At 62.9% G+C, this 115343-nt stretch carries 99 protein-coding genes and 1 tRNA gene (2 of these 100 cut by a window edge); 45 read left to right on the top strand and 55 right to left on the bottom strand.

Features of this window, described 5'->3' with window-relative positions:
- The 6 genes from rfbD to BM400_RS04795 form a co-directional block, all read right to left on the bottom strand.
- On the bottom strand, window positions 1–802 hold the 5' portion of the coding sequence (rfbD, locus tag BM400_RS04820) for a dTDP-4-dehydrorhamnose reductase (RefSeq protein WP_217644079.1). It extends 77 nt beyond the left edge of the window; only the first 802 of its 879 coding nucleotides appear in the window; the start codon lies at window positions 800–802; its stop codon lies beyond the left edge, outside the window.
- A gap of 1 nt (window position 803) precedes the next feature.
- Window positions 804–1679 (bottom strand): glucose-1-phosphate thymidylyltransferase RfbA, encoded by an 876-nt coding sequence (gene rfbA, locus BM400_RS04815; RefSeq protein WP_089837125.1) that lies wholly within the window; start codon window positions 1677–1679, stop codon window positions 804–806.
- Between the two features lie 88 nt (window positions 1680–1767).
- Complete coding sequence (gene rfbB, locus BM400_RS04810) at window positions 1768–2850, bottom strand: dTDP-glucose 4,6-dehydratase (RefSeq protein ID WP_089837123.1); 1083 nt, start codon at window positions 2848–2850, stop codon at window positions 1768–1770.
- 156 nt (window positions 2851–3006) lie between these two features.
- Window positions 3007–4290: a hypothetical protein gene (locus BM400_RS22755; protein ID WP_089837121.1), complete on the bottom strand. Its 1284-nt coding sequence runs from the start codon at window positions 4288–4290 to the stop codon at window positions 3007–3009.
- A gap of 6 nt (window positions 4291–4296) precedes the next feature.
- Window positions 4297–5472 carry a GumC family protein gene (locus BM400_RS04800; RefSeq protein WP_089837119.1) on the bottom strand — a complete coding sequence of 392 codons (1176 nt, stop codon included), beginning with the start codon at window positions 5470–5472 and terminating at the stop codon, window positions 4297–4299.
- 14 nt (window positions 5473–5486) lie between these two features.
- Complete coding sequence (locus BM400_RS04795) at window positions 5487–7922, bottom strand: SLBB domain-containing protein (protein ID WP_245781683.1); 2436 nt, start codon at window positions 7920–7922, stop codon at window positions 5487–5489.
- Window positions 7923–8133: 211 nt separating this feature from the next.
- Here BM400_RS04795 and BM400_RS21575 point away from each other — a divergent pair, with 211 nt between their 5' ends.
- From BM400_RS21575 to BM400_RS04780, 3 genes are all read left to right on the top strand, one after another.
- A complete protein-coding gene (locus BM400_RS21575) occupies window positions 8134–8382 on the top strand; it encodes a hypothetical protein (RefSeq protein ID WP_141223809.1) in 249 nt (82 codons plus the stop codon).
- Window positions 8383–8394: 12 nt separating this feature from the next.
- A tRNA-Ile gene (locus tag BM400_RS04785) sits at window positions 8395–8471 on the top strand.
- A gap of 67 nt (window positions 8472–8538) precedes the next feature.
- Window positions 8539–9606, top strand: coding sequence for a hypothetical protein (locus BM400_RS04780; protein WP_245781682.1), 1068 nt, complete (start codon window positions 8539–8541; stop codon window positions 9604–9606).
- 29 nt (window positions 9607–9635) lie between these two features.
- Here the strand turns inward: BM400_RS04780 and BM400_RS04775 are convergent, their stop codons facing one another.
- Complete coding sequence (locus BM400_RS04775) at window positions 9636–10430, bottom strand: transporter (RefSeq protein WP_089837113.1); 795 nt, start codon at window positions 10428–10430, stop codon at window positions 9636–9638.
- Window positions 10431–10551: 121 nt separating this feature from the next.
- Window positions 10552–12123: a B12-binding domain-containing radical SAM protein gene (locus BM400_RS04770; RefSeq protein WP_089837111.1), complete on the bottom strand. Its 1572-nt coding sequence runs from the start codon at window positions 12121–12123 to the stop codon at window positions 10552–10554.
- 213 nt (window positions 12124–12336) lie between these two features.
- Between BM400_RS04770 and BM400_RS04765 the strand changes: the two genes are divergently transcribed.
- The 4 genes from BM400_RS04765 to BM400_RS04750 are packed head-to-tail and all read left to right on the top strand — an operon-like array spanning window position 12337 to window position 14570.
- Window positions 12337–13029, top strand: a complete 693-nt coding sequence (locus BM400_RS04765) for a CoA transferase subunit A (RefSeq protein ID WP_089837109.1) — start codon at window positions 12337–12339, stop codon at window positions 13027–13029.
- Between the two features lie 10 nt (window positions 13030–13039).
- Window positions 13040–13420 (top strand): VOC family protein, encoded by a 381-nt coding sequence (locus BM400_RS04760; RefSeq protein ID WP_089837106.1) that lies wholly within the window; start codon window positions 13040–13042, stop codon window positions 13418–13420.
- The gene (locus tag BM400_RS04755) at window positions 13420–14085 is read left to right on the top strand and encodes a 3-oxoacid CoA-transferase subunit B (protein WP_089837104.1); all 666 of its coding nucleotides are present in this window, start codon (window positions 13420–13422) and stop codon (window positions 14083–14085) included. The genes BM400_RS04760 and BM400_RS04755 overlap by 1 nt, the downstream gene beginning before the upstream one ends.
- Before the next feature lie 5 nt (window positions 14086–14090).
- Complete coding sequence (locus BM400_RS04750) at window positions 14091–14570, top strand: hypothetical protein (RefSeq protein WP_141223808.1); 480 nt, start codon at window positions 14091–14093, stop codon at window positions 14568–14570.
- A gap of 327 nt (window positions 14571–14897) precedes the next feature.
- On the opposite strand, the gene BM400_RS04745 is transcribed toward BM400_RS04750, so the two are convergent.
- Window positions 14898–15374 carry a hypothetical protein gene (locus BM400_RS04745; RefSeq protein ID WP_089837100.1) on the bottom strand — a complete coding sequence of 159 codons (477 nt, stop codon included), beginning with the start codon at window positions 15372–15374 and terminating at the stop codon, window positions 14898–14900.
- 393 nt (window positions 15375–15767) lie between these two features.
- Entirely contained in the window at window positions 15768–16241 is a 474-nt protein-coding gene (locus BM400_RS04740; RefSeq protein ID WP_089837097.1) for a YraN family protein, read from the bottom strand.
- 108 nt (window positions 16242–16349) lie between these two features.
- Here BM400_RS04740 and BM400_RS04735 point away from each other — a divergent pair, with 108 nt between their 5' ends.
- Window positions 16350–18017 (top strand): CTP synthase, encoded by a 1668-nt coding sequence (locus BM400_RS04735; RefSeq protein WP_089837096.1) that lies wholly within the window; start codon window positions 16350–16352, stop codon window positions 18015–18017.
- Window positions 18018–18123: 106 nt separating this feature from the next.
- Here the strand turns inward: BM400_RS04735 and BM400_RS22750 are convergent, their stop codons facing one another.
- Complete coding sequence (locus BM400_RS22750) at window positions 18124–18246, bottom strand: hypothetical protein (RefSeq protein WP_281245485.1); 123 nt, start codon at window positions 18244–18246, stop codon at window positions 18124–18126.
- An 88-nt stretch (window positions 18247–18334) separates the two neighbouring features.
- Between BM400_RS22750 and BM400_RS04730 the strand changes: the two genes are divergently transcribed.
- The 6 genes from BM400_RS04730 (at window position 18335) to BM400_RS04705 (ending at window position 22978) form a co-directional block, all read left to right on the top strand.
- Window positions 18335–18997: a DUF4230 domain-containing protein gene (locus tag BM400_RS04730; protein ID WP_089837094.1), complete on the top strand. Its 663-nt coding sequence runs from the start codon at window positions 18335–18337 to the stop codon at window positions 18995–18997.
- A 72-nt stretch (window positions 18998–19069) separates the two neighbouring features.
- The gene (locus tag BM400_RS04725; protein WP_089841494.1) at window positions 19070–19348 is read left to right on the top strand and encodes a hypothetical protein; all 279 of its coding nucleotides are present in this window, start codon (window positions 19070–19072) and stop codon (window positions 19346–19348) included.
- Between the two features lie 36 nt (window positions 19349–19384).
- Entirely contained in the window at window positions 19385–20428 is a 1044-nt protein-coding gene (locus BM400_RS04720; protein WP_089837092.1) for an ACP S-malonyltransferase, read from the top strand.
- A gap of 27 nt (window positions 20429–20455) precedes the next feature.
- Complete coding sequence (locus BM400_RS04715; RefSeq protein WP_342714553.1) at window positions 20456–20935, top strand: peroxiredoxin; 480 nt, start codon at window positions 20456–20458, stop codon at window positions 20933–20935.
- A complete protein-coding gene (locus BM400_RS04710; RefSeq protein WP_089837090.1) occupies window positions 20935–21657 on the top strand; it encodes a polysaccharide deacetylase family protein in 723 nt (240 codons plus the stop codon). The genes BM400_RS04715 and BM400_RS04710 overlap by 1 nt, the downstream gene beginning before the upstream one ends.
- Before the next feature lie 46 nt (window positions 21658–21703).
- Complete coding sequence (locus tag BM400_RS04705) at window positions 21704–22978, top strand: MFS transporter (RefSeq protein ID WP_089837088.1); 1275 nt, start codon at window positions 21704–21706, stop codon at window positions 22976–22978.
- Window positions 22979–23028: 50 nt separating this feature from the next.
- Here BM400_RS04705 and hemL read toward each other — a convergent pair whose 3' ends face one another.
- Window positions 23029–24330 (bottom strand): glutamate-1-semialdehyde 2,1-aminomutase, encoded by a 1302-nt coding sequence (gene hemL, locus BM400_RS04700; protein WP_089837086.1) that lies wholly within the window; start codon window positions 24328–24330, stop codon window positions 23029–23031.
- 99 nt (window positions 24331–24429) lie between these two features.
- On the opposite strand from hemL, the gene purM reads away from it, so the two are divergent.
- Window positions 24430–25533: a phosphoribosylformylglycinamidine cyclo-ligase gene (gene purM, locus BM400_RS04695; RefSeq protein WP_089837084.1), complete on the top strand. Its 1104-nt coding sequence runs from the start codon at window positions 24430–24432 to the stop codon at window positions 25531–25533.
- Window positions 25530–26132: a phosphoribosylglycinamide formyltransferase gene (gene purN, locus BM400_RS04690; protein ID WP_089837083.1), complete on the top strand. Its 603-nt coding sequence runs from the start codon at window positions 25530–25532 to the stop codon at window positions 26130–26132. The genes purM and purN overlap by 4 nt, the downstream gene beginning before the upstream one ends.
- A gap of 137 nt (window positions 26133–26269) precedes the next feature.
- Here the strand turns inward: purN and BM400_RS04685 are convergent, their stop codons facing one another.
- The gene (locus BM400_RS04685; protein WP_245781681.1) at window positions 26270–27325 is read right to left on the bottom strand and encodes a site-2 protease family protein; all 1056 of its coding nucleotides are present in this window, start codon (window positions 27323–27325) and stop codon (window positions 26270–26272) included.
- Window positions 27326–27351: 26 nt separating this feature from the next.
- Entirely contained in the window at window positions 27352–27912 is a 561-nt protein-coding gene (locus tag BM400_RS04680) for a hypothetical protein (RefSeq protein WP_089837080.1), read from the bottom strand.
- 210 nt (window positions 27913–28122) lie between these two features.
- On the opposite strand from BM400_RS04680, the gene BM400_RS04675 reads away from it, so the two are divergent.
- Both BM400_RS04675 and BM400_RS04670 read left to right on the top strand, forming a co-directional pair.
- Window positions 28123–28446, top strand: coding sequence for an Ntn hydrolase family protein (locus BM400_RS04675; RefSeq protein WP_217644078.1), 324 nt, complete (start codon window positions 28123–28125; stop codon window positions 28444–28446).
- Window positions 28443–28862, top strand: coding sequence for a MarR family winged helix-turn-helix transcriptional regulator (locus BM400_RS04670; protein ID WP_089837077.1), 420 nt, complete (start codon window positions 28443–28445; stop codon window positions 28860–28862). The genes BM400_RS04675 and BM400_RS04670 overlap by 4 nt, the downstream gene beginning before the upstream one ends.
- Before the next feature lie 63 nt (window positions 28863–28925).
- On the opposite strand, the gene BM400_RS04665 is transcribed toward BM400_RS04670, so the two are convergent.
- The 7 genes from BM400_RS04665 to ppc form a co-directional block, all read right to left on the bottom strand.
- On the bottom strand, window positions 28926–29465 hold the full coding sequence (locus BM400_RS04665; protein ID WP_089837075.1) for a hypothetical protein: 540 nt from the start codon (window positions 29463–29465) through the stop codon (window positions 28926–28928).
- 47 nt (window positions 29466–29512) lie between these two features.
- Entirely contained in the window at window positions 29513–30724 is a 1212-nt protein-coding gene (locus tag BM400_RS04660) for a S1C family serine protease (protein ID WP_089837073.1), read from the bottom strand.
- Between the two features lie 166 nt (window positions 30725–30890).
- Window positions 30891–31505: a dephospho-CoA kinase gene (gene coaE / locus BM400_RS04655; protein WP_089837071.1), complete on the bottom strand. Its 615-nt coding sequence runs from the start codon at window positions 31503–31505 to the stop codon at window positions 30891–30893.
- Between the two features lie 186 nt (window positions 31506–31691).
- Window positions 31692–33725, bottom strand: coding sequence for a CocE/NonD family hydrolase (locus BM400_RS04650; protein WP_089837069.1), 2034 nt, complete (start codon window positions 33723–33725; stop codon window positions 31692–31694).
- A gap of 56 nt (window positions 33726–33781) precedes the next feature.
- Window positions 33782–34759, bottom strand: a complete 978-nt coding sequence (locus tag BM400_RS04645) for a VWA domain-containing protein (RefSeq protein WP_089837067.1) — start codon at window positions 34757–34759, stop codon at window positions 33782–33784.
- A gap of 22 nt (window positions 34760–34781) precedes the next feature.
- On the bottom strand, window positions 34782–35306 hold the full coding sequence (locus tag BM400_RS04640; RefSeq protein WP_141223807.1) for a pentapeptide repeat-containing protein: 525 nt from the start codon (window positions 35304–35306) through the stop codon (window positions 34782–34784).
- Window positions 35307–35321: 15 nt separating this feature from the next.
- Window positions 35322–38153 (bottom strand): phosphoenolpyruvate carboxylase, encoded by a 2832-nt coding sequence (gene ppc, locus BM400_RS04635; protein WP_089837065.1) that lies wholly within the window; start codon window positions 38151–38153, stop codon window positions 35322–35324.
- A 261-nt stretch (window positions 38154–38414) separates the two neighbouring features.
- Here ppc and BM400_RS04630 point away from each other — a divergent pair, with 261 nt between their 5' ends.
- Window positions 38415–39197: a TIGR03435 family protein gene (locus BM400_RS04630; RefSeq protein ID WP_175528870.1), complete on the top strand. Its 783-nt coding sequence runs from the start codon at window positions 38415–38417 to the stop codon at window positions 39195–39197.
- Here the strand turns inward: BM400_RS04630 and BM400_RS04625 are convergent.
- Window positions 39194–41593, bottom strand: coding sequence for a patatin-like phospholipase family protein (locus BM400_RS04625; protein WP_245781680.1), 2400 nt, complete (start codon window positions 41591–41593; stop codon window positions 39194–39196). The two genes, BM400_RS04630 and BM400_RS04625, sit on opposite strands and share 4 nt — an antisense overlap.
- An 84-nt stretch (window positions 41594–41677) precedes the next feature.
- Window positions 41678–41932 (bottom strand): hypothetical protein, encoded by a 255-nt coding sequence (locus tag BM400_RS04620; RefSeq protein ID WP_245781679.1) that lies wholly within the window; start codon window positions 41930–41932, stop codon window positions 41678–41680.
- Between the two features lie 242 nt (window positions 41933–42174).
- Between BM400_RS04620 and BM400_RS04615 the strand changes: the two genes are divergently transcribed.
- Window positions 42175–43137 (top strand): bifunctional 5,10-methylenetetrahydrofolate dehydrogenase/5,10-methenyltetrahydrofolate cyclohydrolase, encoded by a 963-nt coding sequence (locus tag BM400_RS04615; RefSeq protein ID WP_089837057.1) that lies wholly within the window; start codon window positions 42175–42177, stop codon window positions 43135–43137.
- 61 nt (window positions 43138–43198) lie between these two features.
- Here the strand turns inward: BM400_RS04615 and BM400_RS04610 are convergent, their stop codons facing one another.
- From BM400_RS04610 to BM400_RS04600, 3 genes are all read right to left on the bottom strand, one after another.
- On the bottom strand, window positions 43199–43939 hold the full coding sequence (locus BM400_RS04610; RefSeq protein ID WP_089837055.1) for a hypothetical protein: 741 nt from the start codon (window positions 43937–43939) through the stop codon (window positions 43199–43201).
- A 14-nt stretch (window positions 43940–43953) separates the two neighbouring features.
- Window positions 43954–45270 carry an MFS transporter gene (locus tag BM400_RS04605; protein WP_089837053.1) on the bottom strand — a complete coding sequence of 439 codons (1317 nt, stop codon included), beginning with the start codon at window positions 45268–45270 and terminating at the stop codon, window positions 43954–43956.
- Between the two features lie 153 nt (window positions 45271–45423).
- The gene (locus BM400_RS04600; RefSeq protein WP_175528869.1) at window positions 45424–46983 is read right to left on the bottom strand and encodes a TolC family protein; all 1560 of its coding nucleotides are present in this window, start codon (window positions 46981–46983) and stop codon (window positions 45424–45426) included.
- A gap of 136 nt (window positions 46984–47119) precedes the next feature.
- Between BM400_RS04600 and BM400_RS04595 the strand changes: the two genes are divergently transcribed.
- The 4 genes from BM400_RS04595 (at window position 47120) to BM400_RS04580 (ending at window position 49098) form a co-directional block, all read left to right on the top strand.
- Complete coding sequence (locus BM400_RS04595) at window positions 47120–47782, top strand: DsbA family protein (protein WP_089837049.1); 663 nt, start codon at window positions 47120–47122, stop codon at window positions 47780–47782.
- 199 nt (window positions 47783–47981) lie between these two features.
- A complete protein-coding gene (locus BM400_RS04590) occupies window positions 47982–48221 on the top strand; it encodes a hypothetical protein (RefSeq protein ID WP_089837047.1) in 240 nt (79 codons plus the stop codon).
- Window positions 48218–48640 (top strand): type II toxin-antitoxin system VapC family toxin, encoded by a 423-nt coding sequence (locus tag BM400_RS04585; protein ID WP_089837045.1) that lies wholly within the window; start codon window positions 48218–48220, stop codon window positions 48638–48640. Before BM400_RS04590 ends, BM400_RS04585 begins: the two co-directional genes overlap by 4 nt.
- An 11-nt stretch (window positions 48641–48651) precedes the next feature.
- Entirely contained in the window at window positions 48652–49098 is a 447-nt protein-coding gene (locus BM400_RS04580) for a thioredoxin family protein (protein WP_089837043.1), read from the top strand.
- Here the strand turns inward: BM400_RS04580 and BM400_RS04575 are convergent.
- Complete coding sequence (locus BM400_RS04575; RefSeq protein WP_089837041.1) at window positions 49067–49720, bottom strand: methyltransferase domain-containing protein; 654 nt, start codon at window positions 49718–49720, stop codon at window positions 49067–49069. The two genes, BM400_RS04580 and BM400_RS04575, sit on opposite strands and share 32 nt — an antisense overlap.
- Window positions 49721–49849: 129 nt before the next feature.
- Here BM400_RS04575 and BM400_RS04570 point away from each other — a divergent pair, with 129 nt between their 5' ends.
- Both BM400_RS04570 and BM400_RS04565 read left to right on the top strand, forming a co-directional pair.
- Entirely contained in the window at window positions 49850–51985 is a 2136-nt protein-coding gene (locus BM400_RS04570) for a prolyl oligopeptidase family serine peptidase (protein ID WP_245781678.1), read from the top strand.
- Window positions 51986–52290: 305 nt separating this feature from the next.
- Complete coding sequence (locus BM400_RS04565; RefSeq protein ID WP_141223806.1) at window positions 52291–53370, top strand: PAS domain-containing sensor histidine kinase; 1080 nt, start codon at window positions 52291–52293, stop codon at window positions 53368–53370.
- A gap of 54 nt (window positions 53371–53424) precedes the next feature.
- Here the strand turns inward: BM400_RS04565 and BM400_RS04560 are convergent, their stop codons facing one another.
- From BM400_RS04560 to BM400_RS04535, 6 genes are all read right to left on the bottom strand, one after another.
- The gene (locus BM400_RS04560; protein WP_089837035.1) at window positions 53425–54513 is read right to left on the bottom strand and encodes a radical SAM protein; all 1089 of its coding nucleotides are present in this window, start codon (window positions 54511–54513) and stop codon (window positions 53425–53427) included.
- A 52-nt stretch (window positions 54514–54565) separates the two neighbouring features.
- A complete protein-coding gene (locus tag BM400_RS04555) occupies window positions 54566–55411 on the bottom strand; it encodes a TIGR03435 family protein (RefSeq protein WP_089837033.1) in 846 nt (281 codons plus the stop codon).
- Window positions 55408–55974, bottom strand: coding sequence for a hypothetical protein (locus BM400_RS04550; RefSeq protein ID WP_089837031.1), 567 nt, complete (start codon window positions 55972–55974; stop codon window positions 55408–55410). The genes BM400_RS04555 and BM400_RS04550 overlap by 4 nt, the downstream gene beginning before the upstream one ends.
- Window positions 55975–55999: 25 nt before the next feature.
- Entirely contained in the window at window positions 56000–57013 is a 1014-nt protein-coding gene (locus BM400_RS04545; RefSeq protein WP_175528868.1) for a PDZ domain-containing protein, read from the bottom strand.
- Between the two features lie 109 nt (window positions 57014–57122).
- A complete protein-coding gene (locus BM400_RS04540) occupies window positions 57123–58085 on the bottom strand; it encodes a HEAT repeat domain-containing protein (RefSeq protein ID WP_089837027.1) in 963 nt (320 codons plus the stop codon).
- A gap of 136 nt (window positions 58086–58221) precedes the next feature.
- Window positions 58222–58911 carry an RNA polymerase sigma factor gene (locus tag BM400_RS04535; protein ID WP_425432397.1) on the bottom strand — a complete coding sequence of 230 codons (690 nt, stop codon included), beginning with the start codon at window positions 58909–58911 and terminating at the stop codon, window positions 58222–58224.
- Window positions 58912–59150: 239 nt separating this feature from the next.
- Here BM400_RS04535 and BM400_RS04530 point away from each other — a divergent pair, with 239 nt between their 5' ends.
- Window positions 59151–59801 carry a ribonuclease HI family protein gene (locus BM400_RS04530; RefSeq protein ID WP_089837023.1) on the top strand — a complete coding sequence of 217 codons (651 nt, stop codon included), beginning with the start codon at window positions 59151–59153 and terminating at the stop codon, window positions 59799–59801.
- Between the two features lie 15 nt (window positions 59802–59816).
- Here the strand turns inward: BM400_RS04530 and BM400_RS04525 are convergent, their stop codons facing one another.
- The 5 genes from BM400_RS04525 to BM400_RS04505 form a co-directional block, all read right to left on the bottom strand.
- Entirely contained in the window at window positions 59817–61118 is a 1302-nt protein-coding gene (locus BM400_RS04525) for a glutathionylspermidine synthase family protein (RefSeq protein ID WP_089841484.1), read from the bottom strand.
- Window positions 61119–61226: 108 nt separating this feature from the next.
- Entirely contained in the window at window positions 61227–61616 is a 390-nt protein-coding gene (locus BM400_RS04520; RefSeq protein WP_089837021.1) for a hypothetical protein, read from the bottom strand.
- A gap of 78 nt (window positions 61617–61694) precedes the next feature.
- Entirely contained in the window at window positions 61695–62843 is a 1149-nt protein-coding gene (locus tag BM400_RS04515) for a TIGR03435 family protein (RefSeq protein ID WP_089837019.1), read from the bottom strand.
- Window positions 62844–63031: 188 nt separating this feature from the next.
- A complete protein-coding gene (locus BM400_RS04510) occupies window positions 63032–63424 on the bottom strand; it encodes a hypothetical protein (RefSeq protein WP_089837017.1) in 393 nt (130 codons plus the stop codon).
- A 108-nt stretch (window positions 63425–63532) separates the two neighbouring features.
- Complete coding sequence (locus tag BM400_RS04505) at window positions 63533–64729, bottom strand: pyridoxal-phosphate-dependent aminotransferase family protein (protein WP_089837015.1); 1197 nt, start codon at window positions 64727–64729, stop codon at window positions 63533–63535.
- A 68-nt stretch (window positions 64730–64797) separates the two neighbouring features.
- Between BM400_RS04505 and BM400_RS04500 the strand changes: the two genes are divergently transcribed.
- From BM400_RS04500 to BM400_RS04490, 3 genes are all read left to right on the top strand, one after another.
- Window positions 64798–65271 carry a GatB/YqeY domain-containing protein gene (locus tag BM400_RS04500; protein WP_089837013.1) on the top strand — a complete coding sequence of 158 codons (474 nt, stop codon included), beginning with the start codon at window positions 64798–64800 and terminating at the stop codon, window positions 65269–65271.
- A 70-nt stretch (window positions 65272–65341) separates the two neighbouring features.
- The gene (locus BM400_RS04495; RefSeq protein ID WP_089837011.1) at window positions 65342–66271 is read left to right on the top strand and encodes a LysR family transcriptional regulator; all 930 of its coding nucleotides are present in this window, start codon (window positions 65342–65344) and stop codon (window positions 66269–66271) included.
- Window positions 66272–66349: 78 nt separating this feature from the next.
- The gene (locus BM400_RS04490) at window positions 66350–67273 is read left to right on the top strand and encodes a YeiH family protein (RefSeq protein ID WP_089837009.1); all 924 of its coding nucleotides are present in this window, start codon (window positions 66350–66352) and stop codon (window positions 67271–67273) included.
- A gap of 28 nt (window positions 67274–67301) precedes the next feature.
- Here BM400_RS04490 and BM400_RS04485 read toward each other — a convergent pair whose 3' ends face one another.
- The 4 genes from BM400_RS04485 to BM400_RS04470 form a co-directional block, all read right to left on the bottom strand.
- On the bottom strand, window positions 67302–68093 hold the full coding sequence (locus BM400_RS04485; protein WP_089837007.1) for an NIPSNAP family protein: 792 nt from the start codon (window positions 68091–68093) through the stop codon (window positions 67302–67304).
- A gap of 59 nt (window positions 68094–68152) precedes the next feature.
- Window positions 68153–70126, bottom strand: coding sequence for an alpha-amylase family protein (locus BM400_RS04480; RefSeq protein ID WP_245781677.1), 1974 nt, complete (start codon window positions 70124–70126; stop codon window positions 68153–68155).
- 113 nt (window positions 70127–70239) lie between these two features.
- The gene (locus tag BM400_RS04475) at window positions 70240–72156 is read right to left on the bottom strand and encodes an LVIVD repeat-containing protein (protein WP_089837003.1); all 1917 of its coding nucleotides are present in this window, start codon (window positions 72154–72156) and stop codon (window positions 70240–70242) included.
- Window positions 72156–72842, bottom strand: a complete 687-nt coding sequence (locus BM400_RS04470; protein ID WP_089837001.1) for a DUF305 domain-containing protein — start codon at window positions 72840–72842, stop codon at window positions 72156–72158. The genes BM400_RS04475 and BM400_RS04470 overlap by 1 nt, the downstream gene beginning before the upstream one ends.
- 193 nt (window positions 72843–73035) lie before the next feature.
- Here BM400_RS04470 and BM400_RS04465 point away from each other — a divergent pair, with 193 nt between their 5' ends.
- From BM400_RS04465 to serA, 6 genes are all read left to right on the top strand, one after another.
- A complete protein-coding gene (locus BM400_RS04465) occupies window positions 73036–73422 on the top strand; it encodes a cupin domain-containing protein (RefSeq protein WP_141223805.1) in 387 nt (128 codons plus the stop codon).
- A 42-nt stretch (window positions 73423–73464) separates the two neighbouring features.
- On the top strand, window positions 73465–73920 hold the full coding sequence (locus BM400_RS04460) for a hypothetical protein (RefSeq protein WP_089836998.1): 456 nt from the start codon (window positions 73465–73467) through the stop codon (window positions 73918–73920).
- A 44-nt stretch (window positions 73921–73964) separates the two neighbouring features.
- On the top strand, window positions 73965–75311 hold the full coding sequence (ampH, locus tag BM400_RS04455; RefSeq protein WP_089836996.1) for a D-alanyl-D-alanine-carboxypeptidase/endopeptidase AmpH: 1347 nt from the start codon (window positions 73965–73967) through the stop codon (window positions 75309–75311).
- Window positions 75308–76024, top strand: coding sequence for a hypothetical protein (locus BM400_RS04450; RefSeq protein WP_089836994.1), 717 nt, complete (start codon window positions 75308–75310; stop codon window positions 76022–76024). Before ampH ends, BM400_RS04450 begins: the two co-directional genes overlap by 4 nt.
- Before the next feature lie 22 nt (window positions 76025–76046).
- On the top strand, window positions 76047–77282 hold the full coding sequence (locus BM400_RS04445; RefSeq protein ID WP_089836992.1) for a ComEC/Rec2 family competence protein: 1236 nt from the start codon (window positions 76047–76049) through the stop codon (window positions 77280–77282).
- 299 nt (window positions 77283–77581) lie between these two features.
- Window positions 77582–79195: a phosphoglycerate dehydrogenase gene (serA, locus tag BM400_RS04440; RefSeq protein WP_089836990.1), complete on the top strand. Its 1614-nt coding sequence runs from the start codon at window positions 77582–77584 to the stop codon at window positions 79193–79195.
- On the opposite strand, the gene BM400_RS04435 is transcribed toward serA, so the two are convergent.
- Window positions 79196–79768 (bottom strand): shikimate kinase, encoded by a 573-nt coding sequence (locus BM400_RS04435; RefSeq protein ID WP_175528867.1) that lies wholly within the window; start codon window positions 79766–79768, stop codon window positions 79196–79198.
- A gap of 78 nt (window positions 79769–79846) precedes the next feature.
- Between BM400_RS04435 and BM400_RS04430 the strand changes: the two genes are divergently transcribed.
- The gene (locus BM400_RS04430; protein WP_089836988.1) at window positions 79847–80137 is read left to right on the top strand and encodes an FmdB family zinc ribbon protein; all 291 of its coding nucleotides are present in this window, start codon (window positions 79847–79849) and stop codon (window positions 80135–80137) included.
- Between the two features lie 20 nt (window positions 80138–80157).
- Here the strand turns inward: BM400_RS04430 and BM400_RS04425 are convergent, their stop codons facing one another.
- From BM400_RS04425 to gatB, 5 genes are all read right to left on the bottom strand, one after another.
- Entirely contained in the window at window positions 80158–80415 is a 258-nt protein-coding gene (locus BM400_RS04425; protein ID WP_089836986.1) for a DUF6496 domain-containing protein, read from the bottom strand.
- Between the two features lie 229 nt (window positions 80416–80644).
- On the bottom strand, window positions 80645–80830 hold the full coding sequence (locus BM400_RS04420) for a hypothetical protein (protein ID WP_175528866.1): 186 nt from the start codon (window positions 80828–80830) through the stop codon (window positions 80645–80647).
- Between the two features lie 114 nt (window positions 80831–80944).
- Window positions 80945–82435 (bottom strand): hypothetical protein, encoded by a 1491-nt coding sequence (locus BM400_RS04415; RefSeq protein ID WP_245781676.1) that lies wholly within the window; start codon window positions 82433–82435, stop codon window positions 80945–80947.
- Window positions 82436–82456: 21 nt separating this feature from the next.
- Window positions 82457–83296, bottom strand: coding sequence for a TIGR03435 family protein (locus BM400_RS04410; RefSeq protein WP_175528865.1), 840 nt, complete (start codon window positions 83294–83296; stop codon window positions 82457–82459).
- The gene (gatB, locus tag BM400_RS04405; RefSeq protein ID WP_089836982.1) at window positions 83277–84767 is read right to left on the bottom strand and encodes an Asp-tRNA(Asn)/Glu-tRNA(Gln) amidotransferase subunit GatB; all 1491 of its coding nucleotides are present in this window, start codon (window positions 84765–84767) and stop codon (window positions 83277–83279) included. The genes BM400_RS04410 and gatB overlap by 20 nt, the downstream gene beginning before the upstream one ends.
- A 248-nt stretch (window positions 84768–85015) precedes the next feature.
- Between gatB and BM400_RS04400 the strand changes: the two genes are divergently transcribed.
- On the top strand, window positions 85016–85552 hold the full coding sequence (locus tag BM400_RS04400) for a DUF2628 domain-containing protein (protein WP_089836980.1): 537 nt from the start codon (window positions 85016–85018) through the stop codon (window positions 85550–85552).
- A gap of 66 nt (window positions 85553–85618) precedes the next feature.
- Here the strand turns inward: BM400_RS04400 and BM400_RS04395 are convergent, their stop codons facing one another.
- Window positions 85619–86209 carry a septal ring lytic transglycosylase RlpA family protein gene (locus BM400_RS04395; protein WP_217644077.1) on the bottom strand — a complete coding sequence of 197 codons (591 nt, stop codon included), beginning with the start codon at window positions 86207–86209 and terminating at the stop codon, window positions 85619–85621.
- A gap of 171 nt (window positions 86210–86380) precedes the next feature.
- On the opposite strand from BM400_RS04395, the gene BM400_RS21910 reads away from it, so the two are divergent.
- Both BM400_RS21910 and BM400_RS04390 read left to right on the top strand, forming a co-directional pair.
- Window positions 86381–86527: a hypothetical protein gene (locus tag BM400_RS21910; RefSeq protein ID WP_175528864.1), complete on the top strand. Its 147-nt coding sequence runs from the start codon at window positions 86381–86383 to the stop codon at window positions 86525–86527.
- Between the two features lie 24 nt (window positions 86528–86551).
- A complete protein-coding gene (locus BM400_RS04390) occupies window positions 86552–88558 on the top strand; it encodes a glycosyltransferase family 39 protein (protein WP_089836975.1) in 2007 nt (668 codons plus the stop codon).
- A gap of 67 nt (window positions 88559–88625) precedes the next feature.
- Here BM400_RS04390 and BM400_RS04385 read toward each other — a convergent pair whose 3' ends face one another.
- The 6 genes from BM400_RS04385 to BM400_RS04360 form a co-directional block, all read right to left on the bottom strand.
- Window positions 88626–90344: an amidase gene (locus BM400_RS04385; protein ID WP_245781675.1), complete on the bottom strand. Its 1719-nt coding sequence runs from the start codon at window positions 90342–90344 to the stop codon at window positions 88626–88628.
- A gap of 47 nt (window positions 90345–90391) precedes the next feature.
- Window positions 90392–96322 (bottom strand): beta strand repeat-containing protein, encoded by a 5931-nt coding sequence (locus BM400_RS04380; protein WP_175528863.1) that lies wholly within the window; start codon window positions 96320–96322, stop codon window positions 90392–90394.
- Window positions 96323–96608: 286 nt separating this feature from the next.
- Window positions 96609–100175, bottom strand: a complete 3567-nt coding sequence (locus tag BM400_RS04375) for a chitobiase/beta-hexosaminidase C-terminal domain-containing protein (RefSeq protein ID WP_141223804.1) — start codon at window positions 100173–100175, stop codon at window positions 96609–96611.
- Between the two features lie 98 nt (window positions 100176–100273).
- Window positions 100274–106510: a chitobiase/beta-hexosaminidase C-terminal domain-containing protein gene (locus tag BM400_RS04370; protein WP_089836968.1), complete on the bottom strand. Its 6237-nt coding sequence runs from the start codon at window positions 106508–106510 to the stop codon at window positions 100274–100276.
- 18 nt (window positions 106511–106528) lie between these two features.
- A complete protein-coding gene (xrtJ, locus tag BM400_RS04365) occupies window positions 106529–108154 on the bottom strand; it encodes an exosortase J (protein WP_089836967.1) in 1626 nt (541 codons plus the stop codon).
- Between the two features lie 27 nt (window positions 108155–108181).
- Window positions 108182–108385, bottom strand: coding sequence for a PExPT-CTERM protein (locus tag BM400_RS04360; RefSeq protein ID WP_089836965.1), 204 nt, complete (start codon window positions 108383–108385; stop codon window positions 108182–108184).
- A 289-nt stretch (window positions 108386–108674) separates the two neighbouring features.
- Here BM400_RS04360 and BM400_RS04355 point away from each other — a divergent pair, with 289 nt between their 5' ends.
- From BM400_RS04355 to BM400_RS22745, 5 genes are all read left to right on the top strand, one after another.
- Window positions 108675–109310 (top strand): (2Fe-2S)-binding protein, encoded by a 636-nt coding sequence (locus tag BM400_RS04355; protein WP_089836964.1) that lies wholly within the window; start codon window positions 108675–108677, stop codon window positions 109308–109310.
- 107 nt (window positions 109311–109417) lie between these two features.
- Window positions 109418–110395 (top strand): FAD binding domain-containing protein, encoded by a 978-nt coding sequence (locus tag BM400_RS04350; protein ID WP_089836962.1) that lies wholly within the window; start codon window positions 109418–109420, stop codon window positions 110393–110395.
- 29 nt (window positions 110396–110424) lie between these two features.
- The gene (locus BM400_RS04345) at window positions 110425–112659 is read left to right on the top strand and encodes a xanthine dehydrogenase family protein molybdopterin-binding subunit (protein WP_089836960.1); all 2235 of its coding nucleotides are present in this window, start codon (window positions 110425–110427) and stop codon (window positions 112657–112659) included.
- Window positions 112660–113038: 379 nt separating this feature from the next.
- Window positions 113039–114436 (top strand): MBOAT family O-acyltransferase, encoded by a 1398-nt coding sequence (locus BM400_RS04340; RefSeq protein WP_089836958.1) that lies wholly within the window; start codon window positions 113039–113041, stop codon window positions 114434–114436.
- Window positions 114437–115343 carry the 5' portion of a GDSL-type esterase/lipase family protein gene (locus BM400_RS22745; protein ID WP_089836957.1) on the top strand. Its footprint extends 713 nt past the window's final position, so 907 of the gene's 1620 nt are visible here — the first part of the coding sequence; its start codon is at window positions 114437–114439; its stop codon lies off the right edge, out of view.

Raw genomic sequence — 115343 nt, 5'->3', positions numbered from 1 at the left:
TGGTGCAGTTGAGACGGGAGTTGCCGGGGCGAGCGGCGGGTGTGGGGTACTCGCTGGATGGGATAGGCGTGATTCTGGCGAGCTTGGCTTCGGGGAGACGAAGCTGCGTGAGACGAACGGCCTCGTCGGCAAAGCCGGCCCAGGTGGTCTCGCCGGATCCGGCGGCGTGATAGATGCCGGGGGTGAAGGTGCCGCTACGGAGGATGTGGGCGGAGAGACGCGCGAGGTCGCGTGACCAGGTGGGCGCGCCGTGCTGGTCGCCTACGATGCGGAGCTCTTCTTTTGCCTTTGCCAGGTTCAGAATGGTGCGAAGGAAGTTCTTGCCGGTCGCTCCGTAGACCCAGGAGGTGCGGAGAATGACGGCTTCGGCTCCGGTGGCGAGGAGGGCTTGTTCGCCGGCAAGCTTGGTGGCTCCGTAGACGCCCAGGGGGCCGGTAGCGTCGCTTTCGACCCAAGGGATGGTTCCCTGCCCCGTGAAGACGTAGTCGGTGGAGAAGTGGATAACCTTGGCGCCGAGGGTTTTGGCTTCGCGACCGATGACCGCGGGGGCGAGGGCGTTGATGGCGTGAGCGAGCTCTGGCTCGGACTCGGCTTTATCGACGGCGGTGTAAGCGGCCGGATTGACGATCCAGTGGGGCTCGGTTTCGCGCAGATAGGTTTCGATCGCGACAGGATTGGCGAGGTCCAGCTCGGCACGAGAGGGTGCCAGGATGTCGCCGAGGGGAGCGAGGCACTGGAGGAGTTCGCCCCCTACCTGTCCGGCCGCTCCGGTGACGAGGATGCGGATTGGGTCGAGAGCCACGCTAGTAGACCTTTTCGTCGATGAGGCGGGCGAGGTATTGGCCGTAGGTGGACTTTTTGATGGCTTCGGCCAGGGTCTTAAGCTGGTTGCCGTCGATATAGCCGAGGCGGTAGGCGATCTCCTCCGGGCAGGCGACCTTGAGGCCCTGACGATGCTCGATGGTGGAGATGAAGTTGGAGGCTTCAAGGAGGGAGTCGTGGGTGCCGGTGTCGAGCCAGGCCATGCCGCGTCCCATGATCTCGGTGCGGAGCTCGCCGCGCTCCAAATACCAACGATTCACGTCGGTGATCTCGAGTTCGCCGCGGGGGCTGGGCTTGATGGACTTGGCTACATCGACGATCTGCTTGTCGTAGAAGTAGATTCCGGTGACGGCGTAGCGGCTCTTGGGTTTGAGAGGCTTCTCTTCGAGGGAGATGGCCTTGCGGTTCTCATCGAACTCGACAACCCCATAGCGCTCGGGATCTTGGACGGCGTAGGCGAAGACGGTGGCTCCCGAAGCGCGCTGGCCGGCCTCGCGGAGTGTCTTGGCGAAGTCGTGGCCGTAGAAGATGTTGTCGCCAAGGACGAGGCAGCAGCCTTCGCCGGCGAGGAACTCTTCGCCAATCAAAAATGCCTGGGCGAGTCCGTCGGGAGAGGGCTGGACGGCGTATTGGAGGCTGATGCCCCACTTTTTGCCGTCGCCCAGGAGCTGCTCGAAGCGCGGGGTGTCGACGGGAGTGGAGATAATGAGGATGTCGCGGATGCCGGCCAGCATGAGGACCGAAAGCGGATAGTAGATCATCGGCTTGTCGTAGACGGGCAGGAGTTGCTTGGAAACCGCCTGCGTGACCGGGTGGAGACGGGTGCCGGAGCCCCCGGCAAGGATGATTCCCTTCATGTGACGCCCTGCTTCCGTTGGGTTGTCGCTACAACGATCGTCGATGAGCATATTACGGCTAAACCATTCTGCTTGCCTAAGTTGCGGTTTAGCTACGGTGCCCGTAGTTTTTGCTGATCCACTGCTGATACGCGCCCGAGGTGACCGATTCGATCCACTCGGGATTGGCGAGGTACCACTCGATGGTCTTGCGGAGGCCCGTTTCGAAGCTTTCAGCAGCGCGCCAGCCCAGCTCGGTCTCGAGCTTGGTGGCATCGATGGCGTAGCGGCGATCGTGGCCGGGACGGTCCTGCACGTAGCGCTTGAGCTGGATGTGTGGTGCGTGGGGGGACGCCGGGCGGAGCTCGTCGAGGAGGCCGCAGACGGTCTCGACCACGTCAAGGTTGGCGCGCTGGTTGCCGCCACCGACGTTATAAGTCTCACCGATCCGTCCCGTCGCAAGGACGGTGCGGATAGCCGAGCAGTGATCGCCGACGTAGAGCCAGTCGCGGACCTGCTGGCCGTCGCCGTAGATGGGCAAAGGCTTGCCGCTGAGAGCGTTGTTGATCATCAGCGGAATGAGCTTTTCCGGAAACTGGTAGGGCCCGTAGTTATTGGAGCAGTTGGTGATGAGCGTGGGGAGTCCGTAGGTGTGCTGCCAGGCGCGGACGAGGTGGTCGGACGAGGCCTTCGAGGCGGCGTAGGGGGAGTTGGGCGCGAAGGGAGTGTTCTCGTGGAAGGCGGGGTCGGTGGGCGAGAGAGTGCCGTAGACCTCGTCCGTCGAGACGTGGAGGAAGCGGAAGGCTTCCTTCTCGGCACCTTCGAGAGTGTCGTAGTAGGCGCGAGCAGCGCGGAGGAGGTTGAAGGTGCCGTCGATGTTCGTTCTTAGAAAAGCTTCGGGGCCCACGATGGAGCGGTCGACGTGGCTCTCGGCGGCGAAGTGGACGATCGCGCGGGGGCGGTGCGTGGTGAAGAGTTCAGTGACGAGCGCCTGGTCGCAGATGTCGCCATGGACGAGGGTGTAAGCGGGATTGTCCTGGAGGCTGGCCAGGTTGGCCGGGTTGCCGGCATAGGTGAGCAGGTCAAGGTTGACGACGGATGCAGTTTCACCCGCAGCAAACCATTCGAGGATAAAGTTCGAGCCGATGAAGCCCGCTCCGCCGGTGACGAGGATGCTGTTTTGTTCGCTCACATGACTCCGTTTTCGTGACTGCCTGTACGTTCAGTCTATTGCAACTGCGGGGGAAGGAGCGAGCGCGGACGAGGGAGGAGGCCCAGTTTGGGTACGGCGGTGCTGGATGCTGTTGTGTCCTTGGCGGAAGGTGTTGAAACCCTCCGCATGGCATCTTCAGGTGAGGACGCTCCGGGCGAACCCATTCTCAGCATCGAGATGCGGAGCAGCCGGCCTGTTCGCAGTTGATTCCCCGGGTAGGCCGTGGAGAAGAACCATGTAGCAGAAGAAGTAGAAGACCAGGACCGGGATGAGGAGGATCGCTCCATCGATGCTGGCAACGATGGAGTAGAGGATGAGTCCCTTGACGGCGGCGCGTCGAGATGGGGTCTGGGCCAACCACGGATTGAAGATGAGCAGGATGACGGGCATGAAGAAGATGAGCAGGAAGGCCAACAGTCCGATGATGCCGTAACTGGCCAGGACGGAGGCGTAGACGAGCTCGGCGATTGGGCCGACGGGGACGGTGGGGACGAGGGTTTGCTGGCTGAAGGCTGGAATTTCTCCTTCGCGACCGCCCAGCCCGCCGTTGAAGAGGAATCCGAGGCCGTTGCCGTTGAAGAGAAGTCCCACAAGGACGAGGCAGACGGTGGCACCGATGGCGATGATCTGCGGAAGGCTGCGTCCGGGACGGATGCGGGGAAAACTGCCAAGAATCGTGGGGAGCTGAACGATGAGCGAGAGGAACTGCTCGATGATGAGACCAAACCAGACGGTCCGAGAGAGGGTGAGAACGAGCGCAATCCGAACGACGTTGCGCTTCCAGGCTTTGGGTTCGAGCAGGCGATACAACGGAAACAGGATGAGGGTCGCTACACCATAGAGGTTGCCATTGTTGTAGGTGGAGATGAGCTTGAGATAGCCACCGCGGTCGATGTGTTTGGTGGTTTCGAGCAGGCCGTAGTCGGCGATGTTGACGGTGAGGTAGGGGATCTCGATGTAATGCCCCATGAGCGGGTGATAGAAGAACAGGAAGATTCCCCACAGGGCGGCGGCGAGGATGCAGAAGCAGAATTGCCGGCGAAATCGCTCGTAGTTGATGAGGTGGAGGTAGGCCGGGAAGACACCGAGGAAGATGGCAGGCAAAAAGATGAAGCTGGTGAGGAGGGCCACGGGAACGGCAGGACCGTCGTCTCCATTGAGCCAGATGCTGAAGAGAAAGAGGAACTGAAAAGGCAGCAGAGAGGCAAAGACCGCAATGGTGAGCGGTGAGCCACGCATAGGCAGGCGCACCAGGCGCAGGAGGGCGAGAGGGATGAAGATGAGTCCAAGGAAGAGGTATCCCCAGGTAAGGGGGATGCCGGCAAACTTGACGCCTCCCTTGGGAAACAGGACCAGGAAGGTGAGCAGGAGCCAGGGGATGACGTCCGCGAGCGTAGGGATGCGGACCGCGAACCTCATGCCGGTCTACCTCGCCAGCCCGAAGATCCTGCGGAGCTCCAGCATATTGCGCTGGTAGTCGGGATCGGCCTGCACCCTGCGCCAGATGAGAAGGAGGCACATGGAGAAGAAGCCGGTCGCGACGGCAAGTGCGAGAGCGGCAAAAAGATAGGTGCGACGCGGCGGAAAGGAGCGAGACTCGGGCGTGATGGCGTAATCGACGACCTGAAAGGCATCGGCGGAAGAGGCCTCGACGAGGCGGGCCTGCTGGGCTTGCTGAGCGAGCGAGTTGAGCTGCGTCTCGTGGAAGGTGACTTCACGCTGCTTGCGCTGGTACTCCAGCGTGGCGGAGGGGATGCGTCCTGCCGGGATCGGCGCTCCGGCCCCGGCGGGGGCGGCGGTCTGCATGGCGCGCTGCTGGGCCTCCATCTGCTGAATCTGGGAGCGGAGTGTCTTGACCTGAGGATTATCCTCCGTCTCGCTCTGGAGCAGGCCGGCGAGCTGCACATTCATCGTCGCAATCTGGCTCTGGAGTCCGGCTATCTGTCCGAGGCCTGAGGCACTCTGGCTTCCGGCCTGGATGATTCCGGTGGAAAGCTGCGTCTGCTCGAGGTCTTTCTCCGCCTTGACGAGGGCGTCCTTCTCCATCTGCAGTTGCTGCTCGTAGAACTTGCGGTTCAGGACCTCCTGCGAGAGCGCCATGGTCTGCTGCTGCGCGTTCAGGCCTTCCAGATAGGCGTTGCAGACCTTCATGGCCATCTGCGCGTCGACGCTGCGGACGGTGAGACGCAGGAGACCATCGGCCCCGACGACAACCGTAAGAGAGCCCTGGAGCGCACCGCGTATCCCCTCCCAGCTCTTGCCTTCGGCAGGAGTGAGTTTCAGTGCGCGAATCACGTTGTCGGTGACGGAGCGACTGTGAAGGAGTCCGGTGTAGAGATCGGCGGGACGCTTGCCGCTGAAGAGGGTGGTGAGGGAGTTCGACTCGGCGAAGGACTGCTTCGGCAAGATGGTGGCCGTGGCCTCGAACTGCGGGGGAATATGGAGCGTGTAGATGGCACCGAGGATGAAGACGACCAGCGTGACGGCGACGCCGAACTTCCACTGGGCGAGGATGCGGACGAGGAGCTCAAAGAGGTCGATGGAACGGCCTTCGGGCTGAGGCTGCTCGGGAAGGGCCGGATTGGGCGGTATAGTCGTCATTTCGTCGGGGCGCCCTATCGGGTGAGGTAGACAAGTGCGGCAAGGTTGAAGCCTACGCTGGAGGCGACGCTGGTAAGTCCGATGATGTTCCGCAGGAGGTTGGAACGGGTGAGGATGGGCGGAACGACGATGGTGTCGCCGGGAAAGATGTTGGCATGCACGACGTTGCCGTATTGCTGGGAGTAGACCGAGCCATCGGCTCGTACGACGAACATGCGCTTCTTATCGGCGAGGCGGTCGGGGCCACCGGCCTGGTGGAGGTATCCCTTCACACGCTTGCCACGCTCGAAGAGGAAGGCGTTGGCGTTGTAGACCTGGCCCTGCACAGAGACGCTGGAGGGGGTGCGCGGGACGATAAAGCGGTCACCGTCTTCGAGGACGAGGTCGGGAACGTCGTCGACGGTGCGGCTGTCGGGCAGGAGCGAGAGAACGATGCGGCCCATCGGCTGGATGCGGCGCAGACGGGCTACGGCCTGGCGGGCGTCAGCGGTGGAGGCGGTTGGGTCGTTGGTGCCGATGGCGCTATTGGCGAGGCTCGCGGTCGCGCTTGCGATCTGGGCATCGAGCGAGTCGGCAAAGTCCTGCTGACGCTGCACCTCCACGCGGCGGGTGGACTCGCGAGTGAACTGGGAGGCGAAGAGGTAGGCGTCTGGGGTGAGACCACCGACACGCCGCAAGAGCTGGCGGAGCGTCTCGCCGGGGAGCACGCTGTAGGTGCCGGGGGCGTTGAACTCCCCTTCGAGACGAATGAAGCGCGTCTGCTGCCGGACGGGGACGCGGATGTCGGCCTTGGAGAAGATCGTGACGACGTCACCGGGGAGAAGCTCGAGGTTCTGGGTCTGGTCGCCTTCGAGGAAGAGCTTGCCGGGGGAGAAGGCGAGCAGAGAGGTGGTAAGGTCGACCTTGGACTGACGCGAGATAACCGCGTAGCTCCAGTCGATGTCGGGAGCGGGCAGGACGACGTCGTTGACGGCAGCGAAGGGCGTGTTGGTGTCGGTGAGGGCCGCAGCCACGGGGGCTCCGGAGGAGCTGTTGCCGCCGGTGGTCGGGGCGGCTACGATGCCGGAGCGGACGCCAAGCTCGCCGGTCTTATCAGGGTTGGCGGCCTGCGTGGTGACGCTGCCGAGCTGGTTCAGTTTGTCGTAGTAGTTGCGGGTGACGAGAGCGTCGCGGCTGGGAATGAGATCGAGCAGGCGCATCCCCTCGTGCCAGACGTAGCGGCCAGGGTTGGCGACGTTTCCGCGGAGGGTGATGGCATCCTTAAAGCGGCCTAGGATGGGCGAGATGGTGACGATATCGCCGTTGCGGAGCTGGGTGGTGGCGGAAGCGGTGAGATCGAGATCGATGATGCTGCGCTCGGTGTGCTCGTAGATGCGCTCGAGGCGCGCCGAAGCGATGGAGGCGACGTTGGTGAAACCACCCGCGAGGTCGACAAGCTGCTTGAGGCTGGTTTCGCCGTGAAGCTCGTAGATGGCCGGGGTGGAGACCGAACCGGAGATGGCGACCTGGGGGCCGACCTGCGGGATGAAGATGACGTCACCGGGCTCGAGACGGATGTCGTTGCTCTTGTCGCCGTGCAGGAGAAGGTCGTAGAGATCGAAGTCGATGACGGTCTTACCGGCACGCTTGACCTGGATGTCGCGGAGGCTGCCCTGGGGTGTGGGACCACCGGAGGCGAAGAGGGCGTTGAGCAACGTGGAGAGCGAACCGATGGTGTAGCTGCCAGGCCGGACAGCCTGTCCGAGGATGAAGACGGGAATGGATCGGAGCTGCCCCATATTCACGGTCAGGTCGAAGTTGCGGTAGACGTGTCCAAGCTGGGTGCGGAGGTAGTCGGCGAGCTGCGAGAATTTGAGGCCGGCTACGTGGAAGGTGCCGACGCTGGGGATAAAGATGGAGCCGGTACGGTCGACGTTGTAGGTTGCGTCGAGGTTGACCTGACCGAAGACCTGAACATGAATCTGGTCACCGGGGCCAAGGGTGTAGTCGGCAGCGACGGCAAGGTCGTCGACAGGCGCGAAGGTCGAGGGAACGCCACCGAAGAGGCTCGCGCCATAGATGGGGAGGGTACGTCCGGTGGAAGTGGCCACGAGCTGCTGAAACTCACTGAGTGGCTGGGTAGCACCGGTGCGCTCGACGGTGGTGTTGTCCTTGTCCTGGGGAGTGCGGTCGGTGTCGGTGAGGCGGCGTCCGGTGACAGGGTCGAAGTTGTTCTGCTGCTGCTGCGTGTTGGATCCGGCGGAGCGGGTCTGGGTCGCGGCAGGGGTGCCGGTGTTGACCGTAGGGGCCTGCTGAGCGGGAGTTGCCTGCGCGGCAGGGGCCGGTGCGGCACCGGTTTGCGCGGTGGCCAGCGAGCCGGCGAGGACAAGGCCCGCAGACAGCACAAACGCCGCTGCACGCTTCGAAACCGCTGTGGTGTGCTGCAAACAACGACCTGCTGCTTCTGTCACGCGTTCCGTCCCATCACTTGGTTCTTTATGTTGCTTATTTTGAAGGCCTTCGATCCTTCGATGCAATGCCAGGGGATGGCGTTGGACCGGGCGGAGACAGAAGAGCCCCTAAGACAGCTTAGTTTACAGGCAAAGCGGAACATGACGGGAGCAAACAAGCGGATCGGCCCTGGACTGCATCCTACGGACGGTGGGCTGAAGGAGGTCCAGGATGGCACAGGCATCGAATCAGGCAGCGGATGAGGTACGGAATGCGGCAAAGCCGGGAGAGCCCGTGAACAAGGGCGGAGGCCATGGCGGGGCACCGCAGCCTTCAGGGCCAAAGGGCGACAACCCGGCTACGGCTGGACCCGGGCCGGTGGGGGTAGTGTCCGGAACGCCGGAAAACGCGCTGGGACACCTGAATCCGTCGTCGCCCGAGGATGGGAATACGACGCCGGGATCGACGACGGTCAAGTAAGATAGTGGGCAAGGGCCTATAGCTCAATTGGTTAGAGCAGCGGACTCATAATCCGTTGGTTCCAGGTTCAAGTCCTGGTGGGCCCACCACTCCCTGCGCCCCGCGCGTTCGTCGAGATTCTCCGATCCGTTTCAAACTTTCTGGAGCAGGGGCCTTATGACGAGGCGTGGTGCGTTTTTTGGGTTCCTTGGAGCTCTTTTGCTGGCTGCGGGTGTGGGGGCTGTTCCGGCGAAGGCCCAGATCGACAGCGATCACGACGGTTTGAACGATGCAGTGGAGGAGAGACTACTGCTTAAGTTTGAGCCACGGTTCATGGTGGGCAAGCTCGATTGCTCTACGGTCCCGGCCGAGTTCAAGGCTGGAGTGACGACGCCTGAGGTCGAGGCGGAGAACGGCACGATCTACGGGCAGGTGTTCCCGCTGAAGATCGCCGTGGGCATGAGGGCTGAGATTCACTACTACCACCTGTGGCGGAAAGACTGTGGTGGTCACGGGCATCCGCTGGATACGGAACATGTCGCGGTCCTCGTGGAGAGAGCCACCGCCGACGCCGACTGGAGAGCGGTTTACTGGTACGCCGGAGCGCATGAGCAGACTGTGTGCGATGTGAGCCAGATTGCGCGGGCCTCGACGATCGATGCGGAGGATCATGGGGCTACGGTGTGGGTGTCGCCGGGAAAGCATGCCTCCTATTTGAACGAGGCGCTGTGCCGGGGCGGGTGTGGGGCTGACCGGTGCGAGAAGATGACGGAGTTGCCGGTAGCGGCGGTGATCAATCTTGGGGAGGCAGATGCTCCGATGAATGGGTCATTGTTTATTGCGTCGGCGGCATGGCCCCTGCGTGCGAAGATGTCGCAGTCGAACTTCCCCGCCGGCCCGGTTGCGCGGCTGGAGACGTTGCCGGTCACAGACGTCGCGTGGTTCCATGCAGGGCGGCATCCGGTACAGGGCATCATCGCGCGGAGCAGCAGCACGGAGGAAGCGCTGGCGGGAGGCGGACGCAATACGGCTTCGGCGATCTCCGTGGCGGGGAGTTCGACGGGCTCCGCTCTGGATACGGCCAGCGAGTCCACGGGTGGAGCGCTTTCGAGCGCGGGCGGCGCGGTGAAGAAGGGCTATCGGTCCACCATCCACGCGCTGGGAAGCTCGGCAAGCCATGTGGGGAAGGCTCTCGGAGTTGCTCCGAAGACAACTCCGAAGAAGAACGAGGAAGAGCCCAGGTAGAGACTATCTCGGGTCTCCTGGCATTCGGATCAGTTCTTTGCGGATTCGGGGTACATGCGTTTGCCGAAGACGAGACCGATTGTGGTGCCGTAGGTGGACGAGTGGTTGGAGACGCCGAAACGGAGGCCTCCGTCGAAGCCGAAGAAGCTTGAAACCTGGCGGTAGAAGCCGGTAAAGACGTAGGTTCCGGGCGGGGTATTGGACTGGGAGACGTTCTGGCCGAAGACCTCGGCGTAGAGGCGTGTCTGCGCTTGCAGATGGTAGCTCACAGCGAAGGACTGCTGGCCGCCGTAGTTGCATTTCTGCTGACAGTTGGCTTGGACGATAGAGCCGTTGGCGATGATATCGAGGTCGCCCTGTTTGCCATAGTGATGGTTGATGAGGACGGTGAACTGCTGGCCGAGGTTGTTGAGGTCCGTCTGCGAGGCGGTGGGGAGTTCGAGCTCGTACTGGAAGGCCACGCCCGGTGCAGGGCGGTGGTAGTCCTCCTTATGCAGGACGTACTTGCCGCCGAGCGTGATAGTGCCGATCCCGTTGGTGGTACCGGAGTCGTCGTGCTCGTGATTGAACGCGGACCAGGTGAGATCGAGACGGAGCTTTTCGAGGGCCGCGAAGGTGAGGTTGGTGTCGACGGTCTGCTGGTTGCCGGGAGGGTTGTCGGGATAGGCGTCGTAGCCGGTTTCGACCTGAAGGACGCCCTTGTCCTGAATGGTCGCGGCATTGGCGATGGTGGGGCGGGTGGGGTTGAGGCTGATCTGATCCTGACCGACACAGGTGGTGGTCAGGAGAGCGAGAGAGAGACAGAGGAGGGTTGTCGGAGTCATGTCTCCCTCGATAGATGCGGAATGGTCCGCAGGTGGAAAAAAGCCTTACAGCAGCCCGCAGAACCCCACCCCGTCCGGCGATACAGCCGTCGACCAAGGATGAGGCACCCGTCCTTGGAGATTACTTGGGCAGAAGCACGAAGGGGCTTGTGTCGAGCACCATGGGCGGCTGGTACGAGATGTCCCAGGTCGGTGATGCAAGCTCCGGCATGGGAGTGGCCGAGAAGAACTTGCGCACCTGCGACGCGGTCCAGCGTGCCGCCTTCTTCGACTTCTGCTTGCGGGCGGAGTCGGTGGAGATGCCCGTGCCCGCATACATCTGCCGGTAGAGCTTGGAGAGCAGGACGAATGCCACACGGGACTTCAGATTGGGCGTGCAGGACGATCGCTTCCAGACCGGACCCCAGTCGTAGAACTTGTCCCAGACGCGCTGCGTGCGCTCGCTGATCTCGCCGGAACTCATCGTGGGGTGAGGCGTGAACATCTTGGGCCGCACCTCCGTTGGGATCATCCAGTAACGCGTAATGGGAACATCGCCGACAAGGGTCGGATGGGCGGCCTGCTCCTTTTCCCAGCGACCGAAGTCGACCGTGCCCGGGAAGGGCGTCATCATGACGAACTGCGCGAACGTGACGCCGGCCTTCAGGGCCATTTCGACGGTGGCGTCGAAGGTCTCCGGCTTATCCGTCGGCAAACCGAAGATAAACGAGCCGAGGACATGCACGCCGTGCTTCTTGAACGTCTGGAGCTGACGGGCCAGAGCTTCGCCCGAGTAGTTGAAGTCCTTGAAGACAGCCTTGAGTCCCTCGGGAGTTACGGCTTCCACACCGACGAGGGCACCCTTGATGTTGGCCTTGCGCATGGCGTCCAGGTACTCGCCATCTTCGCCTGCCTCCATGGTGATCTGGGTGAAGAAGACCATGTCCTTAGGGAGCTTGGCGAGCTCGGCCATGAGGGAGAAGCGCTCTTCCCGAATCGCGGTAAGCTCTGCGACCTTGGTGTCGTTGCCCTGCTCGCGGGCGAGGCGAAGATCGGTGAGGGTGACCGGATAGAAGTTGTCGTCGGCGAGGGCGATGAAGCGGAAGCCGAGGCGCCGGAGCGTAATGATTTCGTCGATGACGGACTGGAACTGGCGCTGGCGGGGCTTCTGGCCGTCGGTACGCCAGACGGAACAGAAGGAGCAATGTTTCGGACAGCCGCGGATGGTCTGGACGGAGGCCCACATGTACTTATCCTTCGGCATGAGGTCCCAGCGGGCGGCGAGGAACTGATTGCCCTCAATGCGGCCACCTTCGTAGATCTGCTCATGTTTGCCGGTAAGGAGGATGTCGTTGACGACCCTTCCCCAGGCGACGTCTCCGTCTCCCTTGACGATCGCGTGGCCTTCGCCGCGCTCGAGAGCCTCTTCCGGAAACAGCGTGGCGTGGATACCGCCGTAGATGACCCAGGCACCCCGGGCGCGCGCCATGCGACCTACCGCGTAGCCACGGAGGGCGTTGCCAGTATGGACGCTGATGCCGACGATGTCGCCTGGCTGGATGGTTTCGGGGGCGATCTGTTCGATCGACTCGTCGACCAGGATGGGATCGCCGGCGGAACGCGGGGTGGCGGCGGCGAGGACGAAGAGCCAGCGCGGCGTGATGACGGCGGTACCAAAGGAGTTGTCGCTGGGATTGACCAGGTGAACGCTCATGCGAAAATCCAACCTTCCGGGAACGGTGCGGTGGTTTCAGAGAGCGGTGTCCATGGAAGACGCGTACGCTGGCCGAATTTTTTTGAGACAAAGGGGCCAGCGCGGAGATGCTGCGCGGCTCGAATGTTTTCCATCATACCTACGGAGTGTGACAAATGACACACTTCGTAAGAATCGACCTGCCGCGGCCGACGCGCGTAGACTGATCGCGTCATGGATAAGGTTTGGACGAGCGTCGAAGAGGCAGTTGCGGAGATTCCCGACGGGGCCACGCTGATGCTGGGCGGGTTCGGGCTGTGCGGGATTCCGGAGAACCTGATTGCGGCGCTGGTGCGGCGCGGGGTGAAGGGGCTGCACACCATCTCGAACAACATGGGCGTGGATGGTTTCGGAATGGGGCTAATGCTGGAGGCCGGAATGATCGCCTCTCATATTGGCAGTTACGTCGGCGAGAACAAGCTGCTCGAGACGATGGTGATCGCAGGGACACTGAAGGTGACACTGATTCCGCAGGGAACGCTCGCGGAGCGGATTCGCGCGGGCGGAGCGGGAATTCCGGCGTTCTTTACCCCGGCGGGCGTAGGCACGCTGGTGGCCGCAGGGAAAGAGACCCGGGAGTTCGAGGGAAAGACCTACCTGATGGAGCAGTGGCTGAAGGCGGACTACGCGTTCGTCAAGGCGTGGCGCGGGGATCGACATGGGAACCTGGTGTACAAGGCCACGGCGCAGAACTTCAACCCGATGATGGCGGCGGCCGCAACGATGACGATCGCCGAGGTCGAGGAACTGGTCGAACCGGGTGCGTTGCCTGCGGAGGGCATTCATACGCCTGGGGTATATGTGCAGCGGGTGGTCGTGGGGCCTTCGTACGAAAGAAGAATTGAGCGGCGAACAGTTCGAACCTAGGAGGGACAGCATGCTTTCGACAGGGATCTTGATGGGGTTCATCCCAACGGCGGACCGTGAACGGGCGCGAGCTTTTTATGTGGGAAAGCTTGGGCTCGCACCCGTGAGCGAGGATCCGTTTGCCCTGGTAGTGCAGGCGGGGGCTTCGGTCGTCCGGATCGTAACCGTCGGAAGCTTTACCCCGATGCCGTTTACCGTATTGGGCTGGGAGGTCGCGGATATCGTTGGCGAGGTGACGACGCTGACGACCGCGGGCGTGGTGTTTGAGCGCTTCGGCTTCCTGGAGCACGATGAGGCCGGGATCTGGACCGCTCCGGGCAAAGACCGGGTGGCGTGGTTCAAGGATCCCGACGGCAATCTGCTGTCGCTGGCGCAGCACGCGGAGGCTTGATGGCTACGGATGCGGAGAAGCGGGGAAGGATCGTCCGGCGCGTGGCGCGGGAGCTGCAGGATGGCTTCTACGTGAACCTGGGAATCGGGATGCCGACGATGATCGCGAACCATGTGCCTCCGGGCATCCACGTCACCTTGCAAAGCGAGAACGGGATGCTCGGGATTGGGCCGTATCCGGCGGCTGGGACGGAGGACGCCGACCTGATCAATGCGGGAAAGGAGACGGTGACGGCTCTGCCGGGCACCAGCTTCTTCTCGTCGGCGGAGAGCTTTGCGATGATTCGCGGGGGCCATATCGATCTCTCCATCCTGGGGGCCATGGAGGTGGATGCGCGGGGAAATCTGGCGAACTGGATGATTCCCGGCAAGGTGGTGAAGGGGATGGGCGGGGCGATGGATCTGGTAGCCAGCGCGCGGCGGGTGATTGTGGCGATGGAGCATACCGCCAAGGATGGATCGCCGAAGATCGTGGAGCGGTGCTCGCTGCCGCTTACGGGGCTGTCGGTGGTGGATGTGATTGCAACGGAGATGGGGTGGATCGAGTGTCACCGGCATGGGTTGGTGCTGATGGAGATCGCTCCAGGGTTGAGCGTGGATGAGGTGAAGGCGGCGACCGGGGCTCCGCTGTTTGTATCGGACGAGCTTTGCGAGATGATGATCTGATGCGGATGGATGATGAACGCTGGGTTGGGTTAGAGGGTGGGTATCGGGTTCCGTTCGACCCGCGGACGCTGCTGGTGCACCTGCGGCTTGCGCCTGAGGATGCAGTACTCTGGAGCGAATTGATCGAAGGGCTCTACCACCAGGGCGATGTAGGCGAGGCCTCGTACGCTGCCGTGCCGGTCATGGTTTCGTTTGGGGTCGAGCTGGAGCGGATGCCATGGCAGATGCTGGCGCTGGTGGCTTCCATTGAAATGGCACGCAATCAAGGAGAAAATCCCGATGTGCCGGGGTGGCTGGCAGAGGAGTATGGAGCGGCTTTGTCCACGCTGGCAGAGGAGTGCATGAAAAGGCTCCCGGAGATTGAAGGGGAGGAAGCGGCGCGGGGCATGCTCTGCATCCTTGCGCTCTGGAAGGGCTTTTCCATCTATGCGCGGGTGCTGGGAGAGTATTCGGAGGCGGAGTTGGTGGAGATGCTGCCAGCGTAACGATCATTCCATGGAAACCCCGGCAAAATCGCATGTCAAGCCCCTGAAACAGTTAAACCCCATCCCTTCAACAAGATCCGGATGAATCGCGAGTTTCCCTCTGTTGCATATAATTTACTTGGAAGCTGAAGAAGCCCCGGCCAACGCCGGGGCTTCTTCAGCTTCAGTCCGCAAACGAAAAGCTAACTGTATATTTTTGAATACTTTACCTGTAAAGTCTTTATCGAGAAGACTTTACAGTAAGCACATTCTGCATGTTGCAGAAAAGAATAGACTTTACCTCAACACCCCGGGGGGGGAGGCTACCCGAAAAGGCATCGTTGATCTTCAGTACTCGATGATCATCGGCGTGAAGCTGAGGGTGCCGTCAGCGCGCTGGTACTTGAGGAAGAGCTTCTTGCGGCTGTTGTTGATCGTTGCCGCGACGACTGTTCCGGTGTCGTCGCGCTTGGACAGGTCAACGTGGTAGGTCTTCACCGGGCTGTGCCAGTCGGTATCGGTCTCGAAGTCGCGGGTGAACTTGTTGAAGGGATAGTCCGGATACTTTTCGGGGTGTTGCTTCCAGTTGGGGTCGTTCCACCAGATGCCATAGGCCTTCTCATACTCGCCGGCCTGGCAGGCGGAGAGGAAGACGCTCACATGATGCTCGACCGGAAGGTTCATGAAAAAGTAGCCGTGACCGGTAAAAGCGCCGGCCAGGGCGATGACGGCGCCGAGAAGAATGACGACAGGAATGCCGATCAGGAGGCGTTTCTTGGTGTTTTCAACCTTCTCGTTGTACTCGGGGGCGTTCAGCAGGGTCATCGAACTTCTCCTCTTGTTGCAGCGCGCGGTCGGCGACGATCTCTCCCAATGTAGTCCATCGGGCAGTCAACGGTGGTGGAAAGGGGCTAGGGTCGGTGGTGTGTGAGACAGAGTCCGTTTACCCTCCCACATGGAAAGTTGGGGACATGTCCCGTCCAATCTGCCGTCGCTGCAAGCAATCCCGCTATGTCCGGTACTCGAAAGGTCACGGTGCGTTCGACGCGCTGCTGCGTCTGATCGGTCTTTACCCCTTCCGCTGCGATGAGTGCCGCGGCAGGTTCTATCGTTTTCATAAGCGCCCTGTGCTCGCCGAAATACACCTTCGATCCTCCGATATCTAAGAGCTTAGACACCGGCGCAAGACGGATTGATCCCTTGCGCCCTTTACCAGCCCTACGAGCGATTGGATCGTTCATACCAGCCAAACGCGCCTTCCAGACGCTCGAACTCCGGGCCGCCTGGAAGCAAGTAGACCGACAGCACATCGAATCGGACCTCAATCCGGTCGCGAGCCGGCTCCTCGAACGCCTTCAGATAGACGTTGACAAGGCGACGGAGTTGCTCGCGTTTGGAGCGGTCCACGGCTGACTCCGCGGTGAAGGGGTCGCGGGCCGTGCGCGCTTTGACTTCTACAAAACAAAGGGTTTGCCCGCTCCAGGCAATAAGATCGACGTCTCCCCGGACTTTGGCGCTGGTCCAGCGACGCGCCACAACCGTGTCTCCCACGCGGCGGAGGTAGAAGAAAGCCTCGCGTTCACCGCGTAGGCCGGTCTCGAGGTGCGCGGGCAGCCCTGTGGGCCGTCCGAAGCGGGCAGCAAGCGCATCCAGACGGCGAATTCCCCACTCTTGCACAGGCCACGGGATCATTGCGGAAATCTTACCTCCTGGCACCGGTTGCTTCCACGCCCTGACCCTGCGATACTTAACCGTGCCCACACTGCACAAAACCAAAACACATTTAAAGAGGTCGCGGACATGTCTGCAAAGTACATCTTTGTAACGGGCGGCGTCGTGTCTTCCCTGGGGAAAGGTCTCGCCGCAGCCTCCATTGGCTGCCTGCTCGAGGCGCGCGGCATCAAGATCAACATCATGAAGTTCGACCCGTACCTGAACGTCGATCCCGGGACCATGTCGCCGTTTCAACATGGCGAGGTCTTTGTCACGGACGACGGAGCGGAGACGGATCTCGATCTGGGCCACTACGAGCGGTTCACGCACGCCAAGCTGACGCGCGATAACAACCTGACGACGGGGCGGATCTACGAGCAGATCATCACCAAGGAACGACGCGGCGACTACCTGGGCAAGACCGTCCAGGTGATTCCGCACGTAACGAACGAGATCAAGAACGCCATGCGGCGCGTTGCAGCCGATTGCGAGGTTGCGCTGGTGGAGATCGGCGGAACGGTGGGCGATATCGAGTCGCTTCCCTTCCTCGAGGCGATCCGGCAGATGCGGCAGGAGCTGGGGCGCGAGAATACCTGCTTCGTCCACATGACGCTGGTGCCTTGGATTGCCGCGGCCCAGGAGCTGAAGACCAAGCCGACGCAGCACTCGGTGAAGGAGATGCTCTCGATCGGTATCCAGCCGGATATCCTGCTTTGCCGCAGCGACCGCGCGGTGCCGCGCGAGATGCGCTCGAAGATCGCCGCGTTCTGCAACGTGGAAGAGGCCGCCGTGGTCATTGCGCGGGATGTGCCCTCGATCTACGAGGTACCGTTGAACCTCGCCGAGCAGCACGTGGATACGCTCGCGCTGAAGTATCTGCGGCTGGAGACCAAGCCGGCGGATCTTTCGAAGTGGCAGGACATCGTGTATCGCGCCTACAACCCGACGGATGAGGTTTCAATCGGCATCGTCGGCAAGTACGTGGAGTACGAGGACAGCTACAAGTCGCTCAAGGAAGCTCTGGTTCACGGAGCACTGGCACACAACCTGAAGCTGCGCGTGACGTGGATTGAGGCCGAGGGTCTGGAGACGCGGGACGAAGATGGCAAGCGCAATAAGGCGTACGAGAGCCAGCTCGCCGGCTTCGACGGCATTCTGGTTCCGGGCGGGTTCGGCAAGCGCGGCATTGAAGGCATGTTGAATGCGATCCGATATGCGCGTGAGCAGAAGGTTCCTTACTTCGGAATCTGCCTCGGCATGCAGACCGCCTGCATTGAGTATGCGCGGAACGTTTGCGGTCTGAAGGATGCGAATTCGGGAGAGTTCGACCCGGCTACACCGCACCGGATCATCTACAAGCTGCGTGAGCTGACTGGCGTCGAAGAGATGGGCGGGACCATGCGTCTGGGCGCGTGGGCCTGCGTGCTGGAGCCGGATTCGTTGGCGCACAAGGCGTATGGATCGACGGAGATCTCCGAGCGGCACCGGCACCGGTACGAGTTCAACCGCGAGTATGAGGCGGTGTTGACGGGCGGCGGGCTGAGGCTGACGGGAACGACCCCGGATGCCACTTACGTCGAGATCGTGGAGATTCCGGGGCATCCGTTCTTCCTGGGCTGCCAGTTCCATCCTGAGTTCAAGTCGAAGCCGTTGGAGCCGCACCCACTGTTCAAGGACTTTATCGGGGCCAGCTATAAGAATGGCGGCGAGAGGGTTCGGGAGAAGGGTTCGGCGGAGAATATCGTCGTCGGCTGATCAGAAAATCATGCCTCTTGCGATCCAGGATTCATAGCGAACGCGGTGACCGAGGCATGTTCCGACAAGACGCGTGGGAATTTCTATACAACCAAATTAGGAATTCTCACGCGCCTTCGAAAGCTCTATCCCTCAGCAGGCTGAGCGCTCTCGAAGTCGTTCCCTCAGCAACCACCTTTTCCTTGTGCTTGCGGTGCATTTCGTCGAGAATTTCGGGCGTCACTTTCATGACGAAAGTCTTCCTTACCCCTCCGGATCGGTGAAGGGGACGCGATCCCGTATCCTTGCATCTGACCCCTTAGGAAACGAGTACGACTATGACGACGCAGTACAACTATGACCGTGACCGGGGTTCTTCCGGCACCTTTATCGCTTTTCTGCTCGCGCTGGTGCTGGGCGCGGTCGCTTTGGCTGTGTTTCTGCGGAATGCGACGACCGGTCCGCTCGGACGGATCGCTACGCTGATTACCGGACGCGCCACGACCTATGACACCTCCGTTCCAACTATCGTTGAGAAGGTGCAGCGGCTCAGCCGGCTGGAGTCGGTGGTGTACTCGCTGGATACGGTCGTCGAGGGCAACAAGTCCAGCCCGATGTTTCCGGATCTGCTGACGGGCGACCGTCTTCTACTCGTTGTGCATGGACAGTCGATCGCAGGGATCGACCTCTCGAAGCTGAAGCCGGAGGACGTCAAAATCACTGAGTCCCCTTCGGGAAGGTCGATCAAGATGACGCTGCCTCCTTCGGAGATGTTCGTCACGACGATCGATAACCAGCACACGCGGGTATATGCGCGGTCGACAGGGTTGCTGGTTCCGGTGGATCAGAATCTGGAGTCGGAGACGCGGGCCAAGGCGCAGGACCAGTTGCAGAAGGCAGCGCTTTCGGATGGGATTCTGGATACGGCGCGGAAGAATGCGCGGGCCACGGTGACGACTTTGCTCTATTCGTTCGGATTCAACCAGGTGGATGTCGAGTAGTGACATCCCCCTGTCAGACGCGTCTGACAGGAAGCCAGCAGGGGTAAAGGGAGTTGCGTTATGATGCTTGCCATGAAGTCCCTCTTTCCATTCCGCCTGTTCGACGCCGCTCCGGATGACGCCGATTCCCTTTCTCCGGCCCCCGTGGCCGTTTCTGACCCGGAGTCGGAACCGGAGAGCAGTCTGCTGCGTACGGCCGCCTTGATCTCCGCGGGCGTGGGCGCGGTCGCGCTGGGCGTTATCGTCGGCCGCGAGCTTCGCATTCGATACAAGTTCAAGCGGCGTACGCCGTACGACTTCTATGCACACTCCGGCGACGAGCAGGAGATGGAGTTCGGGGTCGGGACCTAGACACTGTTTCAGTGGCTTGGTTTACCATCGAAGCCGATGACTTTACCTGACACGCAGAAACTCGCACTTCTCTTTCCCGGACAGGGCTCCCAGACAGTTGGCATGGGGCGCGACCTCTATGACCGCTTCCCTTCGGCGCGCGCTGTGTTCGACGAGGCCGACGAGGCACTTGGATTCTCGCTTTCTAAGCTGATCTTCGAGGGACCGGACGAAGACCTTCGCCTGACGGAAAATACGCAACCTGCCATTTTGACGGTTTCGGTCGCTGCCTATCGCGTGCTGGCCGAGGCACTGGCTCCGCTCGGAATGCCCCCTGCGTTCGCTGCGGGACACTCGTTGGGAGAGTACTCCGCGCATGTCGCTGCGGGCACGTTCTCGTTTGCCGAGGCAGTCCGCACGGTGAAGAACCGGGGCCGGTATATGCAGGAGGCGGTGCCTGCCGGCGAGGGGGCGATGGCCGCTATTCTTGGCCTCCCTGCGGAGCGGATCAACGACATCTGTGCAGAGGTTGGCGACGAGGTCTCCGAGGTACCGGGCACGGATACCACTCCTTCGGAATCGCACCTGGAGCGTGCGATTGTGGCGCGTGCGATCGTGTCGCCGGCAAACCTGAACTCGCCCGACCAGACGGTGATCTCGGGAGCGAAGGCGGCTGTGGAACGCGCTGCCGAGTTATGCAAGGCGGCAGGAGCCAAGCGCACTGTCATGCTGCCCGTCAGTGCCCCCTTCCATTGCGCGCTGATGCAGCTGGCGCAGGACCGGCTGGCGACGGATCTGGAGGCAGTGGTTGTGCTCGATCCGGCGTTTCCGGTGATGTGCAATGTGGATGCGCGACTGCTGACGCGGCGCTCGGATATTCGCGACTGCCTGATCCGGCAGGTGACGGGTTCGGTTCGCTGGGTGGAGTGCATCCAGGGGCTGATCCAGCAGGGCGCCACGCGGTTTATCGAGGTCGGTCCCGGCAAGGTACTGAGCGGCTTGATGCGGCAGATCGACCGGACACAGGCTACCTCGAATGTGGAAGATTCGGCTTCACTGGAAAAGACATTGGCCGCGTTGACCGAGACTTCGGCCACCTAACCCGTACTTCGAAGGAAAGAGACTTCCATGGCTATGCAGGCTGGCGATATCGTTGAGGATTTCACGCTTCAAAACCAGGATGGCGAGACGGTGTCGCTCTCCGATTTCAAGAACTCTCCGGTGGTGCTGTTCTTCTATCCTCGCGCGGATACACCGGGCTGCACGATTGAAGCATGCGGCTTCCGCGATACGTTCGAGAAGCTGAAGGCGGCTGGAGCTGTCGTGCTTGGGATCTCGCGCGACGACGTGAAGGCGCAGAAGAAGTTCCAGACCAAGTATTCCCTGCCCTACATGCTGCTTGCGGATCCGGAGATGGAGCTGATCAACCGGTACGATCTGGTTCAACCGAAGAACATGTACGGCAAGATCGTGAAGGGCGTGAAGAGAACGACCTACATCATCTCGGCGGATAAGGGCGAGGGGCAGAAGCTGCTGCATATCTATCCGGATGTGAAGCCGGCTGGACACGCGGAAGAGGTTCTCGAGCTGCTGAAGAAGGCAAAGTAATGCTGGGCATCGCGGGAGCCGTGGCGGGGGTGGCCGTCGCGGCGGGAGGACTGGGGACGTACGGAGCTCTCTCGGCGGGGTCGCAGCTTTTTGGGCAGACACTGATCGCGGGGAACGATCCGAACGAGGTGGCGCTGACCTTCGACGACGGGCCCAACGGCGATACGACGATGCGTCTGCTGGATGTGTTGGCCAGGCATCAGGCGAAGGCTACGTTCTTTGTGATCGGCGGGTTTGTAAAGCAGCAGCCGGAGGTGGTGCGGGCCATCCGGGCGGCGGGGCATATCGTGGGAAATCACACGATGACCCATCCGTGGCTGCACATCCAGACGCATGCGCGGATTCGCGAGGAGCTCGCGGGGTGCAACAAGGTCATTGAGGATGTGCTCGGAGAACCGGTGCGGTACTTTCGGGCTCCGCATGGGGCTCGTCGGCCTTATGTGGTCCGGTATGCGCGGGAGTTGGGTATGGTCCCAGTGCAGTGGAACGTGATTGTGGGTGATTGGAACCCGTACACCGCGAGGGTGCTGGAGGAGCGGGTAAAGGCCGGGATTCGGCGCGCTCAGCGCAGCGGCAAGAGTACGAATGTGGTGCTGCACGATGGGTGGGACCGGGTGCTTGGTGGAGCAGACCGGCTGCCTACGGTGGAGATGGTGGACACCTTGTTGACGAGGTGTGCGGAACGAAGGATTCGGATGGTTGGGGTGGATGCCTGGGGTTGAGTTGTATTCTGCGAATCCCGGCACGCGCTAAGATACTCAAACACCCATGGCCTCCACACCTACTCCTGCGGCTCCGCCCGCCATGATGTCCATGGCCGAGGTTCTGCGCATTCCGGCGATGCGCCGTCTCTGGTACGCGCAGATTGTCTCGAACTTTGGGGACTTTCTGGCACTGTTTGCCGTGATCGGCATCCTGACGTTCAAGTTGGCGGCGAATCCGCAGCAGGTGACGGCGGTACAGATCGCGTATCTTGCGCCGATTGCGGTGCTTGGCGTAATCGCCGGCGTCTTCGTGGATCGCTGGCCGCTCAAGCCGACGATGGTGGGGAGCGACTTCGCGCGCGCAGGGCTTGTGCTTCTGCTTCTGTTTGCGACGAGCATGATGCACTTTTACCTCGTGCTGGCCGCAATCAGCGTGGTGTCGAGCTTCTTTGGGCCAGCGCAGGGCGTGGCGATTCGCTCGCTGGTGCCGTTCAGCGGGCTGCGATCAGCGAATGCTCTGATGCAGCAGGTCATGTTCGTCATGCGGATCGTGGGCCCGACCGTTGCGGCTCTGCTGGTGGCGAGCTTTGGGGCGAACGTCTGCTACTGGGCGGATGCCGCAAGCTTTGTGGCTTCGGGATGCCTGATTGCGACGGTCGCGCTTGGCAAAGTGGAGGCTCCTCCGGTGCATACCGCCGCCGAGACGCTGGAGGAAGAGGTCAAGGGCGTGGCGCGGATTGGGCGCGATATGAAGGTGGGGTTTTCGTTCATCTTCCACCATGCCGGATTGCTGTTCGTACTGCTCTCGCTGGCTGCCGGAATCTTTGTGCTGGCGTGCTTTGGCCCGCTGATCGCCATCTATGTGCGGGATAGCCTGCATGCTTCGACGCGCGTGTTTGGGTATGCTTCGGGAGCGATTGGACTGGGCATTCTCGTGGGGATGAATACGCTGAATGCGTTTGCGAAGAACGTGAAGAATTCCCTCCTGGTGTACTCGGGACTTGGTGGGATTGCGGCTGGGCTTGTGCTTCTGACGTTCGTCCCGCAGGTGTGGTCGACGCTGCTGGGGGATCTTATCATCGGGTTCTCGGTGGCGGGGATTATTGTGCCTTCGCAGGCGATGATCCAGCAGGAGACGCCTCCCGAGCTGATGGGGCGCGTGGGGTCTACGGTAATGTCGTTTATTTCGACAGCACAGGTTTCGGGGTTGGTGCTGTCGGGGTTTCTGGCGAAGTGGATCGGCGTGCGAAATGTGTTTGCAGTTTGCGCGGTAATGCTTGTGCTGCTGATTGGCGTGGGGAAGCTTTGGATGGAGCCCCAGGAAGTGACTGCCGCGTAACTTCGGACTGCCTCCACCCAGGACTCAACAGTGAGACCTGAGTGGAGGACTTACAGGCTGAAAGCCTGTCGAGCAGCGGCAAGCGTGAACTCTATCTCGTCGGTACCGTGTGCGGTGGAGATGAAAGCTGCCTCGTACTGCGAGGGCGGGAGCCAGACTCCAGCGTCGAGCATCGCGCGGTGGAAGCGTGCGAAGGCTGCGGTATCGGAGGTGGCGGCGTCTTCGAAGTCGTTCACCGGCTGCCCGGTGAAGAACCAGGTGAACATCGAGCCGATGCGGTTGGTGGTCAGTGGGATTCCAGCCGCATGGGCCAGGGCTTCGACTCCCGTCGCGATGGCTTTGGTGGTGGCTTCCAGCTTGGGGTAGATGACGTCTGCGTGGTCGATGAGGTGCTGGAGCTGGCTGATTCCGGCGGCCATCGCCAGCGGGTTGCCGGAGAGAGTTCCAGCCTGATAGACGGGGCCGAGGGGGGCGAGAAAATCCATGACTTCGGCGCGGCCGCCAAAGGCGCCTACGGGAAGGCCTCCGCCTACGATCTTGCCGAGGGTTGTCAGGTCCGGCCGGATGCTGAAGAGCTCTTGTGCGCCACCCAGCGAGAGGCGGAAGCCGGTCATGACCTCGTCGAGGATGAGCAGAGCGCCGTGCTCGGTCGCCAGCGCGCGGAGGCCTTCGAGGTAGCCGGTGGCGGGAAGGATGGTTCCGGCGTTGCCGACGACCGGCTCGACGATGATGCAGGCGATCTGGCCGGGATGGGTGGCGAAGGCCTGCTCGACCGCAGCCAGATCGTTGTAGGGGAGCGCGAGGGTGTGCATCGCGGTCTCCTCGGGGACGCCGGCTGAGCCGGGTATCCCGAAGGTCGCGACGCCGGAGCCCGCTTTGACGAGCAGGGCGTCAGCGTGGCCGTGGTAGCAGCCCTCGAACTTGAGGACGAACTTGCGCCCCGTGAAGCCGCGCGCCAGCCGGATGGCGGACATGCAGGCCTCGGTGCCGGAGCTGACGAAGCGGAGCTTTTCGATGGACGGGAAGCAGCGCTGCACGAGCTCGGCGAGGTTGGCCTCTCCCGCGTGGGAGGCTCCGAAGCTGGCTCCGCGGGTGGCCGCGTTCTGGATAGCCTCGACGACCGGCGGGAAGGCGTGCCCCTGGATCATCGGCCCCCAGGACCCGAAGAAATCGAGGTAGCGGTTGCCGTCCACATCCCAGAGAAAGGCTCCCTCGGCGCGTTCGACGAAGGGTGGATCGCCGCCGACGGCGCGAAAGGCCCGGACAGGCGAGTCGACGCCGCCTGGGAGAAAGGATTCGGCGCGCTGCTGGAGAGCTCGGGAACGGGCGAGGATTCGGGTAGGCAAAGGCATCTCTTCAAGTATATTCAGCACCGCCCACAGGCTGTTGAAAGCTGAACTGCTAGACTTGTGCTTTGGCCCTTCCCAAACTCTGACCTTGGAGCATGATCTTTGCCGGACGAGAAGCAGCCCACCCCATCAGCCACCAAGAAAGCCGCGAAGGCCGCAGCGCCAGCCAAGCGAGCTTCCATCAGCTATGCCGACGCGGGCGTCGATATTTCCAGTGGAGATCGCAGCAAGCAGCGCATCAAGATGCTGGCGCGCAAGACCTTCAACAAGAACGTGTTGAGCGAGATCGGCGGCTTTGGCGGGCTGTTCGGCCTCGACCTGGAAAAGTTTTCGAACCCTGTCCTGGTCTCAAGCGCAGACGGCGTGGGAACTAAGCTGAAGGTCGCCTTCGAGCTCGGTATCCACCATACCGTTGGGCAGGATCTTGTCAACCACTGCGTGAACGACATCGCCGTGCAGGGTGCGACACCTCTGTTTTTTCTCGACTACCTCGCCTCGGGCGCTATCGATCCGTTAGTCATTGAAACGGTCGTTCAGGGTCTCTCGGATGCGTGCAAGGCCAATGGCTGTGCGCTGATCGGTGGCGAGACGGCCCAGATGCCGGGCTTCTACGCAGATGGCGAGTACGATCTTGCAGGGTTTATCGTGGGCGCGGTCAACCGCGACAAGATCATTACAGGCTCGACGATTGAGGTAGGCGACGTCCTGATCGGCCTGCCCTCAAACGGTCTACATACGAACGGCTATTCACTGGCGCGGAAGCTGCTTTTTGAAGTGGCTGGATATGGGCCGGACCAGTATGTGAACGAGCTGAAGGACAAGACCGGCGCGGCGCTGATGCGGACGCATCGCAGCTATCTGGCGATCATCAAGAAGCTTTGCAGTGGCGACCTAGTGAGCGGCATGGCGCACATCACGGGTGGCGGCATTACCGAGAACCTGCCGCGCATTCTCCCGAAGGGCATGGGTGCTCTCGTCGATCTTGCGTCGTGGACGGTGCCTCCCCTGTTCGAGCATATGCGTGAGCTTGGCAATGTTGCACAGGACGAGATGCTCAGGACCTTCAACATGGGCATCGGGCTGATCTGCGTGGTACCGGCCGACAAGGTGAAGAAAGCCAAGGCCATCCTGAATCGTGCGAACGAGCGTCATTCGATCATCGGACGGATTACGCGGGGCGAGCGGAAGGTCAGCTACACGGGATGACACGGCTGGGAGTTTTGCTGAGCGGACGCGGGTCAAACTTTTCGGCCATCGCACAGGCGATCAAGGAAGGCACACTGCGCGACTGCGAGATTGCGGTCGTGATCGCGAACCGCGAAGATGCGGTCGGGCTGGAGATCGCGCGGGAGATGGGCCTGCCCGCACGGTGCATCGTCTCCAAGGGCGTACCGCGCGCCGAGCATGATGCGGCGGTGATTGCAGCGTTGAAGAGCTTTGGGGTGGAGCTGGTGGTGCTCGCCGGCTATATGCGTGTGCTGACCCCGGCGTTTATCGCCGCGTTTCCCCAGGCGATTCTGAATATCCATCCTTCCCTGCTGCCTTCATTCGCGGGGCTCGATGTGCAGAAGGCCGCTCTCGAATATGGCGTGAAGTTCGCCGGATGCACCGTCCACTTCGTCGATGAGGCTGTGGATCATGGCGTGATCGTGCTGCAACGCACGGTCGAAGTGCTGGACGCGGATACACCGGCAACGCTGGCGGCCCGGATTCTGGTAGAAGAGCACCAGGCTTACCCCGAGGCGATTGCGCGCGTGATCAGCGGACAGTACACGGTGGTTGGCCGTCGATATATCCGGGCTTAAAAAAAGGCTTCTCTCACAAGGAAAAACAAAGGGCCGGATCAGCAACAAGCAGGAGCCTGGCTCTTTCGATGGCTCCGCGTTTGCTTGTTTCTATCAGCTTTCATTTTTTTGTCCCTGATGCCCTGTTCTTGGAAACTCTAGCGCGGGTGCATACCGTAAGGGCCGCGTGAGGCATCCGGGGCGGCCCACATGACGACGGCCAGGGCAAAGAGCAGAAGCGTGAAGACAATCATGCCTCGTTTGCTCGGCTCCTCGGGAGCGACGCCCGTGAAGGTACGCCAGCCCATACCGGCCGCGATGGCCAAGTAGACCCATTCGCGCAGGAAGAGAAAGAGCAGGATGCTCGTCGCCGTGATCAGCACACGCTGCAGCCGGTTGAGCGCGTAAGTCGCCTGTGCGCCATCGAGGCCAAGCAGAGGGATCAGGTTCAGCGTGTTCAGGAAGGCCGTTGTATAGGCAAGTGCGAGGAAAAGGGCATTCCCCGTCTTCCAGGCAAGCCCGAGGCAGGCGATGGCCACGAACAGGCCATAGAGCGGGCCAGCGAGTGCGATCTGCGAAAGGGTTTCCAGCGAGACGCCCTGGTTGTACCAGCGGACGTACGCTCCAAAGCCCGGCAGGAAGATCGGAAGGTCTACCTTGAGCCCCTTGCGGCGCGCGGTGATGTAATGACCGCTCTCGTGAATGAGGATACCGAGCGTGAAGCCGAGGCCGAACTTCCATCCGAAGATGGCCCAATAGAAGCCGAAGAAGGCCAGAAAGCTAAAGAGAAACTTCGCCGAGAAGAGCAACGACTTGATCTTGAGCAGAAAGAAAACGACCGGAGCGAGCGGGCCGAGGCGCTTGGTCCACTTCGCCTTCTGGTCGGTGACGGCCTTGGCCTGGGCGTCGAGTTGCGCAAGATGCGCGGTAATGGCCTGGGACTGCTTGGTCTCCGGCGGCAGCCAGGCCAGGGCCTGATGCCAGGTCTGGCGAGCACCGATCCAGTCCGAAGCCTGCTCCTGCGCGGTCGCGGTCTGGGCGAGGCCGTTGAGATAGCGGGCGTAGGTGATCGCGTGGCAGTCCGGGCAGGCGAGCGTGCCCGGAGGAAGCCACAGAGAGCAATCCGGGCAGTTGGTGACCGGTGCGGGTGCGTCGATGAGGGTCGGGGTTGCGATATGCGCCTGGCGTTCCTGGTGAATTGACTGCTGACTCACAGTTTATTCGATCCGACGCTTGGGGATCAGGACGCGGAGAACGGATGGTGCGCTGTGTTCGAGTTCGAAGACGTGATCCGCCACGCGGCGCGAATGCCAATGACCAGGATAAAGATACCGATGATGCCGTTGACGCCATCCGTCAGTTCCAGGAAGGGCGAGGCGACGCCGTAGCGGGCCAGGATAAGGTAGCCACGCGCGGAGATATGGCCGATGCCTCCCTCCCCCTTATGCAGGCTCCAGAGTATCTCCGGGACGGCAGCGCCGGAGACCGAGAGATAGGTGAGGATCGCGGCGGCGATCTGGTAGTTGCGACCTCCGCGCTGCCCGGAGCCAAGCATCATCGCCTTCCCGACCAGAAAGGCCACGCCGATCGCCATGTAGCCGATCTCGATGTGCGTGGCGATCGAAAACGCCGCGTAGAGCAGGCTGCCGAGGATGGCTCCGCCAATGCCGAAGACGATTGCCTTCAGAAAGGCTGCGTTGTCGCCGGTATTTGACCGGTAGTACTCGGGGATCGGCGCTTCAGGCGGAACGATGGTCGGACTGGCAGTGTATTCTGCGCGATCGAAGTTCAGGTCGGACATTGCGTGTCTCTCGGGTGCGGAAGGGATGGATGCGGGCTGAGTTCCAAGCATAAAGGCTTCGGGGGAGATGTCACGGATTTTGTTGGCTTTGGGTCCGCGTCGTGATAGTTGTATATGCAACACATCCATGCGAGGTCATCTATGAAGCGTCTTCTGCTGGTTCTTCTTTCGTTCGCGTTTCTCTCTGCTGGTTTACATGCTCAGGGTCCCGTGAAGACAACCCGGATTCTCGCGATTCTGACGATCAAGCCGGGGGTGCAGCGGTCGGAGTTCGCGAAGCTGATGCCGGACGAGGTGAAGGCCACCGTGCGGCTCTATCTCGAGGGCAAGATCTCCGAGTGGTACGCGCGTGGCGACGGCAAGGGTGTCGTCTTTCTGATGGATTGCGCGACGGTCGATGAGGCGAAGGCCCTCACGGCAGAATTGCCGCTGGACAAGGCTGGGTATGCGGAGTTCACCTTTATGCCGCTGGGTCCTCTGACTCCCCTTCACTGGCTGCTCGGAGATGCACCGGGACAGGCGGCGGCGAAATGAGCCTGCCGGAGCTGATGTGTGCCTGCGCCACGGTGCGGCGGGCTTCGCGGTTGGTGACGCGACGCTACGACCAACACCTCCGGGAGTTTGGGCTGGAGACGACGCAGTTTGCGCTGCTCTCAGCGGTGGAGGCGCAGCCTGGGAAGAGTCAGGTTGCGCTGGGGGCCACGCTGGGCTTTGAAAAGGCTACACTCTCACGGAATCTTCGTTTGCTGGAGAAAAAGGGATGGGTGCGGGGGACTTCTCTTACCGAGGATGGCCGTGCGTTGATGGCACGGGCGAAGATCGGCTGGAAGCGGGCTCATGCGGAGCTGCAGAGCGCCATGGGGAAGGATGACTGGGATGCGATGTGGCGGGGGCTGCGGGCGATGACGGCGGCGGCGGATGGGATGTTGACGCGGAGATTTGACGCTTAGGGAAGATGGCACCCCACATCTCAATACGAGCGTGGGGGGCCCGGTTTTGCGGCGACTCGTTGGCTAAAGGCGGATCACGATGCCGGTGCTGAGGGTGAAGACGTTCGTGTTGGAGGGGTTCTGGTATGCGGTGCCCTTCTGGGTGGTGAAACCCAGCTCCAGTGCCCGGAAGTCGATGTGGGGCAAGATCGTCATGTCGACTCCGCCCAGCACGCCGTAGGTGGCCTTGTTGCTGTAGCTCGGTGCGAAGAGACCGGTTTGCTTGCCTCCTCCTACACTGCCTACGCCGACCTCTCCCTGGATGTAAGGCTTGATGGGAAGGACGGGCGCCTTGGCGGCAACACGCACTCCGAAGAGGACGTCCCGGTAATTTTGATTGGTGTTATGCGAGAAGCCGGCACGGAGGTCAGCGCCGAGCGACAGAGGGCCGAGGTGGAGAAAGTCGTCGTAGATCCCGACGGTGGGGCCATAGTTCCAGGTGGTGGTCTGGGCACTGTTGTTCGCGACGTGGGGGATGCTCAAGAGCCCGTAAGCGGCGATTTGAGCGTGAACGGCGGTGCATAAGGCAAGGGGCAGCAGAGCGGAAAACCAGCGAAGCTTCAAGCAATCCTCGGAAGAGAAGCATTGTAGTTACTTTTGGTTACGATACATCAGGCGACTGGGCCGGTGGGGTTGTCCTTGGCGTCGTTCAGGGTGACGCGGATGTCCATCTTCTTCCGGCCACGGAAGATAGTGACTGTGACCTGGTCGCCAGCGTGGTGGTTGACCAGCGCCGCGGAGAGGTCTTGCGGCGATTGGATCTCCTGGCCGTCGAAGCCGACGATCAGGTCTCCGCCCAGCATGACGGGGATGTTGCCCTGGTAGGCGCGCTGTGTGCCGCCCCTCAAGCCGGCGCGTTCGGCGGCTCCGCCAGGGAGCACCTTCTCGATGAGGATGCCGTAGTCGGCGGCGAGGCCGATCTGCTCGGCGATGTCGGGGCCGATGGGGATGGTGGAGATGTCGAGCGAGGGGCGGCGGACCCGGCCGTACTTGGCGATGTCGTCGATGAAGGCACGAGCGGTATTGATCGGGATGGCGAAGCCGATGCCGGAGGACTGGTCGGCGCCGTTCGAGGCGATAAGCGTGGTGATGCCGATGACTTCGCCGCGGGAGTTGAGCAGGGGGCCACCGGAGTTGCCGGGGTTGACGCTGGCGTCGGTCTGGATGGCGTCGTCGATGGGGTTGTTCTGAGGGCCGCGGATGGAGCGGATGGCGGAGATGATGCCGCGCGTCATGGTGCCTGAGAGGCCGAAGGGGTTGCCGATGGCGTAGACGCGCTGGCCGACGGTGAGGCCGGTGGATTCGGACAGGGTTGCCGGGACGAGGTTGGGTGCGTTGATCAGGAGCAGGGCCAGGTCGTGGCCCTTGTCGATCTGGACCACGGTGGCCTTGTACTTGTGCTTGTCCGAGAGGGTGACCTCGATGCGCTGGCCGCCCTCGATGACATGGGCGTTGGTGAGGATGTGGCCCTGCTTGTCGAGCAGGAAGCCGGATCCCTGACCCTGGCTGGGAACGGCGCCGTAGAAGAAGTCGAACTGGACCGTGGTGGAGGTGATATTGACGACCGAGGGCAGGGCCTTCTTGTAGACGGCGATGTTCTGGAGCTCTTCGGTGTCGTAGGCGGGGGCAGCGGCGGCCTGGGTAAGCTCAAAGGTGCCCATGGGCCCCTTCAGCGAGGCGGTGTGGAGGGCTTCGCTGGGATGGAGCAGGTTGTGCAGGATAGGGCTGGCCGCGCCCGAGGAGCCGACGCGCGTGGTGAGGTAATAGAAACCGGAGAGCAGGACGAGGACCAGGAGAACAGGGCGCAGTTTTGTGGGCTTCAAGGGGCAGATCCTTCTCGGGCATTACTTTGGGTCTTATTGTAGCGATTCGGGGTTGGAGCGTGTACCCTCCCCCTTGGTGTTTCTGCGCAAAGTCTTCCATCTGAATGAGTTAACGGTGGACTTGGTGCGGTTTGGCCCTTGACGTGCGTTTTCGATTTTCGACTTTTTATTGGGCGGCAAGCGTCTGGAGGGTGGGCCAGAGGGCGTCGACCTGCTGCTCGAGGTGAGCGAGGGAGCCGTCGTTTTCGATGACATAGTCGGTCAGCGGGCGCTTGATGGCGTCGGGGATCTGGAGCGCGAGGCGGCGCAGTGCTTCTTCCGCGGGGAGACCGGTGCGCCGGGTGAAGCGGGCTATCTTCTCGGATTCGGGGGCGGTGACGAGGAGTATCTTGTCGAAGCGCTTGTTGGCGACGAAGTGTTTGGACTCGAAGATGAGGGCGGATTCAATGATGAGGACGGCGTGGGGGTCTTCGCGTTCGAGAGCGGCGGCGAGTTCGATCTGTTTGGCGATGACGGCGGGGTGGACGATTGCGTTGAGTTCTTCAGCGCGGCCCTCGGCGAAGGCGATGCGGCCTAGTGCTGGACGATTGAGGTTACCGTCTGCGGTTAGGATCTCGGGGCCGAAGTGTTGGACAATCTTCTCAAAAACGCTTTGGCCGGGCTGCATGAGGTCGCGACCGATGGCGTCGGAGGCGAGGATGTGGGTGCCTTTTTTTTGGAAGAGGGTGGCGACGGTGGATTTGCCGCTGCCGAGATTGCCGGTCAAGCCGATGCGGATCATCCGATTCCCCTTCCTGCTCACAACGCATGAGGCACGAACAAGCCTATCGCAACGGATAGAAACATCGACCGTTCACCCACATCACAGCGGCGACAACGGTAGAGGCAGTGGACGATTGGACCGCAGGACCCCACGCTTTCGATGAAATCAAACAGGATGGAGCACCCATCCTGTTTGATTTTGCAGCTATTTGGTGGGAACGACCGTGAGGGTGATGGTTGAGGGGTACTGGTCGGAGTGGTGGATGGAGGTGTGGGCGACGACGCTGGTGGTCTCGGAGACGTTGTCGCCGCCGGTGTTCAGGTTGCGGTCGAAGCGGGGGAAGTTGGCTCCGGCTACTTCCAAGCGGATGCGGTGGCCGGCGGCGAAGAAGTTGCTGGTGACCATGGGGGTGAGGGTGATCTTGTAGACCTTGTCCTTTTCTAGCCAGACCTTCTTGTCGTCGCCCTCGCGGTAGCGGAGGCGCTGAATGGTCTCGTCGAGGTTGTAGGCCGTGCCATCCGGGAGAACGTCGATGAGCTTGGCCGTAACGTCGGTGTCTTTGACGTCCGACGAGATGTAGTAGGTGACGGTAATGGGGCCGGAGACCTCTACGCCTGCCATGAGGGGCTCGGAGGTGTAGACGAGAATGTCGGGACGGGCTTCCATCTTGCGCTGGTCGAGCGCGCCGCCGTTGCCCTGGATGGTGTTGGCAGCGCAGCAGACGTTGCCGCCGTAGCTGGGGGTGGCGTGCATGGGATCGTAGGTGAAGGTGTCAGCCAGGTCGAGTTTCGCCTTGGCGGGATCCTTCTTCAGGGACTCTACCGGGATGGGGAGCAGAGCGGCTTCGGCCTTGGTCTTGAGGACGAGCCTGCCGTCGCCGTTGAGTGTGTTGGCCTTGCCTCCGCTGGTGAGTTGAAGGGTGACGGGTTTGGCTCCGGCGGGTGGCCAGGATTCGGAGTGCTGCCACTTGTTCGACCCCATGGTGAAGTAGGTGACCTTGGGTTGCTTCTTGAGGAAGCCGTTATCCTCGCCCTTGAGGAAGTGATCGAACCAGGCGTAGGTGAGAGCGTCGTAGTCGAGGCGGGCGTCGCCCATATGGCGCTCGCCAACCACCGTATCCTCCGTCGCGCGCTTGTAGCCGCAGTGCAGGGTCGGGGCGATGACGGCGTACTGCTGGTCTTTGACCTCGCCTTTGGCAGTGGAGCGGACGAAGTTATAAGCAGCGAGATTGGGGCCGGTGGAGACGTCGTACCAGGTCATGAACCAGAAACCGGGGACGTTGATAGGCATGGTCTCGGACTGCCAGAGACCGCCCTTGCGCCAGGCAGGGTCGCCGGGGGTGCGCTCGATCATGGCTCCGCCGGTATCGACGGGCATCTTGTCCGCATAGATGCCGTCGGGACCGCCGGCGGCGGCGATGATGTCCTTTTCCGGCAGGTGCTCGAAGGCTTTGGCCCAGTCGATGGGAGAGAGCTGCGGGGCGAGGTCGAAGAGTTTGGAGGCCTTGATGAGATCGGCCTGGGAGGTATTGGGCGGGAACTGGGGGCGGACCTGATTCTGCTCGCCGGCGATCCAGTCGATGAAGAGCATCTGGACCGCGCCGCCGCGATACCAGTTTCCCTGCTCGTTGTAGGGGCCGACCTTGCCGACGCCGGCGCCGAAGCTTTGGGGGATGATCGTGGTCAAGGCTTTGTTGCCGAGGGAGGCGGCTGCGAGCTGCCATTCGGCGGTGGAGGAGCAGCCAATGAGGCCGATCTTCTTGTTCGACCAGGGCTGCCCGGCCATCCAGGTGAACTCGTCATCGGCATCGGTGAGGGGCGCGCCGAGGATGTCGTAGTTGCCTTCGGAGAAGAAGTGGCCGCGCTCGTTCATCTCGATGAGGACGTAGCCGCGCTTGACGGCGTCGAGTTCCTGGCTCATATCGCGATAGGTGCCGGTCTTTACGTCCCAGAAGTTGAAGTTGTAGGGTGTGCGGCTGAAGATGATGGGGTAGGTCTTCGACGTGTCCTTGGGGCGGTAGATGTCGGTGGCCATTCGCTTGCCGTCGCGCATGGGGACCATGACCTTGCGGTCGATGATGGCGATGTCTTCGAGCTGCTTTTCGATCTCTTCGCGGTGGGCGATGAGTGTGGCGCGTTCAGCGGGCGTGAGATTCGCGTTGGGGCGCTGGGCGTGCGCTACGGGAAGCAGGAGGGCAGAAGACAGGAAGCCTGCGAATAGGCGGGCGCGAACGGTCATGCGGGGAACTCCTTGAAGCGGATGATGCCAAGGGTACCAGACGAGGGAACGATCCTTTAGCGATAGTAGGTGGTGCGCGTGCGGACGGTGAGGTCTTTGGGGCGGAGTTCGGGGTGTCGGGTGAAGAAGGAGTCGCTGAGCTTGAGCTCCACGTGGCAGAGGGTGCCGGCGGGTTTAGGGTCCGACGGTTTGTAGCCCACGGTGTAGCGCTGGCGAATCTGGTCGATGAGGGCGCTGAGGCGGGCAGTGACCTGGGGGGCGGAGCTTTCTACGACGGGGCCTCCGGTGAGGTCGGCGAAGGCCTGGATGTCGCCTGTGCGGTCATGTTGTCCCATCGATCGGGTGGTGATGGTGCTCTTTTCGATGAGCTCCGAGACGACCTGTCCGGAGCGCAGAAGGGCGTCGGTAGCGTCCTGTTTGTTGGGGAGTTTCGGACCGTTGCGACCGCCGAAGGGGGAGAGGAAGTCTTCTTCGCGGTTGGCAGTGCCGTCGGTGAGCCAGAGCTGGACACGGCGGCTGTTGGGGATGGTGGAGAGGGCGGTCTCACGGACGACATGGACCATGTCGTTGTAGATGAAGGTGGGATCGTTGGTCTGGCGGGTGTCGGCGGCGCGGCGGATGGCGGCGAAGGCGAGGGAGCGGTCGGTGGTAAAGGGCTGGAGGAGGTAGGTGTGGGAGGAGATGGTGAGGACGGCGACTTCGTCGGTGGGCTTGAGGTGCAGGAGGACGTCGTTAGCGCCGTTGGCCAGCTCGTGCAGGACGGGCATGACGGATTCGGTGACGTCGAAGAGGAGGGTGATGGAGAGCGGGAGCTCGTCGGTGGAGAGGTAGGTGAGGGTTTGGGGGTGATGGTCTTCGGTGAGGATGAAGTCGGCGAGGGCTAAGCCTGGGATTCGGGAACCGGTTTTTTTTACTTCGACCGTGGCGTCGAGGAGGACGAGCTGGGTGGAGACGTGGAGAGTGTCGGGCGGGTCGTTTTGGGCGTGGAGGGCGGTACCAGCGACGAATAGAAGAAGTAGACCGGAGAGCCGCATGGCGGCAGTATACGAGCAGCGCTCACTCCTGGTCCTTGGAACGTTCCCAGTAATATGGCCTTCGCACTTCGGCCTCAGAAGGCAGCAGAATCATGCCATGTGCCTCAGGATCGAAGCCCTCGGGAAAGACGGTGAACTTGTCATATTCCGTTCCGGTCATGTTGCAGCCTTCGAGCAGAGCGCCCGATAGATCAGCGCCCATCAGATGTGTTGCACCGTTCAAGTTGTCCAACGCGAGAATGGCACCACGCAGATCGGCACCGCGAAAGTTCACGTTCTTCAGGTCGCATCCATAAAACCTTGCATTGCGAAAGATAGCGCCTTCACAATCGGCTTCGAAGAACATGACCCAGTACATATCGGCGCCAGTGAAGTCCGCACCGCGCAGATCGACCATGCCGAGATCGAGAAGCATGTCTGTCGCATCGGGGTAGGGAGCCTGCGAATCCCATCCACGAAAATCTGCACCACGCAGATCTTGGAAAAACTCCTCGGACGGCGCGTTGGTGTCGAGCAAAAAGCTCCCATCAAGATGCCGGATCAGCACGTCATCCTCCCTGTATCAACCCGTGTTGCGCAACCCCGCGCTGATGCCATTGATCGTGGCGGTGATGGCGCGGTTGAGTTCTTCGGTTTCGTCGCCCTCGCGTTTGCGGCGCATGAGCTCTACCTGGATGAGGCTCATGGGGTCGACGTAGGGGTTTCGTAGGCGGATGGAGCGCTCTAAGACCTTGTTCTTTTCGAGAAGGCTGGACTGGCCGGTGATCGCGAGGATCATCTGCTTGGTGAGGCAGAACTCGGCGTGCAGCATGGTGTACACACGGTCGCGGAGAGCTTCGTCCTGCACGAGCGAGGCGTAGAGGCGGGCGATGCCGAAGTCGGCCTTGGCGAGCGCCATCTCTACGTTGCGGACGATGTCTAAGAACAGCGGGAAGTCGCGGGCCATGGTGCGCATCTGCTCGAGACCGCCTTCGGTTTGGGCGAACTGCGAGAGGGCGTGGCCTACGCCGAACCAGGCGGGAACGAGGTGGCGGCTCTGCATCCAGCCGAAGACCCAGGGGATGGCGCGGAGATCGGCCATGGAGCGCTTGGCCTGCGCGTCGCTGCGGCGGGCGGGGCGGGAGCCGATACGCGCGTGCTCGAGCTCCGAGACGGGCGTGGCCTGCTCGAAGTAGGTGAAGACCTCGGGATCGTTGACGATGTGAGCGCGGTAGAAGTCGTAGCTGGTGGCCGAGAGGGTGTCGAGCGTGTTCTCCCACTCGGATTTGAGGACGCCGGTGAGGTGGGCGTTGCCTTCTTCTGCGAGGAGGGCGTCGGGGCGGACGACCGCGTCGAGCGAGGCGGCGATCATCAGCTCCATGTTGCGCTCGGCGAGGACGACGTCGGAGTACTTCCAGTTGAGGACTTCGCCCTGCTCGGTGATGCGGAGTTCGCCCTCGAAGCTGTTCATGGGCTGGGCGAAGATGGCGCGGTGGGTGGGTCCGCCGCCGCGGCCTACGGTGCCTCCACGGCCATGGAAGAGGCGCAGGGTGATGCCGCACTCGCGGGCCACGGTGTGGACGGCGCGGTGTGCCTTGTAGATCTCCCAGGTGCTGGCGATCATGCCGCCATCCTTGTTCGAATCCGAGTAGCCGAGCATGACCTCCTGCTTGCGGCCCCAGGAGTCGAGCAGGGGCTTGTAGGCCTCGGAGGACCAGAGTTCGCGACAGATGGCGGGGGCGTTCTGGAGGTCTTCGATGGACTCGAAGAGGGGGACGGGCATCAGGCCGGGGTCTCCGTCTCCCTTGCTATCGACGGCTTCGACGCGGACGCCGCCCATGCGAGCCAGCCAGACGACCTGCAGGACGTCCTCAGCCGAGGTGGCGCCGCTGATGACGTAGATGCGGATGGCCTCCGGGGTGTATTCCTTCTTGAGAGCGGCGATGGCGCGGAAGGTGTCGAGGACCTCCTGCGTTTGCGGCGTGAGGGCTGGTGGAACACCGAGGGGCTGGCCGGCGACGGGGGCCTGCCAAGCGGAGAGTTCCTTGATCGCCACGGCGTGGACGCGGGCGTGCTGCCGGATGTCGAGGGTTTGCAGATGCAGGCCGTAGGTGCGGGCCTCCATGAGCAGGGGGTCGACGAGCATGCTGGACAGACGATGCCCCTTGTTACGGATGAGGCTACGACGCAGGATGGCGAGATCGTCGACGAACTCGGAGGCGTGCTGGTAGGGTTTGAGGCCGCCGATGGCCATGGAGACAGCGCTCTGCGGGACGCCGCCGAGGCGGATCATCATGCAGGCGACGGTGAGGCGCACAAGCTCAAACGGGAAGCGGTTTTCGAGCGAGGGGTTGCCGGCGTGGCGCATCTCGTCGAGGTACTCATCGATACGCGTGGAGAGCTCGGACGAGATGGCCACCTGCTGGGTTGAGCTGCCGAGCTGCTCAAAGACGACCTGGAGGCGGCGGCGGTAGTGGGCGAAGAGCAGATTCTGCGCCATGCCGAGGGCTTCTTTTGTCGCCGCGGGAGTTACAAAGGGGTTGCCGTCGCGGTCGCCTCCGATCCAGGATCCGAAGCTGACGAGCTGGGGCAGGTCGGCGAGGTCGCGGTGCAGGCCGTACTCATCGGCGAGGGCTCCGGCCACCTCTTCGTAGAGGACCGGAAGCGTATCGAAGAGAGACTGCTCGTAGTAATCAAGAGCCATGCGGATCTCGTCGCGCACGGTGGGGCGAGCGCTGCGGACGTCGTCCGTCTGCCAGAGCGCGGTGATCTCGGCGAGGATGTCGCGTTCGAGGCCTTCAAGGGTGGCCTCCGGCAGAGGCACGCGGTCGAGCTTTTCGAGCAGGTCGGAGATGCGGCGGCGCTTGAACATGACCGAGCGGCGTGCGACCTCCGTGGGGTGCGCGGTGAAGACCGGCGTGATGCAGATGCGGGAGAGCTGTTTCATGGCCGCGTCGGCATCGAGTCCGGCAGATTTCAAGCGACGCAGGGTGCCACGCAGCGAGCCGCGCTGGGGGGCGGCATCCGCCTTGAGGATGCTGGCGAGACGGCGGCGCTTGCGGTGGTTGGTCTCGGCCAGGTTGATGAGCTCGAAGTAGAAGCCGAAGGCGCGTGCAAGCTGGTAGGCGGTGGCGAGATCGAGGGTTCCGACCTGCACGAGGGCCTGCTGGAGGTGGTCGCGTGCGGCCTCCGCCTCGCCGGCCGAGTCTTCCTCGCGACGCGCGATGGCGATCTTGCGCAGGGTCTCGACGGCGTCGTAGACGGGCGCCCCGGCCTGTTCGCGCAGCACCTCGCCCAGCAGCATGCCGAGCGAGCGGACATCGCGGCGCAGCGGAACTTCCTTCAGATCACCCACCGGAGCCTGCAGCTCCGCGAGACGTTGCGTCCAATCGGACGTACTCCATAGCGACGGCATAGGGATAGATTATCCCCGATGCGGGGGCTGGCGTGAAGCGGCGGGCGTCCTAAGCGGGAGAGGCTGCTTCTCGCGGCGTAAAATTTTGACGGTTTCGATGCTCACTGCTGCTTCGGATGCGGCTCTCAAGCGCTCCAAACCCTCGCCATGCTTCTCCGCTCGCTTGTGCCTGGAGCAGCCCGCGCCGGAACAGCGCCTCAGGGAACTTTCCTACCTTGCCCTTCGTTCCACAGACACAGAGCCATTTCGAGGACCTCACCGATGAAGCGCATTCTCCTGCTTGCCGCCACTCTTTTCGCCGTGCTGCCCATCGAGTCCCAAACTTCATCTCCAGCGAAGCCGATCGTCTTCGCGGTTTCGACCGTCAAGCCTGCTGTCAGCACCGGCGGTAACATCAGCTTCCTGTTCACACCCTACGGACTGAGCATCAGGAACATTACGCTTGAGAGCGTCATCCGCAACGCCTATCAACTGCAGGACGACCAACTCCTCAACACGCCCGCCTGGGCCAGGAACGTCCGCTACGACATCGAGGCCAAGGTGGACGATGAAGACCGCGAGGCGCTGAAGCGGCTCACCCGGCAGGAACGCGCGGCCATGGTGCAAGCCCTGCTCGCCGACCGCTTCCACCTCAAGACGCATCCTGACACCCGGGAGCTTTCAGTGTTCCACCTCGTCGTCGCCAAAGGCGGCGTGAAGATGACTTCCACGCCACCGCCGCCTGCGGGCGAGGAGGGTAAACGCCGCAATCAAGGCATCCTTGGCAGCCGCGGGGAGCTCAACGGCACGAATTGCCCCACGGAGGTGTTGGTTCAGGTGCTCTCGAATGTGACCCACCATCTGGTCGTCGACAAGACGGGACTGACGGACCACTACGACTTCAAGATCACGTTCACCGACGACAACACACCCGCCTCGGCGGAGTCGACGGCACCTTCCATCTACACCGCACTCCAGGAGCAGTTGGGCCTCAAGCTCGAATCCGGCAAGGCACAGATGCCCGTGATGGTGGTCGACCAGATCGACCAGCCTACGGCGGACTAGAAGAGCTTGCCGAGGGTGAAGACGAGGCGCTGGTTGCCGCCATCGCCCAGGGCCGGCCCGATGGAGATGATGCCGATGGGTGTCTCGGCGACGACACCGAACATGACGTCCTGCCGGGTGATGGTGCGCATGTCGGGCCCACGCATCTGGCCGGCCTCGTAGACCGCTCCGGCGTAGATGCTCTGGCCAAGGACCTGCGGGAGGCTTGCGATCCTGCGGAGCATCGCGGGCTGCACGAGGAAGTAGTCCGTGCCACGGTACTGGTCGATCACCGAGGCGGACAGGCGCATGGGACCGCCCAGCGTGAAGCGGTACGGCTGGCCCACATTGCGGTTGAACATCGTGCCTCCATCCAGGCCGAGGATGACGATGTTCTTGCTGAACGTGTGCGCGAGGCTAACGGAGGTGGTGATCTGCGGCGCACTGACGCTTCCCGCCGCGTTGTACAGGTACGCTCCCTCGGAGACGACCCGGATGCCGAACTGCGGCACCAGCGCCTTATCCTGTTCGTCGTAGACGTAACGAATGCGGGCGCGCTGGGCGCTCCCCTTGACGTCGGGCAGGGTGTCCTGGCCGATGTTCTCGTGCCAGGAGATGGTCTTGACCTCCCATCCGGCGCGGAGTTCGCGCTTGCGCTGGTCGCTCCAGGCGAGATCGCCACCGCCGCCGAAGGTGGTCAGCAGGCGCTCGGCCACGCGAGTGTTGCCATCGTAGATCTGGTACGGCTTGCGCGTGAAGGCCAGGCGCGGCGCGATGAAGAAGCCTCCGGGATGAGAGGGATCGCCTACGCCGAAGAGCGTCGGCAACTTGCGATAGTACTCGGCGTCGAGGTTGGTCTCGTAGCCCATTTTGACGTGACCGCGCAGCTCGGATCCATAGCCGAGGAAGTCCTGATCGATGATGGTGCCTTCGATCGTGGCGCGGGTGACGCCTCCGGTCTGCGCCTCGATGTTGGCGCCGACGAGTACGAAGGGTGGGCCGGTCTTCTTGTCGGCGACCGTTACGAGCAGCACCGGGCGATGTTCGTTGCGGGTCTCGTAGGTGACGGAGTAGTCAGCGTCGAAACGGCCATCGCTGCGAATGTCCTCCAGCAGAGCCTCGACCTTCTTTGTATCTACGGGCTGGTTGAGCAGGCCGCGGAAGCGGGCCTCGACGACGTGCTGCGTATCTTCGTTGGGAGCTTTGACGCGCACCTGAAGGAGCGTCCCGGCGGGACCGTGCAGTTTAGCGTTGCGCTCGGCGAGATATTCGGCCCAGTCGGCATCGCTCAGGGCGTAGGGCATCAGGAGAGCCTTCTGCTTCTCGGCGGCCTCATAGCCCTTTTGCGCGAGCTCCTTCGTGCGCAGGTAGTCGGTTGCGGAGAAGCCCGCGATATCCGGCATGATGACGACGTCGGCCAGCTTGCGCGAGGCGGCTTCGTTGGCCTCGATCGCCACCGAGAAGCTGCGGGCGAGGACGCCGAGGATGGAGTTGAGGTCGTTTTTGCCGACGGGTTCGAGAGGCAGGCTGACGGCCAGGACCACGTCGGCCTTCATGTCGCGGACGGTGCGGGTGGGCAGGTTTTCGAGCACGCCGCCATCGACGTACTCATGGCCGTTCAGCTCAAACGGGCGATAGACGCCGGGCAGTGAGACCGAGGCGCGGACGGCGTCGGGGAGAGAGCCGCGAGCGAAGGTGACGGGCTTGGCGTCGGTGAGGTCGGTCGAAAGGGCGCGGAAGGGGATCGGAAGCGAGTTGAACTCGGTCTGATCGTCGTAGCGCAGGAACTCACGATCGAGAAAGCCGTTGAGGCCCTGGTCGGTGAGGACGGAGTTGCGCAGGGAGACACCGTGCTTCAGGCCGACGGTCAGCGCGTTGGGCAGTTCACGGCTGTCTTCGCGACGGCGGAAGCTGCGGCTCTTGTAGCTGGAGGCGATGCGAAAGACCTGGTTGAAGACATCGTCGTTCATGACGACCTTCAACTCATCGATGGTCTTGCCGGTGGAGTAGAGCGCGCCCACCATGGAGCCCATGCTGGTGCCGGCGATCATATCGACCGGGATATGGTGCTCTTCGAACCACTGCAGTGCGCCGATCTCGCTCATGGCCAGCGCGCCGCCGCCGCCGAGGGCGAGTCCGATGCGCTTACGGCCCACCGGACCGGGTGGAGGTGGGGCGGGAGCCAATGCGGCGAGCTCTCCCGGGGCTGCGTTCGCTGTTTTGGTAGAACCGCCCTGATCGCCGGAACTGGCTCGGGGCGCGGTGCCGCTGTTCTGGCCCGGAACCTGCATGGGTTGGCCTCCGGCCGGCAATGTGCCCGCCTGCGCATCGGCCCGGAGACCGCCAACCAGAACACCCAACATCAACAGAGGCAACGCGCGCCCCGTCTTCCAAAACCGTACCGTACCAAAGCTCATGCTCGTATGATTGCGAAACTCGACCGGGGGTTTCACAAGCTGCACCTATGAAATAGCAAGGGTTACTTCGATGGCCAACACACGCTACATGACCATGGCGACTTTTTCGAGCTCCCGCTGCATATGCTCCAGCGTGCATCCGGAAGCCTCGATCGTCGTGACGACGCCGCGTGCAGCATGGTTGGAGACGCCGTATCCGCGCAGCATCAGGAAGCTGGAGATCAGTTCCGCGGCCTGCCAGGAGTCCAGACCAGCCTGCTTCAACTCTTCCCGCAAACCGGAGAGGTCGGAGGTTGCAAACTTCTCGACCGCAACATCCTGCATTGGTTCCATTTTCATGTAAGTCCCTCGTTCGATTGGAATTTGAGAAATCCCATGTGGCCCGGGGAGTGCGCTCAACTGGGGGTTTAGAGCCATATCCCGTCACACGGGTTGTGCCGGAACAGGGAAAGACAGCGATCCAGCTCCATTCTTCTGTCGTGTCAACGACAAAGGGCGCTCTTTGAACTAACGTTCGGCGCGCCGGTCCGGATTTTGGGGAATCGCCCCCTGAGCTTCGGGCGAAGTACCATGGAGAGAGCATGGAAACGAAGATCACCACCCCCCGCCTCCTCGATGGCATCGCCATCGCCGCCGGTATCAAGACCGAAGTCGCCGCCGAGGTCCGTTCGTTGGGCCTTCAGGGCGTTACGCCCGGATTGGCCGTTATCCTCGTCGGAAATGTCGCCGCGTCGGAGATCTACGTTCGCTCGAAGGTGAAGACCTGCGGTGAGTTGGGCATCTACTCCGAGATGCTGACGCCGCCCGACAGCATCACGACGGACGAGATGCTGGAGCTGATCGCGAAGCTGAACGATCGCAACGACATCGACGGAATCCTGATTCAGCTTCCGCTGCCCTCGCATGTGGACACGCGGCGTCTGCTGGAAGCGGTCGATCCGTCGAAGGATGTCGACGGCTTCCACCCGATCAATGCTGGACGTCTGCTGGCCGAGGGATATTCGGGGAGCACGTCGTCGAAGTCTGGCAAGCTGGCGCTCGCGCCATGCACTCCGGCTGGGATTATGGAGATTCTCAGGCGCTCGGACATTGAAATCGCGGGCAAGAACGCCGTGGTGCTGGGCCGCTCGGACATTGTGGGCAAGCCTGCCGCTTCGATGCTGATCAATGCTTCGGCCACGGTGACGGTATGCCATAGCCGCACGAAGGATCTGGCGAAGTACACGCGGGAGGCGGATATCCTGGTCGCGGCGATTGGCCGTCCGGGGTTTGTGACCGCAGAGATGGTGAAACCGGGAGCGACGCTGATCGATGTGGGCATCAACCGCGTGACGGATGCGGCCGAGGTGGAAGGCTTCTTCCCGGGGAATGAGGCTCGGGCAGCCCTATTCGCCAAGCGTGGTTCGGTGGTGGTGGGCGATATTCATCCCGCGGCGTTTGCGATTTCGGGCGCGTATACGCCGGTTCCGGGCGGCGTGGGGGCCTTGACGATTGCGATGTTGATGCAAAATACGGTCACTGCCGCCAAGGCTCGGCGAGGGTAGGTTCTGTGCGGCTGCGTGCCCACATCTCAGAAGCGAGATGTGGGCACTCTGATTCTGGCGGCTAGGGTTTTTCGTCCCGGATGTTGGTGGCGTGGCCGTGTTCGAACGTCACGCTGACCGGATGCCCCTGGTGGTCGTATTCGACGGTGCGGTTGTCGTAGTCGGTGCTTCCGCTGTTCGACACCTGGCCCAGCGCGAGCATGGCCTGACGTTCATTCATGCCGAGAATGACGCGGTGTTCGTCGATCGCCTTCCAGATCTCCGGCGACCAGTGCTTGTAAAGGACGTGCGGGTCGTCGTAGAAGAAGATGTCGTCGACGTTGTTCAGGTTGAAGCCGGTCGCGTCGTGATTCCCGACAGGCACGGCGTACTCCGTGGTGGAGCCGGGCTTGGTGAAGACGAAGAGGACGTGGTGATCGCCTCCCGGGATGCGGAAGGTCGCTACCGTTCCCTTGGGCGCGACCGCCTGGATTGCGTCTTTGATGTCGAGGCGATCGGCTCCAAGTAACAACCCGGCCGGATGCGCGTAGTCGACCTTCTTGTTCGTGTACGGGTAGTAGTCGAGCTGGCCGCCGGCCGAGATCCATAGCGGCTTTCCGGCCAGATCCTTCAGATCCTGCATGGTCGAGGGACGTGTTTTCTTCAGGAAGACGAGGTCGTCGTCCTTCACCACGTAGGTGGGAGCCTTGTCTACGGCTTTGTCGCCCTCATGACGCTCACGGTAGATGAGGCCGACGCGGATGCCGACAGCGGCAACCAGCACAAGCGTTGCTCCAAGGGCTGCTTTCTTGCCTGTTTCCATCTTGACTCCTCTTCTCAATCGACCGGTTCGGCGATGGCCTGCTCCCAGTTGGATTCCATCAGGCTCTCCGCGGTCAGCTTATCGGCACGACGAAGTTGCGGAAACAGAATACTGGATGCGCCGGTGACCACCAGCGAGGCCATGCCGCCGATGACGACCGCGCGGACGGCCCCCCACCACTGTGCAGTGACACCGGACTCGAACTCGCCGAACTCGTTCGACGCGCCGACAAACAGCCAGTTCACCGCGGAGACGCGGCCACGCATCTCGGGCGGCGTAGCGAGTTGGAGGATGCTCGAACGGATAACCACCGAGACCATGTCGCTGGCACCGATGAGGATGAGCGCTACGATCGAAACCCACAGGCTCTTCGACAGGCCGAAGACCACCGTCGCCGCTCCGAAGATCGCGACACAGATCAGCATGATCTTTCCGGCGGAGCGCTGCACGGGCCGGATGGTCAAGAGGATCGAAACCGTCAGCGCCCCGATGGAAGGCATGGCACGCAGAAGCCCAAGACCGCGCGGCCCGGCGTGCAGGATCTCCTGCGAGAAGATGGGAAGAAGCGCGACCGCGCCGCCCAGGAGTACGGCAAAGAGATCGAGCGAGATGGAGCCGAGCAGGAGCTTCGAGTTCCACACATACTCGAGACCGACGAGCATGGTGCGAAGGCTGAAGGCCTTCTGGATCTGCGGTACAGGGCGCGGGTGGATCATGCTGACCAGCACCAGGAAGCAGCACAGCATGAGAAGCGTGAACAGGTAGACGACCGGCGCGCCGGTCCACTGCACGAGCGATCCGTGGAAGCGAAGGGCGAACAGAAGGCCACCGAAGGCTGGCCCGATGATGTTGGCGATCTGAAAGATGGTCGCGCCCCAGGTGATGGCGTTGACGAAGTTCTCCTTGGCGACCAGCGAGGGCAGAAGCGCGCTGGCGGCAGGCCCGCTGAAGGCCCGGCCCGTGCCGATGCCGAAGAGCACAAGGTAGATCGGCCAGATATGGTCGTTCGCATGGAGCCCCAGATACAGGAGCATCGCCGAGCAGATGGTCTGGAGCGTGTAGCAGGAGAGGATGACGCGTTTGCGGTCGTAGCGGTCCGCAACGTGCCCCGCAGGCAGTACGAAGACGATGCCGGGCAGGAAGAGCGCAAGGCCGGTGTAGCCGAGATCGAGCGCGGAGTGGGTGATCTGGTAGACGTGCCAGGCGACCGCCACCGACTGCGCCTCAGCACCCAGGATCACCAAAAGACGGGCGACCTGGTAGAGCACAAAGTCTTTCGAATAGAAGGCCCCTGCGGCCTTCAACTCTGCTCGTTTCTCACCATCCGCCATGCTCCATGGTTTCATACTTTGGCGGTTTGAATGGTACCGGATGCGGCGTATGTGATCTCTTTCCGGGGAGAAAGATCGCTCCTATTCTGTCGAAAAGAAGACGCCCCGGGGTTCGTACCCCCGAGGCGTTCCTTTGAGCAGATGCTTTTTGCGCTACCGGTTGAGGTATTGACGGTACTGCGTTTCGACCACCCCGGTGTTGCGGGCGAGCTGGAGCTTCGCCTGGTTGTTCTGGAAGGTCGTCGAGATAAGTCGGTTCTGGGCATCGGCCAGGGTGGCCTGCGCGCGGACGACGGGAAGGCTGTCGTCGACGCCGGCCTTGAAGCGCTGGGTAACCTCATCGAGCTCCTCTTTCGCGAGGGCTTCGTTGCTCTGCGCGACCTTGACCTGCTGCGCGGTGGACTCGACGTCCAGCATCGCGGACCGGATCTGCTGCTCGATCGTCACATGCAGCGACTGGATCTGCTGGCGAAGGCTGATGAGCTGCGCATCGGCAACCTCACGCTCACCGCGGAACTGGGCCTCTTTGAAGATCGGAATCTTGAGCGTGCCCTGCGCGTTGAAGACGCCATGGTAGAGACCGCGCGTCTCGCCCAGCACGCCGTAGTAGCCGTTTACGGCGACGGTGGGCATGTATTCGTAGCGCGAGGCTTTGCGCTGCACCTCGGTCGCCTTGACCTCGGCTTCCAGCATCAAAAGGTCTTTGCGCCGCGTGTAGGCGAGCGAGAGTGCATCGGCCAGGGGAAGTTCGGCGAGATCCGCGTAAGGAACCGTATCGGTCAGGTTCAGCTCCTGCCCGGCGGGGAGACCCATCAGCCGGTTCAGGGCAATTTTGTCCTTCGCGAAGGTATTTTCCGCCGAGATCAGTGCCTGCTGTTGCTGCTGAAACTGCACCTGGGTGCGCAGTACGTCGATATTGGGGCTGACGCCCGCATCGTGCGAGAGCTTCGCCTGGTTGTAAGCGACCTCATCGGCTTTGAGCAGGGCCTGCGCATCGGCAATCTGCGCGGTATCGGCCAGAGCCTTCAGGTACGCGCTGCCGATGGCGAGCGTGACCGAACCGCGACCGTTGAGCACCCCAAGGTTCGTGGCTTGCGCGGCCTTCTGTGAGGCGCGGAAGAGGTAATAGGTGGGCACGTTGAAGACCGTCTGGTCAAGGTTCAACTGCGCGGCCGTGGTATCGACCTTGACGATCGTGTGGATGCTGCCCGCCGGGAGGCCGAAAGCGGCCAGGCTGGCCGGTTTGAAGCCCATGGCGGCCAGGTTGATCTCCTGCGTGGCAGTGCGGGCGCTGGCCGTCAGCGAAGGCAGAAGCGCGTTCTCAGCCGTCAGAATGGCACCGCGGACCTGGCGGTCTTCGCTGCGCAGCGCCTCGAGCTGATAGTTGTTCTTCATCCCGAAAGCGATGGCGTCGTCGAGCGACAGAGCGAGCGCACCGTCCGTGGCGCGGGGAATCACGGTTCCGCCAACGGTCCGCGAGGAATCGGAGGGCGGAATGGCGCTGGGCGCCTGCGGGAGCGAATCCGGTCGCGCGTCGGTGCTGCTGCTGGAACCGGACTTCGCATTGACGAGGTAGAGGTTCGTTGTCAGGGAGGCGTGATCCTGCGCCGCCAGCGTGAGGGGCAGCGCAAGAGAGGCTCCCAGGAAGGTGCGGGAAAAGAGGTTCAGAGTCATCGTCCGCCGGTTTTCGGAGCCCGCAAGGGGCTGCCGCATGGTGTTTTTTGTCGAACTCACTCCCTTTAGAGTGACACGGGGCGCTTCCGGTTGCGAAATGACACGCAGAATCTGCATGGGGGGAGCCCGGAGGCTCGGCTAGAATACGAAACAGAACACTATGCGTCTGACCTCTATGAACCGTCGCCTGCTCACCGCCGCCTTCGCCCTTAGCCTGTTTACCGGTGTCACCACAGCCTCCGCGCAGAGCTCCGCGCCGGAGAACACGGGCAACAACTTCAAGGACACTTCCCTGCTGAAGCCGCCCGCAGGCTCGCGCGTCGCGATCATCGAGTTTGAAGACCTGGAGTGCCCGGCGTGCGCCCGGGCGTTTCCGATGGTCCATGCCGCGGTCGATCACTACAAGATCCCGTTGCAGCGGCACGACTTCCCGCTCGCGATGCACGTCTGGAGCTTCGACGCCGCCGTGAACGCGCGTTATCTGCAGGACAAGGTCAGCCCGTCGCTCGCCGAGGAGTACCGCCGCGCGGTCTTCGCGTCGCAGACCGCAATCGCCAGCAAGGACGATCTGAGCAACTTCACGCGGAAGTTCTTCCAGTCCCACGGCACCGCAATGCCATTTGTCATCGACCCAACCGGCCAGTTCACGAGAGAAGTGAAGGCGGACTTCGCGATCGGCGAGCGGATCGGCATCTCCCAGACCCCGACGATCTGGGTCGTGACGGCGAACCACTGGACCCAGATTACCGATCCGACACTGCTCTATCAGACCATCGACGCCGCACTGGCGGAGACGGCTCCCAGGTCCGGAGCAAAGACGGTAGCCAGGCACAAGTAACTCCACGATCAAGGACGCAAGCGGCATGCCCGATCTCGATACGGTCGGGCATGTTGTATTTTGGAGGTTTTGAGGATTGGGCTATGTCGATCGGGAGCAAGAGACAGCCTCGTATGCGCCTGGATTGACAGCGAATGCTTCCCGTTCCACACTCAATCAGGACGGAAGACCGTCCGAGCTGCCGCGCTGAGGTCCTGCGATGACGATTGAGATGCAGGAATCCGAGCTGGAAGCTATCATCCGGCAGAGGATGAAGAGCGGTCGCTTCGAAAGTATTGAAGACATCCTTACGGCTGCTCTCAGGTCAACCGAGCCAGAGTCGGCCTCCCAGCTCGAGCCCGCGAAGGACCTTAAGGAAGTCTGGGCAAGAGCCAGTGACCTTGGGGTGGAACTCGATATTATTCGCCACCCTGTCTCGGATCGGCCAGTTGGGCTTTGAGCGGGTTTCTACACGATACAAATATTCCGTCGGAGACTATCCGTCCGCATCCCGATGCGGACGTGATGCAATGGCGATCGAGCCAATCGGATAAAGATCTTTTTCTAAGTGTGATCTCCATCGGTGAGCTGCGAGAAGGAATCGCACTTCTGACGCAGGGCAGAAAACGCAACGAAACCGAACTCTGGTTTCGAAACGATCTGATTCGCCACTTCGAAAATCGTCTTCTGCCCGTCACGCATCCCATTGCTGAGAGGTGGAAAATCTTGACTGCAGAACGCCGGCTGCGCGGAGTTCCCCTGCATCCAGCAGACGGCCAGATCGCCGCCACAGCCCTTGAACACACTCTGCACCTCGTCACGCGGAATGTGAAGGACTTCGTGCATCTCGGCGATTCTCTTTTCAATCCATGGGAGTAGAAGGAAAAATCATGCCCGTCATCCGCGCTTGTCCGCATTGTGGTCAGAAGAACCGTACCGTCGCCAAGCACCTCGCCGATACAGGCCGGTGCGGCGCCTGCAAGGGAGAGCTGCCTGCCCTGGCCGAGCCGCTTGCCGCCGATACCGCGCTCTTCGATGAAGTACTTCGCGAGTCGCCAGTGCCGGTTCTCGTCGACTTTTGGGCGGCGTGGTGCGGGCCGTGCCGTTCGGCAGCCCCGGAGGTCGCGAAGGCCGCCAAGGAGATGGCCGGTAAGGCTATTGTGCTGAAGGTCGACACCGAGGCGCATCCAGACCTCGCCGCACGATACCAGGTGCAGGGGATTCCAAACTTCGTGGTGCTTCTGCGTGGACGCACGATGATGCAGCAGGCTGGTCTCGTCGACCACCAGCAGATGGAGCGGTGGCTTACCTCCGCAGCGAAACTGGCGTCTGCCTGAAGATCAGAAAGTAGTCCTGGCCATCGGCCTTGGTGAAGTCGAAGCTGGCGGAGAGCTTGTAGCCGGCCTCCTTCATCTCACGGATGACCACATCCCGGTTCAGCCCATGATCGTCGCCCCTGCCGTTGCGGTCGATGATTCCGATCACCCCATCCGGTCGCAAGGACGCATGCAGAGCTTTCATCACAGGGATCGCATGTGCGATCTCGTGGTACACCTTCAGCATCAGAAGAGCGTCTACACTCGCCTGCGGAAGTCTTGGATCGTCCGGTGTACCCAGCACGGTCTTCACGTTGGTCAGGTTTTCCTTCTTCGCCCGCTCGTCGATGTACCGGATGGACTGGGGGTTGATGTCTTCGGCGAAGACGGTCCCGTGCGGCCCCACGCGGCGCGCCGCGCGGACCGTAAACCAGCCCGACCCCGCACCCAGGTCCGCGACATTCTTACCCGGACGAATACCCAAGAGATCCATCACGCGGTCGATCTGCAGTTTCTTGTCGCGGTCCGGGTACTCGAAGATGGAGAGGTCGCCCGCGTATGGCGTGCTGGAGGGTCTCTCCTGCTGCGCGTGGAGCGGTAGGACAAGCAAACAGGCGAAGACGAGAATCCATAGACGCTTCATCGGACGATGATCGTCCTCCGGCGCAGAGCGTGCAAGTCGTCTTTTGGCGCGGTCAAATTCGCCGTTGGACGCGCTGGTGGAGATCGTCTAGTCTTCGACGTACGATCCCCGGCACCAGGAGCCCCCAGTTTGTTCAACACGCGTCTTCGTTCGTCCTCCGCTGTCTTTGCGCTCTCGCTTGCCAGCTTCGCCGCCGCTTCCGCCCAAGAGTACACCCCTTTGCAGACCGAACAGCCCGAGAAGTACCAGTGGCTGGAGGACGTCTCCAGTGCGCGCTCCATGGAGTGGGTGAAGGCGGAGAACGCCCGCTCCGCCGCAGTGCTCGAGGCCGATCCGCGCTACGCCGGCATGCAGGCCGATGCTCTGAAGGTGCTCGAATCGCCCGATCGTCTGGCCTATCCGGACCAGCGTGGCGAGATGATCTACAACCAGTGGCAGGACGCCCAGCATGTCCGCGGCCTGCTCCGCAAGACCACCCAGGCCGACTACCTGACGGCGCAGCCGCACTGGCAGACTGTGATCGACTACGACGCGCTGGGCAAGGCCGACCACGAAAAGTGGGTGGGACACGGCATGAGCTGCCTTTATCCCGGCACCGGACTTTGCCTGGCTGTACTCTCGGCCGGCGGCGAGGACGCGACGACCGAGCGGGAGTTCGATCTGCGTACGAGCAAGTTTGTCGCCGGCGGATTCGCCTTGCCAAAGAGCAAACAGAGCGTCGCCTGGGAAGACGCCAATACTCTGCTGGTAGCACGCGACTGGGGCCCGGGGACGATGACCAAGTCCGGTTATGCCTTTGTCGTGAAGCGCTGGAAGCGTGGGACACCGCTCGAAAGCGCCGTCGAGGTCTATCGCGGCACCGAGAACGACATCAGCGCATCCGCCTTCGTGCTGCACGACGCGCAGGGGCATACCGTGACTCTCGCCAATCGCGGCATCAACTTCTTCGAGGCGGAGATATCCCTGCTGACCCCCAAGGGCACACAGAAGCTTGGTCTCCCCGGCAAGTGCGAGATCGACGGCTTGCTGGACGGACACGTCATCGTCACCCTCAACGAGGACTGGAAGCCCGCCGGATTGGACAGGACCTTTGCGCAGGGCTCCGTGGTCGCCATGGACCTCGATGCCGTCAAGAAGGACCCCGCACACCTGAAACCCACCATCGTCTTCCAGCCCACCGCCCAGGAGTTCTCACAGGAGGTCTCCGTTACCCGTACGAAGCTTCTTCTGACGACGCTCGAACATGTCCAGGGCCGCGCCTATGTCTACAGGGTCTCGAAGTCCGGCGCGTGGACCCGTACCAAGCTCGCCGTTCCCGACAATCAGTCCGTTTCCATCGCCTCCACCAACGAGGCGGACGACACGTTTTACCTGCAACTCAGTGGCTTTCTGACGCCCTCATCGCTCCAGTTCGGCGACGCTTCCACGGGATCGCTGGTGCTGGCCAAGAGCCTGCCCGCCCAGTTCGACGCCTCGAAGATGACGGTCGAGCAGCTCGAGGCCACGTCGAAGGACGGCACCAAGGTTCCCTACTTCGTCGTACACGGCAAGGACATGAAGTACGACGGCTCCAACCCGACACTGATGGGCGCGTACGGCGGCTTCCAGGTCTCGGAGACCCCTACCTACTCGGCCATCACGGGCAAGCTGTGGCTGGAGCATGGCGGCGTCTACGTACTGGCCAACATCCGTGGCGGCGGCGAGTTCGGCCCGGCCTGGCATGAGGCCGGACTGAAGACCCACCGGCAGCGCATCTACGACGATTTTGCTGCCGTGGGCGAAGACCTGATCGCGCGCAAAATCACCACGCCACGGCGTCTCGGCATCGTGGGCGACTCAAATGGCGGCCTGCTGATGGGCGTGGAGATGACCCAGCACCCAAAGCTCTGGAACGCGGTGGTGATCCAGGTGCCTCTGCTCGATATGCTGCGTTTTGAACAGATTGCAGCCGGAGCTTCGTGGGTCGGGGAGTACGGCACGGTCTCGAAGCCGGACGAACGGAAGTTCCTCGGATCGATCTCGCCATACAACCAGCTTCGTCCGGATGTTACTTATCCTGAACCACTTATCTTCACAACAACCAAGGATGACCGCGTCGGGCCGGTGCATGCTCGCAAGTTCGCTGCGCGCATGGAGGAGTTTCATCAACCGTTCTTTTATCAGGAGATCACCGAAGGAGGGCACGGTGCGGGTGCGGATTTGAAGGAGCAGGCAGGGACGCGGGCGACGCAGTTCATCTACCTGACGCGCAAGCTGATGGACTGACGGGCCGGCTGCGGCCGTCAAATGCGATGGAAGAAGTGCACCGTTTCTGGTGCACTTTTTTCTTTGCCCGTATCCTGGCTGTCTAAAGGACTTACGGGGGTCCGGGGTGAAAAGACCAATGTTTCCCCACGGACTTTTTGGGCGGTAGAACGTGGTCCAATGCATGGAAACTGTGGACGAAATGCTGGAAAAACATGGTTGCTGAAGAAGGTATGGTCAACGCGTCCGTTACCGCAAGCGGAAAGCCCTGTCGATTCATGGTTTGCTGCCCCGGCAGAGACGTCTAGAATTGTCGGTGAGCAATTTTGCGCGTTCCTCTCCAACCAGAGCCGTCCGAACAGAGCGAGTCCCGTCTGCGGCGGATGACCGACACGCTTCCGGCGTACATTGCGTACGTGGATCACGATCTGCGCTACGTCACCGCCAACCGGATGTACGAGATCCAGTTCGGCAGGACGACGGAGCAGGTCGTCGGCTGCAAGGTTGAGGATGTCGTCGGATCTGCTGCGTTCGCCGTGCTGGGGAAGCACCTGGAGGCCTGTTTAAGGGGCATCCCGCAGAAGCTTGAGCCACGCGTCGAGACGACCGCAGGACCGCGCATCCTGCTGGTGACGCATACGCCCGACTTCGACGCGGAGGGCCGCGTGCTGGGCGCCATCATTCACGGCTACGACATCACAGAGCAGCGCCGGGCGGAGCAGGCCCTGATTGAGTCCGAGAAGCTGGCCGCCGTGGGACGCCTGGCCTCGAGCATCGCGCACGAGATCAACAACCCGCTCGAATCGGTGGTGAATCTGCTGTACCTGATCGAATCGACGGTGCGCGACGATCCCGGGCAGGGGGTGCTTTATGCGCAGATTGCCCAGCAGGAGCTGGCCCGCGTGAGCCAGATCGCCACCCAGACCCTGCGGTTCTTCAAGCAGTCGACCGCTGCGGCTGTTGCCGACCTGGGCGAGACGATCGAGGCCGTGCTCGCACTGCACCAGGGCCGCCTGCACAATGCGCAGATCGTGGTGGAACGCAGGGTGAGCGGGATCGGTGCGGTGCTCTGCTTCGAGGGTGAGATTCGGCAGGTGCTGAATAACGTCATTGGCAATGCCATCGACTCCATGCGCGGAACGGGGGGCCGTCTGCTTGTTCGCTCCCGGGCTTTGCAGAACGGGTACCGCATCACCATCGCCGACACGGGCCATGGCATGGACAAGGCTACGGTGGATCGCATCTTCGAAGCGTTCTTCACCACCAAGGGGATCATGGGGACGGGGCTTGGGCTATGGATTTCGCAAGGCATCGTCGCCAAACACGAAGGCGCTCTGCGCGTTCGCAGCAGCGAAAACGCCAAGCATCACGGCACGGTCTTTATGCTCTTCCTGCCAGCCGCCTAGCCGTACGCAGGGGCGTACAGCGGTCCAAGGACGCTCCGTCATCGCAGAGCGCGTTCAGCGAATCTGCACGAGCTCCGGGGTTGGGCTGGTGTGGTGGCCGCCGCCCGGCGTCACCGTTGCGTTCTGCGGAGCGCGCCAGTGGTCGATGTAGCTGACCTGATGGACGCAGCTAATGGTGCAGTTGGGTGCACAGGACTTTTCCGTGAGGAACTCGCGTTTGACGTCGGCGGTCTTGTAGTCCGCGATGGGGATGCCGGGGTAGCCGCGCTGCTGCGAGCAGTAATGCACCAGGCCGTTCTCGCAGATGTAGATGTAGCGCGCACCGGCACGGCAGCGCCAGTCGTTGGGCTGTCCGTTGGCGATGGCTTCCTGGAAGTGGTTGAAGCGCGAGTAGCTGCGCCGGGTGAGATTCCGCACGCGATCCCAGACGTTGCGCTCGGCTTCGCCCAGCGGCTTCAACTGCCCGCTGCCATCGTGAATGATGCCGATGGTCGAGCTGAACCCGAGGCCCAGAGCGCGCTCGGAGACCGTGAACGCATCTTCCGGGTTGGCGATGCCGCCACCGACGACGGAGTTGATGTTGACGTGGAAGTCGGCGTACTCGGCGAGCATCTTGAGCTTGGCGTCGAGGACCTTGAGGGACTTCTTGGAGACGTCGTCGGGCATGACGTTGTCGATGGAGATCTGCATGTGATCGAGGCCGGCCTGGTTGAGGCGCTCAATGCGGTCGGGCATGAGGAGGTAGCCGTTGGTGATCATGCCGGCGATGGCGCCGGTCTTGCGGATGCGCGCGATGACGAGGTCGAGATCAGGGTGCAGGAGGGGCTCGCCACCGGAGATGGTGATGACGGAGGTGCCGAGGCGGCCGAGGTGGTCGATGCGGCGGTACATCTCTTCGATCGGTACGGGGTCCGAGAAGTTGTCGAACTCGTTGCAGTAGGTGCAGGCGAGGTTGCAGCGGCGCATGGGCACGATATGCGCCATGTAGGGGTGGCCGGTGGACGCCAGGGCGGAGCCGACGGAGCCGAGCTCACGCAGCTTGCGAGTGACGGCCTTCCAGCGGCGTTTGCCTCCGGAGGATTTGGGAACTGCGGCGGGGATCGTGCGGGGGGCCTGCTCGGGCGTGCTGGTGGATTGGGTCATGCTCTCTTTATTGAATCACAGGCGGGGTGTGTTGCGCCTCGTCGGGCCTGTCTCAGTTCTCGGATGGCATCTCGGCGTGGTCGACGACGATGATCCAGACGGGTCCTTTGGAGGGGTGGAGTTTGAGGCCTAGCTGCTCCTCGGCGGCGGTGAAGATGGAGGGACCGGCGTCGGTCTGCTGGGTGCCTTCGGTGGGCGTCCAGTGCATCTCGAAGTCGTAGTTGCCGGGGGTGTCTGTTTTGTCTTCGACGGGACGCTCCAGCACCATGGCGAAGATGACGGGGATGAAGGGCATGGGTGCGTTCTGGCCGGTGAGCTTGCCGGGATTCCAGCTCATCGTTCCGTTCTCGGGATCGGCCGGGTGCGCGACCTTCATCCGCACGCCGCCCTTGGCGATCGTCATCTCGTAGAGGGACATGACCTTTTGTTCGTAGTGGATCTTGAGTTGGAAGCGGTCCTCTAGGAGGCGCTGGAGCATGAGCATGCGATAGGTGGGGGTGCGGGAGACGATCTGACGGACGGCGACCATCATGGTTTCGGCCTTGGTGAGTTCTTTGATCTTCGGGACGTCGTCGGAGTCGACCTTGGCGTGGAGATCGAAGCGTTGGGTGTCGGCCCAGGGTGGGGCGCCGGTGAGCTGCTGTTTGTTGAGGGCTCCGAGGGAGAAGCCATAGGCCTCGGCGATTAGGCCGCGCAGGGTCATCCCGGTGATGGTGAGTCCGTCCGGCTGATCGTTGTTCGACATGCCGGAGTTGGCGTCGGGGGTTTTGTGGATGGAGACGAGTTCGTAGGAGGGGATCTGCGCGGCGTCGGGGCGGGGGGTGAAGCCGGCGGTCTGGGCGTGGGCAAGCTGGAGCGCCAGTGCGCTCCAGAGGATGACTGCGGCGATACGTTTCAATGGGCTGCGGCCACTCGCATGAAGTGGCTGACGCGGACGCTACAGTTGTAGTTTGCTGCCGGCTGCCATACGGTTCCGTCAGCGTAGGTTACGACCAAGAGCTTGACCCGGGTTACGCTGACTCCGGAGCCGAGGAGGAGGCTGCGTTCCAGCTCCGCGGCGGGGTCGTCGCCGGACCAGATGTCGAAGGTGCGGGACGTTTCCTGCGGCTGGCTGCTCACCATCATGGCGCCGGTGGGCGGCACCATGAAGTAGACGGCGAGTTGGGCCTTGCGGAATGCGGTGGGGGCTTTCAGGTTGACGTGTACGCCCATCCTGCCTGGGGAGATGCGATCGTCGCTGCGTGCGTCTTCGAGCGAGACCACCCACTGGGTTGCGCCGGTTGCCTGCTGCTCGGCTGTGATGCCGACGGGGCAACTCCAGGAGGTGCGCATGGAGGCGGGGGGCTGGCCGAGGGGATAGATATGCTTGAGAGTGAATGGGCGCGCGGGGGCCTGCACAGGGGATTGCGCGAAGGCCATGGAGGTTGCGAGGAAGGGAAGAGCCAGGAGGACGCGACGCATAGGTCACCTCGTATTGGACAGAATCTTACATCGAAAAGGGCATCAGACAGGCAGACTGGGTCGGCGCGGGGTGCGGGTTGCCGGTGTTGAAGGGCCAGATATCGGGCAGAAGGCTCGAGTGATGCTTGGAGTTCGGTACCATCAGCAGCGTCTGCTCATGGCGATCGCGCAGCACGACCACCGAGATGGTCTTGCCCTTGTTTTCGCGCACGGCCCGCAGCCAGTCGCTGCTGGTGGCGATGTTTGCGGAATTGACCCGCACGACGACATCACCTGCGTGCATTCCGGCCTGCGCGGCCGGGCTGTTCGTGTCGACCGAGCGGACCAGCAACCCCGTCTTCCCCTGCGCGCCAAAGTACTCCGCCAACTGCGGCGCCATCGTTTCAAGCATCGCGCCGGTGTAGGTGGGGCTGACGATCGAACCAAGAAAGCTGCGGCTGGCCTTGCCGGGTGAAGAGAAGAAACTGTGCTTTTCCTCGGCAGGCAGCGGAGGCGAGGGCACGGAGGCATCCGGTTCAGGCACCGCGATGTGCTGTTCCCACGCCTCGCGCAGAACCTCTTCCTTGTCCGCCATCTGCGTGGAGAGCGTCTGCCTCTGCCCTTCCCTGCTGATCAGAATCGTGACCGCATGTCCCGGAGGTGTCTCCCGGATCATCTTCCGCAGATTTTCTTCCCCTTCGACCGACTTGCCGTTCATCTGCAAGATGACGTCATGCTCGCGCAGGCCGGCCTTTCCCGCGGGCCCATCGTGGTCCACCAGGATCACGACGGCGCCGTGCGCAGCGTCGACCTTCCACGCCGCGAGCTGATCCTTGCTGACATCGCGGATGTCCACTCCGAGATAGCCCTGCGCGGTATTCCGCGAGGCAGCAGCAGCGCCTGCTCCGGAACGCGTGCCGTGCAGAAAGTACCCCATATGCTGCTTCTGCGCCCCCGCGACGCCAGCCTGGCTCAGCGCCGTCGCTGCCAGCACCGCTGCCAGACCGAACGAACCCCGCCGCCACCTCGACCGCCGTATTGCCGTCCTCAAGCCGTTCATGTACCTCATCTCACACAATCCATTGGAGACGCGTGCCGTTGTCCGGCACGTCTCCCAGAGTCTTCGACTCCCTGCGAAACAAGCAGTAAGCGAAGGAGTCGAAAGGAGGTTACTGAATCGAATCCGAACCCTGCAGGGCCTGAAACGATGCTGTACGAATGTATGGATTCTCGTCCGAAGTTGAGACCGTGCGCAAGACATTTCGCACGCTGGAATCAGCCTGAACAGGCTCCAGCTCGCCGATGGCGGCCGTCCGCACCTGCGCATTCGAGTCGTGCAACAGCGCCTCAAGCACCGCGTCGCGTACCCGGCGGTCCTGCCCGACGTACGGCTGCAGGCCTTCGAGCGCCTTCATACGCACGCCCGGGTTCTTGTCGTAGCGCAGCGAAACCATCAGCGCGCCACGCACACCCTTGTCGTCGGTCTCCGCCGAGCAGCCCTTGCCCGCGCGGCACTCGTTCGCCAGCAGCGAGACCGAATCGGTCCGCACGCCGTTCGTGGCGGCCGCACGCGTACCCATCAGCAGCAACTGGCGAATCTGCGGATCGTTCAGGTTTCCTTCGATCGACTCAGGCACCACCCGGTTATAGAGCACCTGCACCACGTTCGGATCGGCCGTCTGCACAATGCCGTTCACCCCCTGGATCGAGCTGTTCGCCTGGTCCGTGATCGTCACCGGAGGCATCTGTTTGGGGGCATGCGCGTCCTGGTAGCGGTGCAGGTAGTTGCCGGAGAGAAAGCCGACGCCCAGAAGCAGCGTAGCCAGCGCCGGCGCGCTCTGAATATTGCCCACCCAGCGAAAGAAGTTCGTGCGGGTTCGCGCAAAGAAGCCATGCGCGGGAATCTGGTCCAGAGCCTCATCCAGCCGCATGCGCGACTGTGCCAGCAGATTCGGCGAGGGTTCCACCACCGGAGTCAGTTCCAGCATCGAAAACATCGCACGCATGCCGGCGAGTTCTTCCTGACAGCTCGCGCACTCCGCGAGATGCCGTTCCAACACAATCGCGTCTTCGTCCGGCAGCTCGCTGTACGACGCGAGCACCATGCTCTCCTGTGCCTGCTCACACTTCATGATCGTTGACCTCAAACTAGCCTCAAAATTTGTCTTGCGCCTGCTGCCCGGGGTCGCGGTCTCGTCGATCGGCTGATGCCGTTCGCTGCCTGACTCCCGGAGTACTCGAAAAAACTTCTACTGATAAAGACTTTGTTTAATTGCGCAAGATAGCAAGATTCGCCCGCAACTTGCGTGTTGCGCGGAAGAGCGTGTTCTTCGCCGTCTCTTCCGTGGTGTTCAACATCTCTCCGATGGTCCGGAGTTTCAGCCCCTGGTAGTGCTTCAACTCAAACACGGTGCGTTCACGCGGGGTCAGCTTGTCCAGCGCCTCGTTGATCGAGACGCCCATCTGCTTGCGCTCCAGCTCCCGGGCCGGATTCGCCATCGCGCGGTCGTCCGAGATATTCGACAGCAGATCCATCTCGTCGCCGCTCGCGTCCAGCACGGTCGCCGGATCTTCGCGGCGGCTCTTGCGGCGGCGAAGCTGGTCCAGGCAAAGGTTGGTGACGATGCGATACAGCCATGTGTAGAAGCTGCACTCAAACCGGAAGTTGCCAAGATGCCGGTAGGCCTTGATAAAGGCCTCCTGGTGGACATCCTGCGCGTCCTGCTCGTTGCCGAGCATGTGCAGAGCAAGCCGGAGCACCGACTGGTCGTAGCGGCGGACCAGAGCGTCGAAGGCGGTGCGCTGCCCGGCCTGCGCCTCGCGGATGAGGTCGTCATCCTCGGAACGCTGCTGCGCGCGCGCGTCCAACTGCGCCTGCGTCAGCTTGCCGCCTCGTACTCCGGGTTGTGCCACGGGTTTCGCCATCAATGGCACCGATTCTACCTGTACGGCACCCATATCGGCGACCCGAAGGGGGCCGGAAAAGACATGCGAACGCCCGATTCCCGCCACCGGGAGTACCGACGTCAACTCCCCGGTAAGGTCCATGCCCATCGCCTCAGCATTCATAGGGACAATCTTCTCGACAAAAAAGATGAAATGCTTCCTCTGAATAGACCGCAGCCACCCTGGAAAGGTAAGCAACCTGCCGGGAGTCGCAGGCATGGGTCCACAGCGGCCCGCGATACACTCTGGAAATGCCGTTTCGCACCCCCTCCACGCACCTCTTCGCCGACTCCGACCCAACCCCCAAAAGCGCCGGAACATGGATCCATGCGCACTGCGACGGTGGAGCCCGCGGCAACCCCGGCCCAGCCGGCTATGGAGCCCAGATCGTCGACGACGCAGGCAATACGCTCGCCGAGCTCTCGGAGTTTTTAGGCTTCAAGACCAACAACTTCGCCGAATACTCGGGTCTGCTGGGCTGCCTGGACTGGGCGCTCGAACACGGTCACTCCCGGCTGAAGGTCGTCTCCGACTCCGAGCTGATGGTGAAGCAGATCCAGGGCAAGTACCAGGTCAAGAGCCCCGATCTAAAGCCGCTGTTCGACGAGGCCAAACGCCGCATCGCGAAGCTTGACGGCTTCCAGATCACCCACGCGCTCCGCCATAAGAATAAGGAAGCCGACCGTCTTGCGAACGAGGCGATGGACCGCGGCATGAATCGCGCACCCGCTGCCCCGGCGCCGGTCATCGCACGTCCAGCAGCGGCGGCACCGCGTCCAGTCGCACCGCCCGTTCCAAAGGCCGATGCCATGCTCCGGGGATTTACCCGCGACGGCGTCGTGCATATCCTGGGCGATGCGCGGCTGCCCGACGGGATTTTCGTCAAGATTATCCGGGAGTAAGGGTCGTGCGCGGCGCTAGACGAAGTAGTGCGGGATAAACGAGCTCAGATTGTCCGTCACAGGCGTTCGCGATTCGCGAATCCCCATGCCGCAGCACTCCTGGTCGACCATCCACACCCCAAGCACCGGATAGCGCATCTGGTTGTCGGCAGCCTGGAAGACGGCATCCGGGGCCAGCGCCTGCACGATCCGCGGCCCGTCGTACATGCCGTCCGTCTCCATCACCGTGCTGCCGTTCCGAACGATCTTGATGTTCGCCCCTTCGCGGCTCAGCAGAGGCTTCGATACGTAGTCCCGCATGCCGAACGGCCCCGAGGCAAGCTTCGAGAGCGAGCTTGGAATGGGCGCCGAGTTATGCCCACGCCCAAAGCCGCCGTCGTTGACCTGCGTCCACTCGCTGGTGACCGGCCCGGTCGCTTCCGGTTCAAAGAAGGCCGGGAGCAGAAGCTCGTGATTCGGATACAGCTCCCAGAGGATCGGCAGAATGCCCTTGTTCGAGAGCAGCATCTTCCAGATCGGCTCGATCCAGCGCATCTGCGGATAGGTATCGAGCGCGTGGACGCCGAACTCCTCGCGCACCATCGCCTCCCAGGGATACAGCTTGAAGATCGAGAACATCTGGTCCTCGGCGGGGTCCAGGAACGCCTTCGCGTCCTCGTTCCAGCCGATCTCCTCCATGAACATCTGCAGCGTCTTCAGCCCGGCCTGCTCCGCCGTATCGCGCAGGTAGACGAGCGTCAACTGGTCCTCCGGCTCATCCACTCCGGCGAAGTAGAGCGGCTGCTGCAGGTACGGGATCAGGTCCTTCCACTTCGCGATGAGCTTTTCGTGGATCGAGTTGAACTGGTCGGGATCGCCACCGAGAAATGCGGAATGATGCAGATGAGGCGTCTGCTCCTTGAGCCAGTCCCACTGGACGACCGCCGCCTCCAGCAGCGATGTGGGCGTATCGGCGTTGTATTCGAGCAGCTTCGGAGCCTGGCCGGACTTCTCTCCAGCCCAGGAGAAATCGAAGCGTCCATAGATCGCGGGCGGCTCCTGCTCCCAGGCCCGCTCGATCACCGGAATGGCGGCGGCGGGGATATCGAGCTCGGTGTAGCGCTTGTTGTCGATGACATGCTGCGCGGCGGCCAGGCACATCTCCTGCATGGTGTTGCCGGCGGCCTCGAGGGTATCGATCTCGCCCGACGTGAACTCATAGGCCGCCGACTCATCCCAGTACGGATGCGGCATCGACTCCGGGGAGTGGTAGGTGAGGCCAACCGCTTCAACCTTCGATTGCCAGTCAGGACGGGGGGAGAGTGTAATGCGCTTCATCGAGTAAGCCTCTGTCGTTGCTCTTGTTTCCGAGATATGTTCGGGCTTCAGCCCGGGCATGCCATCTCCATCACCGATGCGGGCTTGCGCCCTCGGGGTATGGGTTTCCTACTCGCCCGCGCCGCCGCCGCTTCCGCCATGCGTCGAGCCGAAGCCTCCGCGTACCGTGCCGGAGCGGGCTCCGCTCGAGGTCGCGTAGGAGTGTCCGGAAGAAGGCATATAGCTGCCCCCGCCCACCACTGAGCCGAGGCCATAACCTCCGTATCCACCGTAGTAGTAGTGGTAGGGCAGAATGATCGGGATGAACCCGCCATGGCCATCGGGCTGGCGCTGCTGCTGACCGTTCTGGATACCCTGCTGGGCCTGACAGAGCTTATCGTCGACGACAACATTATGTTCATCGACACATCGCTGCATCTCGGGCTTGCGACAGCCCGCGATCATGGCGGAGGCAGCCAAGGCGAGGAGAGGTGCTGCAACTTGCGTGGAGCGGCGCATACGTGGTCCCTGTTGGGAATAAGACTAGCAGTATTACGTTACCGGATCGGCTCTTGTTCCCCGGTCGTCCCGCCCGCCCTAATTCTCTGAAGGCTTCTCGACATGCGAGATCACCAGCACATCCACCGGAGCCTTCGTTGCCTCCAGCTTCAGCCCCAGCGTAGCCGGCATCGCCACAAACAACGACGGCGGAGCCTCAGCGCCATCCGGTGGCGGAGGCAGCTTCGACAACATCCCTCCCGCCATCGAATCATCCGGCGTAAACGTCACGCTGATGTCGTAACGCCCTTCGATCTCCGTCTGGTTCGCCACCGGGCGATCCAGCAGCACCTCCTGCAGCGCGTCGCCGATCTCCGTGACCGTCATGTTCCGGCCGATGTAGTTCAGCCCGCCCTTCATCCCGGGACGGAAGCCCGCGCCGCTTCCATCGGTCGCCTTGGCGGTCGTCGCCGTCAGCTTCGGTCCATCCTTCGCCACCCGGATCGCGAATACCGAAAGCTCTCGCTTCTCCCTGGTGAACTTCAGGGCGAAACGCTCGGTCATCAGCTTCCGGACCATCAGACGGATCTGCTTATCGTTCGGCCGGCCCTCGATATCGATGCGTCCGCTTACATCGAACTTGTCCGACTCCGCCCAGCTCGGCAGACCGACGAACTGCTTCAACTGCATGCCATAGGCAAACATCAGCATGTCCGCCAGGCTGAAGTTGCGCAGACGCATCGTCCGGCCCTGCACGCCGTAGTTCTTGCCCTGCGCGCCCGGCACCCCAGGCTTGATCGTCGCCACTTCCAGCGAGGGATCCGCATCGGCGGCCATCGGCGGCAACTGCACCGGCGGCTCCGGGATCACCCAGGCCGTCTCCTTGGTGGCCTTGGTCAGGACCAGCGCAACCGGATTGCCGCCCTGAGTAAAGGTTCCGGTGATCGTCCCGCCATCCGCGCTCATCTTGCCCTCGTACAGCGCGGAGAGCGCCACGATCTCCATCTTCAACGTGCCCCCGGAGAAGCTCGCGGTGGACGCCGGAATCGGCTGCGCCCCCTGATCGATGCTGTACAGCACCACCTTGACCGCGGTCCCGTCGCCATTGGTGATCTTCGCCACCACGCGAAGGCCTTTGCCGAGGGGGAGCGTGCCCTGCCAGCTTCCGGCGATCTCCTGGGCGCTGAGCGAAACCACCGAAACGGCCGCGAGCAACACGACTCCAAGCAGAAGCAGAATCTTCTTCATGACAGGTCTCCTCGAAGCAAGCCTCGCCCACGCATCGCGGAGCGGCAGAAAGAAAAGGAAGTACAGAGAATGGCAGGGACCCAGTGTAGACGCAGCGATTTCACAATCGATAGGGGGAAGCAAGCTTTTTGCGAAGAAGGCGGGTGCCTGAGCCCCGGGATCTTCCACCCGCATCGCGCAAGGACATCCTAGTCCCCCACGTTCGACTCGTCTTCAACGGGGCCGTGCGCTTTGAGACCCTCAGCTTCGATGAAGTTCAACCTGGCCTGGATCTCCCACACCGCATGCTGCGCCCGCACCCGCCAGTCGTCACCTTCCTTGGTCGGATAGAGCACCACGTCCAGCCGGCCCATCATGTCGTCCAGCATCTCGCGAATCGAGAATACTTCACTCTTCCGGGCCTTGCGCTGCTTCGAACGCACGACGTAGAAGATGATGCCGTGAATCACGCCAACCGCTACGGCACACACCGCCGCGGGTTTCCATGGGGCCCCATCGCGAAAGATCGCGAAGACCGCAAAGACGACGATGACGCCCACGAAGGTGAGAATCAGCTCAAGATATCGAAGAATCATCTTCATGCCATGAAAGTATATGGCATCACACTACAAAAAAGGCGTCCAAAGAGCCGAAAAAGCCCCATTTTGATTTTTCCCAAAATGGGACTTCCGGGTCCATCTTCGACTCGTTTACCGCGACATACGCTCTGCGTACACCTTCTGTGCCGCCACCAGGCCGGTTCCGAAGGGCATATTGAGGTGCGGAAGGCTCTTCACCACGATCTGTTCCAGAGCGCCGATGAGCGCGATGGTGTCCATGTAGTCGAAGAATCCGAGGTGTGCGATGCGGAAGATCTGCCCCTTCATCTCTCCCTGTCCGTTGGTGATGATGGCCCCGAAACGACCCTTCAGCTCCTTGACGAATAGCCCCGAATCGACACCGGCGGGGGCCAGAACAGCGGTCGCGGCAGCCGAGGGAGCGTCGGGCGCGAACAGCTTCATGCCCATCGCCCTTACCGCGGCGCGCGTCATCGCGGCGATCGTCTCCGCGTTGTCGACCAGCATGCGGCGTCCAGTTGCCAGATCGCCCTCGGGCTTCTCGGGTGTCGCAGCCTGACCGGCAATGTAGTTCAGCGCTGCGCCCAGGGCGGCGATCAGCGCCACTGCCGGGGTGTAGGCCGACTCGCCATTGCGTGCGTTCTTCCGTTCCTTGCGGAGGTCGAAGTAGTAGCGCGGGTTGTAGGTGGCTTCCATGCGGTCCCAGGCCTTCTCGGAGACCGCCATGTAGCTGAGTCCCGGTGGAATCATGACCGCCTTCTGCGAGCCGCCGATCAGCACGTCGATGCCGTCCGCATCCATGTCGAGATGCGTGGTGCCCAGTCCGGTGATGCCGTCGACCACGAGCAGGGCCTCCGATTGTGTCTCCTTCAGCACGCGCGCGACGGCGGTGACGGAGTGGCGCACGCCGGTCGAGGTCTCCGATGCCTGCATGAACACGACCCGCGTCTCCAGCTTTAGCGCGGCCTTCACCTCGTCCATCGAGAACGTCTGCCCATAGGGCGCGGAGACGACGTCGACCTCGCAGCCGAAGGCCTTGGCGAGAGCCGTCCAGCGCTCGCCGAACTTTCCGGCCGTCAGTACCAGGACGCGGTCGCCCGGCGAGGTCAGGTTCGAGACCGAAGCCTCCATCGCGCCCGTTCCCGAGCTCGAAAGAATAATCACATCGTTCCTGGTCCCGACGAACTCCTTCAACTGAGCGAGCACACGGGTGTAGAGGGCACGGAACTCCGCCGTACGATGGTGAATATCGGCGGCAGCCATGGCAAACTGGGCGGCGGGGAGTAGGGGCGTCGGTCCTGGAGTGAAGAGGCGCGTCTTACGGATCATGCCCCATTCTATCGGTCACCAGCGCACTGTTCCTATAATGGGAGTCCTGTGAAGGCGAAAGGAAATCGATGAGCGACAGTATCGGCAAGAAGATTCAAACGGACATTATCACGGCCATGAAGGCCAGGGATGAGCATAGGCTCACCACTTTGCGCATGGTGAAATCGGCCCTGAAGAACAAGGAGATCGACAAGCGCGAGCCTCTGACGGACGCCGAAGAGGCTCAGATCCTCACCACCCTGCTCAAGCAGCGCCGCGAGTCGGTCGAGTCGTTTACCAAGGGCGGAAGGCCGGAGCTGGCCGCGAAGGAGACGGTCGAGATCGCTCTCATCGAGGCCTACATGCCGCAGGCCGCGACCCCCGAAGAGGTGCAGAAGATCGTGCGGGAGTCGATTGCCTACCTCGCCGAGCAGGGCGCAAAGCCAGGTCCGAAGGACATGGGTGTCGCCATGAAGGTCGTGCAGCAGCGCATCCTCGCCAGCGGCGTTCGCGCCGACGGCAAGATGGTCTCCGAGATGGTGAAGGCGGAGTTGGCCAAGTAAACCCCTACCGTGTGCCGTCACCTTCGCGACAGCCGTCTCCACGCGAAGGTGGGCGTGCCACCAGGCTCCCATGCCCCCTCCGGATCGCTCCACCCTTGAAAACTTCCGGCTTACCGTCTTCCGTGCCGTAGCTGCACAGAAGAGCTTTCGCCGTGCTGCCGAAGCGCTTTACCTCACCCAACCCGCCGTCACCCAGCAGATCAAAGCTCTTGAAGCGGAGCTGGGTGCATCCCTCTTCGACCGCACCGGCAAGGCGGTAGCCCTGACCCCGGCAGGCGAACTGCTGCTGCATCGCGCGACCGAAGGCCACGATCTCCTTGTGCGCGCGCAGGCCGAACTTGCCTCCCTGGAGGGACGTGTCGCCGGCCCGCTCCGCCTTGCCGTCTCGATGACCATCGTCCAGTACATTCTTCCGCCCATGCTTGGCCGTTTCCTGCGCCGCTACCCTGGCATCGCTCTGCGCATGCAAAGCGCCAACACCGGCGATGTCGCCTCTGCCGTGCTGGATGGCTCTGTCGACCTTGGACTCGTCGAGGGGCCCGTCCACCGGCCTGAGCTGAAGCTCGAGCCGTGGCTCCGCGACGAGCTTGTGCTGGTTGTCCCCGCCGGCCACCCCTGGGCGGGTAGCACCATCTCCCTCGAAGACCTCACCGCAGCCCCACTGCTGATGCGCGAGCGCGGCTCCGGGACCCGCGAGGTCGTCGACGCCGCCATTGAGGAAGCCTTCACAGCCGCCGGACTGCCGGGGCCCAGGATGATCCCCGCGATGGAGCTCAACTCGACCGAAGCCCTCCTCGCCTATATCGAACAGGGCCTTGGCATCGGCTTCCACTCCCGCGCCGCCGTCCGTGGACGCATCCGCATGGGCACCCTCGTTCCGGTGACCGTCAAAGGATTGAAGATTGCCCGCGACCTCTCCTTCGTCACCCTTCGCTCCACCGAGCCGCGCGGGAACGCCGCCCTGCTCCTCGACTTCCTGCGCGAGCACAGGCACCGATAAGCCACGCTTATCGCCCATCAGGACTTCTCCTTGGACGCCTCCTCCGGAGCCCGAAATACTCGGTCTCAGAGGCATTTCATGGGCAGCAAAAACATCTTCTTCGTCGGTCTCATCCTCGCGGCATGCGGTGTCCTTTCTCCGCCCCTGGCCCTTCTCGCCGGACTCCTCTTCGCCCTCACGCTGCCCCACCCCTTCGCTGTGGAGAGCCGCAACCTCTCGAAGTTTCTCCTGCAGGCCTCGGTCGTAGCCCTCGGCTTCGGCATGGACCTCCATGACGTCCTTCACGCGGGCCGCTCCGGCTTTCTCTACACCGCAATCAGCATCACCGTAGCCATCTCGCTCGGACTCCTCCTGGGCCGCATCCTCTCCGTACCCGGCAAGGCGTCCTTCCTCATCACCTGCGGCACCGCCATCTGCGGAGGCAGCGCCATCGCCGCGCTCGGGCCCATTACCGACGCCAACGACGAGGAGATGGGCGTCTCCCTCGGCACCGTCTTCACCCTCAACTCCATCGCGCTTGTGCTCTTCCCCTTCGTAGGCTGGAAGCTTGGCCTCACCCAGAGCCAGTTCGGCCTGTGGGCCGCCCTCGCCATTCACGACACCAGCTCCGTGGTCGGAGCCGCGGCCCGATACGGCACGGTCGCCCTCACCATCGGCACGACGGTCAAGCTGGCCCGCGCTCTCTGGATCGTGCCGCTGTCCTTCGCCACGGCCTATACGATGAAGAGCAAGGCGAAGGTGCAGATTCCGTGGTTCATCCTGCTCTTCTGCCTTGCGGCGATCGCCCGGACTTATCTCCCCGCGCTGCACACGCTCTATGACACGGCAAGCCGGGCGGGTCGCAGCGGCATGGCGGTCACGCTCTTCGTCATCGGCACCGGGCTGTCGCGCGAGATGTTCCGCAACGTCGGACTACGCCCCATGGTGCAGGGCGTAGTCCTTTGGATCATCGTTGCGGTAACGTCTCTGCTGGCCATTCGCAGCGGCCTGATCGCTCTCTGAAAGCACCCTGCGCGGCACGTTGGCAGGACTAGATCTGCGACATTGGCAGAGGCTTCAGAATCAGGTTCGAGACATTCGAAACGGTCGGCTCAAACGCATACTTCGGACTGCTCGACAGCTTCTTCCAGTCGGGATCCGCGCTGAACGCTGCCCAGTCCTTTTCAAGCGTTGCCGTATCGGGGAAGCTGAGCATGTAGGTCAGGCTCGGCAACCGTGCGCCGATCAGGTTGTCGCCGTAGAAGACCTGATGCGCACCGGCCTTGGCGAAGAAATCGAACTCCCCGTTGTGGAACATGTCCACCTTGGTGACGTGATCGCGATAGGTGGGCGACTCGTACGTTCGCAGGTGGAAGATCCGCTTGGCCTTGGTATCGGGCGGCGTAATCGAGGGCCAGCCTGTGAACGCGCGCATCAACTGACTCTCGATGCGGTTGAACGAAGGCGAGGCCGCAGGCGCATTCCAGTAGGGCTCAGCCGCCTTCATGAACGCTGCATCCTTGGCCAGCATCAGGTCCGCGGTCACCAGCGTCTCCACCGAAGCGCTCGGCAGCAGAAGATAGTACGTCGGCGTCTCCGGACCGAAGTCCAGCGAGAAGGCTCCCACCGGCGTGATGCCCATCCGGTTCAGGGCCGGGATCAGCGCATCGGCGAAGTAGCTTTGGGTCATCTTCCCCTGTGGACCACTCTGCAGGTGATATTTGCGCAGCTCATAGAACTGCGGCGTCCCCTTCGGAGCGCCGCTTGTCTGGGCGACAGCATCCCCGGCGAGCGCGACGGCAGAGGCGGCAAGTGAACGCGAGAGAAACTGGCGACGATGCATGATTGGCTCCAGGAAAAATCAGGATGGCCGCCATTCTAGCTGGTCCGTTGGACGATGCGCTATCGCGGCGTCAGGTCGAGCGTCATCACCTCAAAGGGAGCGAGGGTGAACGCGTGGGCCTGGCTCGCCTGCAGCAGCAGCGGCTTCCTGTCCGCATCGGACTTCCACGGACTCCTGCCGCGATAGCTCTGCGCCGCACCCGGCGGCAACTCCAGGGTGTCGGCCAGTTTGAGCGAGATCGTCTGCGGTTTGTCGCTCGGGTTACGCAGCACCAGAATCCCCTTCCGCGGCGACCACGAGGCCCAGCCGTAGACCTCAAGCCACGCCGGATTGCTGCCTACCCAGTGGGTATCTTGGAGCACATCGGCGTTTGCCCGCGACCACTTCGCGGCCTCGGCGAGATCATCCCAGTTCGCCTCCGTCAGCAGACTCGGCGTCATGTACATCTCCTGCAACTGCGTGCCGGTGCCGAAGTAGGAATGAATCTCGTTGCGCAGATCGTTGCCCGGATCCACGTCCAGCAGCTTGCGGAACTTCGCATAGATCATGCCGTGCAGCATCAGTGAGTTGAGAGGAAACAGCGGACCCGCCTGCACGATGTTCTCGTAGGTGATGGCATCCCGGTAGGTGATCCAGCGTTCGCGGTACGTACCCACGCCCGTGACGCCGTCATCCTCGCCGCCGCGCCAGATCGAATCGGCATGTTCCAGCCAGAAGGGCGAGGGCCAGGTGCCGGTCGTGAGGTTGACGTAGAGGTCCGGCTTGGCCTCGCGCAGCTCCGCGATCAGGTGGATCGCCGCGGCGAAATCGCTATCGAAGGCGCTGCCGGGAAAGACCGAATCGACGTTGCCCGTGCCGTCGAACTTGAACTGGTTGACCCCGTAGGTCTTGACCATATCGAGCGCGACATCGCGAAAGGCCGCGTAGTACCTGGGTCCGGAGAGCGCATAGCCGTTCCGCACGATCTCGTAACCGGCCTCCTTGCCGAAGGCGATGCGCTCCTGCTTGGGCTTCGAGTAGCCGCCCCACGGCGACATCCAGATACCCGGCGCGGCGTCGTACTTCGCCGCCGCATCCTTCACCGGAGTGAAGCCGTTCGGGAAGCCGTCGTTGAACTTCCAGAGCGAGTTGTGTTTGTCCCAACCATCGTCGAAGAGAAACGAATCGAGCTTCACTCCGCGCTTCTCCGTCAGCTCCCGCCCGAAGGTGTGGATGCGGTCCAGCACGCCGGCCTGATCGTACGGCGTAAAGTAGCCGAGGTCGTACCAGGAGTTGTAGTGCAGGAAGGTCCGGTACGGATGCGCTCGTTCCCGTTCCACATACGCGAGGAAGTCGCGGCGCATCTGTCCCGAGTGTGCGACGCCGAAGACCGAGGAGTAGGTGATGGATTGTCCGGCCTTCAACGGAAGATCGCGCTCGACCCATGCGGTGGCGCGACCAGCGGTCACGCGACTCAACGACAGCGGGTCTTCGAAGCCCAGATAGAGATTGCCACTGACGATGGGCGAGCCCTTCACGGAGCCGACAACCTGTGCTCCGGGCAGCGGTAGATCGATGAGCTCGATGCGGGTGATGGCCGCGTCGTGCCCTTGCGCGGTAATGGTCAGACGCTGCCGCAGATACTGCGCATCGTCGAGCAGGATCACCGACCACACGGCGCGCACGGCGTGGTCCGCGCTCTCCAGCGGGAGATCGAACTGTTGGCCATGCATGCGGCCGGCGAGCCGCGAGGCATGGGGGTTTGGGGTCAGTTCGTGCCGGCTGGGCTCCCCGGACACGGCGAGCGTCGCGGCGTTCCAGAGCGCGCCATCCTTCATCAGGATGGCGAACGGCATCGCCACGGGCAGCTCTGTCGTATGAATGCGATCGGTGACGGTGAGCGCGGAGAGCTTGCCGGCGGCCACCGTCCAGTGCGCCGCAATGGCTGCATTCTCCATGCGATAGTGGCCTCCGGTCTCGCTCAGGGTAGCGGGTGCGGCATGGGCTGGAGCGGTCGCGATGGAGAGAACGAGGAACGCGAGAATCGTACGCATGGCAGATCCTTCTGCTTCGGGGCTTTGGGGCATTCTAGCCTCCTGGCCGCCTGCATCCAAGAAAAAGAGGGTGCAGCCGAAGCCGCACCCTCTTCCCGGTTGAAGGATCTTCTTTACCTGGTCAGGATCGCCGCGAGGGCGGTCATGCGGGCCGCGTCCGCGGGTGAGGCCGAGGATGCGTCCTTGTTCAGCGCGACCGCGAAGGCCTTCAGCTCCTTCGTCTTCTTCTTGTCCATCGCTGCCATCAAGGCGGTTCCCTTGGCGGCGGGCAGGGCGTTCGAGCGGACGAGCTGATCGACGTACGCCTTCCCTGTGACGAAGGTCGGCGGATAGACGATCTTCTCCTGGTACTGCGGATTCATCTGGCTCATCGTAATCTGCCTGGCGGCGGCGATCTCGTTCTCCGAGAGGAACGTGCTCGGCACCATCTTGTAGACGTCGAGGCCACGCGCGATCTCCGCGCCGTAGATGTAGCCGTTGTACCAGTATGCCGACCAGAGCCCACCGTCGATGAATTTGGTGCTGTCCAGCGGGCCGCGGTCGAAGTAGGCAATCTCGAACGGCTTCTTCGGATCGGTGTAGTCCATGATCGAGACGCCGCCCTGATACCAGGACTGCACCTCGATGTCGCGGCCCGGGACCGGAATCAGGTTGCCGTTGTGCGCCGTGCAGTTCTCAAGCTCGGTCTGCGGCGCAGGCATCTTGTAGTAGGAGTCGAGGGTGAGCTCCGCGCCCTTCAGCGTGAAGATCGAGTCCGCGCCCCAGGTCATGGGATCGGCCGCACGGCAGCGCGGCTGTCCGCCGCCGCCCCACTCGTCGGAGAAGATGACGCGGTCGCCGGCGTTGTTGAACATCGCCGAGTGCCAGAAGCTGAAGTTGGGGTCGGAGATGGCGGCGACGCGCTTGGGGTGGACGGGATCCTTGATGTCCAGCAGGATGCCGACGCGAGTGCAGGCACCGGCGGCGAGTCCAATGGCAGGGTAGACGGTGATGTCGTGGCATCCGCTGACCGGCTGCGGGGCCGCGCCTTCGCCGTGCAGGTTGCCGACGGCGAGGCCGTTCATCGCGCCGGTGGCCGGATCGGAGAAGATGCGAGGACTGTTGACGACCTTCGAGAGCTCAGGATGCGCGACCGGCACCTTGATGACGACGATGGTGTAGAGCGCGGTGTTAGGGTCGTCGACGCCGCCGGCCGAGCAGCCCGCAAGCTCTTCCGACGAGCGAATCGGAGCGTAGCCGGAGAGATACAGGTAGACGTTGTCCTTGTCAGCCGGGTCGGTGACGAGCGTGTTGGTATGGGTGCCACGGCAGGTCTGGACGGCGGCTACCTGCTTCGGATGAAGGATGTCCGAGATGTCGAAGATGCGGACGCCGCGGAAACGCTCCGGGTTCGGCGGCTCAACAGCCCGAGGCGAGCGCTGCGGCGGAGCACCTGCACCGGGAGCACCGGCCGGCGGCGGACCCTGACGCACCGGAGCGACGAAGCCCGGAGGCAGAGGAATGCCCTGCGTGCCGCAATCGAGGCGCGATCCGGTCGACTCGATCGAGAGGAAGAGCAGGTGGCCGTAGACGGTGACGTCATCCTGCGAGCCCGGGCACATCACCGAGGTGGTCAGCTTGGTCTTCTCGGGGTTGGAGGCGTCGTAGATGTTGAATCCGTTGTAGTTGCCGACGATGATGTATTGACCGCTGAAGGCCAGGTCGGAGTTGGTCGACCCGAGCTGCAGCGCCCGCGGCGGACGAGCCGGCGCACCCGGGACGGGAGCAGGCGGAGGCGGTGGTGGCGCGGCCTCCTGCGGGGTGGTTCCGGCAGCGAAGCCCGGGGGCTTGGGCAGGTTCACGATCAGGTGCATGCCGGACTCGGCGATGCCGGCATCCGTGACGCCACCCTTCAGGCCGACGCGCGGGTCGTTCGGAAGCTGCGGATTGTTGTACACGGTCGGCTTGGCCGGCAGCGCAACCTGCGCGAGGACGGCGACGGGGGCAGATAGCGTAATCGCCACGAGGGAGGCGGTGAGTCTCTTGAGCACTATTGTTTCTCCTTTTGCTTTTCCGAGGCCAACATGGTGCGCATGGTGTCGATCTCGCCCTGCTGGGTGACGACGACATCCGCGGTGAAATCGAACAATTGAGGCTCCTGGCCCGATCCGGGGCCGTTGAAGAGATCCTTCACCATGGAGAGGGCACCGGTATGGTGCTGGATCATGCCGGTGAGGAAGAGATGGTCGAACTCCGCGCCGCGAGCCTTGCGGAGCGCGTTCATCTGTCGCGGGCTCAGCATGCCGGGCATCATGGGGGTGTCTTCCATGCCGGGCATCGTGGACATATCCATGCCGCCCATGCCGTTGTCGGCTTCGAGGGGCTTGTCGTAAAAGGTGAGCCAGCGCTTCATGAACAGAATCTCGTCGCCCTGCGAGATCTTGATGCGCTGGCCAAGCTCAAGCAGTTGCGGATTGCGGGTGTGGTCTTCCATCAGGTTGACCATCTCAACCGCCTGCGAGTGGTGCATCACCATGTCCTGCATGAACTTGACGTCGCCGTCGGTGACGGCGCGGACGGCGGTGCCGACGGTCGGCCTGGTGAGCGTTTTGGTCGGCTGGCCCGGGGCTCCGGGCTGCATCAGTGGAACGGGATTGGCCGCAGGGGTCTGCCCCGTAGCCAACGACGCGTACAAGGGAAGCAAAGCTGCGCAGACAAGCGAAAGCCGGAACGCCATGAAGCCCTCTCTACCGGGATGCGTAGATATGGTGGATTTTTTACTGGTGGAGTGGTCAGTGTAGCGTTGGTGAGATATTACGTCCACAGGAACGCCGACGCGCGAAGCGGAGGTTGGGCCGATCGTGTTGATTGCCTTGGCGATGGCTTCCGGACGGATATACTTCGGCTATTCCACCGATAGGGAGTCTGCCTTGGATCTGAGAAGGAATCTGCGCTTTTTGGGGACGCTTGGAGTGGGTGTGCTTCTGGGCGCGGGATGTGTGCTGGCAGCGCAGCAGGCGATGACCAGCCAGAGGATTCCGCAGTTCGAGAACTCCGAGGTCAAGGTCTGGAAGTCGGTGATTCTGCCTCATCAGCCGCTGGCGCTGCACCGGCACGACCATCCCCGGGTGGTGGTCGCGCTGACCGGCGGCACGATGAACTTCGTCGACTCCAGCGGCACCAGGGAAGAGGCGGTATGGGAGGCCGGCAAGGCATACTGGCTACCTTCGATGCCTCCCGGAGCGATGCATGCCGATGTGAATGTGGGAGAGAAGCCGGTCGAGGTCATGTTGATCGAGCTCGAAAAGGCGCAGTAGTGCAACTTGCTCAAGTACTCGCCCGGGTGTCATGCTCGACAGATGAAGTTAAGGGCAATCTTCGCGTTGTTTCTGGTGCTCGGTGCGCTGCCGGGTGGTGCGCAGGAGCGGGGCAACTGGCGGGCCGTCAGCAAGACCGCAAAATCGATCACCGGGGACCTGATCATCACGGACGAGCGTCTGTCGATGAACTTTCTGACCTTTCCCATCGCGGAGATTCGACTCCTGAAGCCGGACGAGGTGCTGGCGGCGTTCGACACCTCCGATGCGAATGCGGGCGTCGGTCACCTCTACCGGCTCAGCATCCCTGGCGACAAGCGGTTTCTGCATAAGAACAGCCTCTGCGGCACCGAGGAGACGCAGTGGATGGCGACCTACGTCTCCGGCAAGGGACTGGGGATCATCTTTTTCGCGAACGCTTTCCCGCCCGTATTCACGACAGAGTCTCTTCAGAATAATGTGAACCTTTGCGGAACGTTTTCTTATACCAAGCGTTGAGAAGCTGCCTGCCCCGGATGTTTTCTGTCATCCTGTAGGAAGCAATGGGACCTGCCTATCATTCCGTAACTGCCGCCAGGGCGAAGCGCTTCTCCCTGCTCGTGCTTCCTCTTCTATGGGCGCTTGGTGGGGCGTCGCTCCACGCGCAACAGGTCCCGCCTCTGGTCACCGCCGATGCGCTCGGCGCGCAGATCTATACCGCTACGGCCTCGACCGGGATGGTGATGGTCGTCGTCCGGGACGGGGACGTGTTCGTCCAGGAGTATGGCGAGACCTCTCCGGGGAGCGGCCAGAAGCCCAATGAGCACTCGCTGGTGCGGCTTTGTTCGCTTTCGAAGATCATCGCAACCGACCTGCTGAACAAGCTCGTCGTCGATGGCACCGTTCACTTTACCGATACGCTGCAGCACTTCGCGCCCACCGGCGGCCATGTGCCCACCCTCACGCTCCACGGACCGGTGGTGCGCGCGATGACGCTGGGCGACCTGGCGACGCATACCTCCGGGCTTCCCCGTGAGGTTGGGCCGACGCCGCGCGGTGTCTCCTACTTCGCCTACCCCGATCACGAGACGCGCTGGGCGTGGCTGGCGAAGCAGAAGCTGGCGACGACGCCCGGCACCTACTCCTCCTACTCGAACATCGGCTTCGCGCTGCTGGGCGATGCGCTCGAAGAGGCCTCCGGGAAGCCGTATGCGGAGCTGTTCGCCGAGCGCACCGCCAAGCCTCTGGGACTCACCGAGACGACGCTTTCTCCCACGCCCGAGCAGTGCGGAAGACTGATGGCCGGGGCGCACCGCAGCGATGCCTGCGGAGATACACAGGCCTCGGCTGGTGCGGGCGGCATGTACTCCACGGCCGCCGACATGACCCTGTGGCTCAAGTACCTGCTCGGCCTTCCAGGGGTGCCGGTCCACCAGAACTCCGCCGCGCAGGCCGTCTACGTGGACCCGTTGCAGTTGAAGGGCACCAAAGGCCTCGACCACGCCGGCCAGCCGACCGGCATCGGGCTCGGGTGGCTGCGCCTTGGCTACCCCGGCGACCCATCGATGATCATCCAGAAGACGGGCGGAGGCGGGGGATTTACCACCTACATCGCGCTCGACCCGGCGCGCCATGCAGGTGTGTTCGTAGCCGCGACCGACGGAACCCACTTTACCCACACGCATATGTTCCAGCAGATCAACAACCTCCTGCTGGCGGTCTCCGGTTTGCCGGCGCAGCCTCTGCCGGTCGATCCCGAGCCCGTGCCGGCGCATCGTCTCCGCGATTCGAAGCGTACGCGCAGCTCTTCGCCGCACTCGAACGTCTCCCATAGCGTGACCCCCAGGGCGCGAGCGAAGGTTGGCACGACACATCAAGGCAGAGCCAGCCGGCGGCAACCCTCCCAATGACGACGCCCCCACCCAACCCGATCGATCTCCCGGCGGTTGTTGCCGTAACCGCCAATCCCCCGGCTGAACCGGAGAAGCCCATGCTCGACGTCCACCCGCCTCACGCGCCGGTCCACGGCATCAAGGACTTTCTGCTGCATATCCTGACGATTACGATCGGCCTGCTGATCGCGCTTGGACTCGAGGCCGGCGTCGAGTACCTGCATCACCGGCACATCGTCGCCGAAGCGCGCGAGAATATCCGCCACGAGATCGAGGCCAACCATGAGCAGATGGCAAAGAACGTGACGTCGATCCAGGAGGATGCCGGGCGCATCGACACCAACATCGAGACCATCCGCAGGATGCGCGCCGCCCCGAAAGACTTTCATGGACATCTCGCCTACACCATGAGCTGGTCGTCGTTCAACGACTCGGCATGGCGCTCCGCCCGGGACATGGGTGCGTTGACCTACATGCCTTACGACGAAGTCCAGGGCTACTCCGACCTGTACGGACAACAGCAGATCGTCAACGACGCCGCCGTAAAGCTGTATACGAGCCAGTCGCTGGTCGTCGCCCCGATGATCATGGCGAAGGGCGCGGATGCGATCCCCCCTGACCTGAGCACGACGATGCTGCTGGACACGGCGAAGACTGCGCTGAGCATCGAGATTTTGAAGCAGATGATGCAGTCGCTCGATGGCTCGTATACGGAAGCGCTGAAGAAATAACGCCAGTCTCTGACAGGTTCCCATGCTCGATCGACGCAGCTTTCTGATGCTTGCCGCGGCCGCCTCGATGGCGACGCCTCTGTCGCTTCGCGGTGAGTCCAACACGCTTCCGCCATGGGCGCCCGGGGTGCTGGAGATTCACCACATCGACACGGGCCGCGGCAATGCGACGCTGATCCTCTATCCGGATGGCACCACGCTCCTGATCGACGCGGGTGAAGCCCACAGCGCGCTCCGCACCATGCCCCCGGCGTCCCCCGACGCCAGCCGTCCCGCCGGAGAGTGGGTCGCGCGCTACGTACGCCGGCATATAGGCCGTATCCACCGCAGTGAACTCGACCTGATGCTCCTGACCCATCTCCATGGCGACCACGTCGGCGAGGTCGCCGCGACGAGTCCCGCCTCCAGCCGCGGAGACTACCGGGTGACGGGCGCGGCGTTCGTCGCCGAAGCGCTGCCCGTCCGCGATTGCATCGACCGCGGATGGCCCGACTACAGCTATCCCGCCGCCCTCAAAGACCCCAACTCCATCAACTACACCCGGCTCGCCAAAAGCATGGCGGATCACGGCACCAGGGTCCAGAGAGCCATCGCGGGCTCCGCTTCGCAGTGCGGACTCAGGCAAGAACCTTCGCGATATCCGGACTTCAATGCACGCATTCTTGCTGTCAACGGCGACGTCTGGCAAGGTAACGGCGAGGCATCGCGAAGCTTCTTCCCCGCCGTTACCGGGATGCCCGCGGCCGACCTGCCCACGGAGAACATGTGCAGCATCGCTGTGCGGCTTCGGTATGGCGGATTCCGTTACTACACGGGTGGCGATCTTTCCGATGACACCATCTATGGACGCCTTCCATGGCACGACATCGAATCTCCCGTAGCTGCGGCCTGCGGACCGGTGTCGATGGCCGTCGCCAACCATCACGGGTACTACGACGCCGAAGGCCCCGCCGCGGTCCGTGCGCTCCGGCCCCGGGCGTGGATCATTCCCGGCTGGCATGTCACGCACCCGGCATTGAGCACACTCGCCACACTGCTGAGCCCGGAGCTCTACCCCGGCGACCGGTCTCTCTTCGCGCTGGGCATGACCCCGGAGTCGCTTCTCGTCAACGAACGTCTCGCCCCAAAGCTTTCGAGCACGACGGGGCACATCGTGGTCCGCGTGCCCCCGGGAGGCCGCGATTTCACCGTCTTCCTCGTGAACCCAAAGGACGAGACAGACACCGTAACGGCCTCCTTCGGTCCATTTCCCAGCTAGAAAACTGCGCTGCGCCTAGGCCGGAAGCCCTAAATTTCCCGTAAAATCCCACGCTTTTGCTCCCCACAGTCCTGTGCGCCTGCCTGCATCCGCCTATACTTAAGACTCGGAAGAAGCAGACCCATGAAGCACCCCATCGAGTTCGAACAGGAAGAAGACGGCCTCTGGCTCTCGTCGCACACCGCGGCCGCCTCGCACGTTGGGGCCGTGTCGCTGGCTGAGTGTTGTCCCGGCTGGTAGCCGCGCGACCACCATTCCTGAAACCAATCCCACATCCGTAACGCACCAAGAAAGGCATCATGAAGATCGTTCTCGCCGAAAAAGTCTCCCCTGCCACCCTTGCCGTCTTCCAGAAGGAAGCGGGCTGGCAGATCGTCTCCCCCGACCAGATCAAGAATGGCCTTGCCGCGGAACTCGCGGATGCCGACGCGCTCGTCGTTCGCTCGGCCGTGCAGGCGGATGCCGCTCTGCTCGCGCATGCCCCGAAGCTGCGCGTCATCGGCCGCGCCGGTGTCGGTGTGGACAATATCGACACGGACGCCGCCACGCACCAGGGCATCGTCGTCATGAACACGCCGGGCGCGAACGCCGTCGCCGTCGCCGAGCTGACCATCGGACTGATGATCGCGATGGGCCGCAGCATTCCCCGTGCCAACGCCACCATGCACGCCGGCAAGTGGGATAAGAAGACCCTGCAGGGACAGGAGCTGCGCGGCAAGACCCTCGGCATCGTCGGCCTGGGCCGCATCGGTCTCGAAGTGGCGCGTCGTGCGCACGCGTTCGGCATGAACCTCATCGGCTACGATCCGTTCATCGCGCCGGTGATCGCGCGCGAGAACAACGTCACGCTCGTCGATATCGACACCATCTTCAAAGAATCCGACTACCTGACGCTGCACGTCGGGCTGACCACGCAGACCGAAGGCCTGATCAACGCCCACTCGATCGGCATCATGAAGAAGGGCATCCGCATCGTGAACTGCGCGCGCGGGGAACTGATCGTCGACGAGGCGCTTGCCGAAGGCATCAAGTCCGGCAAGGTGGGCGGTGCGGCACTCGACGTCTTCCGCCAGGAGCCTCTCAAGGAGTCGGTGTACTACGGTCTGGAGAACGTGCTGCTGAGCCCGCACATCGGCGGATCGACCGACGAGGCCCAGGAGGCCATCGGCATCCAGCTTGCGATGCAGGTGCGCGACTACCTGAAGCTTGGCGTGGTGCAGAATGCGGTGAACGTACCTTCGCTCTCGCGCGAGGAGTACGAAGAGGTTGCGCCGTACGTGGAGATGGCCGAGCGTCTGGGAAGCTTCCTCTCGCACGCTGCCCCCGGCAATCTCGAGAACATTCAACTCACGTACTCGGGCCGTCTGGCCGCGGGCAAGACCGACCTCATCAAGAACGCGGCGCTGTGCGGCATTCTGTCCGGCGAAGAGGGCGTCAACCGCATCAACTCCGCGACCATCGCGGCTGAGCGCGGCATCCGCATCCAGGAAGACAAAAAGGAGTTCACCACCGGCGGCGCAGGCTCAGTTCTGAAGCTGACATTGCATGCGGCCGAAGGCGATACTTCGGCGTCCGCGACGGTACTGCATGGCACCTCGCCGCGCCTGCTGACGTATGACGGGATCGACATCGAAGCACCGCTGCACGGGACGCTGGTGGCGATTCGCAACCACGATGTCCCGGGCGTGGTCGGGCGCATCGGCACCATCCTCGGCGAGCAGTCGGTGAACATCGCCAACTTCGCGCTGGGCCGCGCCATCAGCACGCGTTCAGGCCGCGTCCCACAGGGACAGGCCCTGGCGGTCGTGCAGATCGATGTACCGACCGCAGCCGTAGCGAACGCCGCTGTCGAGGCGCTGCGCAAGGTCGAGGCGATCGCCAGTGTGCGGCTCGTCGAACTGCCCAAGGCGTAGCTACGAACAAGAATGCCCCCAGATCCCGTTGTGGGATCCGGGGGTTTTCTTTGCTAGTTCCTGCTTGATCTGCATTGCAATCTCCAGCGGCGAACCCACACTGAAGAGCTGGATATCTCCCATCGTCATGTAGGCCGCGAAGCGTTCTGCGAAGATGCGCGCCTGTGACACGCGCTCAAGATTCAAGCCGCGTTCCATCTGGCGCTCCACGACAATTCGGCTACTCTCTTCCTGGGAACGGGATGGCATCAGGAGAATGGAAGTCCCCGCGCTCTTCACCAGCGCTCGATTCGACGCGATCGTCTCAGGTTCCACGTCGGTCTCCAAAAAGCCAGAAGAGAGTGCGAGGACGACCGGCTCTGGAGTGCCCTCCAGAAGCTCATGAAAAAGAAGACCGTTGCGCCGCACATACGCGGCGTATCCAAAAGCGTCGAGAAACGGACGCAAGGGTCCGACGTGCGCACAAAACTCTTCATCGAGATCGACAAAACGACGACTCAGCATCGGCGCAAGCAGACGCCCAGCACTCGTCTTTCCGACGCCGCCCGGGCCGATGAGGAAGAGATGGTGCATGCTTCCTCCATTGTATGAAATGGTCAGAATGCGCATGGAGAGCGGCAAATCCGCTAAGCTAGTACTAAGGAACACACCATGCCGCTCTACGAATACGAATGCAAGACCTGCCACAAACACACGGAGAAGATCCAGAAGTTCTCCGACCCCGAGATCACCGTCTGCCCCCATTGCGGCGGCGAACTTGAGCGCGTCATCTCCGCGCCCGCCATCTCCTTCAAGGGTGGAGGCTGGTTCGCCGATGGATACGGCTCCGCGAAGTCGGCAGCCTCCGGCGAAAGCAAGCCCGCAGCCACGGAGAGCAAGCCGGCAGCGGCAAGCTCCACACCGGCCCCCGCAGCGGCACCAGCCCCGGCCACCAAGCCCTAAGGCAATTGCAACGGAAGTGGTTACTTTTTAGGCGGCGGAACCTTCTTCCCCGCCTTGCGGGCCTCGGATAGTCCGATCGCGATGGCCTGCTTCGGGTTCGTCACCTTCGCACCCGACCCGCTCTTCAGCTTGCCCTGCTTCATCGCCTTCATCTCGCGTTCGACGCTCTCGCCGGCGGCTGGGCTGTACGTGCGGGTCGAGGTCTTCTTCGCAGGTATCTTCTTCGCCGCAACCTTCTTGCCGGATGCCTTCTTCGTCGCTGCTTTCTTCGTCGCCATCACGATTCACCTCACCTCTCTAAGAAGTGGGTGGCAACACAAGCGTTGTACGAACGGAGAGATCTCTTTGCTTCGCCTTCCACGGAAGGAGACGCTGCCACCAACACGCACAAGCCAAGCCGCGCGCGCCGTGGAGCCTCTGTACAGGCAAAAAAGAAGGCGTGTTCACCCACTGCCTCAACGTCGAAGCTATGTGTGCCACGCCTGCCCTGCGCGCTCCGAAGGGAAACTACTTCTTCGGCGCTGCGACTTTCTTTGCGACCGTCTTCTTTGCTGCTACCTTCTTTGCCGGTGCCTTCTTCGCTACCGTCTTCTTGGCCGCAACCTTCTTTGCGGGAGCCTTCTTCGCAACTGCCTTCTTGGCCACGGCCTTCTTCGCTACCGTCTTCTTCGCTGCCACTTTCTTCGTTGCCATGTTGAATCACCTCATGACATCAGAGACCTTGAAGCGTCTTTGAAGTTGCACCAATTGTAGTGCAATTCAAGAACACGTCCAGTAGCTTTATCAGACATTTTTTATGGGACGACACTAACGTGTCATACGACGCGCTCGACGCACAGCGCCCACCAGGAGCAGCGCCCCCATGCTGAAGAGAAGCACCTCCGCTGCAGTGCTCTTCCATGTGCGCGTGCGCTTCAGCGAGCCATCCATCCATGCCGTATGCACCGCGACGAGATCCGCGCCAAGCCCGGGGATCGAGATGCCTTCGAGATCCTCCGTCGGCAGAGAGCCGAAGATGCGTTCCGGCTCCGGCGCCTTGCCATCGCGGTCCTTCGGAATCGCGAGCATCAGTGCATTGATCTCCGCATCGCGCGCGTCGGTGAAGAACGATGCGTCCGCCGTGTTGGGAAAGAGCGTCACCTTGCCGGTCATCTTCTTCTCGATCGCCGACACGCCATCCTGGCATACGCCGAGCGCGTAGTATCCGCCGAAGGGTAGCGCCGCATGAGACGCATGCAGGTGCATGTACGCGACGGTCAATGCCGATGCGAGGCGTGTCACCTCGACGGCGTCCGCACCACGATAGGTATGGGCGTCGCGCTTCATCACCCACGGCTGATCGAGCGTATCCATCGTGCGCCACTCGCTCTTGCCGTCGACACCGAAGTAATAGCTGACGTCCGCATTCACATGAGGTCCGCGGATGTGCCACTCGTACTCGGCGTGCGAGACGGGCACAAGCAGAGGTCGCTTCGTACCGGGCACCATGATCTGCGAGTTCACGTAGAACGGCATCATCACATCCTTGCCGTTGTAGTGGAGATGACCGAAGTTGGCGAAGTAGCGCGAGTCGGTGACGGTGACCTCGTGGCCTGTGCTTTGCAGGTCGCGGATCACATCGTCGGGTGTCGTCGACTTCGAAACGGTGAACAGCTCCGCACCTTCGAGTTTGTTGGCGGCAAGACGATTCAACACATACGCCAGTCGCTGGCTCTGCGCATGTTCCGGCGCAAGGTCATTGGGGCCATCGCCACGCACCACGCCCGCGCCGAGTGAGCTTACCAGGCCATCGGTGGTAAAGCCGGGAAGATCCGACGGCTTCTCCAGCGAGATCGTGTCGGGCTTATCCAACGCATAAGGCCCAAGGTCGAGATGCTCGCTGGTCTGCGCTGCCGAAGGCGACGCCCCGGGATGCACCGCCGACATGTCTTCTGCGGTCTCACTCTTCCCTGCAACGTGGCCGATGACGCGTACGGTCGGGTTGATCGCCTGCATGGTCCATCCGGGAAAGTGATCGAGCGACTCCCAGTCCTTGCCGAGGATGCGTTTGCGCAACTCGTCGATCAGCTTGGGCGTAAGGAGCGCCGGGCCTTTCTTGCCGCCTTTGTCGAGCTCCGCCAGCATGGCCTCAGTGAAGCCTGGACGCGCCGACAGCTCGCGCATCATCTCGGAGAGAGCGACCGTGTTGGGCGGCATCTGCCCCGGCGGTGCGAGGCGATTCGGACCCGCCACACCCATCAAGCCAATCGCCATCACACCCACTCCGATCCGTGCACCGCGTCTGCGAAGAACATTCATCCGCCTATTAGAACTCAAAGCTCAATTGTCCGACGGCATGTTCACACGATCGACGACGAGTGTTTCGACGAGGCCTTTCGATGGCCTCAGGCGCAGACCGAGCTGCTCCTGCAGCGCGGTGAAGATCGAGCCTGCAGTTTGATCGTCGGACGCGATCGCCGTGTCGGGGGTCCAGTGCAGCGTAATGTCGTACTCGCCTTCGAGTGCGGTCTTATCGGTGACGGTACGCTTGAGGATGTCGGACAAGGTATGGGCGAGCACGCTGAGCGGAATGGCGTGGGCAAGCAGATGCTCGGAGCCCCAGTTGACGTCGCCGCGTGTGCGGACGCGCGGGTCGATGCCGGCTGGTTCGGGAGCACCCTCTGCCGCCGAGGGCTTCAGCTTCGAGCCATCTTTCGCGGGGACGAGCTCGTAGAGAGGAAGCATCTTCGTCTCGCGGTGCGTTTGCAGTTGAAACCGCTCGGCGAGAACCGGTGCCATCATGGCGCGGCGCTGATCGTCTGTGAGCTTCTTGATGGTCTCCGGATCGGGGTCGGAGATCTTGCCGTCGAGATCGAAGCGCGCGGCGTTGACCGGGCCTGGGATGCCCTCGATGAGGTTCTCCTTGATCTCGAAGGTGTACTCCATGAGCTGGCGCAAGGACACGTTGCGCGCGGAGAAGCCGGCGCCGGATGTGTTGTAGCTGCTGTCGAAGCTTCCGGACGTGTTGAGCTTGACCGAGGTGACGTCGTAGATGGGCAAAGCCGCAGAAGCCGAGGGTTTGGTCTGTGCATACAGGGCAAGCAACGGACAGAACAACAGCCCAACCAACATGCCGGCGGTCAGGTGCCGTCGCCGCACCTCAGAGAGGCCCCAACGCATCCAGCTTCTTCGCGACGAGCTCATTCAGCAGCGCAGGATTCGCCTGTCCCTTCGAGGCACGCATCACTTGTCCGACGAAGAACGCGGCCACGGTCTTCTTTCCACCGCGATACTGATCGACCTGCTTCGGGTTGGCGGCGATAACCTCATCGATCATGCCTTCGATCGCGGATGAGTCCGAGATCTGCTGCGGCTTCTCGCGCTCATAGACCGCGGGAAAGTCTTCGCTGTTGGCAAAGCAGGTGTCGAGCAACTGCTTCAACATCTTGCTCGAAAGATCGCCCGACTCAAGAAGGTCGGCGGCCATCACAACGCCGTCCATCGACACAGGAGACTGATCCTGTTCCAGATCGGCGAGACGAAGGCGGCTGGTCAGCTCGCTCAGGATAAGGTTCGCGACACGCTTGGGCGACTTCGCCTTCTTCGCCGCTGCTTCGAACTGATCCGCAAAGGCGATCGACGACGTCAAGGTCATCGCGTCCTGCGCATTCAACTCATACTCGGCAATCATGCGCTTACGCCGCGCCTCCGGAAGCTCAGGCATGGCCGCGAGAATCTTCGCCTGCCACTCCGCTCCGACAACGAGCGGCGGAAGATCGGGCTCGGGAAAGTAGCGGTAGTCGTGCGCTTTTTCCTTCGAACGCATCGAGTACGTCCGGCCCTCGGCATTGTTCCAGAGGCGGCTCTCCTGCTGGACACGTCCACCCTCTTCGAGCACGCCGATCTGCCGCTCAATCTCGTACTCCACCGCCGAACGAATATAGCGGAAGCTGTTCACATTCTTGACTTCAGCCTTCGTGCCGTACTCTTTCGCGCCCTTGAGCATCACGGAGACATTCGCGTCGCAACGCAGCGAACCCTCTTCCATGTTGCAGTCACTCACGCCGGTGTACAGCAGAATCTCCTTGAGCTTCGTGAGGTAGTCGAAGACCTCATCGGCCGAACGCAGATCGGGCTCACTCACGATCTCGACCAGCGGCGTGCCGCAGCGGTTGAGATCGATATAGGTGCGGTTCACGGAATCCGCAAAGCCATCATGCACACTCTTGCCGGCATCCTCTTCCATGTGCAGTCTGGTGATGCCGATGACCTTCTCGCCACCAAGACCATCGGGCACAGTCAGAGAGCCGTTCTCCGCGATGGGCTTGTCGAACTGCGAGATCTGGTAGCCCTTGGGCGAATCGGGGTAGAAGTAGTTCTTGCGCGAAAAGATGCTCGTCTCGCGAATTTCGCATCCGATGGCCTTCGCCGCCAGCACGGCGAATTCCACCGCCTGGTGGTTCAGCACAGGCAGCGCGCCGGGCAGGCCGAGGCACGTGGGGCAGCAGTGCGTATTGGGCTCGCCGCCGTACTGGTTCACGCAGCCGCAGAAGGCCTTCGACTTCGTGAGCAGTTGAACATGGACCTCCAGCCCGATCACAGGCTGGTACTTGGCGAGAACCTCAGGAGAAAGTCCGGTAACGGTAGGCATCGACACAATTTTACCAGTGGGCGTTGCCACGCCTCTTTGCTGCTTCCGGTTGCCCGGGAACAAAGCTCCGCGCCGGACGAAGCCCGGATCTGAACCTTCGCGCCTCATCGATAACTCGTGCGCATACAACATTGTGCCAATGGCAGAAGAGTGCGCACGGTCTAAAATACGGCTCAGGATGCGGGCAGCATCCTGGGCCTTGATCGCCACGAAGCCGCCATGTCCCGCATCCCCTCCTGAAGGGGCTCATGGCCAATCACGCACTGGACGCATTTCTGAACGATCCCGACCCCGCTGCACGCCGCGCCGAGTTCCTCGCCTTTGTTGGCCCGCGCTCCGAGGGCTTCCTGCATCTCTACGACTACCTCGTTCGCCACCCCGAGAGCGAATCCACGAATCGGCTGGGATCGGGACTCGCCTACAACGGCTTCTCCGCACCCGCGTTCTTCCTTGGTCCGGTCTACTTCTTCTATCGCAAGATGTGGCTCTGGGGCACGGGATACGTCATCGGCCTGCTGGCGCTCGCAGCCTATCCGCTCACCAGCCGTGTCGACATCGGCCTGGGAATCGCGATGGCCCTGTTCACACGTTGGGCCTACGTCCACCACGCCATCCGGACGATCACCACACTGCGCAGCAAGGCATCCGAGATAGCCCCCGATGACAGGCAGAGGTTCCTCGACACGCTCGCGCAAGCGGGTGGAGTCTCCTGGACTGCCGGTTGGATCTCTGGTGTTCTCTTCGCCCTGGCTCTTGCCCTGGCGGTCATGCAGACGCTTGGATAAGCGCCCTGTGCCTGGCCCGAATCCTCCTCCCGAATCGCGGAGAAGGATTCGCCAGGCTGGTTGTTCCTACTGCGGCGCGACCAGAGAAGCAGTTTCGGTGCCGGGAAGGTCCGTCGTGGACGCTCCCCCAACCGAACCCTCGGTCTTGCTGGTCGTCGCTTGAGTCTTCCCGGCCGGTGTATCCCCAGCCTTCTTCAGAATCTCCAGCCGAACCTTCGCCACGCCGGAGCGGAGGATACCTAGACCCTCTGCTGCACCGGACGAAAGATCGATGATCCGGTCGGGGAACAGAACACCCCTATCGTTAATCCGGACCACGACGGACTTGCCGCTCTTGACATCGACGACACGCACAAGCGTTCCAAATGGAAGCGTCCTGTGGGCTGCGGTCATCTCTTCCTTGCGGAAGGTTTCCCCGCTCGCCGTTCGATGCCCCTCGAGAACCGCCCCATACCAAGAGGCGTTTCCAAGATTTGCCATCATCTGAAACGGATGGCGCGTCTTTTTTGCAATCGGCACAATATTCGCCTGAGCGACGGGTGTAGAAACCACCTGGACTGCCGGTGTAACTGGCATCTGGATGGCCCTCTGTGGGATGAAGAATGTCCCCACAGCAACAACCGCTGCAATCAGGTCCATCTTGAGGTATCGAAGCAATCAGTCTCCAAACCGGTGTTTGTTCCGGCCATCTATAAGTTTACCGTTATTCGCACAAAAAGGCACCCTTTCAGGCACCCTTTTCGTGGTCGAACCGATCAGAATCAAGAACTTACCTATGTTTCGACTGCCCTGCCTTTGATGCAGTTTTAACGTTCGCGGTGAGTCTGGATGGAAAATTTCTCACGTGCCCGTCGTGCTGCGGGAATCTTCTGCGACAATCGCCTCAACCCCAGCCGCAAGGAATCCCATGAACTCGATCCTCTGAACACGTACGTTCTGGCCCAGGCACGCCTGGCAAAACTTCGCGCGCAGTAAGGTCTCCCCGCCTATACTGCCTCCATGCAAAAAAGACCGTGGATCGCGGCCTCCGTCATTGCTCTGCTCCTCATCATGGTCGCCGAAGTCGCTCTCTCGACCCGCCGGCTCTCCCTCTCGTGGGACGAGGGCGACCACATCTACTCCGGCTACATGAACTGGAAGCACCGCGAGTACAGCCTGAACCCCGAGCATCCCCCGCTCGTGAAACTCGTCGCCGCTCTGCCCCTCCTTCCTCTCCATCTCAAGGTCGCCCCACGCGACAACCGCTACTTCAAGAGCGAGGCCTACTACGGCGGACGCGAACTCCTCTTCCGCAACGACCCCAGATACGGTGGCCAGTACTCCGCCGAGACCCTCATCTTCCGCGTTCACCTTGCCGTCATGATCTTCTCCTTGCTCGTGGCGCTGCTTCTCTTCGTCGCCGGCAGAGAGATGTTCTCGCCGCTCGCGGGGCTCATCGCCACGGCACTCTGGGTCTTCGACCCCACCGTCCTCACCAACGCCCCCTTCGTCACCACCGACACTGCAGCGGCACTGGGCTTCTTCCTCAGCGCCTTCACCTTCTACCGCTTCGTCAAGCAGATGACCTGGCAGCGAGCCATCCCCTGCGGAGTCGCCGTGGGCATCGCGCTCGCCAGCAAACACAACGCCGTCCTGCTGCTGCCGTTACTGATCCTGCTCGCTGTCGGCGAAATCGGAGGACGCTGGTTCGCGGCACGGCTCTTCCCCCGTCGCGCCGCCATACGCCTTGCCGCAGGCATGGCCGCCATCGCAGCCCTTGCCATCACCATACTGTGGAGCGTCTACAGCTTCCGTTTCGCCATGCATCCTACAGGCGTCGACATGCCTCCGCTCGCCGGACAGATGACGACCCTCTCCCCGGCCATGTCTGCCGCTATCCAGCTCTGCGCCCACTACCATCTGCTGCCCGAAAGCTACCTCTACGGCCTGGTCGATGTCGTCCGCGTCGGCGCGTACATGCCGACCTATATCTTCGGCAAGCTCTACGCGCACGGCCAGTGGTTCTACTTCCCCGTGCTGCTCTCCCTGAAGTGGAGCATCGGAGTTCTTGGACTGCTCATCCTGTCCCTCTATGCCTGCGCCACGGGCAGGATCCACCGCGCCCGCGAGATCTTCTTCCTCGCCTTCCCTTTCTTCTTTTACCTGGCCGTGGCCATGGGGTCGCCGCTCAACATCGGCATCCGCCACGTGCTTCCTCTCTTCCCGTTTGCCTTCGCGCTGGCCGGCGCGGGAGCCGCCTTCCTCATCGCCGAGAAACGCGTCTGGGCCTACCCCGTCGCGGCTCTCCTGCTCTGGCACGCAGCCGACTCGCTGCGGATGTTCCCGAACTATATGCCCTACGCGAACGTCCTCTGGGGCGGTCCGTCGCACACTCACGACCTCTTCTCCGACTCCACCACCGAGTGGGGACAGGACCTGAAGTTCGTCCGCGCGTGGACCGACCAGCACCACGTCCAGGAGTGCTGGATCGCCCACTTCCCCGCCCCCTTCATCCTGCCCTCGGACTACGGCGTCCCCTGCAGGCTGCTCCCCACCCTCGACACCATGTACGAGCAGGACATCTCCCTTCCACCCGTGCTGCACGGCCCTCTGCTCCTCAGCATGTCCGACCTCAACGGCTTCGAGTTCGGCACCAAGGTTCGCAATCCCTACCAGACGCTCTTCGAACGCAAGCCCGACGAGATCATCGCCGACGGCATCGCCGTCTACGAGGGCGACTTCTCCCTGCCCGACGCAGCCGCTCTCCAGTACATCCAGCAGAGCAAGCGTCTCGCAAAGCAGGATCCTGCCGCAGCGCTGACCGCAGCCCATCAAGCCGTAGCCCTCGTGCCAAGAGGCTTCGACGAGAACATCGCCCTCGGCGACCTTCTCCTCGCCCGGGGCGACAAACCGGCAGCACAGGCCGCCTATGCCATCGCCCAGTCCCGTATCCCCGACATGGAGCCCACCTCGCAGGAACACTGGAAGCCGATCCTCGAGAAGAAGTCGGCCGCCTCCCAGCCATAAAAAAAGGAAAGGTGTTGCCTGTTCTTATCCGTCCGTCATCCTCCTTATCCAGATATGCGCATCTTCGCTAAGGCTGTGGAACCTTGGCCGCCGCAGGCAGCAAACCCCGGTCCACCAGCACCGGAGGCCGCCGGTGGTGCGTCTTCAGTTCATAGTCGTAGGCCCAGCCGATCATGTCGCCGTCGTGCCACGGCCTCGTGCTGATCTCGATCCCGAACGGCAGCCCATCATCGTAAAACCCGGCTGGAAAGCTGATCGCCGGAAGCCCAAGCATGTTGATCCACCCGGTCGCGGAGTGCGGCCCTTCGCTCAGACGGCCATCCTGCGCCATCGTCTCGTCCACCGGGGGCATCTGGATCGCGGGATACAGAAACCCGTCCAGCTTCAGCCGATCCATCTCCGCGAGGTACATCGCCATCACCTCGCGCCGCGGTTTCAGCAACGCCGCCTCCGCACCCGGATCGCTCTCGAGCCGAGCCTGCTTCACCCCCGCCACCACCGACATCCCCGCATGCTCTCCCCCAACGATCACATCCGGCAGAGGCTTGCCGACCGCCTTCTCGTATCCAGCCGCCGACCGGTAGTCCGCAGGCCCATACTCCGCCAGAAACATATCCGTTCCCTCCCGCAGATACGGCAGCGTACAGATCCGCGAGGCCGCATCCGCGAAGCTGTTCGGCAGGATCGAGGCGTCCATCAGCACAGTCGCTCCCGCCGCCCGAATCTCCTCAATAGCCTTCATGAAGGCTGCACGCGTCTCGGGATGCAGTGCCATCTGCGAGTCAGCCTTTGCCTTCGCCGCCTGCTCGGGCGTAGCGCTCGGACAGATCCCCTGAAAGACCGGGCTATCCCCATCCAGGATGAAGGCCGGCACCGCGAATCGCCCGCCCTTCAGCGCTCCCGCCTTCAGGTACTGCGTATACGGCCCCTTCTGAGCCTTGGCCTGCGATCCGATCGTCGCCGCATCCATCCGGTCCTCGCCAGCCATCACGGTCAGCCCAATCGCCGCATCGGCCACATCGCGTGCAATGGGCCCCGTGTTGTCGAGCTGCCAGTCCATCGGCGCGATCCCCGCCGTGCTCACCAGGCCGCGCGTCGGAAAGATCCCCACCAGGTTGCTGGTCGCCACCGGCATCCGGATCGAATTCCCCGTATCCGTCCCGTTACCCAGCACAGCCATGTTTGAGGTCACCGCCGTCACTGTCCCGCCCGACGAACCGCCTGGCGAAAAGCGCACATCGTAGGCGTTTCCCGTACGCCCGAATGCCGTCGAACGGTTGGTGTCGCTCGCCGCGAAGTCCGGCATATTCGTCACGCCAATCAGCACCGCGCCCGCCTCACGCAGCTTCGCGACGATCGTCGCATCCTTCGGCGCCACCAGCTCATGCCCGGGCAGCATATAACCGCGCCAGCCGTCGGTCGTAACCAGGCCCTTCACGCTGGTATTCGCCTTGGTCACCATCGGAACGCCCCACAACGGTCCCGGCACGAACCCAGTTTGCCTCGCCTCCGCATCCTCGTGCGCCGCGACCGCCAGCGCCGCCTCCGCCGTCACCGTCTGGACCGGCCTGTAAATGCCGTTGTACCGCGCGATGCGGTCGAGATGCCACTCCACCACCTGCGTCACCGTGTAGCGGTGCTGCTGATAGAGCGCATGCAGCCCCTCGACCGTGACATCCATCAGGTCGTGGTCCATCGCCGCAAAATCCGTCTTCCGCCCAGAGGCAGAAGGTCCTTGCGCCGAAAGCGGCACCGCAAGCAGGAAGAGAACGAGGAAGATTCGCATGGTGCGACGATACTAACCGACTCGCCGCCACGCGTTGCAGTTCTCCCCTACAGCACCTTCACGGAGATCGTCACCGAGGCCGCCGTACCGCCGTTGGCGGCCGTCACGATCACGTTGTAGGTGCCGGCCGATGTGGAAGTTCCTGTAAGCGACGTACCGGATGTGCCGCCGCCGGCGCAGCCCGCCAGCCCGCCCAGAACCACAGCCAGCAGAAGCGTCAGCAGGCGAATCCCCCGTCTGCGCTTCGGCGAGATCCAGCCCATCAGGAACAGCGTTGCCAGACTGGCACCCGCCGGAGTCCAGGGAAAGCGATGCGCCGGGTGGTTCATCGCGGCGGAAGCCGTCGTCGAAACCGTCAGCACCACAGGAACCGAAGCCGCGCCCGCCGTGATCGTCTGGCTCGGAGGGGCCAGGCTGCACCCGGGAAGGTCCACCGCCGTACCGGTCCCCGTATAAGCCACCGAGCACGTCACATATACCAGTCCCGTATAGCTGGTGGATCCAAGCTGCAGCGTCGTCGTTGCCGACGCGCCGGCAGCCGAAATCGTTAACCCGGTGCTGGCGGCTGTGGAGGTAAGCGAGATGCCCGTCCCGGTCCCCGACAAAGCCACCTGCTGCGGTGAGCCAGTCGCGTTATCGACCACCGTGATGAAACCGATGCGGGTTCCCGTGGTCGTGGGCGAGAAGGTCACCGAGATGCGGCAGTTCCCGTTCGGCGCCAGGCTGGTGCCGCAGGTATTCGTCTGCGCAAAGTCGCCCGTCGCCGTAATCGAGGTGATGGCCAGCGTCACGAAGCCCGTATTGGTCATCGTCAGGAACTGCACCGCACTTGTAGATCCGGTGGTCACGCTCCCGAAGCTCAGCGCCAGCGGCGAGAAGGCCACCGACAGGGCGGGAGCAGTTCCCGTTCCCGTCAACGCAATCGTCTGCGGCGAACCGGCTGCATTGTCGGTCACCGTAATCGAACCCGTTCGCGTGCCTGTGGTCGTCGGCGTAAAGGTCACCGAGATCGTGCAGCTCGCATTCGGAACGACGATGCCCGTGCTGCAACTGTTCGTCTGGGCAAAGTCGCCCGAAGCCACAATCGAGCTGATCGTCAGGTTCGTATTGCCCGTATTGGTCAGTGACACCGAGCGCTGCACACTGGTCGTTCCCGTCTGCTGCGAACCGAAGTTCAGCGTCGTCAGCGAGAACGTCGCGACGGCAGCAGGCACCACGCCCGTACCCGTCAGCACCGCCATGTGCGGAGAGCCGGTCGCGTTATCGAGGACGGTAATCGCTCCCGTCCGCGTGCCGCTCGCGGTCGGCGTAAATGTCACCGCGATCGTGCAGCTCGCGCTGGCCGCCACGCTCGTGCCGCAGTTGTTGGTCTGGGCATAGTCGCCCGAGGCCGCAATCGAGGTCAGCGTCAACGCCGCGTTGCCCGTATTGCTCAGCGTAATCGTCTGCGCCGCGCTGGTCGTTCCCGTGTTCTGCGTGGCGAAGGTCAGCGAAGCCGGCGCAAGCACCACCACCGGAGCAGGCGTAATCGCCGTTCCCGTCAGGCTGACGCTCTGCGGAGAACCCGCCGCGTTGTCCCCGATCACCAGCAGTCCGGTCCGTGTGCCGCTCGTCGTCGGCGTAAACGTCACCGCGATCGTGCAACTCGTGCTGACCGCCAGCGTGGTGCCGCAGGTGTTGGTCTGGGCATAGTCGCCCGTCGTCCCAATCGAGCTGATCGTCAGCGCCGCATTCCCGGTATTGGTCAGCGTGACCGTCTTGGCCGCGCTCGTCGTTCCGGTGTTCTGCGTCGTGTAGGTCAGCGAACTCGGCGACACCGTCACAGTCGTCACCGGCGTAACGCCCGTTCCGGTCAGGCTCACGACACGCGGCGAGCCAGCCGCATTGTCGGTCACCGTCAGGGTGCCGGTGAGGGTCCCGTTCACGGTCGGGCTGAAGGTCACCGAGATCGCGCAGCTCCCACCCGCCGCAATGCTCGTGCTGCACGTATTGGTCTGGGCGTACGCACCCGTAATCGACACCGAGCTCACGGTCAGGGGAGCGGTGCCCACGTTCGTCAGGGTAACGATCTGGGCCATACTCGTCGTTCCCAGCGACTGCGCGGCAAAGGTCAGTGCAGACGGCGCAATCGATCCCGCCGGAGCCGTTCCCGTACCCGTCAGCGCAACTGTATGCGGAGAGCCCGACGCACTGTCGACGATCGTCACCGCGCCCGTCCGTGCGCCCGTCACCGTCGGGGTAAAGGTCACCGAGATCGTGCAGCTTCCACCCGCCGCAAGACTGGATCCGCAGGCATTCGTCTGGGCGAAATCACCCGTCGCCCCGATCGAGCTGATACCCAGCGCGACGTTACCGGAGTTCGTCAGCACAACGCTCTGCGACGCGCTCGTCGTTCCCGTAAGCTGCCCGCTGAAGTTCAGCGAAGAGGGCGAAAGCGTCACGGCAGCAGCCGCCACCGTTCCCGTAAGGGACACCGTCTGGGGCGTGGGCGAGGCGCTGGACGTAACCGTCACGGAACCCGTCCGGGTGCCGCTTCCAACGGTCGGCGTAAAGGTCACCGAGATCGTGCAGTTGGAGTTCCCGGCCAGCGTTGCGCCGCAGTTGTTCGTCTGGGCAAAGTCGCCCGTCGCGACGATCGAGTTAATCGTCACCGAGGAGCTTCCCGCCGTCGTCAGCTTGATGGTCTGCGCGGCGCTGGTCGTCCCCTGGGCCTGTGAACCGAACGTCAGGCTGCTGGGCGAAACCGTAATCAGCGACGCACCGTTACCGGTCAGGCTGATCGTCTGCGTCGTACCGGTCGACGAGTTATCCGTGATCGTCACCGCGCCGGTCCTGGCGCCCGGGGTCGTCGGCGAAAAGGTGATGCTGATCGTGCAGCTCCCACCCGCGCTCAGGCTTGAGCCGCAGGTGTTGGTCTGGGCGAAGTCGCCCGTCGCCACGATCGAGCTGATAAAGAGAACGCCGGCTGAGGCTGAGTTCGTCAGTGTCACGACTGTCGGCGCGCTGGTCGCCCCCACCGCCGTATCCGGGAACGAAGCGCTGGTCGCCGACAGGGCCACCGTCGGCGCGGTGCCGGTACCGGTCAGCGACAGCGTCTGCGGGATACTCGAAATACTGGAGATCAGGCTCGCATTCCCGATGCGCGTACCGGTACCCGAAGGCCGGAAGGTGATCTGCAGGCCGCAGCTCGCGCCCGCAGCCAGCCCGTTCGGAACCGAAACCGGGCAGTTGTCCTCCTCGGTGAAATCCCCGTTCATCCCCAGCGAGTAGAGCGTCACCGCCGTCGTGCCGCTGTTGATGATCTGCGCGTTCATCGCTCCGCTCGCGAGTCCAACCTGTACTGGAGTGGCAAAGGTAATGGTCGCCGGACTGAACGCCACCGGCAGGGTCTGGACCACCGTAAACGAGCTCGGCGCCGCGGTGCTCTCCGCATAGTTGATGTCGCCGGTGTAGACAGCCGTGATCGTATGCGTTCCCAGCGAGAACGTCTGGTTCGTCAGCGAAGCCCCACCATTGACCAGCGGGGCCGATCCCAGTGCCTTGCTGCCCTCGAAGAAGTTCACGTTGCCCGTGGCCGTCGACGGAGCCGTGGCCGTCACCAGCGTGATGCTCGTGCCAAGCTGCACCTGGCCGGTGGGCGACTGGAAGGACGTGCCCGTCGCGATTGGCGCGGTCCCGAGCGCGAACTTCGCGGCAAAACCCACAAGGCCGCCTGTCGCAGAGCAATCGGGAGAGAACTTCGTCTGCTGCGCAGCCGTCGCGCTCACCGGCAGATCGGTGGAGCAGGTCTGCCCGCCGATATAAACGTTGTTGTTGCCATCGATCGCCAGTGCAGAAGCAGCCGTATACGAGCTGCCGCTGAAGTAGCTGCTGTAGTTCGCCGCGGCCCCGCTCGCGCTCAACCGAACCAGATATGCAGCCGTCGCCGGATAGTACCCGGAAACAGTCGGGAACGTCAGTTGCAGAGCATCGGGCGACACAGGGAACGCGCTGTTCGTCGTCGATCCCGTGGCTACGATCAAGCCCGTCGAATCCAGCCCCAGGGCGTTCACAGGACCGGAGAGGAAGGTGCCAAAGTTAAGTCCGTTGCCGGCCGCCTTCAGGCTCGCGACGAAGCCCGATCCACTCGCCCACGTCGTCTGATACGCGCCGCTGGTCGCCGGAAATCCACCCGTCAGATCCGTACCGCCCACATACGCGTTGCCGCTGGCGTCAACCGCAATCGAGGTCGGCATCGTGCCATTCGAGCCCAGGAACGTGCTGTAGACGAGCGCCGTCCCGGTCGGATTCAGCTTGGTCACCACACCGCTCAGGCCCGTGCCCGTGCTGCTGTTGGTCGTCTGGAACGCGCCACTGGTCACCGGGTAGTTGGTGGAGTTCACCGGCAGCGCCGTGGTCCCCGTCACATAGGCGTTCCCGGCGCTATCGATCTTCACCGCCGTCAGCGTGGCCGTCCCGCTGCCGCCAAGATAGGTCGCATAGTTCAGCGCCGACCCGGTCGGGTTCACGCTGGCCACAAAACCGGTGCTCGTCGCCGTGCTCGTTCCCAGGTTCGGATTCGGGCTGCTCGTCTGGTACGCGCCCGTCGTCACCGGAAAGTTGTTCGAGTCCGTCGTGCCCGCAACGATCGCGTCGCCGGCAGCATCGATCGCGATCCCGTTGACCGTATCCCCCACCTGCCCGCCGCCACTCCCACCCAGGTACGTCGAGTAGAGATAACCGTTGCCCGGAATATTCAGCCGAAACACAAAGCCGGTGGTATTGCCCGTCGTGCCCTCGGGATTGGTCTTCTGGATGGCCGAGGGGCTCACCGGAAAGTCCGTCGCCGTCGTCGAGCCCACAATATAGACGCTGCCGTTCGCATCCACCACGTTCGCGTAGCCACGAGAGCTTCCCTGCCCGCTGACGCCGCCGATAAACGAGCTATAGGAGATGGCAGTCCCCTGCGGATTGAACTTCGTCGTAAACGCCAGCCCGGACGAAGCATGCGCAGCCGTCGGCTGGAAGACACCCGGCGTCGTCGGGAAGTCGCTCGAGTAGGTCGTGCCCGTCACATACAGGCTGCCGTTAACGTCCACCACCGCCGAGGAGATCAGTTCGTTCGTGCTTCCACCCAGATAGGTCGCATACACCAGCGCCGGATCGATCACCAGCGCGCGGCTATGGTCGTAACGTCCAATCGTGAACCCGGCGGTGTTGTTCGCCTCCAGCCGGAACGATCCTTCCACCAACTCGCGCTTGCCGTCCTTCTCCTGGTAGATCAGCGGCTTTTCGAAGACGACCGCGCCATGCGCCGCCTGGATGGTCAGATTTCCCTGCGCATCGAGTTGCAGCGACTTCGCTCCCTCGAAGTGCAGCCCCACGGCCCTGCTGTTCGCATGCGGAGCGACGACGAAGTCGTACTCCAGCCGTCCCTGGTTGCCGTAGTACACCAGGTCCACCCCCGGATAGACCCCCGCGTACCGCACCTTGCCGTAGGTCGGCAGATCCGTATGCCATTTGGCAGGATCGTTGCCGAGCAGATAGTTCACCCGCCCGCCCAGCTTCTCCTCCGCCGCAGCCTGCGCATGACGATTGCCGCGCGGCAGCTCCAGGCGAATCTGGTCGAAATGCCGCAGCGAATCGCTCTTCGCAGCATCCACCGGCCCCGCATCGAGCGACAACATCGCCCCCTCCGCCGTCAACGCCACACCGTACCGCGCGCCATGCGCCAGGTACTGCACCTCCGGGGACGAGACCTGTCCACGGTTGGGCTCGAAGCTCATCGGCGTCCGGGCATAGAGCATCTCGGCCTTCTGCTTCGCGCTCACCGGCGCTTTGGAAGACTGTCCCCAGACCAGCGTGGTCGTCAGCGCCAGCAGCGTCGTCGCAACCGCGCCCGTCAGGCTGATTGCGCCATGACTGGCGTTCCGGTTCAGGGTGAACCGCCTCCAGGCGGACTCAGGACGAGCGGCATAGGGCCGTGTTGCAAAAGGCATTGGAACCTCGAGGGGTAAGGTTGAGCCTAAAGGACTTGATTTCACCGGGTCAAGAATCTCCAGGCTCGTTCCGCCCTTCGATTCCATGCGGTGAAGAATCGCTTTTTGCGCCCTTACGCGGTGATCGTGTACGTTCGCCGGGGGAGAAGATACCTCCAGTCGGACAAGCCAGGGCTGATCGACAGCAGGCAAAAATGAAGTTCGCTTAGAAGCTCAGGATACATGCTCCAGGTAACAATGCGGGCAAATCCCTGCCGCCGTGGTACCGCCGGTACTGCGATGGGACTCATGGCAACCCCGGCAGTCCAAGCAGCGGGACCTTCACCGGCGAAGCCGCACCCACAAACTGCACCACCGCATCGTTGCCCGAACTGGTCACCCACACGCTCCCCGTCGCATCGATCGCCAGCCCATACGGCAGGCTCAAACCCGCCGCCACCCCATACCCGCTCGCCCCCGAGAGAGGCGCACCCGGAGCGTTTCCAGCCGCGCCCTGCAGGTTCGTCACCGTGTTGCCCTGGTAGTTCGCCACCCAGACACGCTGCGCTCCATCCACCGCAATCCCGCGCGGCCCCATCAGCCCTCCGCCCGTATACCCGGCCGAGATCAGGCTCCCCGCCCCACTGACGGCGCTGACGCTGTCTCCATAGTAGTTCGCCGCCCACACGTTCCCCTGCTGGTCCAGCGCAATCCCCGAAGCTCCCTGACAGCACGACACCTGTATCGCCCCCACGCCGCTCGCCGGAACCTCCGTCACCGTCGATCCCCCCTGGTTCGCAAACCACGCCGTGTGCTGCCCATCGACCGCGACCCCGGTCGGAAACACCAGATCCCCATAGCCATATCCTCCCGCAGGAGAAAGAGCCGCGCCCGTCGAAGCCAGCAGCGTAGCCGTCGAGCCGCCATAGTTCGCCACCCAGACATTTCCATTCGTGTCCGCCGCCACCGCCTCCGGAAAATCGATTCCACCCCCGGTAAAGCCGTTCGCCCCCGACAGCACGGCGCCCGTGCCATCCAGCTTCGTCACGCTGCCCAGCCCGCCGTTTACCGAGCCGCTGCTCTCCGCGTTCGTCACCCAGATATTCCCGCTGCCATCCACCGCCAGCCCGAAGCTCTCATACATGCCTCCGCCCGTGAATCCCGTGGACGGCGACAGCGCCGCACCCTGCGCCGTAAACTTCGAGACCGAACCCGCATGGTTCGCCACCCACACCGCCCCACTCTGGTCGATGGCAATCGAGCTCGGCGCAGCCAGCCCACCCCCGCCATACCGCACCGCCAGCGTCCAGTCCGACGGCGCAGCGCTCAGCACCGGCTGAAACGGCGACGAAGACGACACCAGCCCATACAGCGCCGCAACCTGGTTCCCCGGATACCGCGCAACATTCACCGCCGCCGCGAACGTATCCGCCGGAGCCGTCCCGCCCGCAGGAGTAGCTGCCTGAAACAGCCCCGAGCACACCGCCGAAGGCGTGGCCACGCAGCTCGCCAGCACATCCGCCAGCGTATTCATCTCGCTCGTGGGCAGCGTCGCCCCAGCCGGAAGCGACGCACCCCCCACCGTCCCATGCACGCTGTCGACCAGGTTCATCCCCGTCAGAAACGCGCTCGCCAGCCCCGCCGCATTGGTGCTGCTGCTGCCCACCTGCGTCGCGCCAGCCTGCACAAACGGTGCCAGCGCCCACGCCGCGGCCACCGTCGTCATCTCATTCACCACCGTCGCGGACGCCGTATTCAGCGAGCCGCACCTCCCCAGCAGCGTCACCAGCACCAACGAACTCCCCGAAACCGCCGGCGTCGTCGCCACCTGCCCGCCGCTCGCCACCAGGTACACCTGCCGCGAGGGGTCCGGGCAGCTGTAGGGCACTGTAAACGCTCCCGCATTGTCCGTAATCGACGCATTCGACGACACCACCGCGGAGGCCGACCCATACCCCGTCTGCCCCGCCGCGTAGAGCGACACGAACGCCCCCTGCAAAGCCCTCTTGCTGAACGCCACCGTCCCCGAGATCCCCGAGCCCGCCGCGATCTTCGTAAATGTAGCCGTCGCCACACCGCTCACACTGAACCCCGGAGACTGCGCCACAGCCCTCACGGTCGTCGTCGACGTCACCGTAAGCGCGGACGTATAGACTGCCGACCCTGCCGTAGGCATGCTGCCGTCCAGCGTGTAGTAGATCCTAGCCCCGCTCGTCGCATCGCTCAGCCGCACCACCACCGACGTCGCAAAACTCCCGCTCGTCGGCGCGATCGCCGGCATCGCCGTCACACCCGTCAGCGTAAACGTGGATGACGCAACCCCGCTCAGGCTGAACCCCGCAGCGATCGCCACAGCCTGCACCGTCGTCGTCGCGCGAATCGCAAACGGCCCCGTATACACCGGCGACGCAACCGTCGGTGTCGTCCCATCGACCGTGTAATAGATCGCAGCCCCACTCGTGGCATCGCCGATGCTGATCGTCTGCGAAGCCACAAAGGTCCCGCTCCCCGGCGAGATCACGGGTGTTGCCGCAGGAAGGTTGATCGTGAGACTCGCCGAGGCCACAGCCGACAAACGATACCCCGAAGCGACCGCCACAGCCTGCACCGTCGTCGTCTTCCCCACCGCAAACGGCCCCGTATACACCGGCGACGCAACCGTCGGCGTGGTCCCATCGACCGTGTAGTAGATCGTCGCCCCGCCGGCCGCATCGCTCAAACTCACCGTCTGCGCGGAAGAGAACGTCCCGCCTCCAGGCGAGATCACCGGAGTAGGCGTAACCGTCGTGATCGTAAAGCTCGCCGAACCCACGCCACTCAAGCGGTAGCCCGAAGCGATCGCCACCGCCTGAACCGTCGTCGTCCTGGCGACGCTGAACGGCCCCGTGTACACCGCTGATGAAGTCGTCGGCACCGATCCATCCAACGTGTAGAAGATCGCCGCGCCAGCCGTCGCATCGCTCACACTCACCGTCTGCGCCGACGCAAACGTCCCGCCTCCAGGCGAAACCACCGGCGTGCTCGTCACCGGCGTAATCGTAAAGCCAGCCGAAGCCACGCCACTCAGGTTGTACCCGGCAGCAACGGCCACAGCCTTGACCGTCGTACTCTTCCCCACCGAAAACGCCCCCGCATACACCGGCGACGCCACAGTGGGAGTCGACCCATCCAACGTGTAATAAATCGTCGCCCCGCTCGTGGCATCGCTCAGAGTCACCGTCTGCGCCGACGCAAACGTCCCGCCCCCAGGCGCAATCACCGGCGTAGCCGTCAACGGCAGAGGCAGCGTAATCGTGTATGAGGCCGCGGCAACCGGGCTCATCCCGTATCCCGCTGCAATCGCCACCGCGCTCACCGTAGCCGACCCCGCCAACGGAAAAGGCCCGGTATACGCCGTCGAAGTAGCGCCAGGAGTGCTGCCGTCCACCGTGTAATAGATCGCCGCCCCCGGCGTCGCATCCGTCAGCGAAATCGTCTGGACCGCCGTATACGCGCCACCCGCCGGCGAGATCACCGGAGCGGCCGCCTGCGGAACCGCAATCGTAAAGTTGGCCGAGACCACCGCGCTCGCCTCAGACGGCGGTGCTACCGCCATCGCCTTCAGCACCGTGCTCCGGCTCACCGCAATCGGCCCCGAGTACCGCGCCGATGCGCTCGTCGGTGTCGTTCCATCGACGGTATAGAAGATGCTCGCTCCCGCCGTAGCATCCGTCATCGTCACCGTCTGCGCCGACACAAAGCCTCCTCCGGCCGGCGCGATCACCGGAGCCGCCGTCACCAGCAGCTCCCCCGACGGCATCCCGCACCCGCTCAACCCGATCAGAACGATCAGCGTGCAGAGCAGGGAGAGGGGCCTGGAGTATCTGGTTTGCATAAGAGAAAACGAATCGTACGACCCATCGAGCGGAAGGAGAACGGCCCCCTGGTCTTCACGGAAGCCGTTCCCGATCGCGTTCAAACAATCAATCAAGATCAGTGCGAAAAGGTCACCTTTCTCACCCGGTTATGGCCCGTGTCGAAGATCTCGAAGTTACTGCTCGTATCCATCAGGAATCCACCCGGGCTGCTGAGGCCCCCGGCGGTAGCCAGTCCCCCATCATTCACCGGGTCGGTAGCACCGCTGCCCGCAAGGTCGATAAGCACTCCGCCGTAGAGCTTGAGGAGCTTCCCTGCACCCTGGTCGAGGAAGTAGACGTTGCCGTTATAACCGGGATCGAGCATCACCGCGACCGGAGACGTAAGCGCCACGCTCGTCGCCACCGCCCCATCGGCGAGAGCCGAAGTGCCACCACCCGCGAGCGTCGTGAACGAGAAGTTCGCAGCACCAATGCCGCACAGGGACACCTGTTTCGTACCGGCATCGGCAATATAGATGGAGACCTGGCCATCCGAAGTGCTGAAACCCAACCCGATGCCGGTCGGATTGGACAACTGACCGACCCACCCGCCCGTCCCGCACAGCACATGGAAACCTCCGCTGATGGAGGGTGCGTTGGAATTGGTCGAAATAATGCGCTGTGCCCCGGAGTCGGCAATGTAAAGCCGGTTGTAGTAATCCACGGCGATTCCTCTCGGCGTGCTCAGCGTCAGGTAGTGGGCTGAACCCGCAACGGCACCGGCGTAGGTACTGATCGTCCCATTCGACGCGATCGCCCGGATCGCGTTGTTACCCGTATCGGAGACATAGACCGTGCCCAGCCCATCGATCGCAAGCGACGTGGGACCGTTGAGTTTGGCCGATGTCGCCGCGCCTCCGTCACCGCTGAACCCCGCGGTCCCGGTCCCGGCAAAGTTGCTGATCACACCGGCCGTGTTCACCTTGCGGATACGGTTATTCGCGGTGTCCGCGATGTAGAGATTTCCCGCGCTGTCATAGACCCCGCCCTGTGGCCCGTTGATGGTGGCGGAGGTGGCTGCCGACCCATCGCCACTGTACGAACCCGTGCCCGTACCGGCAAGGGTGCTGATCGTCCCCTTCGACAAATTGATGGTGTAGGCCGCCGATCCAACCGCGCTGTTCGCATAGCCCGAAAGCACCGCAATCGCCTTGATCGTCTCCGACGCATATACCGTGATGCCGCCGATATAGCGGGTGGAAGAGGTGGTCGGCATGCTCCCGTCCAGCGTGTAGTAGAGGGTAGCGCCCGAGTTTGCCGCCTGAATCGTGACCGTCTGCAACGTGGTGTACGTTCCCGCTGCCGGCGAGAAGATAGGTGTCCCCGCCGCTGGCGCGATCGTATACGCCGCCGTGGCCACACCACTATTGCTGTACCCGCTTGCCACCGTCACCGCTCTCACCGTCTCGGTCGCGCTGACCGAAATCGCGCCCGTGAACAGAGCGGATGCCGAAGTGGGTGGCGTGCCATCCAGGGTGTAGTAGATAGAAGCGCCCGGCGTCGTCGTCGAGAGCGTCACCGATTGCGTGGTGGAGTAGGTTCCCGGTGCCGGACTGAACGTCGGCGCCGCAGCCGTCAGATTCAACACGTAGGCAGCACTCCCCACCGGGCTGACGGAGTAGCCCGTGGCAATCGCGACCGCCTTCAACGTCTGGGACGCAGAGACCGTAATCGGACCGTAGTACGGTAACGATGAGGTGGTCGGTGTCGACCCGTCCGTCGTGTAATACAAAGAGGCTCCGCTCGTCGCGCTCCTGATCGCAACCGTCTGCACCGAGGTATAGGTGCCGGCCGCAGGTGAGAACGTAGGCGTGGCAGCCGCAGGCAGATTGATCGTATAGGTCGCACTCGTCACCGCGCTCGGCTTATAGCCGCTGCCGCCCGCAATCGCCTGGATGGTCGTCGTGCTCGATACCGTGATCGGGCCGTAGTAAAGGTTGTCCCCCACCGAAGGCGCTGAGCCATCCAGCGTGTAATAGATCAACGCACTGCTGCTCGCAGAGCTCAGGGACACCGTCTGAACCGACGTATACGTCCCGGCAGGCAGCGACAGCACCGGCGCAATCGCGGTGCCGTTCACCACCACGCCATCGAACGAGACATCGCTGTCCTGGTAGCCGGTCTTCACCGCGAAAGCCTGCAGCCCGGTGGACGTCGAAAGCGTGAACGGCCCCGTGTACTGCGTCGAGGCGCGCGTCGGCGTCGTGCCGTCGGTTGTGTAGTAGATCGTGGCGCCTGGCGTTGACGGTTCCCCATCCGTGGTCGTCGTGCTGATCGAAACCGTCTGCGGCCCCGTGTTGCTGCTCGAGCTGACGTTGAAGTTCGGAGGCGCCACCTTGAAGGTGAGGTGGAACGCCTGCGTAGTCACCGGGCTGGCCGTGTACCCCGGAGCCACCGCAATCGCTTGGATCGTCGCCGAGGAAGACAGACTGATGCCCCCGTTGTACTGCATCGAGGTCGTCGTCGGCGGCGAGCCGTCGAGCGTGTAGTAGATCGTGGACTGCGTCGTCGGTGAACTCATCAGAATCGTAATCGGCCCGGCAACCACGTAGTTCCCGGAACTATCCGAGCTCAAAGGCTGCGTCTGATTGTTGATGAACGGTGCAGCCGTCACGGTCGAAGGCGTACCGCCGGGAGCGACCTTGCGCAGTCTGCTGTTGGCGCGATCCACGATGTACAGATTGTCCGAACTATCGAACGCCAGCCCTACGTAACTGCCCAGGCTCAGCTCCGCGGCGATAGCCGGCCCGCCGTCCCCGCTATATCCCTCGATTCCATTGCCGGCGACCGTCCGGATAATTCCCGTCGTCATGTCGATCTTCCGGATCGCCTCGTTGAGCGTGTCCGAGAGATACACATTGCCCGCACTGTCCAGCGCAATGGCATCCGGCTCCGAGAGACCGGCCGCCGTCGCCGGTCCGCCGTCGCCAGTGTACCCTCCCTGCTGGACAACGCTGATCTGCCCCGTCCCGGCGATGGTGCTGATGTTGCCCGTCTTCGCGTCCACCCTGCGAATGCGCCCGTGATACGTGTCCGCGATATACAGGTTGCCGCTCGCATCCACCGCCACGCCCGTCGGGTTGCTCAGCCACGCGCTGGTCGCCGGACCGCCATCCCCTACCTGCGTCGGATCCGACGACGACGCCGTCGGCGACCCCGCAACGATAGTCAGGTTCGAGCCATCCCACTTGCGCACGACGCCGCTGCTTCCGTCCGTGATGTACAGGTTGTTCTGCGCGTCCACCCCGATACCGGTCGGCCTGAAGCTCGACACCAGGCCAGACTGATTGAAGCCGGCGACTTCAACCAGTTGCGAGCTGCCCACAGGCAGTTCCCACACCACGGACTGGGCCGTATCCACGATATAAAGATCGCCGTTGCCATTCACAGCCAGCGCACCCGCGGCGATGAAGCTGAGTCCCGCCGTGCCGCTCACCCGGGTGTTCTGGTCCACCAGCGTCGTCACCGCTCCGGTAATGGCATCCACCTTGCGGACGTCGGCTCCGGCACCACCCGTCGAGTCGTCCGAGATATACATATTCCCGTCCGCGTCGAACGCGACTCCATTCGCAACCAACTGCGCGGCAGTCGTGGGAAGTCCCGAGGTCAGAATCGTTCCCCCCGCAGCGGTCGTAATAATACCGGGCGTCTCCGGCACATTGATCTTGTAGTTCGCCTCGTAAACGAAATCCGTCCCGTATCCGTTCTTCACCGCGATCGCCGAGAGCCGCTGCGTGTGGTCGACCGTGATCGGTCCCCCGTTGTAGACAAAGGAGGAGGTCGTCGGCTGCGTGCCATCGGTGGTGTAGTAGATCGTGGGATTCCCCGTCAGAGCCGTAATGGTCACGTTCTGCGTCGTCGTGTACGTCCCCCCCGAGGGACTGAAGAGCAGCGCCGAAACCTGCGCTCCGGAAATAACGTACTCTGCGCTGGCCGGCGCGCTCGTCGCATAGTTGTTGCCCGTTGCAATGGCGTTGATCACCGTGTCCGCATTGTTGACCGTGATCCCCCCGGTATACAGCGTGGACGCTACGCTCGGGGCAGATCCATCCGTCGTGTAGAAGATGTTCGCTCCCGTCGACGTCGTGCTCAGGGTCACCGTCTGCGCGCTGTCATAAGTGCCTCCAGCCGGCGAGAAGGTCGGTGCCGCCGCGATGCTGAACCTCCCGAACACAATCTTGCGAACGCGGTTGTTCCCGTTGTCCGCGAGATAGAGAGCGCCGTTGGCATCGAACGCCATGCCGTAAAGGTTGTTGACCTCCGCCTGCAGCGAATCGCCGCCATCGCCGCTGAATCCACTGGTGCCGTTTCCGGCTACCGTGGAGATGCTGTGCGAGGTGGCATCGATCTTCCGCACCCTGGTCCCGCCGTCCGAGAGGTACACATTGCTGTTCGCGTCGACCGCGATGGAAACAGGACTCGTCAGCCGTGCCGACAGCGCGGCGCCGCCGTCGCCCGTGGTGCCCTGCACACCGGTCCCCGCAATCGTCGACATGATCCGTCCCACCGTCATCATGCGGATCGTGTTGTGCCCCGTATCCGCGATGTAAAGATTGCCCGCGCCATCGACCGCCAGGCCGTCCGGACCGTTGAAGTTAGCGCTCGCGGCCGGTCCATCGTTCGGGAAACCACCATTCACCGCACCGGCAACGGTGTAGATGATCCCTCCGGTCACCTGGCGAATCCGCGAGGCGTAGTGATCCGAGATGAAGAGGTTGTTGCTCGCATCCACCGCGACATAGAACGCTCCGCACAGCGAAGCGGAGGTCGCCTGCCCGCCATCGCCCGTCGTCGTGCTGCACTCCACGCCGCTTCCCGCCACCGTGTTGATCTTGCCATCGACCTTCGTAATCTCGCGAATCCGCTCGTTGCCCTCATCGGCGATGAAGATATTTCCGCTTCCATCCACAGCCACCGAATACGGATTGTTCAGCCGCGCGCTCGTAGCCAGGCCGCCGTCGCCGCTGCTCCCTTGCGTACCCGTACCCGCGATCGTCGTGATGATGCCCGCCGGCGTAATCTTGCGAACGACGTTCCCCGCACTGTCGGCCGTATAAACGTTCCCCGCCGCATCCACCGCGACGCCAACCGGAGCCAGCGAAGCGATGGTCGCCTGTCCGCCGTCGCCCGTCTCGGCCTGCACGCCGATCCCCGCAATCGTCGTAATCAGCCCTCCCGTAAAGTGCGTCGGAGCCGTAATCGTGTACGCCGCCGAAACCACCGCACTGCTCAAGGATCCGGGAGCCGCCGCAAACGCGCGCAACGTCGACGTCGCCGCAATCGCCACCGATCCCCCATACACCATGGAGTTCAGCGTCGGCGTCGTCCCATCCGTCGTGTAGTAGATCGTCGAGCCCACCGTGGCGTCGGTGATCGTCACACTCTGCATCCCCTCATACGTCCCCGCCGCCAGCGAGATCACCGGGGTCGCCACAACCGGCAGCGGATTCACCCCCCAGCTTCCCGGAGCCGACGTCAGCACCGGTCCAAACGGACTGTTCGGCGAGATCAGGCTGTACAGCCCCGCGACATTCAGGCTCGGGTTCCGTGCAATCTGCAGCATCGCCGCAATCGTATTGCCCTGCCCCCCCACACCCGTCAACGAGAGCAGCGTGCCGCAGATGCTTCCATCTCCCGCCGTCCCACCCGTCGAGTTCACGCAACTCGCGATAATGTCCGCAAGCGTATTGATCTCCGAAACCGGAACAGCCGTCCCCGCAGACGCTCCCGAACCCGGTGCCTGTCCCGTCGCCAGGTTCACCAGCACATTCACCTCGGCGAACGCGTTCGTAATCCCCGCAAGGTCCGTTCCATAGCTCACCTGGCTGAACGACGTCATATAAGGAGCCAGTTCAAACACCGCCGCCACCGTCGACACCTCGTTGATCGTGATGTACGTGCTCGCGCTCAGGCTTCCGCACGCGCCCAGCGCAGCCATCTCGGCCAGGTTCGGGTTGTTCGCCCCCATCCCCGGATCGCCGCCGATCGACACGATGTACACCAGCGCACTCGCCGAAGGGCAGGTATACCTCCCCGTCACATTGAAGTTGCCCTGGCTGTCCGTCGACACCGGAGGGCTCAACAAAGCCGTCGAGCCACCCGAGCCCACCGCATAGATCTGGATCGACGCATTCTTTACCGGCTGCTGCCCGCCATGCACCAGTCCGTGAAAGGCGGCGCCCGCCACGGGAGCCAAAGCCGCCACAGGAACCGGCGTCTTCGAGCACGAGCTAAGCCCCAGCCCCAAAAGGCCAACGGTGAAAACGGCGAATGCGGACGAGATGCGGCGGCGCAGCGTGGATGCGGGGGGCATAGAACTATCTCCGTATTGTTAGTGCTTCACTCTGGAAATCAGGGCGTCGCCATCGAGTGCATCGATAACGGCGCGCAGCGGCTCGTAGCCCGCGGGCGATGCACCCAGCCCACGGTCGGCCTCGTGCGTGATCAGAACGCCAACCACGGAAGGATTCTTGAAATAGCTGTCGGCCGGCTTACGAATCAACTGCACCGGTCCCACCCACCGCACCGGATCGGAAACCTCCGTGCAGCCTGCACAAATCTTCGAAGCGGCAAACGAGTTCGTCACGCCGTCGTCATACTGGAACGTGCGAAACGTGGTCTGCGCTCCGGATGCATCGCGATGCGCCAGCACCTGCCCGAACGTCACACGCTCGCCGCGATACAGGTGGCACAGCGTCGCATCGTGATAGCCGCCCGACGTCCACAGCCCCATCGACACATCGTTCCCCGCATGCCCATCCGTGTACCGCCCCCACAGATAATCCGTCCCCTCCATCCACTGGCTCACAAGCCGATAGCGCCCCACCGTCTGCGGAAGCACAACCGCCGTCTCCACCTTCGGCCCCATCACCTTCGCCGCACGCCCATCGCGCACAATCGCATACACATTGGAGACGCCAAGCGTCAGGCACACCAGCACGAACGCACCCGCAACCCACACCCGGTTCACCGCAACCACCGGGCTCGGCTCCAGCCAGTACGGCGACTCCATCTCCGTCAGCTCCGGATCCTCCGCGTCCGGGCGGAAGAGAAACAGTCCAAAGCACACCGAGAGAAACAAAAACAACATCCCACCGATCAGATAGTCGATCAGCGCGCCATGCGGCTGTATCCACGTCACCGTGCGGCCCACCTTGTAATACACCACCACCAGGCAAAGCCGCAGAAAGTTGAACAGGTATCCCATCGCCATTCCGCCGAACGCCGCCAGCAGCCGCATCGGCACCGAAAACCCCCGCCAGTAGCTGGCGATCAACCCGATATACCCCAGCGTCACCGCACCGCGAATCCCATTGCACCCCGGCGCGATAAACATCCCAAAGTCCGGCGTGAACATCATCCGCAACTGCTCGCCATCCGGATGCTCCCCAATCAGCAACGCAAACCGCCGCGCCGTCGCCGCCGAGGCATGCTGCAAAGGCACATCCAGCAGCGCGTTGAACGCGCTCGGAAACGGATTGACGAACAACACCAGCATCAGCGGAAACAGGCTCTTCCTCCACACCCGCGCCCCACCCGTCATCAGCACGGCGGCCGAAAGCGACAGAAACAGAATCGGCCCATTCGGCAGCAGATCCACCGAGATCTCGGGCTTCGGCAGAAACGTAATCCGATAGCTCTCCCGCGCCAGCACCATCGCCACCGCAACCAGCAGAGGCACCAACCCCCACCACGTCCCGTTGCGCTCCCATCCAAGCCCACGCCACACCCTCGCGATCAACACCACCGCAAGCACCGGAAAGAACATCCCCAGCGAACGCAGCGGGTCGCCCATCCAGATCAGCACCGCCTCATGGAAGACCGGGATCATCGCCAGCATCCACGCGCCCACGACCACCGCCATCAGCATCGGAAAGCCCCGAAGGCTGGTCGCGGTTCCGTCATGTTCGACATAGTCCCGGCCTACACCGTGGAAAGGTGTCGTGGTCGCTGCCATAGCTTCTCCCCCTCGCCGTCGCGCGCGCTACCGGCGCTTGCCGAACCGGGTCTGGACAAAGCTCTGGATCTTGCCACGCGAGCGTGCGATCAGCAGGCCGCCTGCACCCACCACGCCAAGCAGAGCCGTCGGGTTCTCGGGAGAGTTTGTGCATCCGCTCTGCGCCTGTGCCACCGCAGCCGAAAGAAGAACGAAACAAAACAGAACGGCAGACATCGAAACACGATTCATAGAATCCCCTTGCGGATAAGTTCGACAACGCATCGAACGAGCAGTGATCCTGCCGCGTGGCAGACGACACCGCCGCATCGCAGGCAAAAACCTGCAATCGGAACTCTCTGTTCATTCGATGAACCCGATCATGTCAGAAGCCCGATCATCCTGCCATCTCCCAAATGGGAGGTATCCTGCCGGATTGTCTTGTTTTCATCCCCGTGTCACAGACACCGCAACACAGCGCCGTAACCCTGGAACCGTCTATACTTCCCTCCATCACCCCCGCACTGCCCTGGAGGGTCCCATGTCTGAATCAGAGCACCCGAAAGCCCCGGAGACCGGCCGCGTCACCCGCCGCTCCTTCCTCTCGCAGCTCGGAGCCGCCGGGGTCGCCGCGACCGCCGCACCCCTCGCAGCCGCAGCAGCCAAAACCCCCGCAGCCCCCGCGCCCCTGGCCCCATCGGAGACCATCGAAGGCGCCATCCCCCTCGCCCTCCGCGTCAACGGCAAGCAGGTCGACCTCCGCATCGATCCACGCACGACCCTGCTCGACGCCCTCCGCGAGACCCTCCAGCTCACCGGCACCAAAAAGGGTTGCGACCATGGCCAATGCGGAGCCTGCACCGTCCACGTGGATGGACGCCGCATCAACTCCTGCCTCACGCTCGCCGTACTCCACGACGGACAGGACATCACCACCATCGAAGGCCTCGGCCAGCCCGGTGCCCTTCACCCCATGCAGGCCTCCTTCGTCGAGCACGACGGTTACCAGTGCGGCTACTGCACCTCCGGCCAGATCATGTCCGCCGTAGCCCTCCTCAAAGAGCCCTGCGGCCCCACCGACGCCGACGTCAAGGAGGCCATGGCCGGCAACATCTGCCGCTGCGGTGCCTACCCCAACATCGTCGCCGCCGTACAGGCCGTCCGCCAGCGCGCCTAAAAAAAAAGCCTTTCCACAAAAGCCGTTGCTCTTGCCGTTGCCTGTCCTTATCATCCCGCCGTTATCCGTTCTGATCCGAATTACGCCTCGCGTTAGGGAGAGCCCTCATGGAAGCCTTCAAATTCACCCGCGCCGCCGACGTCCCGCAGGCCATCCAACTCGGCCAAACCGACGGCACCCGCTTCTTCGCCGGGGGCACCACCCTCCTCGACCTCATGAAGCTCTCCGTCGAGCGCCCCACCCGCATCGTCGACATCAACCGCCTCCCCCTCGCCTCCATCGAGAAGCTCCCCGACGGCGGCCTCCGCATCGGAGCCCTCGTCCGCAACAGCGACCTCGCCCACGCCGTCGAGGCAACCTACCCCGTCCTCTCGCAGGCCCTCCTCGCCGGAGCCTCCGCCCAGCTCCGCAACATGGCCACCACCGGTGGCAATCTCCTCCAGCGCACCCGCTGCGTCTACTTCCGCAACGACGCCATGCCCTGCAACAAGCGCACCCCCGGCTCCGGATGCTCCGCCATCGAGGGCGAAAACCGCACCCTCGCCATCCTCGGCACAAGCAAACACTGCATCGCCACGAACCCCTCCGACATGAACGTAGCCCTCACCGCCCTCGAGGCCACCATCCACGTCCAGGGTGCCAAAGGCGACCGCGCCATCCCCATCGGCGACTTCTTCCTCCTGCCCGGTGCCACCCCCGAGCGCGAGACCGTCCTCGACCCCGGCGACCTCATCACCCACGTCACCCTGCCGCCCCCACGCCCCAACGCCAAACAGACCTACCTCAAGCTCCGCGACCGCGCCTCCTACGAGTTCGCCCTCGCCTCCGCCGCCATCGTCCTCGAGACCGCCAACGGCAAGATCACCCACGCCCGCGTAGCCCTCGGCGGCGTAGCCACACGCCCCTGGCGTTCCCTCGCAGCAGAACACGCTCTCATCGGCCATCCAGCCACCAGGGCCACCTTCCGCAAGGCCGCCGAGTCAGCCCTCCACGGCGCCCAACCCCAGAGCCAGAACGGCTTCAAGGTAGAGCTCGCCCGCCGCTGCATCACCCACGCCCTCACCCTCGCGAACCAGACGGCCTAACCCGCAGTTCAAGCGAACGGAGAACTGACATGCCCATCGCATCCTCCACCCTTCCCCCCCGCATGACCCTCGAGCCCGGCTCCAGGCAGCCCCGCATCGACGGTCAGCTCAAGGTCACCGGCACGGCCATCTACACCTCCGACCACAACCTCCCCGGCATGCTCTACGCCGTGCCCGTCTGCGCCACCATCGCCAGCGGAACCATCACCAACCTCGATACTGCCCGCGCCCTCTCCATGCCCGGCGTCAAGGCCGTCTACCACCACGGCAACATCGGCCCGCTCTTCCGCACCGCCCCCGCCCAGGGCTTCTCCGGCATCCTCGACGAGCGCCGCCCGCCCTTCGAGGACGAGACCGTCCGCTACTACGGCCAGTACGTCGCCGCCGTCGTCGCCCTCACCTTCGAGCAGGCCACCGCCGCTGCCAACGCCGTCAAAGTCACCTACAAGGCCGCCCCGCACGACGTCAGCACCCACCTCTCCACCGACGAGAAGCCCACCGTCGACACCCATCGCGGCGACCCCGACAAAGCCTTCGCCGACGCCCCCCACAAGCTCGACCAGACCTACGCCACCCCCGCCGAGACCCACAACCCCATCGAGCTCCACGCCTCCGTCGCCGACTTCGACGGCCAGACCTTCACCCTCTACGAGACCTCCCAGGCCGTCGTCAACCACCAGAACGTCATGGCCCAGATGCTCGGCGTCCCCCAGGAGAACGTCCGCGTCATCTCCCGCTTCCTCGGCTCCGGCTTCGGCGGCAAGCTCTGGCCCTGGCCCCACTGCCTCATCGCCGCCGCCGCCTCCCGCGACCTCCGCCGCCCCGTCAAGCTCGTCGTCACCCGCGACATGATGTTCCAGAACGTAGGCCACCGACCCCGCACCCAGCAGCGCATCCGCCTCGCCGCCACCCCCCAGGGCAAGCTCACCGCCATCCTCCACGACTCCCTCAACCACACCTCCCTCCTCGACGACTACTCCGAGGGCTGCTCCGAAGCCACCGGCTTCCTCTACTCCGTCCCCAACCTCCGCGCCACCTCCGGCCTCGCCCGCCGCAACATCGGCACCCCCACCTCCATGCGCGGCCCCGGAGCCGTTCCCGGCCTCTTCGCCCTCGAGTCCGCCATGGACGAACTCGCCATCCAGCTCAAACTCGACCCCGTCCAGCTCCGCCTCCTCAACGAGGCCGATAAGGACGAGACCAACAACCTTCCCTTCTCCTCCCGCCACCTCCCCGAGTGCCTCAAGACCGGCGCCGAAAAGTTCGGCTGGTCGCGCTACACCCCCGCCGTTGGTTCCATGAAGAAAGACGGCCTCACCCTCGGCTGGGGCATGGCCGCCTGCACCTGGATCGCCGTCCGCATGGAAGCCGCCGCCTCCTTCGAGTTCACCAACGACGGCACCGTCCGCGTCGCCACCGCCACCCAGGACATCGGCACCGGCACCTACACCGTCCTCGCCAACATCGTCCTCGACCGCACCGGCGTCCCCCACGACCGCATCCACGTCGTCCTCGGCGACACCAACCTCCCCGCCGGAGCCATCTCCGGAGGCTCCTGGGCCACCGCCTCCACCATCCCCGCCGTCCTCGACGCCATCGACAAGGCCCAGGGCCTCCTCTTCCAGATCGCCACCACCGCCCCCACCGCAAGCTTCCCCGGCCAGAAGCCCGATGCCCTCGCCTTCACCGATGGCCGCGTCCACCTCAAGACCCAGCCCGCCGCCACCGGCATCCCCTTCGCCGACGTCCTCAAAAAGGCCAACGTCCGCGCCGCCACCGGAGACGGCAAATCGAACGGCACCTTCGGCGAAAAAGACCCCAGATTCTCCACCCACTCCTTCGGCGCGCACTTCGTCGAGGTCACCTGGCAGCCCGAAATCGCCCGCCTCCGCGTCTCCCGCATCGTCACCGTCATCGACGCCGGCCGCATCCTCAACCCCCGCCCCGCCCGCAACCAGATCGAGGGAGCCGTCGTCATGGGCATCGGCATGGCCCTCTTCGAGGAGACCCACTACGATCCACGCTCCGGCGCGCCCATCAACAACAACCTCGCCGACTACATCCTCGCCACCAACGCCGACGTCGCCGACCTGGACGTCACCTTCCTCGACTACCCCGACCTCCACCTCAACGCTCTCGGAGCCCGCGGCGTAGGCGAAATCGGCCTCGCCGGCATCGCCGCCGCCATCACCAACGCCGTCCACCACGCCACCGGCATCCGCGTCCGCGAGCTCCCCGTCAAGATCGAGGACCTGCTGGCTTGATCCGGCAACAAGCAGCGGCACCGCCGCTCCCCGGGGCGATAATCGAATCCAAAACAGACCACTTTTCAAGGAACGCCAAGAACCACACCCTGGCCACATTTTCCATGCATTTTCCCACGTTTTACCGTCCAAAAAACTTCTGGTGAAACATTGGGATTTTTCGATCGCCGGCCCGTAACCCCTTTAGAACACCAGGATACGAAGCATCCACGATATGCACCCAAAACAGTGCATTTCAGACCACGTTTCAAGCCCACAGGTCAGACCTCTTTGACCCAATCATCCCGCACCAAGAACGTCACTCCCCAAACGCCAAATCCCGCATACCCTGAGGATTAGCGCGCGATCATCTTCTCCGCCCGCCCGAGCCCACTCCCCCATGCTGTTGAGCACCCCTGCCTTCTTTGTCTTCTTTCTCCTCATCTGGTTGCTCTATTGGGCGCTGGCCAGCTACCGCACCGCTCGACTCGCCATCGTCGTCGCCGCTAACCTGTTCTTTCTAGGCAAGTTCGGCCTCCTCTACCTGCTTCTGCTCCCCGCCACTGCGGCCGTCGATTACTGCGTCGGTCTCGGCCTCGCCCGCACGGAAGACACGACGAAGCGCCGCCTCCTCCTCGCCGCCTCCCTCGTCGTGAACGTAGGCCTCCTCCTCACCACCAAGCTCATCCCCTTCGTCGGAGCCAACAAACTCGCCCCGCTCCTGACTCTTTCGCTTTCGTTCTATTGCTTTCAATCACTTACCTACACCATCGACCTCTACCGGCGAGAAGAAGACGCCGAAGCCCAGGCCAATTACCTCACCTATCTCTCTGGAGCCCTCTTCTTCCCGGTCATGATCGCCGGCCCCATCCTCCGCCTCAACGGCTTCCTCAAGCAGCTCGTCCAACCCCTGCAGCTCACCCCCGAGATGGCCGGTCGCGCCCTCCTCCTCATCGGCATCGGCCTCGTCAAGAAGCTGTTGATTGCAGACTACTTAGCAGAAAACCTCGTCACCCGGGTTTTCGACACCCCCACCCTCTACAGCGGCCTCGAGGTCCTCGCCGCCATCTACGGCTACGCCCTCCAGCTCTTCTTCGACTTCTCCGGCTACACCGACATCGCGCTCGGCGCTGGCCTCCTCATGGGCCTCAGACTCCCCGAAAACTTCAACCGCCCCTATCTCGCATTGAATCTAATGGACTTCTGGCGACGCTGGCACATCAGCTTTTCGACATGGCTGAGGGATTACATTCAGGAACGCCTCCCCCAGAACCGCCGCAAGAAGCCTATGCTCAGCTACTGCTACACCGTCATCGTGACCTTCCTGCTCGGCGGCCTCTGGCACGGCATCGGCTGGACCTTCCTCACCTGGGGAGCCCTCCACGGCGTCGTCCTCGCATGCGTACGCATCTATAAGAATCAACAACCTAGAGGCAAGAAAGCCACGCGCTGGGGCACCATCGCCGCCACCCTCCTCACCTTCCACTTCGTCTGCTTCACCTGGATCTTCTTCAACGCATCCAGCATTGCCAACGCCTGGGAGATCCTCACCCGCCTCGGCACCCTCGCAACCACCGCCCAGAGCTGGTCCCACGACAACCTCTCGCTCCCTATCCTCGGCGTCCTCGCCCTCGCAGCCGTCCTGCACTGCCTCCCCGTCAAGCTCCTCGACCGAAGCGCCAACCTGCTCGGTTCATTGCCCTTCTGGCTGCAGGGAGCCGCCCTGGCCGCCCTCGTCCTGTTGATCCAGACCCTCTCCGGTCGCGGCTCCGCAACCTTCATCTACGGGAGCTTCTAAATGAAGACCTTCCCCCTAAAAACCGCGCTCACCTTCACCACCGCCGTCGGCATCCTCGCGATCACGCACCAAATCGCCCACGACAAGGGCCTCAGCCCCGCGATCTTCGCCGAGGCCGCGCACCTCAACCTCATCCACCACGCCGCCAAACCCGCGCCGCCACCGGCGATCGCAGCGGTCAAGCCTCACGCAACCGGTAAGAAGCCCGACGGAACCCCCTGCCCCACCATCCCCGGAGCCCACACCAACCCGCGCCCCATCTCCCCCTACTTCATCGACGACTGCCACACCCTGGACCCCTTCTTCGCCGCCCTGCACGACCTTGAGCAGCCAGCCAAACCCGGCGCCCCCGAGGTAGTCACCGTCCTCCACTACGGCGACTCCCCCACCACCGCCGACCTCATCACCGGAGACGTGCGCGAACTCCTCCAAACCCGCTTCGGCGACGCCGGACGCGGCTACCTCCTCGCCGCCAAACCCTGGGCGTGGTACGGCCACCGCGGCGTAGACCTCTCCGACAAAGGTTGGACCATCTCCACCGCCGTAGGAAAAGGCAAGGAAGACGTCTACGGCCTCGGCGGAGCCAGTTTTGAAGGTGGTCCAGGTGCGTCCACCCACATCACCATCACCAAAGCGGACCAGTCGTCCGTGGAGATCGCGTACCTCGCGAAGCCCGACGGTGGCACCCTCTCCATCCAGGCGAACGACACCGCACTCGAGTCCGTCCCGACTTCCGCCGACGCGAAAGCCCTCTCCTGGCATACAGTGATGCTTCCCCCCGGAACCAAAACCGTCGACCTCAAACCCACGGGCGGCTCTGTACGGCTCTACGGCGAGAGCTTTCGCACCGGGCAACGCGGCATCCTTTACGACTCCCTCGGCCTCAATGGAGCCTCCACGTCCGTCC

The organism is Granulicella pectinivorans (assembly GCF_900114625.1).
Taxonomy (GTDB): Bacteria; Acidobacteriota; Terriglobia; order Terriglobales; family Acidobacteriaceae; genus Edaphobacter; species Edaphobacter pectinivorans.
This window is presented reverse-complemented; position numbering and strand designations above follow the sequence as displayed.

Coding starts and splice junctions, on each gene's coding strand:
- BM400_RS04480 (WP_245781677.1), bottom strand. CDS start 70,126: ATGCGTACGATTCTCGCGTTCCTCGTTCTCTCCATCGCGACCGCTCCA.
- BM400_RS04430 (WP_089836988.1), top strand. CDS start 79,847: ATGCCGCTCTACGAATACGAATGCAAGACCTGCCACAAACACACGGAG.
- BM400_RS04540 (WP_089837027.1), bottom strand. CDS start 58,085: ATGAAGTGTGAGCAGGCACAGGAGAGCATGGTGCTCGCGTCGTACAGC.
- BM400_RS04770 (WP_089837111.1), bottom strand. CDS start 12,123: ATGAGCGTTCACCTGGTCAATCCCAGCGACAACTCCTTTGGTACCGCC.
- BM400_RS04525 (WP_089841484.1), bottom strand. CDS start 61,118: ATGAAGCGCATTACACTCTCCCCCCGTCCTGACTGGCAATCGAAGGTT.
- ppc (WP_089837065.1), bottom strand. CDS start 38,153: ATGCCGTCGCTATGGAGTACGTCCGATTGGACGCAACGTCTCGCGGAG.
- BM400_RS04495 (WP_089837011.1), top strand. CDS start 65,342: ATGCCCCCTCCGGATCGCTCCACCCTTGAAAACTTCCGGCTTACCGTC.
- BM400_RS04590 (WP_089837047.1), top strand. CDS start 47,982: ATGACGATTGAGATGCAGGAATCCGAGCTGGAAGCTATCATCCGGCAG.
- BM400_RS04515 (WP_089837019.1), bottom strand. CDS start 62,843: ATGAAGAAGATTCTGCTTCTGCTTGGAGTCGTGTTGCTCGCGGCCGTT.
- BM400_RS04415 (WP_245781676.1), bottom strand. CDS start 82,435: ATGAATGTTCTTCGCAGACGCGGTGCACGGATCGGAGTGGGTGTGATG.
- BM400_RS04385 (WP_245781675.1), bottom strand. CDS start 90,344: ATGCGAATCTTCCTCGTTCTCTTCCTGCTTGCGGTGCCGCTTTCGGCG.
- BM400_RS04400 (WP_089836980.1), top strand. CDS start 85,016: ATGGCCAATCACGCACTGGACGCATTTCTGAACGATCCCGACCCCGCT.
- BM400_RS04435 (WP_175528867.1), bottom strand. CDS start 79,768: ATGCACCATCTCTTCCTCATCGGCCCGGGCGGCGTCGGAAAGACGAGT.
- BM400_RS04760 (WP_089837106.1), top strand. CDS start 13,040: ATGCTTTCGACAGGGATCTTGATGGGGTTCATCCCAACGGCGGACCGT.
- BM400_RS04625 (WP_245781680.1), bottom strand. CDS start 41,593: ATGAGCTTTGGTACGGTACGGTTTTGGAAGACGGGGCGCGCGTTGCCT.
- BM400_RS04530 (WP_089837023.1), top strand. CDS start 59,151: ATGCCGTTTCGCACCCCCTCCACGCACCTCTTCGCCGACTCCGACCCA.
- BM400_RS04615 (WP_089837057.1), top strand. CDS start 42,175: ATGGAAACGAAGATCACCACCCCCCGCCTCCTCGATGGCATCGCCATC.
- purN (WP_089837083.1), top strand. CDS start 25,530: ATGACACGGCTGGGAGTTTTGCTGAGCGGACGCGGGTCAAACTTTTCG.
- BM400_RS04360 (WP_089836965.1), bottom strand. CDS start 108,385: ATGAATCGTGTTTCGATGTCTGCCGTTCTGTTTTGTTTCGTTCTTCTT.
- BM400_RS04740 (WP_089837097.1), bottom strand. CDS start 16,241: ATGATCCCGTGGCCTGTGCAAGAGTGGGGAATTCGCCGTCTGGATGCG.
- BM400_RS04545 (WP_175528868.1), bottom strand. CDS start 57,013: ATGAACGGCTTGAGGACGGCAATACGGCGGTCGAGGTGGCGGCGGGGT.
- hemL (WP_089837086.1), bottom strand. CDS start 24,330: ATGCCTTTGCCTACCCGAATCCTCGCCCGTTCCCGAGCTCTCCAGCAG.
- BM400_RS04725 (WP_089841494.1), top strand. CDS start 19,070: ATGAAGTCCCTCTTTCCATTCCGCCTGTTCGACGCCGCTCCGGATGAC.
- BM400_RS04610 (WP_089837055.1), bottom strand. CDS start 43,939: ATGGAAACAGGCAAGAAAGCAGCCCTTGGAGCAACGCTTGTGCTGGTT.
- BM400_RS22750 (WP_281245485.1), bottom strand. CDS start 18,246: ATGAAAGTGACGCCCGAAATTCTCGACGAAATGCACCGCAAGCACAAG.
- BM400_RS04520 (WP_089837021.1), bottom strand. CDS start 61,616: ATGCGCCGCTCCACGCAAGTTGCAGCACCTCTCCTCGCCTTGGCTGCC.
- BM400_RS04350 (WP_089836962.1), top strand. CDS start 109,418: ATGGAAGCCTTCAAATTCACCCGCGCCGCCGACGTCCCGCAGGCCATC.
- BM400_RS04730 (WP_089837094.1), top strand. CDS start 18,335: ATGACGACGCAGTACAACTATGACCGTGACCGGGGTTCTTCCGGCACC.
- BM400_RS04450 (WP_089836994.1), top strand. CDS start 75,308: ATGACGACGCCCCCACCCAACCCGATCGATCTCCCGGCGGTTGTTGCC.
- BM400_RS04580 (WP_089837043.1), top strand. CDS start 48,652: ATGCCCGTCATCCGCGCTTGTCCGCATTGTGGTCAGAAGAACCGTACC.
- BM400_RS04550 (WP_089837031.1), bottom strand. CDS start 55,974: ATGCGTCGCGTCCTCCTGGCTCTTCCCTTCCTCGCAACCTCCATGGCC.
- ampH (WP_089836996.1), top strand. CDS start 73,965: ATGGGACCTGCCTATCATTCCGTAACTGCCGCCAGGGCGAAGCGCTTC.
- BM400_RS04715 (WP_342714553.1), top strand. CDS start 20,456: ATGGCTATGCAGGCTGGCGATATCGTTGAGGATTTCACGCTTCAAAAC.
- BM400_RS04420 (WP_175528866.1), bottom strand. CDS start 80,830: ATGGCAACGAAGAAAGTGGCAGCGAAGAAGACGGTAGCGAAGAAGGCC.
- BM400_RS04800 (WP_089837119.1), bottom strand. CDS start 5,472: ATGACGACTATACCGCCCAATCCGGCCCTTCCCGAGCAGCCTCAGCCC.
- BM400_RS04720 (WP_089837092.1), top strand. CDS start 19,385: ATGACTTTACCTGACACGCAGAAACTCGCACTTCTCTTTCCCGGACAG.
- BM400_RS04425 (WP_089836986.1), bottom strand. CDS start 80,415: ATGGCGACGAAGAAAGCAGCGACGAAGAAGGCATCCGGCAAGAAGGTT.
- BM400_RS04345 (WP_089836960.1), top strand. CDS start 110,425: ATGCCCATCGCATCCTCCACCCTTCCCCCCCGCATGACCCTCGAGCCC.
- coaE (WP_089837071.1), bottom strand. CDS start 31,505: ATGATCCGCATCGGCTTGACCGGCAATCTCGGCAGCGGCAAATCCACC.
- BM400_RS04620 (WP_245781679.1), bottom strand. CDS start 41,932: ATGAAAATGGAACCAATGCAGGATGTTGCGGTCGAGAAGTTTGCAACC.
- BM400_RS04595 (WP_089837049.1), top strand. CDS start 47,120: ATGAACCGTCGCCTGCTCACCGCCGCCTTCGCCCTTAGCCTGTTTACC.
- BM400_RS04670 (WP_089837077.1), top strand. CDS start 28,443: ATGAGCCTGCCGGAGCTGATGTGTGCCTGCGCCACGGTGCGGCGGGCT.
- BM400_RS04490 (WP_089837009.1), top strand. CDS start 66,350: ATGGGCAGCAAAAACATCTTCTTCGTCGGTCTCATCCTCGCGGCATGC.
- BM400_RS04535 (WP_425432397.1), bottom strand. CDS start 58,911: ATGGGTGCCGTACAGGTAGAATCGGTGCCATTGATGGCGAAACCCGTG.
- BM400_RS04510 (WP_089837017.1), bottom strand. CDS start 63,424: ATGAAGATGATTCTTCGATATCTTGAGCTGATTCTCACCTTCGTGGGC.
- serA (WP_089836990.1), top strand. CDS start 77,582: ATGAAGATCGTTCTCGCCGAAAAAGTCTCCCCTGCCACCCTTGCCGTC.
- BM400_RS04445 (WP_089836992.1), top strand. CDS start 76,047: ATGCTCGATCGACGCAGCTTTCTGATGCTTGCCGCGGCCGCCTCGATG.
- BM400_RS04630 (WP_175528870.1), top strand. CDS start 38,415: ATGAAGCGCATTCTCCTGCTTGCCGCCACTCTTTTCGCCGTGCTGCCC.
- BM400_RS04780 (WP_245781682.1), top strand. CDS start 8,539: ATGACGAGGCGTGGTGCGTTTTTTGGGTTCCTTGGAGCTCTTTTGCTG.
- BM400_RS04460 (WP_089836998.1), top strand. CDS start 73,465: ATGAAGTTAAGGGCAATCTTCGCGTTGTTTCTGGTGCTCGGTGCGCTG.
- BM400_RS04705 (WP_089837088.1), top strand. CDS start 21,704: ATGGCCTCCACACCTACTCCTGCGGCTCCGCCCGCCATGATGTCCATG.
- BM400_RS04410 (WP_175528865.1), bottom strand. CDS start 83,296: ATGCGTTGGGGCCTCTCTGAGGTGCGGCGACGGCACCTGACCGCCGGC.
- BM400_RS04775 (WP_089837113.1), bottom strand. CDS start 10,430: ATGACTCCGACAACCCTCCTCTGTCTCTCTCTCGCTCTCCTGACCACC.
- BM400_RS21575 (WP_141223809.1), top strand. CDS start 8,134: ATGGCACAGGCATCGAATCAGGCAGCGGATGAGGTACGGAATGCGGCA.
- BM400_RS04470 (WP_089837001.1), bottom strand. CDS start 72,842: ATGGCGTTCCGGCTTTCGCTTGTCTGCGCAGCTTTGCTTCCCTTGTAC.
- BM400_RS04500 (WP_089837013.1), top strand. CDS start 64,798: ATGAGCGACAGTATCGGCAAGAAGATTCAAACGGACATTATCACGGCC.
- rfbA (WP_089837125.1), bottom strand. CDS start 1,679: ATGAAGGGAATCATCCTTGCCGGGGGCTCCGGCACCCGTCTCCACCCG.
- xrtJ (WP_089836967.1), bottom strand. CDS start 108,154: ATGGCAGCGACCACGACACCTTTCCACGGTGTAGGCCGGGACTATGTC.
- BM400_RS04575 (WP_089837041.1), bottom strand. CDS start 49,720: ATGAAGCGTCTATGGATTCTCGTCTTCGCCTGTTTGCTTGTCCTACCG.
- BM400_RS04765 (WP_089837109.1), top strand. CDS start 12,337: ATGGATAAGGTTTGGACGAGCGTCGAAGAGGCAGTTGCGGAGATTCCC.
- gatB (WP_089836982.1), bottom strand. CDS start 84,767: ATGCCTACCGTTACCGGACTTTCTCCTGAGGTTCTCGCCAAGTACCAG.
- BM400_RS22755 (WP_089837121.1), bottom strand. CDS start 4,290: ATGAGGTTCGCGGTCCGCATCCCTACGCTCGCGGACGTCATCCCCTGG.
- BM400_RS04390 (WP_089836975.1), top strand. CDS start 86,552: ATGCAAAAAAGACCGTGGATCGCGGCCTCCGTCATTGCTCTGCTCCTC.
- BM400_RS04485 (WP_089837007.1), bottom strand. CDS start 68,093: ATGCATCGTCGCCAGTTTCTCTCGCGTTCACTTGCCGCCTCTGCCGTC.
- BM400_RS04755 (WP_089837104.1), top strand. CDS start 13,420: ATGGCTACGGATGCGGAGAAGCGGGGAAGGATCGTCCGGCGCGTGGCG.
- BM400_RS21910 (WP_175528864.1), top strand. CDS start 86,381: ATGGAAAATTTCTCACGTGCCCGTCGTGCTGCGGGAATCTTCTGCGAC.
- BM400_RS04680 (WP_089837080.1), bottom strand. CDS start 27,912: ATGTCCGACCTGAACTTCGATCGCGCAGAATACACTGCCAGTCCGACC.
- BM400_RS04600 (WP_175528869.1), bottom strand. CDS start 46,983: ATGCGGCAGCCCCTTGCGGGCTCCGAAAACCGGCGGACGATGACTCTG.
- BM400_RS04375 (WP_141223804.1), bottom strand. CDS start 100,175: ATGCAAACCAGATACTCCAGGCCCCTCTCCCTGCTCTGCACGCTGATC.
- BM400_RS04380 (WP_175528863.1), bottom strand. CDS start 96,322: ATGCCTTTTGCAACACGGCCCTATGCCGCTCGTCCTGAGTCCGCCTGG.
- BM400_RS04650 (WP_089837069.1), bottom strand. CDS start 33,725: ATGACCGTTCGCGCCCGCCTATTCGCAGGCTTCCTGTCTTCTGCCCTC.
- BM400_RS04355 (WP_089836964.1), top strand. CDS start 108,675: ATGTCTGAATCAGAGCACCCGAAAGCCCCGGAGACCGGCCGCGTCACC.
- BM400_RS04735 (WP_089837096.1), top strand. CDS start 16,350: ATGTCTGCAAAGTACATCTTTGTAACGGGCGGCGTCGTGTCTTCCCTG.
- BM400_RS04645 (WP_089837067.1), bottom strand. CDS start 34,759: ATGCGGCTCTCCGGTCTACTTCTTCTATTCGTCGCTGGTACCGCCCTC.
- BM400_RS04745 (WP_089837100.1), bottom strand. CDS start 15,374: ATGACCCTGCTGAACGCCCCCGAGTACAACGAGAAGGTTGAAAACACC.
- BM400_RS04505 (WP_089837015.1), bottom strand. CDS start 64,729: ATGATCCGTAAGACGCGCCTCTTCACTCCAGGACCGACGCCCCTACTC.
- BM400_RS04560 (WP_089837035.1), bottom strand. CDS start 54,513: ATGACCCAATCCACCAGCACGCCCGAGCAGGCCCCCCGCACGATCCCC.
- BM400_RS04750 (WP_141223808.1), top strand. CDS start 14,091: ATGGATGATGAACGCTGGGTTGGGTTAGAGGGTGGGTATCGGGTTCCG.
- BM400_RS04370 (WP_089836968.1), bottom strand. CDS start 106,510: ATGCCCCCCGCATCCACGCTGCGCCGCCGCATCTCGTCCGCATTCGCC.
- BM400_RS04340 (WP_089836958.1), top strand. CDS start 113,039: ATGCTGTTGAGCACCCCTGCCTTCTTTGTCTTCTTTCTCCTCATCTGG.
- BM400_RS04710 (WP_089837090.1), top strand. CDS start 20,935: ATGCTGGGCATCGCGGGAGCCGTGGCGGGGGTGGCCGTCGCGGCGGGA.
- BM400_RS04605 (WP_089837053.1), bottom strand. CDS start 45,270: ATGGCGGATGGTGAGAAACGAGCAGAGTTGAAGGCCGCAGGGGCCTTC.